Source organism: Actinomadura barringtoniae (genome assembly GCF_017573505.1).
Lineage (GTDB): Bacteria > Actinomycetota > Actinomycetes > Streptosporangiales > Streptosporangiaceae > Spirillospora > Spirillospora barringtoniae.
Map to the genome: position 1 here is coordinate 114,941 of NZ_JAGEOJ010000012.1, position 110,232 is coordinate 225,172.

Genomic DNA, 110,232 nt, shown 5'->3' on the forward strand with positions numbered 1-110,232 from the left:
ACATGCGCGAGCGCAGAGGGCGCGAACGCAGCGGCGTTGTGTACGTGCCGCACCAGGAGTGTCAGCGCAACCATGAAAATGGACGCAGCACCGCAGGCCCGGACACAGCACCGAAGGTCCGGACGCAAGCGCTCGACGGCGCAGCATCACGCGCAGACGCAGTGCTGTGTGAGTGCAGCATGATGCGAGCGGCCGCAACGCCTCCCCGGCACGGCGTCGCACGCAGGTGCGGCGCTGTGAGCACGGTCGCAGCGCTTGTGCAGGCCCAACATCCCGCACATGCTCGGCGCCACGGACGCGGGCCCGGCACAGTGGATGCGGACGCAGCGGTAGGCGGACGCAGCGCCACGCCTACGGGGGCAGCGCCACGCGTGCGTGGTGCAGCGCCACGCTCGGACGCAGCATCACTCGCGTGCGGGCGCAGCCCAGTCGGCGAGAGCGCAGCATCGCAGGCAGGCGCAAGATCTCGCACGTGCTCAGCACCACGCACGCGGGCCCGGCACAGTGGATGCGGACGCAGCGGTGGGCGGGGGCAGCGACACGCGTGCGTGGTGCAGCGCCACGCTCGGACGCAGCATCACTCGCGTGCGGGCGCAGCGCAGTCGGCGAGAGCGCAGCATCGCACGCAGGCGCGGGCTGTCAGTACGGGCACACGTGCGGGTGCAGCGCCACGCGCGGTGCGGCGCAGTAGCGCAGTGGGCGCGGGCGCATCAAAGCACGCGGGCGGCAGCGCCACGCGCGCGAGCGCAACAGCGAGGTGCGAGCGCGCGCAGCGCTGTACGGCGCAGCATCCCGTGCGGGCGCAGCAGCATGCGGGCGTGCGTGGCACCCCGTGCGCGCCTACGCGACCATGCCAGCGGGCGCACGAGTCACAGCGCTGTGAGCACGGGTGCAACACCAAAGCACTGTGCGAGCAGGTGCAGCATCACATGCGAGCGCGGCACTACGCGCTCAGGCGGGGCGCCGAGCGGATGCAGCAGCGCGCGAGCAGCCTCAGCACCATGCCCACGGGCGCGCCACCACACGTGGCGGCGCGGCGATGCCAGCCGGCGCAGCCTCGCGTGGGGCGCAGGCCTGTTCTCGCGCGCGAGCGCAGCGCTGTACAAGTGCGCGCAACGCTGTATGGGCGCAGCATCACTGTGCAGGAACAGCACCATGTTTGGGCACAGCATCGTGCGTGGCCGTCGCAACCATGCGTTCAAGCGCTCTGCGTGGGGACACGGCATCACGAGCGCGAGGAGCAGCGCAGTGAGTACGGGCGCGGCACCACATGCGCGCAACCCTGTGGGAGTCGGTGCAGCACTGTACGACCAGGCGTGACGCTGTGCGGGTGCGGCATCACGGTCAGCCGCGCGCTATGCGTGGGGGCGGGCACGTGGGGGCGGGCACGTGAAGGTGGGCACGTGGAGGGGCACGTGAAGGTGGGCGCGTGGGGGCGGGCACGTGGGAGCGGGACCGTAGGTGGGGCGGTGGGGTGTGACTGGGCGGGATCGTGCGGGTGGGTTAGGGGTGGAGGGTGGTGGTTAGGCGGCGGAGGGCTTCGGGGACTTTGCTGGTTGGGATGGCGCCGTAACCGATTACTAGGCCGTTTTGTGGGGTGTCTGCGCAGTAGGGGGTCAGGGACTCTACGGCTACGCCGGTTTGGCGGGCGCGGGTTAGGACGTCGGTGGGGTTGAGGTGGGGGCTCAGGCGGGCGGATAGGTGGAGGCCTGCGGAGGAGGGGATTGGCTGTAGGAGGTCGGGGAGGCTTTCCAGGGTTGTGAGGATCTGCTCGTGGCGGGCTGCGTATTCGCGGGCGGCCTTGCGGATGTGGCGAGAGAGGAGGCCCTCGTTGATGAAGCGGGCCAGGGCGCCTTGGGTGGTCATGTCGCCGTGCCAGTCGGTTAGTTGCTTGGCAACGTGAAGGGCTTGGTGGAGGGAGGCGGGCGCTACCAGGAAGCCGACGCGGAGCATGGGGAGCAGGGTTTTGGAGAACGAGCCCACGTAGAGGACTCGGCCGGAGCGGTCGAGGCTTTGGAGGGGCTCCAGGGGGCGGTCGGAGAAGCGGAACTCGCTGTCGTAGTCGTCCTCGATGATGACGGCCTTGTTGCGTTCGGCCCAGGCCAGGAGGGCGGCGCGGCGGCTCAGGGACATGGGGGTTCCCAGGGGGAACTGGTGGGAGGGAGTCACGTAGACGAGGGGTGCCTTGGGCAGGGCGGCCACGTCTATGCCCTCGGCGTCCACGGGTACGCCTACGACGCGGGCGCCTTGGGATTCGAAGAGCCTTCGGGCCGGTGGATAGCCGGGCTCTTCCACGGCGACGATGTCTCCTGGCTCCAGGAGAACGCGGCCGATCAGGTCCAGGGCCTGCTGGGCGCCTTGAGTGACGACGATGTCCTCGGCCTCGGCGCGTACGGCGCGGGAGACGCCGATGTAGCGGGCTATCGCTTCGCGGAGGGCGGAGTGCCCTGCCGGGGAACTGTAGCTTCCGGCCGCGAGGTTGGCGGGCCTCAGCTCGCGAGACACCAGGCGCCGCCAGGTCTCCAGTGGGAACAGCGCGGCGTCGGGGGTTCCCACGCGGAGGTCGAAGGGGGGCGGCGGGTTGCCGGGCTCATCGGCCAGGAGATCGAGGTGCCTCCAGGTGCGGCGGGGGCGAATGCCACCGGCGGGGGCGTTGCGTGGGCGCCGGGTCGTCAGGGGCTCGTCGCGTACGAACGTTCCGGCGCCTGCGCGGCCGTTGAGGAACCCCTCGGCCGTGAGGCGTTCGTAGGCCGACGCCACCGTGTTGCGGGAGACGCTGAGGCGCTCGGCGAGCTCGCGGCTCGGGGGTACGCGCTCACCCGGCGGTAGACGCCCGTCCAGGATGGCGTCCAGAATCTGCCTGTAAATGCGTGCGGCCAGGTCACCCCGGTCGTCCAGGCTGATATGAAGATCCAATTTGGCCCCATTGGTTTGCCGGTATTTGGAGCTTACGCCGCGCCAAGTGTCCGCCTTATCGTTGCGGTGTGAAGCAGATCATCGGCAGGTTCGCGCCTCCCCCGGGGCCGGGACGGGTCCTCGCGTTCGCCCAGCTCGCCAGCTCCATCGGCTACGGCGGGTTCCTCGTGTGCTCCGCGCTGTTCTTCATCCGTGTCGTCGGCGTGTCGACCGCGCAGGTGGGCCTCGCCCTGACCTTCGCGTGGGCCGTGGGCGCGTTCGCGGGCGTGCCGCTCGGCGCCCTCGCCGACCGGCGGGGCCCCAAGGGGACGACCGTGCTGCTCGCGGTCGCGACGGCCGCGGCCGTGGCGATGTTCCTGGTCGTACGGTCGTTCGCGCCGTTCGTACTGGTCGCCACGGTGTGGGCGAGCTGCCACAGCGGGCTGTCGGCCGCGCAGCAGGCGCTGCTCGCCGGGCTGGTCGACAAGGGTCGGCGGACTGAGATCCGCGCGTTCATCCAGTCGATGACGAACGCCGGGCTGGCGGTCGGCGCGGCGCTGGGCGGCCTGGCGCTGCAGTTCGACACCGAGGGCGCCTACCTCACCGTCTTCGCGCTGGACGCGGCCAGCTTCCTGGTCACGGCCCTCGTCCTGATGCGGCTGCCGTCCGTTCCCCCGGTGCCCGAGGGACCGGCGGGCGAGCCGAAGCTGGCCGTGCTCCGGGACCGGCCGTACGCCCTGGTCTCGCTGGTCAACGCGGTCATGATGCTCTACATGCCGATGCTCAGCCTGATCATGCCGCTGTGGATCGTGCAGCGCACCGACGCGCCCCGCTGGATCGTCTCCGCCCTGCTGGTGATCAACATGCTGACCGTGGTGATGTTCCAGGTTCGGGTGGCCGGACGGGTGAACGGCCTGCGCACCGCGGCCCGCTTCGTCCGCCTGTCGGGCGCGGTGATGCTCGCCTCCTGCGCGGTCTTCGCCCTCTCGGCCCACGGCCGTTCCGCCTGGGGCGCCGCCCTCGTCCTGATCGCCGCCGCGCTCCTGCAGGTCGTCGGCGAGATGCTGCTCGCCTCGGGCGCCTGGGAGATCAGCTTCGGCCTGGCCCCCTCCCACCGCCAGGGCCAGTACCAGGGCTTCTTCGGAATGGGCGCCCCGGTCGCCCGTACGCTCGGCCCGCTCCTCCTCACCACCCTGATCCTCGGCTGGGGCACGCCGGGCTGGCTCATCCTGGGCGCCACGTTCCTGACCGCCGGCTTCGCCATGGCCCCGGCCGTCCGCTGGGCCGAACGCCAGCGCCACACCCCCGTCGGCCTCCCCCCGACGCCGGCCACGGACCTGACCGTCGACGGGATAACAAATCCGACGGCCGACCGCACCGCCGACCGCACCGCCGACCGCACCGCCGACCTGGCAACGACCTGACACCTGCACTGGCTCCAGGCCCGCCAGGCCCGGAGCCAGTTCTGGGTATATGGGTTGGCCTGCTACGGCGGGCCGTGGGTGAGGCGGGCTGCGATTGCTGGGCCTTCTTGCGCTATCCAGGCTTCGGCCCTTGGCATGCGGTCCTTAACGCCCTCGCTCCAGAAGCGCCGGAAGACCGGGTCGGCCTCGGCGGCCGCACGGCTCGTCAGGTGGAAGCGGTGAATCATCCGGATGGCCAGCGGCACCAGGGCGCGACGCTGCTGGGCAGACATCCCGTACGCCTCGGCGAATATTGCCGCGCGGTGTGGGATGTCGGCCTCGACCAGGGCTGGGGTTCGGTCCTCGGGATGCAGCAGCGGCGCCCACCAATAAAGGGCGTTGGCGATGTCGTAGATCCGGGTGGTCGGCCGGGCGAGGTCGAAGTCGATGAGGGCCGCGGGTAGCCCACCCCGGAACACCACGTTGCCGGGGCAGTAGTCGCGGTGGCTGACCAACTCGGCCTCGGTGTCGACGAACGGGATGTCCTGCGTTCCCGGCAATGTCGCCCACACCGCATCGCGGGGCGGCGTCCAGCCCTGCGCGGCGTCGTGGAGGCGCCGGATCAGGCGGGCCAGGGCGGCAAGCACGTTCTCGCCCGTCGCCTCGGGCGGGAGCGGCTCGCGCGGTACGTCGCCCGACACGAACGAGAGCACCTCACGCCCACGCTCATCGATACCCAGCGGCTCGGGGGCGCCGGAGAATCCAGCCCGGTGAAGGTGGGAAAGGTAGGCCTGGATCGTGGCAGTGAAGGGCCTGAACGGCCGGCGAACGGTGTCTCCGACGCGCGTGATGTTCGGCGTCACACCGTCTCCGACGAGCGGCTCCTCGTCCGGCACCCCTTGATCACTTGGCATACCAGGGATACTGACAGCAGCCGCGTTCACCATGAAGAGGCCGGATGACACGACCGAGAAGGCGCGTCGCCGCCTATGTGATCAGAGAGCGGGCCGTTCCGGAGCTCCTGGTCTTCGATCACGTCGGCATCCCCCGGGCCGGGACGCAGATCCCCGCGGGCGGCGTTGAGCCAGGCGAGGAGCTGGAACGGGCGGTCCTGCGCGAGGTAGCCGAGGAGACCGGGCTCACCACCGCACGGGTGGTCCGGGCGCTCACCGTGGAGGACAAGCCCCACCCCGACACCGGCGAGCCACGCCGGACCACCTACTTCCACCTCCAGGCGCCCGCGGACACGGCGGACGCGTGGCATCACGCGGTCAGCGGCGACGGCGGCGACGCCGGGATGACCTTCGCCTGCTACTTCCTCCCCCTGCCGCTCCAGCAACCCCTGGCAGACGACCAAGACGCCTGGCTGGGCCGCATAGACCACACCACTGACCCGTGATCATTGCTCGGTACACTCCGCTGGCATGAGCGAGCTGGATGAGTTCGGGCGGCCGGAACCGCCGGCGAACGGGGACGAGACGGCCACGCTGCTGGGGTTTCTCGACTACCAGCGCGCCACCTTGGCGTGGAAGTGCCGGGGTCTGGACGCGGCGGGGCTGCGGGTGACCGTGGCGGCCTCGACGATGACCCTTGGCGGGCTGCTCAAGCACATGGCGTACGTCGAGGACGACTGGTTCACCCATGATCTGCTGGGCCGGGAGAAGGCGTCGCCCTGGCGGGAGGTGGACTGGAAAGCGCAGCCCGACTGGGAGTGGGAGTCGGCCGCCGACGACTCGCCCGAGGAACTGTTCGCGCAGTGGCAGGAGTCGGTGGAACGCTCTCGCGCGGCGGTCGCTGAGGCGCTCGACAAGGGGGACCTGGGGCAGCTCGCCGCACGCGGCTGGCCCGACGGGCGGGCGCCGAGCCTGCGGTGGATCCTCTGCCACATGATCGAGGAGTACGCCCGGCACAACGGCCACGCCGATCTGATGCGCGAGGCGGTGGACGGGGAGACCGGCGAGTGAGACCGGTCAGGAGCCGGAGGTAGCCCAGGCTCCGATGCGTTCGATCAGGTCAGGGGTGGCGGCGACCTCGGCGTGGCCGAAGCCGGGCTCGACCCACAGCTCCCGCGGGTCGCGGGCCGCGTCGTAGAGCTGGTGGGCGTGCTCCAGCGGGAAGAACGGGTCCGCGTCGCCGTGCACGACCAGCAGCGGCGTGGGTGAGATCTCGCCGGCGATCTCGTGCGGCGCCTCCGGCACGGGGTTCCAGCCGTCCGGGGCGATGCGGGTGCCCCGGGCGAGGCGGACGGCCAGGCGGCCGACGCGGCGTTCGATCGCCCAGTGAACGCGGCGCATCGGAACCGTTCCGCGGTAGTACCAGCGGGCGGGCGCGCTGACCGAGACGACCGCGTCGACGCCGCCGTAGAGGGCGGCGTGGCGGACGGCGACCGCACCGCCCATGGAGAACCCGACCACGGCGATGCGCTCGTAGCCGCGGCGGCGGGCGGCGGATACGGCGGCCTCCAGGTCCAGGACCTCCCGGTCGCCGACCGTCGTACGGCCTCCGGAACGGCCATGCCCCCGGAAGTCGAACCCGATCACGCCGCCGCGCCGATGAAGGATCTCGGCGATCTCCTGGAGCGCGGGCTGCCGCCACGAGCAGGTGAACCCGTGGGCGATCACAAAGCACGTCCCGCCGGTCGGTCCCGGCAGGTGACCGGCGTCGATCCGTACGCCGTCACTGGCGAAGAGGGAGAGCGGTTCAGGGGTTGCCACACCCCTATGATCAGGCATTACTCCCCGTGCTCGACACCGGGGCGCCGCCCGCGACAACGCCGCGGCACCACGTACGGCGACACAGGGCCGCGCATGCGATGACACGGCGCGGCCCATGCAATAACGCCGGGGCCGCACGTCCGATGGACGCCGGGGCGGCACATGGACAACGCCGCCGCGCCACGTGCGATGACACCGGGCGGCTCATGTGATGACCGCCGGGGCGGTACGTCCCATGAAACCGGGGCGGCACGTGCAACGACGCCGCGGCACCACGTGCGTCGACACCAGCACTACGTGCGATGACGCCGAGGCTGCCGCCCGATGACACCGGGCGGCGCATGTGATGACACTGCGGCGGCATATGCGATGACGCAAGACAGCGCAGGCGATGACATGGGCGGCACGTGCGGGGTGGACGGCTTCGGTAGCGTACGGCGGGTGGATGATCGTGCGTTCACCAAGCTGCTCGACTACCTGGCGCGGGTGCCGGCGGTCGGGCCGTCCGTCGGGCACGGGGCCGACGATGAGGGGCGCTGGTGGGTGAAGTTCGAGATCGACACCGGCCACGCGCTGGCCTGGCACGTCGTGCAGGAGTTCGGCCACGTTCTGAACTACCTGTCCCTCAATGAACGGCTGCCGACGGTCTTCAAGCCGGTCTCTCCCCCGCCCTACCTGAACGGCGGCCCCGGCGACCACCTGTCCTGGGTCATCGAGACGCAGGACCCGGCCTTCCGTCCTGGAACGTGCGCGGGCTGGCTGGAGGGCAGGCTTCCGCAGCCGGTGGACGACCTTTCCAGGTGGACACGGGACGAGGACGGCTAGCGCGCCGCCTAGACCGAACGGCCTGGATGCCTACGATGAGGGCCGAGGCTCCGAGGTACGGCCTTCCTATGGGGAATGGGCTCAAGGCCCGCAGGGTTGGGGCGAGGACCCGAGTGCGGAGGATCGCGACATGGACACCGAATCGACGTTGGTCACCACCCGCCGCGCCCTTCACGGCGTAGCGGAACTGCTGCTCGCCGGGCCGCAGCACCGGCAGAGCGAGACCATCCGCCTGCGCCCCAAGCCCGGCGGCTTCGGCACGATCACCACACCCAGCCTGCACATCGAGGGCACCAACCTGATGGCCGGTGAGGTGGCGATTCCGCTGAACGGGACGACCTACCGCGAGGCCGCTTCGGCGGCAGGGGTAGAGCCCGGAGCGCCCGAAGGTCTCTATAAGGACGGCAGCGGAGCCCACGTGGACGCTGTCATCGACCTGGACGCCAAGGCGGCCGAGCAGATCGCGCAAGCGTTCGCCTGGGGAGACGAGGCGTTGCGCCGCCTGGCAGCCGACCTCACGCCCGTGCTCTGGCCCGAGCACTTCGACCTGGGTATCACGGTCGACGAGGTCAACTATGGGGTCTCCCCCGGCGATGACTACCTCGGCGAGCCGTACGCCTACGTCGGCCCCTGGCAGCCCCGCGTCGGCACGTTCTGGAACGCCCCGTTCGGCGCGACGCGCCCCCTGCACGCCATTCCGGGGTCGACCGCGCTCTACGATTTCTTCATGGAAGGCCAGACCCGCGTAACCAGCGACCCCCGCCGCGAGCCCTAGCCCCGGCGGGGCTAGGCGTCTGCTAGAGGGAGTGGCTTAGGACGCCTACTACCTGGGCGATGCGTTCTTCGTCCCTGCGGTAGTGGGTCCACTTGCCTACTCGGGTGGAACGGACGAGACCGGCTCGTTCCAGGGAGGCCATGTAGGCGGACACGGTCGACTGGGCGAGGCCGGTCTTGGCCTGGATGTGGCTCACGCAGACGCCGACCTCGTGGGGGTCGGCGATGGCCTCTTCGACCGGGAAGTGCTCCTCGGGGTTGCGGAGCCACTGGAGCAGTTGCAGCCGCACGGGGTTGGCCAGCGCCTTGAACACCTCGAGCAGCTCGGCCGAGGTGTCAGGGGACAGTTCATCGCGTGTCTTCATAGGTCGTCACCCCCGATCATAAAGGTCACGACGACGATTCGAGGAATCTCGATACCAGCGGCCCCTGCTAGGGGGTGGTCTCGCCGGCCGAGCGCAGGGCGGCGATGGTCGCGGTGAGCTGGGCTATGAGGGCCGGGAGGCTGGTCGGGTCGGCGGAGTCGCCGATGGCCACGGAACGGAGCTCGGTCGGCTTCGGGAGCTTCTCGACGATCTCCGGCAGGGAGGCGACCAGGGAGGCCTGGATGCTGGCCGGGGTCCGGTTGTTCTCCATCGCCGCCCGGGACAGCTCGCGTTCCAGCTCCAGCAGGGCCTGATCATGGCGGGACCGCGCCCGTGCGATCGACATGGCCAGCTCGGCGTCCAGTTCCAGCCGCTTGAGCTCGGCGCGCAGCCGCGCGGTCTCGGCCTCCTCGGCGTTGCGGTCGCGTTCCATCCGCAGCGCGTGCCGCGTGGTCTCGGTCTCCAGCTCGGCGACCTCGCGGGCGTCGTCGTGCTTGCGCTTGGCGCGGCGGAGCTGCTCGGCGGTCTCGGTGTCGAAGTGCTGCGCCTCGTTCCGCGCCCGCAGCTCGGCCAGCTCACGTTCGTGCTCCAGGCGCTGGGTCTCCTTGAGGCGTTCGGCGGCCATCTCGCGCTGGGCGACGATCTCCTCGGCCTGCAGCTCGGCCAGCCGGGCCACCTGGCCCTGCTCGGCGCGGTAGGGCTTCTGGAGGTTCTCCCAGAGCCGCGACGAGCTGACCACGGCCTCCTTGATCTGCACGGTGACGATCCGCAGCCCGAGGCCCTGGTCGCCGCTCTCCTCACCCTCGGCCACGGCGCGCAGACGGGCGGTCAGCTCCTCGATGATGGGCTGCTTGTCGCTCAGAACGTCCCGGACGCCCATCGTGGAGACCTTGTCCTTGATCGCGGCCTCGGCCTGCTCCTTGAGCTGGAGGTTGACCAGGCGCATCGGGTCCTCGGCGTCGCCGAAGTCGAGCTTGCGGTACGCGACGGCGAAGTCCTGGATGATCCACTGCACGTACCCCTGCACCAGGACGCCCTGCAGCTCCTGGCAGATGCAGTACGCGTTGATCAGGATGGTCTGCGTCGCGCCCGGCACGACCAGGAACGAGTCGGTCGACGGATTGAAGCGGAACGAGACGCCCAGCCCGATGTGCAGCGGCGCCTCCCGGCCGCGCCGCGTGTGGACGACGAACGCGTTCGGCGGCACGAGCACGTTCTTCCAGCGCCAGACGCCGCTGATCCGCACGTCCACCGGCCCCGTGCCCGATTTGTCGGGAGCCGCGGCGCCCAGAGACCGTTCACGCTTGGCCAGCGGCCCCGGCGACCGCGACCCGCCCGCGACGCCCGGCGCGCCCGCGGGCGCAGGCGCAGGCGGCATCGGAGGAGCCCCCGGCGCGACAGCCGCGGCACGTCGCGGCCGGGCCTTGAGGTCGTCCTCGAGCACCGCCTGCTGCGCGACGACCTGCTCCAGATAGGCGTTGCTCTTGTCGGCGGCGCTCATCGACTCCCCCAGCGGAAACGTGCGCAGCGAACGCGCGCAAATGCGAATTGTTGCGACCATATCGACGACTTCGCAGCCCAGTGGAGCGATCGCCGAGACCGGCCGGACGATCGCTCCGGCCGAGGCCGCCCCAGCCGTGATCGCGCTTGAACGCTGTGACAGGATCGACTGGGTACAGTCAGGCAACTCTGGAGGTAATGGTGCGTATCGGAGTGTCTCTCAGCGAGCGGAGCGGCCCGGACGCCCTGGTCAAGCTGACCGGCGACCTGAAGCGCGCGGCCGACGACGGGTTCTCCTCCGCGTGGCTGTCGAACATCTTCGGCCTGGACGCGCTCACCTCGCTCGCCGTCGCGGGCAGCCAGGTGCCGGGCATCGAAGTGGGCACCGCCGTCGTACCGACCTATCCGCGACACCCGGCCGTCCTGGCGCAGCAGGCGCGCACCACCGCCGCGGCGACCGGGCCCGGCCGCCTTACGCTCGGCATCGGCCTGTCCCACCAGATCGTCATCGAGGAGATGTACGGCTACTCGTTCAAGCGCCCGCTGCGGCACATGGACGAGTACCTGTCGGTCCTCCTCCCGCTCCTGGACAACCAGCCCGTGGCCTTCACCGGCGAGACCGTGAAGGGCCAGATCGGCCTGACCACCCCGAGCGAGGGCCGCGTCCCCGTCCTCCTCGCGGCGCTCGGCCCGAAGATGCTCCAGCTGGCCGCCGAACGCACCGACGGCACGATCCTCTGGATGACCGGGCCGACCACCGTGAAGGAGCACATCGCGCCCACGATCACGGCCGCCGCCGAGGCCGCCGGACGCGCCGCGCCGCGCATCGTGTGCGTGCTGCCGGTCGGCGTGACCGACGACGTCGAGGCCGCGCACGCCCGCGCGGGCAAGGCCTTCGCGGTGTACGGAACGCTGCCGTCCTACCGGGCGATGATGGACCGCGAGGGCGCCGCGGGCCCCGCCGACCTCGCGATCATCGGCGACGAGGACACCGTGGGCGCCAAGCTCGAAGAGCTCGCCAAGGCCGGCGTCACCGACTTCGTCGCCGGCGAGTTCCTCCCCCGCGACGAAGGCGTCCGCACCCGCACCTTCCTCAAAACCCTCACCGCCTAGCCGTCGGTGGCGATGACTTCGTAGAGGTTGCCGGTGGGGTCGGCGAAGTAGAGGGCGCGGGCGCCCAGCGGGTGGGGTTCGGCGATCTGGCCGTTCGCCGGGTGCGCGGGCTCGTCGCCGAACGGGATGCTGCGCTGCCACAGGCGCTCCACGACGTTCTCGAACGTGGCCGCGTCGACGTCGAACGCCAGGTGGTGGCCCTGCGCGTCCGGCACGGTCATGAAGTCGAGTGTGAGCTCGCCGTTCACGCGGATGGGCACGAAGTGGGTGGCGTGCGGGTGCGGGCCGGTGTAGTCCAGGCCCATCACCGTGGCGAAGAACCGTGCCGCCTCGTCGTTGTCGACGGCGGGAACGATGGTGTGGTTCAAGGTGATGGTCACGCGTTCTCCTCGGCCTTCAGCGCGCCGTGCAGGAACATGTCGATGGTGTCCTCCACCGAGACCCTGGTCTCGCTGACGGCGCGGGTGCGGCTGAACGTCAGGCCCATGAAGACCGCCGAGATCTGCTCGGGCGGCAGGCGCAGCGACTCCCGTTCGGGCTCGAAGAGCTCGGAGATCGCTTCGAGCGTCTGCTCCATGGCGGCGGTGCGGTCGAGCCCGGCGTCGGCCTGCTCGCCGCCGCCGTGGCTGCCGCGCCCTCGGCGCCCGCTCGCGTAGAGCGCGGAGATGACCATGCCCATGCGGGCCAGGTAGGCGTCGATCGCCGCGCCCGCCTCGGCGAGCCGCTCGGCCAGCGGCAGCTCCAGCGAGATGGAACGGATCTCGTTCAGCACGTGGTCGTTGCGCAGCACCTCGGCGACGCAGGCGTCCAGCAGTTCGTCCTTGTCGGCGAACACGCGGAAGATCGTCGCCTCGCCGATCCCGGCGGCGCGCGCGATCTGCCCGGTGGTGACGGCCGCGCCGTGTTCGGCGACCAGCGGCACGGCGGTACGGATGATCATCTCCCGGCGCTGGTCGGGGCTCATCCCCGGCGCACGGCGCCGGGTGGTCGGGGTGTCCATGCCTCCACGGTACGGAGTGAGCACTCACTCCGTCAAGACCGAAGTGAGTGCTCACTCCGATCCGGCCACCCGTGGCCCGGAGTCCCCCACAACGGCTGATAACGTGGCTGTTCACGCGCGCCCATGGAGCGAAGTCCGGTGTGATCCCGGCGCTGTCCCGCAACTGTGATGCCTCCGGAGTACGCATGCGACGCATGCACTCCGAGCGGTCGAGCCAGGTCGCCTCCCGGCGCGCCGACGACTCTCGACCCTCGCGGAAGGGCGATCCGTCCCCATGCGGGTCCGGGCCCCCTTCCCGGCAGCCATGGAGGCTCCTGTGAGACCCGTACGTGCCCTCGGTGCGTCCCTTCTGATCGGCGTCATGACGCTGGCGGCGGCCGCGTGCGGCTCCGACGACTCGTCCGACTCCGGATCCGGTTCCGGCTCGGGCGGCACGGGCAAGAACGAGGCGGTCACCGTTCAGGCCGCCAACGGCGCGGTCACCATCCCGGCGACGCCGAAGCGGATCGTCTCCCTCTCCCCCACCCACACCGAGTCCCTCTTCGCCATCGGTGCGGGCAAGCAGGTCGTCGCCGCGGACGAGTACTCCACCTACCCCGCCAACGCCCCCAAGACCAAGCTCTCGGGCTTCAAGCCCAACGCCGAGGCCATCATCGGCTACAAGCCCGACCTGGTCGTGCTCTCCGACGACATGGACGGCATCGTCAAGGCCCTCGCCAAGGTGAAGGTCCCCGTCCTGCTCGAACCGGCCGCGACCAAGCTCGACGAGGCCTACGACGAGATCAACGACCTGGGCCAGGCCACCGGGCACGCGGCCGAGGCCAAGAAGGTCACCGACGACATGCGCGCGAGCATCCAGCAGACCGTCGCCTCGGCCCCCAAGAACAAGCCGCTGTCGTACTACCACGAGCTGGACAACCAGCTTCACACGGTGACGTCCTCCACGTTCATCGGCCAGGTGTACGGCCTGTTCGGCCTGCGCAACATCGCGGACAAGGCCGAGAAGGCCTCCGGCGGCTACCCGCAGCTGTCCCGCGAGTACCTCCTCAAGAGCAACCCCGACCTGGTCTTCCTGGCCGACACCAAGTGCTGCGCCCAGAACGAGGCCGCCGTCGCCAAGCGCAGCGGCTGGCAAGACCTCACCGCCGTCAAGAACAAGAACATCGTTCCCCTGGACGACGACATCGCCTCCCGCTGGGGCCCGCGCCTGCCGGAGTTCGTGAAGACCATCGGCGCCGCGATCCAGAAGGCCGCCCCCACCAAGTGACCACCACGTGAAGGCGAACGGGCAGCCGGACGGAGAGGACACACCACCCCAGCCGTCCAAGTCGGCACCCCCGGCCGGGCCTGCTGCGGTCGCGCCTGCCGCGGCGCCGGCGCGGTTGCGGCCGGTGCAGTTGGGGGTCGCGCTGGCGGCGCTGCTGGTCACGTTGCTGGCGGGGCTACTGGTCGGGGCGGCCGACCTGCCCGTCGCCGGGGTCCTGAAGGCGCTGCTCGACCGGGTGCCGTACGTGCACCTCGACTCCGGCCTCAGCCCGATCGAGCAGAACGTGCTGTTCGAGCTGCGCCTCCCACGCGTGCTGCTCGGCGCGGCGGTCGGCGGGCTGCTCGCCATCGCGGGCGCGGGCTACCAGGGCGTCTTCCGCAACCCGCTCGCCGACCCCTACCTCCTCGGCGCCGCCGCGGGCGCCGGGGTGGGCGCCACGCTGGTGATCGTCCTGATCCCCGGCGATCCCAAGCTGGCCGTTCCGCTGGCCGCGTTCGTCGGCGCGATCAGCGGGGTGTTCCTGGCGTACGTGCTGGGCAGCACGGCCAGCCGCGGCGGCGGAGCGGCGACGCTCGTCCTCGCCGGGGTCGCGGTGTCGAACTTCCTCGCCGCCGTCCAGACGTTCCTCCAGCAGGCCAACGCCCAGGAGCTTCAGCGGATCTTCTCCTGGATCCTGGGCGGCCTGGGCCTGGCCGACTGGGCGACGCTCGGCATGATCGCCCCGTACGCGATCATCTCCACCGTCGTCCTGCTCCTGCACGGCCGCCTCCTGGACGTGCTGAGCGTCGGCGAGGAGGAGGCCGCCTCACTGGGTCTCTCGGCCGCCCGGGTACGTCTCACCGTCCTGGTCGCGGCGTCGCTCGCCACCGCCTGCGCGGTCGCGGTCAGCGGCCTGATCGGGTTCGTCGGGATCGTGATCCCGCACGTGGTCCGCCGCCTCGCGGGCGGCTCCTATCGCGTTGTGCTCCCCCTCTCCCTCCTTGGCGGCGCCGCGTTCCTGGAGGTCGCCGACCTGGTCGCCCGTACGGTCGTCTCCCCCGGCGAGCTGCCCCTCGGCGTGGTGACGGCGTTCGTCGGGGCGCCGTTCTTCGTCGTCATCCTGCGCGCCACCCGCAAGCAGGTGGATCCGTGACGGCGGACCCCATGACGGCGGACCCCATGACGCGGACGGCCCCCACGACGGTGGTGGACCCATGACGGTCAGGGTGCGCGACCTGGACGTGACGCTCGACGGGCGGCCGGTGCTCAAGGGCGTCACGCTCGACGCGCCGCCCGGTACGTGGACGGCGATCATCGGGCCGAACGGGGCGGGCAAGTCGACGCTCCTGCGCGCGATCCTCGGCCTGCGCCCTGGACGCGGCGAGATCGAGGTGGCGGGGACGGATCTGCGCGCGCTCAAGCCGCGACAGCGCGCCCGCGTCGTCGCGTACGCGCCCCAGTCGCCCAACCTCCCTCCGGGCATGACGGTCTTCGACTACACCCTGCTCGGCCGCTCCCCCTACATCCCTCATCTGGGCAGGGAGAGCACGCGCGACCGCGCGGTCGCGGGCGACGTCCTGCAACGCCTTGACCTCACCTCCCTCGCGACCCGCCCGCTCGACCACCTGTCCGGTGGCGAACGCCAGCGGGTCGTCCTGGCGCGTGCCCTCGCGCAGCAGACCTCCGTCCTCCTCCTCGACGAGCCGACGACGGCCCTGGACATCGGCCACCAGCAGCAGGTGATGGAGCTGATCGACCAGTTGCGGCTGGCGGACGAGCTGACCGTCGTGACGACGATCCACGACCTCACGCTGGCCGGTCAGTACGCCGACCGGCTGATCCTGCTGTCGGCGGGCGAGGTGGCCGCCGCCGGAACGCCCGCCGACGTCCTCACCCGCGACGCGATCGCCGAGCACTTCGACGCGCGCGTACGGGTCACGCCCGGCCCGGACGGCCGTCCCGTCCTCTCCCTGGAGCGCCCATGAAGATCGAGATGTACCGGCGGACCGAGAACGGGCGCCCGCTGACCTCCACCGTGTGGCGGCCCGGCCCCGGCCACCGCGCGATCTCCTCGGCGACGCTCGGCGGCGGCATCGGCTCCGCCGGTTGGGTACTGAACGCCCAGGTCCCCGGCACGTACGCGCGCATGGACCCGGCCGAGCACCTGCGCGAGCTCGCCGCCGCCTACGGCCTCCAAGGTCCCGGTGTCGGCATGCTCACCGCCGCCTCGGTGGACCGTACGGTCGAACGTTCCGACAGCGGCGTCGCCGTGTCCGCGACCGTCGGCCTGCGCGTCCCCACCTGGGCCGCCGCTCCCCCGGACGCCGTCGACCCCGAGCTGGCTCCCATCCAGGACATCCAGACCCCGGGCACCGTCAACATCGTCGTCTCCGTCCCCGTCCCCCTCACCGACGCCGCCCTGGTGAACGCCGTCATCACCGCCACCGAAGCCAAGACCCAGGCGCTCATGGAAGCGGGCTACCCCTGCACGGGCACCGCCTCCGACGCCATCTGCATCGTCACCCCCGAAACCCCTGGAGCCCCCGAAACCCTCAGCCCCAAAGCCGCGGACCCGTTCGCAGGCCCACGCTCGACCTGGGGTTCGCGGCTCGCGCGGGCCGTCCACGCCGCCGTACGGGACGGCGCCATCGACTACACCACGCACCTCTGACAGTGGAACGCACCGGCCGTCGCGCCACCCCGGTGCGGTGCGACGGCCGGTGCCGGGCCAGTGCTCTTCCGATAGGCGGACCCTCACCTCCTCATCAGTCAGCCGGCATGGGGTAGCTGGAAGCCGCTCAGCGAGTGCAGCCCAGTCGGTGGTTCCTGTTCGATGGCGGTCGCCGTGCGGCCGTCGGGGATGGTCGCCGGGCCCGTCTCGCCGCCGCGGGCGGCGGCCGGTCCCCTGGTGAGCGCGTCGATGTGACGGCGTGCCCGTTCGGCCTCCGACCGCGCGGCGTCCCGTTCGCCGGCCAGCGCCGCGAGCGTGGCGCGCAGTTCGTCGACGGTGTGGTTGAGCCGCCAGTTCTGCTGCTCGCAGTCGCGCACCCGCGCCTGCGCCTGGTCGAGGTCGGCGACCGCCTGGCCGCGCTTGGCCTCCGCGTCCCGTACGGCGGAACGCAGGTCCTCCGCCGCCCGCCGGGCGGCCGCCGCCTCTATCCGCTGTCCCTCGACCAACGTGTCCGACTCCGAGAGCCGCGAGTGCAAGGTGACGAGCTCGGCGCGCGCCGCCTCAAGGGCCGCGAGCAGCTCGCCCTCCCGTTCGGCGACGCGGCTGCGCTCGTTCTCGGCGGCCAGCCGGGCCGCCTTGCTCTCCTCGGCGGCGCGCCGCGCCTCCCGCATCTCCTGATCGGCCGCGTCTCTCGCGGCGCACGCCTGCTCTGCCTCTGTACGGGCCGCCGCGCAGTCCTTTTCCGCGACCTCGGCGCGGAGCCGGGCCGAGGCCGCCTCCTGCCAGGCCGACTTGGCCTGGCGCTGCGCCGCGTCGAGTTCCTCCTGCGCCGCCGCCACGTGCGAGGCCGCCTCGGCACGCGCCTCCGAGACCCGCCGTTCGACACCGGCGACGCTCAGCTCGGACGCCAGCGAACCGGCCAGCTGGTCGGCCGCGCCCTCCAGCCGTTGAACGATCTCCCACGCCCAGGCGACCTGCCCGGGCAGTCCCGGCGTCTCCTTCCCTCGCTCGCGCCGGCCCTGCGCCTCGTCCGCGCAGGCCCCGCCGTTGTCCGTGCAATACCGGAGGGTACGGGCGCCGCGCAGCGGCTGCGGAACGGGCCGTCCGCAGCTCGCGCACGGCCATACCGACCCCGCCGCGTCCACCGAGTCCGGCCGCGTCGCGTCCGAACCCCTGATCTCGTCCGGGCCCGGCACACCGGCCTTCACGCCAGTGTTCGCCGCGACCCCTGTCTGCCCCTGTCCCTGTCCCCCGACGTGCCCGCTCCTGGTCTCTCTCGTCGACCGAACGCGCTCGACCACTGCACCACCCTCGATGGGCGCCACCTTCTGGTCCGTCATGCAAGGTGATACGCAGCATCCCCCGGAAAGCGTTCGAAGCCCATCGGCCTAATTTTGCGCGCGAACATCACGAACGACCTGACACCACGCTTGGATCACCCTCGCTCCACATACTCATCAGTACGCGGTGGCTGAAGCGCCATCCGTCCCCGGTGCGGCGCAGCCGGTCGGCGTACCGCCCCGCTCCCAGATACTTCGCGCCATCGCTCCGAACGTGCTGCGCCTGTACGTAGCACGTATGCGTCGCCTCATCGCCGCCGCCCAGCGGGCCTACGACCAGGTTGGGTCAGGGGCGGACGCGACGCCGGAGGCCTAGGAAACCGGCTCGCCGTGGCTGCGCAGATAGGCCTCGCGGAGGCGGCGGCGGCTCAGCTTGCCGGAGGGGGTACGCGGCAGGGACGCGTGGAACTCGATGCGCCTCGGGTGCTTCAGGCGCGCCAGCCGGGGCTCGCAGTGCGCCCGCAGGTCAGCGACCAGTTCCTCACCCGGCCCGCCGGGCCAACCCGGTCCGCTCCCTACCGGACCGCCCTCCACCGAACCTCCCTGCACCGGGACGGTCTGCACTGGCTCGATCAGGGCTACGACCTGCTGGCCCCATTCGGGGTCGGGGACGCCGATGACGGCGACGTCGGCTACCGCCGGGTGTTGCAGGAGGACGGCCTCGATCTCGGCGGGGTAGATGTTCACGCCGCCGGAGATGATGAGGTCGGTGCGCCGGTCGCTCATGTAGAGCCAGCCGTCCTGGTCCAGGTGGCCGATGTCGCCGGGCGTGTAGAACTCGCCGCGCATCGCCGAGGCGGTCTTCGCCGGGTCGCCGTGGTACTCGAAGCCCGAGTAGCCGCGCGCGTAGATCATCCCGGCCTCGCCCACCGGGAGCTCGGCGCCGTCCTCGTCGAAGATCCTGATCTCGATGCCGTCGACGGCGCGTCCCACGGTCCCCGGGCGGCCGAGCCATTCCTGCGGTGTCGCGACGACGATGGCCCCGCATTCGGTGGAGCCGTAGTACTCGTAGAGCACCGGGCCCCACCAGTCCATCATGCGCTGCTTGGTCTCCACCGGGATCGGCGCGGCGCTGTGGAAGACCATGCCGAGCGACGACAGGTCGTAGGATCCGCGCACCTCGTCGGGCAGCCCGAGCATCCTGTGGAACATCGTCGGCACCATGAACGTGTTGGTGACGCCGTACCGCTGGATCAGCTCGAGGGCGCCCTCGGGTTCGAAGCGGCGGCAGACGACCACCGCGTGCCCGAGGTTGAGCGCCATCATCGCGTGCGCGCACGGAGCCGAGTGGTACAGCGGACCCACGGCCAGGTGCACCCCGTCCCCGGGCTCAAGCCCCAGGTTGCTCGCCAGTCCCCGCCGCATCGCCGAGAAGAGCTTCTCCGGCGAGATGTTCAGGATGGGGCGCTGAACGCCCTTGGGCCGCCCGGTGGTCCCCGAGGTGTAGAGCATCAGCGAGCCCATCAGCCGTTCCGCGGGCGGCTCCACGCTCCCCTCGACGTCGAGCAGATCCCGGAAGCCGTCCACCGGCTCGACGCTGATGCGCGCCTCGTCCGCGATCCCCGCGTCGCCGGCCGCCGTGACCACCACGTCCGCCAGTTCCGGCTCGGTCACGACGGCCTTGGCTCCGCTGTCGGCCAGCACGTACCCGATCTCGGGGGCGGTCAGGTGCCGGCTGACCGGCACCAGGTACAGACCCGTCTGCATCGCGGCCAGCAGCACGGTCAGGAACTCGGCGCGGTTGCCCAGCACGGTCGCGACGGTGTCGCGCGGGCCGAGCCCGAGGCCGCGCAGCGCGTGCGAGAGGCGGTTGACCTGGGCGTGCAGTTCGCCGTACGACACGGTTCCGTCCGGGCCGAGCACCGCAGGGCGGCCGGGGTCCGACGCGGCGATCTCGTAGAAGCTGCTGCCCTGGACACCCATGGGTGATCTCCTCGAAGCCGGGGGTCACTTCCCGTCCATAGGACAGAGGCCACGCGGGCGAAGTCAAGATCCGGCGACCGCCCGGCGAGACGAACGGTCGCGATCTCGCTTCGGGATGCACCTGCACAAAAGCAACCTCGTCCGTACAATCGAAGGCGATTTCGTTCGGGGGGCCGAGCGGCGACGGGGCCTGAATGGGTGAAGAGGATGAACGGCAGCAACCCGGCCACCAAGGATCACTCACCCGGCGGTTGACCGCTCTTCTGCGCAGCCTCAGCGTCGAGCTCACCGCGTCTCTGATCGTCTCGTCGCTGCTGGCCGCGTTCCCGCTGTTCGTCGTCGTGTGGCGGCGGATCGGGGTGGAGATCGCGCTGGCGGCCTGGGGGCTGCTGTCGCTGGGGCTGCTGGTCGCGGGCGGCGTCGTGCTCTACCGGCATCGCGACGGCAAGCTCGGCCAGGTCGTGGGCCGCGTCGGGATCGCGTCGGCCTGGGCGCTGGCAGGTGCGGCGATAGCGGGCCTGCTCCTGGGCGCCGGTTACGGGGTGAACGCGCTCGCACGATCGGGCGGGCCGTGCTCGTATCCGCTGGAGCTGCGCGTCCTCACCACGCCCGACGCGCTCACCGCCGTCCGCTACGCCGCCGCCGACTTCGTCGTCGGCACCCGTTCGCACGGATGCCCGGCCTACTCGGTGACGGTCACCTCCGAGAGCGGCGCGACGCCCGTACGGAACGGCCTGGCCCGCGGCTGGGAGGGCGACCAGACCAGCGTCGGCGCGCAGCTCCTGGGCCCGCAGCCCGACGTCTGGATCCCGTCCTCCCCCGCCGAGTACGCGTACGGCGCCGACCCGGCCAACCTCGCCACGTCCGACTCGCCGCCCAAGGTGACGGCCGACCCGTCGTCCCTCGGGCGTTCTCCGATGGTCCTGGGCCTGTTCGGCGACGACAACGGGCGCGTCTACAGCGAGTCGAGCCTTCCCGGGCGCGACTCCACCACAGAGCTGCTCACCAAGTTCAAGGCGGCGGGCATCAAGGGCATCGCCCGGCCCATCCCGGAGAGCTCCGCGGTCGCACTGGCCGTCACCCCGGTGCTGCACCGCTCCATCACCAACGCGGGCATGGCGCCCGACGGCGCGGCTGCGGAACGGCTGCTGAGCCCGGCCGACCCGCCCGAGCTCCTTGCGCCCGATGCCGTTTCCCTGCTCTGCCAGCTGCGAGCCACGGCGCAGCAGGGCGGGAACGCCCCCGGCAGCCGCCCGCCCTTCGGGTACGCGGTGGTCGTCTCCGAGCAGCTGCTGAACGACTACAACGCGGGCCGTCCCCTGGGCGACAGCTGCGGCGGCGTCAATTCAGGCGCCGACCCCTACGACCAGTGGAAGCTCTACCCCTACTACGCCAATGACCTGCCCAGCCTGGACTACCGCTTCGTGCAGCTGAAATGGCCCGGCCAGGACGACGCCGCGCGTGCCAACGCGGTCAACTCCTTCAAGAACTGGCTGACACGCCACCCGCTCACCTCCCAGGGTTTCCGCGGCCGCGACGGCTCGTACCGCCGTTCCCATACGGCCGACTCCGCGCATCCCTACCTGAGCGGCATCGACCGCCTGGGCAACAGCGCGATCCCCTCGGTCATCAAGGGCCCGGAGGCGCCCGGCGTACAGGACGCCCTGGACGCCATCAGCGCGGTCCGCAAGAAGGTGCTGATCTCCATCGTCCTGGACACGTCCGGTTCGATGGGCGCGCCCGCGTCCACTCCGCTGCGCGGATCCCGCCTCACCCATGCCGTGTCCCTGCTGCGCAGCCTGGTCGACCAGCTCAAGGGCGATGACGTCGCGGGCCTGCAGACCTTCGCCCGCCCCCGCCAACCCGCCGACCGCCCGGTGATGAGCGTTGCCCGCGCGGCCCTGATCTCGCCGACGCAGTCCAAGCTCCTGAACGACAAGCTCCAGGCCCAGAGCGTCGCCCGCCCTGACGTCTCGCTCACCGATGCCGTCACCGGCGCCGACCTCTCCTACGGGGAACGGGACGCCATCGTCGTCACCGACGGCCAGTCCCTCCAGACCAATCCCTCCATCGGCAAGGACCGCGCCCGCCTGGCCGACTACCACCACAAGCATCCGAACCTGCGGCTCACGCTCCTGCTCACCGGCCCGACCGGCTGCGACGTCTCCCCCGCCAAGGACGTCCGCCAGGCCATGGGCGGCAGGTGCGTGCTGCTGAACGACGACCCCGACGAGGCGCAGGCGGCGCGCCTGCTGTCGACACTGCGGTGACCCATGCCTGACCAGCAAACGCCCATGCCCAATCAGCAACCGCCCATGCCCGGCCGGCGACGAGGCTTCCTCACCAGAACCAAGACCCACCCCCTGATAGCCCTGATCTGCGCCATCGCCGGGGCGCTCGCCCTCCTCGCGGTCGTGGGAGCGTTCACGTTCCGCCCGTTCTACGACGGCCTCCCCGAGTCGTGCGGCGGCGAGGACCTGACCGTGGCCGGCGGCAACGACGTGAGCCTCAACAACCAGCGGCGCGCCCTCGTCGAGACCTGGAACCAGCAGGCCCGCGGCGACCATCGCCCGGCCCGCCTCATCGAGGTGTCGCCGTCGTCTGACCTGCAGTACAGCCAGCTCAAGGCGGCGGCCGAGTCCAAGAGCTGCGCCTACGACGTGTTCATCCTGGACGCCCCCTGGACCGCCGAGTTCGCCCGCGACGGCTACATCAAGGAGCTCGGCCACGGCGACGTCGACTCACCCGACGACTTCTTCCCGCCCGGCCTGCAGATGGGCGCCTACCAGGGCCGGCAGTACGCCCTGCCGTTCAACCTGGACGTCGGTCTCCTCTACTACCGCAGCGGCGCCCAGCCTCCGTCGTCCCCGTCGGCCTGGCCCGACTCGCGCTACATCGCCCAGCTCGGCGACTACGAAGGTCTCACCGTCAACGCACTCGAATACGCGTGGAACCACGGCGCGGCCGGTGTCCTGACCGGCGACACCGAGCCGAGCCGCGCCGCCCTGGCCACCAAGGTCTATCCCGCGCTCAAGGCGGTCGCCGCGCGGATCGCCCAGGGCGGTTCGCTGCAGACCTCGCTCATGCGCGGCTACCAGGAGCAGGACAGCATCCAGGCGTTCGCCCGCGGCGCCGACGACGGCCTGATGCGGCACTGGCCTTACGCCTACCGCGACCTGGCCAACGACCCCAAGCTCCGCGACGGCGCGAACCTCCGCTTCAACGTGATCGCCCCGCCCGGCGCCAACGCCCTGGGCGGCCAGACCCTGGCGATCTCGGCCCACTCGCGCCACGAGAAGGACGCGCTGGCCCTCATCCAGCACCTGACGAGCACCGCCAGCCAGCAGCGCCTGTTCTCCTGCGGTGGATTCGCACCCACCCGCTTCTCCGCGTTCGGGCTGAAACCCGGCCCGCTGCGCGACGCGGCCGTGCCGAGCCTGCCGACCTGCTCCCAGCTGCGTTCCGCCGAACGCGACAACGCCAACGGCGAGCCCGACAACGCCACGCCCCAGCGCCTCTCCGACCTGGCCAAGGCCATCGTCGCCAGCCTGGACCGCGCCCGCCCCCGCCCGGTCACCGACCACTACGAGACGTTCAGCGCCACCTTCCGGGGCTGCGCCCGCAAGATCCTCTCCGGCGCGTCGGTCGCCCCCGACACCTTCGCCCACGCCGTCCAGGACGCGCTCAAGGGCAAATCAGCGTCCTGCTGAACAGCGAGGCCCCTAAGCCGTCAGCGCCGCACGCGCCATGACCTTCAACAGGGAGGCCATCGCCTCCCGGTCCAGGCCGGTCGCGCTGTACGGGGTGGAGTTGAGCAGCCCGAAGCAGGCGTGCACAGCGGCCCGCAGCCGCTCTTCGGGAACGCCCGGCTGCAGGCGCCGGAGCACCGCCACCCATTCCTCCACGTAAGCGCGCTGCAACCGCCGGATCTCGTGCCGTTGCGGCTCGGGCACGTTGTCCAATTCCCGCTCGTGCACGGTGATCAACGCAGGATTGTCCAGCGAGAATGCGATGTGCCACTCCAGCAGCCCGTCCAGGGCCCGTCCCGCCTCCGGCTCGGCGGCGCGCACGAGCCCCTCGGCGTGCAGGCGCCGGCTGATGTCCAGCAGCATCTCGGCGAGCACGTCCTCCTTGCCGCGGAAGTGCCTGTACAGCGCGGGTCCGGTGAGTCCCACCGCGCGTCCCACGTCGCCGATGGAGGCACCATGGAAGCCGCGGCGCGCGAAGAGCTCGGCCGCCGCGCCGAGGATCTCGGCCCTGCGTGGGGAGACGCCCGCGGTCGCCGGGCCGCCCGAGCGAAGCGAGGGATGCCCGGCGGTTTTTGCCGGGGGGCCCTGGGGGGTCGTCCCCCCTGCGGAATGCGTCATGATGGAAGTCTAGACTAGGATGTTAATCGTCGTTAACATCTCCGTTGTTAACGGTCGTTAACTGTCAATGAGGACGGGTATGAGCGAGCTCAGCACGCGGGCCGATCCCGGCGACGAGACGTTCAAGCGCAGCGCCGAGGCCAACCAGGCGCTGGTGGACGAGCTGCGCGGCAACCTCGACCGGGCCGGGCGCGGCGGGTCCGAGCGGGCGCGCGAACGCCACGTCGCGCGCGGCAAGCTGCTCCCCCGCGACCGGGTCGACACCCTGCTCGACCCCGGCTCGCCGTTCCTGGAGCTGTCGCCGCTGGCCGCGCACGGGATGTACGACGGCGAGGCGCCGGGCGCGGGCATCATCACCGGCGTCGGCCGCGTGAACGGCCGCGAGTGCGTGGTCGTCGCCAACGACGCGACCGTCAAGGGCGGCACCTACTACCCGGTGACCGTCAAGAAGCACCTGCGGGCCCAGGAGGTCGCCCTCCACAACCGGCTCCCCTGCGTCTACCTGGTCGACTCCGGCGGCGCGTTCCTGCCCCGCCAGGACGAGGTGTTCCCCGACCGCGAGCACTTCGGCCGCATCTTCTACAACCAGGCCACGATGTCGGCCCAGGGCATCCCGCAGATCGCGGCGGTCCTCGGCTCGTGCACGGCGGGCGGCGCGTACGTCCCGGCGATGAGCGACGAGGCCGTGATCGTCCGCAACCAGGGCACGATCTTCCTGGGCGGCCCGCCGCTGGTGAAGGCGGCGACCGGCGAGGTCGTGTCGGCCGAGGAGCTGGGCGGCGGCGAGCTGCACTCGCGCACGTCCGGCGTCACCGACCACCTGGCCGAGGACGACGCGGACGCGCTGCGCATCGTGCGCGACATCGTCGGCACGCTCGGCCCGCGCGAGCCGCGCCCCTGGGACCTGGCCCCGCCCGAGCAGCCCGCGGCCGACCCGAACGAGCTGTACGGCGTCGTCCCGCCCGACTCGCGCACGCCCTACGACGTCCGCGAGGTCATCGCGCGCGTCGTCGACGGCAGCCGCTTCCAGGAGTTCAAGAAGGAGTACGGCGCGACGCTGGTCACCGGCTTCGCCCGCATCCACGGCCACCCGGTCGGGATCATCGCCAACAACGGCATCCTGTTCGGCGAGTCGGCGCAGAAGGGCGCGCACTTCATCGAGCTGTGCGACAAGCGCAGCGTCCCGCTGGTCTTCCTGCAGAACATCACCGGCTTCATGGTCGGCCGGGAGTACGAGGCGGGCGGCATCGCCAAGCACGGCGCCAAGATGGTCACCGCCGTCGCGTGCGCCCGCGTGCCCAAGTTCACCGTGGTGATCGGCGGCTCGTTCGGCGCGGGCAACTACGCGATGTGCGGCCGGGCCTACTCGCCCCGCTTCCTGTGGATGTGGCCGAACGCCCGCATCTCGGTCATGGGCGGCGAGCAGGCGGCCAGCGTCCTGGCGACGGTGCGCCGCGACCAGCTCGGCGACTCCTGGTCGGCCGAGGACGAGGAGGCGTTCAAGGCGCCGATCCGCGAGCAGTACGAGGATCAGGGCAACCCGTACTACTCCACGGCGCGGCTGTGGGACGACGGCGTGATCGACCCGCTCGACACCCGCCGCGTGCTCGGTCTCGGCCTGTCGGTGGCCGCCAACGCACCGCTGGAGCCGGTCGGCTACGGCGTCTTCCGGATGTGAGGACCTGATGACTCAGCAGCTCGAAAGCGTCCTCGTCGCCAACCGCGGGGAGATCGCGGTGCGGGTCTTCCGGACCCTGCGCCGCCTCGGCATCCGTTCGGTCGCGGTCTACACGGGCGCCGACGCGGGCGCGCGTCACGTGCGCGACGCCGACGAGGCGGTACGGATCGCGTCCTACCTCGACATCGACGCCGTGATCGGGGCCGCCCGCGCCACGAACGCTCAAGCGATCCACCCCGGCTACGGCTTCCTCGCCGAGAACACCGCGTTCGCCACAGCCTGCGCCGAGGCCGAGCTCGTCTTCATCGGCCCGCCCGCCGCCGCGATCGAGGCGATGGGCGACAAGATCCGCGCCAAGCAGACCGTGGCCGCCGCGGGCGTCCCGGTGGTGCCCGGCCGCGACGAGGCGGGCCTGTCCGACGAGCAGCTCGCCGAGGCCGCCCGCGAGGTCGGCCTGCCCGTGCTGCTGAAGCCGTCGGCGGGTGGCGGCGGCAAGGGCATGCGGCTGGTGCGCGACGCCGCCGAGCTGCCGGACGCGATCGCCTCGGCCCGCCGCGAGGCCGCCGCCTCGTTCGGCGACGACACGCTGCTGGTCGAGCGCTTCGTGGCGAACCCGCGCCACATCGAGATCCAGCTGTTCGCCGACGCGCACGGCCACGCCGTCCATCTGGGCGAACGCGAGTGCAGCCTGCAGCGCCGCCACCAGAAGATCATCGAGGAGGCGCCGTCACCGCTGCTGGACGAGGCCACCCGCGAGCGGATGGGCGCGAGCGCCGTCGCCGCGGCCAAGGCCGTCGGCTATGTGGGCGCCGGAACGGTCGAGTACATCGTCTCGGCCGACCGTCCCGGCGAGTTCTTCTTCATGGAGATGAACACCCGCCTCCAGGTCGAGCACCCGGTGACCGAGCTGGTCACGGGCCTGGACCTGGTCGAGCTGCAGGTACGCGTCGCCGCCGGCGAGCCGCTCCCGTTCGACCAGTCCGCCGTCCTGCTGAACGGCCACGCGGTCGAGGCGCGCGTCTACGCCGAGGACGCCGCGCGCGGTTTCCTGCCGACCGGCGGCCGCGTCCTGGCCCTGACCGAGCCGGCCGACGTGCGCGTCGACTCCGGCCTGGAGGTCGGCACCGAGGTCGGCGGCTCGTACGACCCGATGCTCGCCAAGGTGATCGCCTGGGGTGAGGACCGCGCCGAGGCCCTGCACCGCCTGGACCGCGGCCTGGCCGCCTACGGCCTGCTCGGCGTCACCACCAACGTCGGGTTCCTGCGCGCGCTCCTGCAGCACCCGCTGGTCAAGGCGGGCGACATCGACACCGGCCTGGTCGAACGCGCCCTCGATGAGCTGACCGCCGGCAGCGGCGTTCCGCCCGAGGCGCTGGCCGCCGCCGCGCTGGAACGCATGCAGTCGCTGGAGACCGCCGACGCCGACCCGTGGGCGATCCCCGACGGCTGGCGTCCCGGCACGCCCGCCTGGACGCCCTGGATCATCACGCCCGCCGGGTCCGACCCGGTCGAGGTCCGCGTGCAGGGCCGCGCCGCGTCCGCCATGGTCGCGGTCGGCGACGCCGTCCCCGTCCACGCCGCCCTCAACGGCACGACTCTCACCTACGGCGACCGCACGCTCGCCTACGCGTTCGCCCGCGACGGCCACACGCTGTGGGTCGGCCGGGACGGGAACGCCTGGTCGCTCACCGAGCACGAACGCGCCGAGGGCCCCGCCGACCAGGCCGCGTCCGGCGACGGCGTGCTGCGCAGCCCGATGCCCGGCACGGTCCTGGCGGTCAAGGCCGCCGAGGGCGACGCCGTGACGCAGGGCCAGCCGCTGGTCGTGGTCGAGGCGATGAAGATGGAGCACACCGTCACCGCGCCGATCTCCGGCACCGTGACGCAGCTGCCGGCCAGGACGGGCGCGCAGGTCGCGCTCGACGCCGTCCTGGCCGTGATCGAAGCCGCGCCCGAAGCCGCGGTCGAGGAGGCGTAGAGCGATGCGCGTACCACTGGACGGCCTGCCCGAGAAGGTCACGATCTACGAGGTCGGGCCGCGCGACGGGCTGCAGAACGAGGACGCCATCGTCCCGGTCGCCGACAAGGCCGAGTTCATCGTGCGGCTCGCCGACGCGGGCCTGCGCACGATCGAGACGACGAGCTTCGTGCATCCGAAGTGGATCCCGCAGCTCGCCGACGCCGCCGAGCTGCTCGGCGTGCTCACCCGCGACCCGGCGATCAGCCACCCGGTCCTGGTCCCGAACGAGAAGGGCCTGGATCGCGCGCTCGCCAACGGCGTCAAGCAGATCGCGATCTTCGGCAGCGCCACCGAGTCGTTCGCGCGCCGCAACCTCAACCGCACGGTCGAGGAGTCCCTGGCGATGTTCGAGCCGGTCGTCGAGCGCGCCCTCGCCGAGGGCCTGTGGGTGCGCGCCTACGTCTCCATGGCCTGCGGCGACCCGTGGGAGGGCGACGTCCCGATCGACCAGGTCGTCTCCGTCGCCAAGCGGATCATGGACATGGGCTGTTCGCAGCTCAGCCTCGGCGACACGATCGGCGTCGGCACGCCCGGCCAGGTCACCGCGCTCATCGAGTCGTGCGCGGCCGCCGGGATCGGCGTCGACCGCCTCGCCGTGCACTTCCATGACACCTACGGCCAGGCCCTGTCCAACACGCTCGCCGCCCTGCGCGCGGGCGTGACCACGGTCGACGCGTCCACCGGCGGCATCGGCGGCTGCCCGTACGCCGAGAGCGCGACCGGCAACCTCGCCACCGAGGACCTGGTCTGGATGCTGAACGGACTCGGCATCGAGACCGGCGTCGACCTCGACAAGCTCGTCTCAACGAGCCGCTGGATGGCCGAGCGTCTCGGCCGCCCCTCCCCCTCCCGCGTCGTCCAGGCCCTGTCACCCAAGGAGTAGAAAGAAATGATCGACTTCACGCTCAGCGAGGAGCAGGAGGAGCTGCGCGGCACGGTCGAGCGGTTCGCCCGCGAGACCGTCGCGCCGGTGATCGGCGACCTGTACGAGCGGGGCGAGTTCCCGTACGAGATCGTCGCCGCGATGGGCAAGATGGGGCTGTTCGGCCTGCCCTTCCCCGAGGAGCACGGCGGCATGGGCGGCGACTACTTCACACTCTGCCTCGCCCTGGAGGAACTGGCCCGCGTCGACTCCTCGGTCGCCATCACGCTCGAGGCGGGCGTGTCCCTCGGCGCGATGCCGATCTACCGCTTCGGCTCCGACGCGCAGAAGGCCGAGTGGCTGCCACGCCTCACCTCCGGCGAACGGCTCGCCGCGTTCGGCCTCACCGAGGCGGGCGGCGGCTCGGACGTGCCGGGCGGCATGCGCACGACCGCGCGGCTGGACGGCGACCACTGGGTGATCAACGGGTCCAAGTCGTTCATCACCAACTCCGGCACCGAGATCACCTCGTTCGTCACCGTCACCGCGCTCACCGGCGAGGGCTCCGAGCGCGAGATCTCCACGATCATCGTGCCGAACGGCACGCCCGGCTTCACCGTCGGCAAGAAGTACTCCAAGGTCGGCTGGTCGGCCTCCGACACCCGCGAGCTGAGCTTCGACGACGTCCGCGTACCGGCCGAGAACCTGGTCGGCGAGCGGGGCCGCGGCTACGCCCAGTTCCTGCGGATCCTGGACGAGGGCCGCATCGCGATCGCCGCCCTGTCGGTCGGTCTCGCCCAGGGCTGTGTGGACGAGTGCCTGCGCTACGTCCGCGAGCGCGAGGCGTTCGGCAAGGAGATCGGCCGCTACCAGGCGATCCAGTTCAAGGTCGCCGACATGGAGATCCGCGCGCACACCGCGCGGCTGGCCTACTACGCCGCCGCGGCCAAGATGCTGGCGGGCGAGCCGTTCAAGAAGGAGGCCGCGATCGCCAAGCTGGTCTCCTCCAACGCCGCGATGGACAACGCCCGCGACGCGACGCAGATCTTCGGCGGCTACGGCTTCATGAACGAGTACCCGGTGGGCCGGTTCTACCGCGACGCCAAGATCCTGGAGGTCGGCGAGGGGACGTCCGAGGTGCAGCGGATGCTCATCGCCCGCGCCCTCGGGCTCCCCTCCTCCTGATCACACCACGGCCTGATCACCACGGTCTGATCACACCGTCGTGGGAAGCGCGACGCCGGTGAGCCGTTCGGCCTCCGCCCACAGCCGGGCGTTGGCCGCGGCGTCGCGCGCCCGCCCGGTCACCCGGGCCTTGCCCGTCGGTCCGACCAGCCCGAACCGCTTGCTCGGCCCGTAGTAGCCGTCGGCGACCGCGTTCGGGTCGGCCGCCGCGTACAGCAGCGGCTCGGCGCCCTGCACGACGTCCTGCGACGGCAGGAAGTCGACCGCGTACATCAGCCGGCTCATCAGCGAAGGCCTGTCACGGCCGAGCGTCGCGCCCGCGCTCTGCAGGTTGGTGCGGGTGTAGCCGGGGTGGGCGCCGTTGCTCATCAGCTTCCAGTCGCGCGCCTTGGCGACGCGCGCGAGCTCCACCGCGAACATCAGGTCGGCGAGCTTGGACTGCGCGTACGCGCGGCCGGAGATGTAGCGCCGCCGCTCCCACTGCAGGTCGTCGAAGCCGATCCGCCCGAAGTTGGCGGCGCCGCTGCTCATCGTGCTGACGCGTGGCGCGGGCGCGGCCAGCAGCGCTGGCAGCAGCCGCAGCGTCAGCGCGAACGGGCCGAGGAAGTTGCTGCCCAGCTGCAGCTCGAACCCGTCGGCCGTGGTCATCCGCTCGGGCGGCATCATCACGCCGGCGTTGTTGGCGAGCAGGTCGATCGGGGTGCCGTCGGCGAGGATGCCGTCCGCGAACTCCCGCACCGAGGCCAGGTCGGCGAGGTCGACCCGCCGGATCTCCAGCCGGGCGTCCGGGTGCTCGGCGAGGATCTCCGCCCGTGCCGCCTCCCCCTTGGCGGGCGTGCGGACGGCCATGATCACCCGCATGCCGGCGGCGGCGAGCCGCTTGGCCGCCTCCTTGCCGGTGCCGCTGTTAGAGCCGGTGACGATGCCGATCTTGCCGCTCTGATCTGGGACGGCGTACATGACGCGCTCCTAAAAGACTGTTGGTCTGTTATTTGGAACGCTAACAGACCGCCGGTCCGTTCGCAAGAGACCGGCGGTCTGTAGGATGGGTCACATGGGTTTCCAACGCGCCCGCAGCGAGGAGCAGCGCGCCGAGCGCCGCCGCGCGATCCTGGACACCGCGGCCGCGATGCTGGCCGAGATGCCGGTGGCCGAGATCAGCCTGAACGAGCTCAGCCGCCGCGTCGGCCTGGCCAAGTCCAACGTGCTGCGCTACTTCGAGTCCCGCGAGGCCGTCCTGCTGGAGCTTCTCAGCGCCCAGTGGCAGGCGTGGACGAGCGAGCTCACCGGTGCCCTTCCCGCGGCCGTCGACAAGGACGCCGATCCGTACGAGCGCGGCACGCGGCTCGCAACGACGATCGCCGGCAGCCTCGCCGACCGGCCCGTCCTGTGCGACCTGATCGCCGCGCAGGCCGCCGTCCTGGAACGCAACATCTCCACCGAGGCCGTCGCGCAGTACAAGCGCACCGCCATCGCCGACGTCACCGCCCTCGCCGAGACCTTCCTCGGGCACATCCCCGAGCTCGGCGCCGAGGACGCCTTCAAGTTCACCGGCGGCCTGCTCATCATGACGGGGTCGCTGTGGGCGCACTCGCAGCCCTCACCCGCACTGCTGGCCGCCTACGAGTCCGACCCCGACCTCGCGGCCTTCCGCCTGGACTTCACCGCGACCCTCCAGGAGGTCCTGGAGGTCTTCCTCACCGGCCTGCTGGCCCGGGCGTCGCGGGCATCCCGGGCATCGTGACGGGCCGGTAGTGGGTCGTGAGCCGGTGGTCGTCGTGCAGCACGTGGAAGGCGAGCGACGGCGCGTGATCCAGATGGACGAGGTCGTTCTCGTCCGCCGTCTCCCAGGGCAGCCTGGTCGTTGACACGACGCCGGGCGCGACCAGCAGCGGCCGCCCGGCGAACGTCGTCGCGGCGGCGGTGTGCGCGTGGCCCGCGAGGAACGCGACCAGGTGCGGACTGCGCGCCGCGATCCCGGCCAGCCGCTCCTCGCCGTACTGCTTGATCCCGTCGACGTACGGGATGCCCAGCGTCACCGGCGGATGGTGGAAGCCGACCAGCACCGGCGCCGACGTCCCGGCCAGCACGTCCTCCAGCCAAGCCAGCGTCGTCTCCTCCATGCGCCCGTAGTCCTCGCCCGGCACCGAGGTGTCGCACAACGCGATCACGAAGCCGCCGGCCCGCAACACCTGGTCGATGGGCGCCACCGACGGCTCCTCCCCCAGCAGATGGCGGCGGAACGCGGCGCGCTCGTCATGGTTGCCGGGGCAGATCAGCGTCGGGTGTCTGGAGGTCAGGAGCTTGCGCGCCGCCTCGTACTCGGCGGGCAGGGCGTGGTCGGCGATGTCGCCGGTCACGAGGACGGCGTCCAGGTCGCAGGGGAGGGCGTCGAGGTGCTCCATGACGGCGCGCGTCCGGTCCATGCTGCGCCGGTCGTCGATGTGCACGTCACTGAGGTGGGCGATCACGTTCATGCCCCCGACGCTAGAACGCGACCGGACCAAGGTTAAGATCCGGTTCGATGCCCGATTCCTGGTCCAGTTCGCGAGTCGACCTCCACCTCGTGCCCGGCGAGGGCGGCCGGCGTTCCGGGCTGGAGTCGGCGCTGCGGGAGGCGGTCCGCGACGGCCGCCTCGCCGCCGGGTCACTGCTGCCGTCCACCCGCGGCCTGGCCGCCGACCTGGGCCTGTCGCGCGGAACGGTCACCGCCGCCTACGACCAGCTCGCGGCCGAGGGCTACCTCACGATCCGCCCCGGCTCGGGCACCCGCGTCGCCGACGTCCCTCCCCCGCCCATGGACGCCCCGGAGGTCGTCCTCCAGCCCCCGCCCCTGCACGATCTGCGCCCCGGGCGTCCCGACGTGAACGCGTTCCCACGCGGAGCCTGGCTGGCGGCCACCCGCCGCGTGCTCGCTGGCGCCGATCCCTCGGTCTTCGGCGCGGGCGACCCGCAGGGCCGGATCGAGCTGCGCGTCGCGCTGGCCGACTACCTGGGCCGGACGCGCGGCGTCCAGGCACGCCCCGAGCTGATCGTCGTCACGTCCGGCTACCACCAGGCCCTGAGCCTGCTCGGCCGCGTGCTCCACGACCAGGGCATTCGCCGTTCCGCCTACGAGGACCCCGGCCACAACCACTACCGCGGGGTCGTCGAACGCGCCGGGCTCACCACCGTCCCGCTGCCGGTCGACGAGCGCGGCGCCCAGCCCGAGGCGCTCACCAACCGGCTAGGCGCCGCGTTCCTGACGCCCTCGCACCAGTATCCGCTCGGCGTTCCCCTGCATCCGAGCCGCCGCCAGGTCGTCTGCGCCTGGGCGCGCCGCACGGGCGGCCTGGTGGTCGAGGACGACTACGACGGCGAGTTTCGTTACGACCGCCAGCCCGTCGGCGCCCTCCAGGGCATCGCGACTGAGCACGTCGTCTACGGCGGAACGGTCTCCAAGACGCTCGGCCCGGCGCTGCGCCTGGGCTGGATGGTCCTGCCGCCCGACCTGGTGAAGCCGTTCGTTCAGGCCAAGGAGGAGGCCGACCTCTACACCGAGACGCTGGGCCAGCTCGTTCTGGCCGACCTCATGGCCACGCACGCCTACGACCGCCACGTCCGGGCAGCCCGCCTGCGCTACCGCAAGCGCCGCATGCTCCTGAACGACCGTCTCCCCCTGCAGGGAGTCCCGGCGGGCCTCTCAGCCCTGGTCCTGCTCGACAACGAGGAAGCCCTCCTCGCCGCCTGCGCCGAACGCGGCCTGGCCCTGCGCGGCCTCACCGAACTCCACCACTCTCCAGAAAACCGGCCCCAGGGGCTTCTGATCGGATTCGCGGCTCCGTCCGACCGCGGCTATCCGCGTGCTCTGGACGTTCTGTGCGAGGTGCTTGCAGGCGCGCGCCCGCGATGAGGCAGGCGGCACCCGCCGCCACGACACCGGCCGCGACCAGCACGGTCGTCGCGGTGCCGAACGCGGTGCTCGCCGCCCCGAACGCGAACGGCGCGACCGCCGCACCGCCGAACAGCCCGATCTGAACGGTCGCCCCGGCCCTGGCTCCCTCGCCGGGCAGCAGCCGGATCACCGCGGCCAGCAGCAGCCCGGTCCAGCCCCAGCCGCCCGCGACGGCCAGCACCGCACCGGCCATGAACGCGGCCGGGACGCCGAGCGAGATCAGCGTCAGCCCGACCACGCCGCTGAGCATCATGACGGCCACGACAACAGGGTTCCGATGCGGAGCCCGGTCGGCCAGCCCACCGGCGACCAGCCGCACACCGATGGCGACGATCGAAGCCGCCGCCTGCATCAGCCCGGCGACCGCCGTGGACAGCCCCGAGTGAGTCCCGAGCTGGACGAAGTAAGACGCCACAGCATTTGAACCGACCGTCGCCAGCGCCGCCGCGAGCGCCCACAGCACCAGCACCCGCTGCACGGACGCCGACCGCGGAGCAGCCGCGGCCTCACCCCGGGCCGCGGCCTCACCCCGAGCCGCGACCTCGCCCCGCGCCGCCGCCTGATCCGCCCGCGCCAGCGGCACAGCGCACAGGAAGACCACCGGGAAGACCACCGCCACACCGAGCGCCACACGCCACCCGTACGGTCCGGCGACGAGCGCGGCCAGCAGACCGGGCAGCAGCGGAGCCGCCCCGAGTGCGGCACTGACGAGCCCGGTCGCCAGCGACAGCCGCCCCTGCGGCACCCGCGCGCTCACATACCGACCGGCCACGGGCTGGGTGAAGGCGTTCCCCACCCCGCCCACGACCATCGCGACCACCAGCGCCCCGGTGGTCGCCAGCAGCAGCGACATCCCCGCGACGACGTTCATGAAAGCCAGCAGCACCGGCACCGGGAACCGGCCGGCCAACCGCCGCGCGACGGGCGCCCCGAGCGCGCTGACGGCGAAGAAGGCGCTCAGCGCCAGGCCGAAGCCGGTGGCCGAAAGGCCGGTGCCGTGCTCGATCGGCGTGGCGAGCGCCGCGACGCCGAACACCGGCGTCATCGCCGCGATCGAGGTCGCGACCACCGCGCCCATCCCGGGCCACGGACTGATGTTCGTCATGAGGCTCACGATCACTCGCTCCGGCAGTCCCCCGCCAAGACCCTTCGTTATGCCTGTCAGGCATTACGATTCCGGCATGGATGTGCCCCTGCGGCTCCTGGAGTACTTCGTGGCGGTCGCCGAAGAGCTCCACTTCACTCGCGCCGCCGAACGCCTCTACATCGCCCAGCCCGCGCTGTCCAAGGCGATCCGGCGCCTGGAGACCGAGCTGAACGTCCAACTGTTCGTCCGCAACCGCCAGGGCGTCGCGCTCACCGACGCGGGCCGCAGGCTCCTGCCGGTCGCCCATCGCATGCTCGCCGACTTCGACACCTGGCTGCGCGACGCCCAGGCCGCCCGCAACGCCGCCGAACGGGTCATCCGCGTCGGCTACCACTCCATGGTCGACTCGACCCTGCTCTCGGCGATCAACAAGGAGTTCGCCCGCCTTCGCCCGGACCGCCACATCGACCTGCGCCTGGGCGACTGGACCGATCCCGCGGGCCGCGTTCTGCAGGGTCAGGTGAGCGCGGCCCTGCTCACGCTCCCGATCCCCGGCCTGGAACGGCTCGACTACGAGGTCCTCATCCGCTGGCGCCGCTTCGTCGGCCTCCCCGCGGGCCACCCCCTCGCCGCCCGCTCCTCGCTGCGCTTGGAAGACCTGCGCGGCGAGGACTTCATCGCCCTGCCGACCTCGTCCGGCCCGCTGCAGGACTTCTGGCTGTGCACCGAGCAGTTCGGCAGCCGCCCCCGCATCGCGGTCGAGGTCGACAACTCCGAGGACTGGCTCCAGGCGGTCGCCTCCGGCCTCGGCGTCGCCCTCATCAGCGAGTCCAGCGCCCGGATCTACCAGCGTCCCGGCATCGAGTACCGCCTCGTCGAGGACGCTCCGCCGAGCGAGTTCGCCGTCATCTGGCGCCGCGACGACACCGACCCGGTCCTGCGCGACTACATCCGCGCCTGCCTCGCCGCTGCGGAATCAACGGCGGAGTCCACGGCGGAGTCCACGGCCTGACCGCCGGAAGCGGACACATGACCGGCTCGGCAGGCTCATGGTCCCTTCTGGATCGGACGCTACGCTTCCCGGGCGACGGCATTTCCCCTCGGCCGACAGGGACGGTACCCGTTGGGCTCCCCTCCACAGCATCCGCTGTACTCATCGCAGACGTCAGCCGGGCAGGATCTGTTCGCGCTGTTCGATTGGCTGACCAGCAGGCTGCCGCTGCGCCGCAACGCGCGTTCGTTCCCGGTCATCGTGCTGGAGCCCGCACGCGATGAGGCGGGCGACCCCGAACAGGCCTTGGAGGCGCTGCGGCGGGTGGCCAACGAGCTGAACCTGCCGTCGTTGTCTCCCACGCTCCCCGCGGCCGGTACGGGCGGAGCGGGCGGCACGGGCGGAGCGGGAGTGGACGGCGTGGCCGAGGGGATCGCACTGGTCGATCTTCTGTCTCAACGGCTGACGTGGTCGCGTGCCGCCTCGTCGTACGGCCGGTACCGGTTCCCGCGGTCGGATCTGGTCCGCTCGATCCAGACCGCCGCGTCCGAACCGGGCCCTGACGGATCATCGTCGCCGGGACCGGTACGGCGTTCGCCCGCCGCGGCGGTGAAGGCCTGGAACGACAACGCCGGGCTGTTCCCCTGGCAGGGCGGCCCGTTCAAGGCGCCCGCGTGGTGGTCGACCCTGGGCGCCTCGGTGGTCGCCGTGATCGCCGTTCTGGCGGGCGGCATCGCCGAGCAGACGCCGCGCCGCCTGCTCATCACGGCGGCCGTGCTCCTGGCCGGGGTGCTGCTCATGCTGGCCGCGCTGACCGCCCGCAGGATCTGGTTGCCGGTCCTGTCCAGGCTCGGGTTCGGCAGCCGCTATCGGTGGCTGGCCAATTCTTCGTTCTTCGCGGTGCTCGGGGACGGCGACGACGACGGCGGTGAGGTGGGTTTCGAGGGCCGCCTGCACAGCGTTTTCGAACGGCTCGGCAAACCGGGCGCGATGCGGTTCCTGTTGCAGGTCAAGACATTCGCCCTGCTCGAGGACTTGCGCGACAACCACAACAAGCTCACGCCCAGCCTGCGCGGCTTCAAGCGACCGGCGCCGCCGGTGGTGTTCCTCTCCGACGTCCGCGAGGCCAACGGGGGCCTTGAGGTGATCTCGGCGATGAGCGACATCCGCTCCCGGCGCAGCGAGTTCCATCCCCTCCTGGCGGTCGCGTCCATCGGCGCCGACCAGCGCGACGTCCTGTCCGGGCTCACGCTGGAACCCGAGGAGAACCTGTCCGCGCAGGAACGATACGAGCAGTGGCGATCCTCGCTGAGCACCTCACAGGCCCCCAGCCAGGCCGTGCTGCTCCCCTGGCTGCTGCGGATCCCGGCTCCGAGCGCGGAGCACGCGCCCGAGACGCCCGCGAACCTGGTTCCGCGGCGGCGGCCGCGCTGGACGTGGCTGTGGTCGCGGCGGGGGCTGATCGCAGCGGTGCTGCTGTGCGGGATCGCGGCGACCTACGTGCAGGTCCAGCTGCGCTCCACCTACTGCCGGGTCGGCGTCCCGTTCAGCTGGAACGCCGACACCCGCCTGCAGACCAACCCCGACGGCAGCCGCGAGTGCGTCGGCGTGTCCACGCACGGCGTCCGCTTCGAGCGCAGCTCCGACAGCCTCGGGCTGGACGGCAAGCGGCGCCCCATCAGCGCGGGCAACCGTGGCGCGCAGCTCACCCTCGCCGACGTCGAGGCCAGGATCGAGGACGAGAACAAGCGGGTGGAGTCGGGCCCCGAACCGTACGTGACCCTCGTGTACGCGGGGATCTTCACCGCGGGCTCGGGGCAGAGCGACCTGACCGTCTCCAGCATCCGCGAGCTCGCCGGGGCCTACCTCGCGCAGATCCGCAACAACCAGTCCAGCAAGGCGGGAACGATCGGCAACCGGATGAAGGTGCGGCTGCTGCCCGCCAACACCGGCCAGGACATGGCGTTCTCCGAGCACACCGTGGACCGGATCCTGCACCTGGCCAGGCAGGACCCGACCATGGTCGGCGTGGTCGGGATGGGCCGCAACACCGAGCGCTCGCAGGCCGCGATCCGGCGCCTCGGGCAGGCGGGCCTGCCGGTCCTGGCCACCGTCAACTCCTCCGACGACAATCCGGGACTCCCGCACTACTACGGCCTCGCCGCCACCGACCACGAAGAGGCCCTGGCGTCGCGCGCGGCGATCAGCGCCGAGCTCGGCACCCGGTCCATCGGCCACATGATGATGGTGCACCGCGAGCCGGGGCCGTCCGGCGACATCTACAGCGGCGAGATCGCCCGCGATGTCGAGCGGGCGCTGGCGCCGAAGCGCACGAGCACGGTGCGCTACGTCGACGGCAACGACGTCGCCAGCAAGGTCCGGGCCGCCTGCCAGCAGGACGGCGGATCCCCCTACAGCCTGATCTACTACGCCGGCCGCGCCGAGGACCTGCGCGGGCTCATGTACGGCCTGACCCAGGGCGGCTGCACCACGCACAAGCTCGTGCTCATCTCCGGCGACGACATCACCAAGGCGCCTCTCGGCTCCGGCGAGGGCCAGGTCCCGCTCGACCCGCAGATCACGGTCTACTACACGGCCTTCGTCCACCTGCCGACGCTGATCGCCGGCAACGCCGACCAGAGCAACGACTTCTTCCTGCTGGCCCGCAACGAGCTCGGCATCGGCGCCCCGCGCGTCTCGGCGACCGAGCCGCTGCTGGTCGACGGCCAGATGGAGCTCACCTATGACGCGACCACGGCCCTCGCCCAGTCGGCCCAGAACGCCATGGACGATCTCGGCCTGAACCGCGACGACGGCGACTCCTCGCAGGTGGCCGGGAGCGCGTCCGTCGGCTCGGGCATGGTCCTGCTCGAACTGCGCCGCCTCTACGCCCGCAAGGGCGCCACCGGCGACATCGACTTCCGCGAAGATCTCCATCAGGCCGGTGCCCCCACCAACCGCGGCCTCACCCTGATCAAGGTCACGATGCGCGATGGCAAGGTCGTCTCGGACCCGATATGCGGCCGGCTCAACGGCGGCCGCCCGTTCCCGAACCTGAAACCTTGCCCGCAATGACGGAGTCGGCGGCCTGACCCCGGTGTGCACGGACAGATTCAAGCCGTGTTCTCGTGGTAATCACAGGTCGATCCGGGAGAGGAATTCACTGAATCGCCGCGGTCGGCCACTCCGCGGGCGGGCACACGATCGGCCTGCTGTCGGGCATGGGCGACGTGGACGCCGACGGAAACCCCACCAGCGACATCGAGGACCGCATCGGCGCGCGCGTGATGATCGGCGCTCCCGGGCTGGGCCGAGACCTGGCGGAGGGAGCGGCCGAGCACTACCCGGCCGTGGGCCACAGCACCTTCGACGCCATGACGCCGCCCGTCCTCGTGGTGATCGGCACGAACGACCACCACCCGTTCTTCAGCGCGCGCGACACCTGGCGCAGCGACGCCTACACCCAGAGCCCCTCCCCCAAGACCGCCCTCTACGTGGCCGAAGGCGAGCACACGCTGGGCGGTATCTCCGGCTTCGACTCCACCGAGACCTCCGACGAGAACCCCGAACGGGTCGCCGTCGTCCGCGCGATGATCTGGGCGTACCTGCGCAGCGAGCTCTACCCCGGCGACACCGCCTGGGCCGACTCCGTCGCCGCGCTCGCGGCCGCCGAGTGCCCGCTCGGCACCGTGGAAACGCGCTAAGCGGGGACGACCACCGGGACGCCGGGCAGAACGAGACGTACATCCACGTCGGGGGCGAGGCGCGCGACGGCGTCGGCGTAGTGGCGGGGGTCCTGGTCCCCCTTGGTGATCATCTGGTCGCCGAGGCGGCCGCTGTGGAACGCGTAGTGGTGCGCTACGGCGAGCGTCGGCCGCAGAACGGCGGTCAGCCTGGCCGCCTCCTCGGCGTCCATGACGACCTGCTTCATGTTCATCGGGCGGACGCACAGGCCGTTGGTCGGCAGGATCGCCAGGTCGATGCGGCCGAATCGTTCGGGGAGGGTGTCCAACTCCGGGACGCGCAGCGAGTCGCCACCGAAGAAGACGGTGCGGTCCCCGCCCTGGATCACGAACGTGACCTCGTGCACGCCGTGCAGACCGGGCGTCGCCGTCACGGTCAGATCGCCGACCGCGGTGCTCTCCCACGCCTCGACAGTGCGGACGTTGCGGAAGCCCTTGGCCTGGGCGAGGGCGGTGACCGTGCCGGGGCCGATGAGCGGCACGTCCAGGTCGAAGGCTCCGGCCAGCAGGGCGTCGAGGTCGCAGTGGTCGTAGTGCTCGTGGCTGATCACCAGGGCGGCGATGCGGCCGAGGGTCTGCACGGTCGCGGCGATCGGCTCGCCTTGGTAGTACGTCGCGGTCTGGGTGAACCACGGGTCGGTGAGGACGCGGTGGTCGCCGATCTCGATCAGCTGGCAGGCGTGCCCGATCCGGGTCACCTTCAGTGGCGTGGTCATGTCAGCGGCCTCCGAGGTCGAGCAGGGCTCCGAGCAGTTCCTCCGGCGTCTCGACCTGGGGCAGGTGGCCGGTACGGGGCAGCAGGGTGAACGTGGCCGTCGGGATGGCGGCAGCGTAGGCCTTGCCGTAGTCGGGGTCGACGATGCGGTCGCTTTCGCCCCACAGCACGTGAACGGGGATGTCGATGGCGGCGAGGCGGTCGAGCAACCCCGGGTCGGTCATCGCGGGGCCTGCGTAGCCGATGAGCGCCTGCACGTCCGGGCTCGGCCCGCTGCCGCCACCGGGCGGGACGGGCAGCTTGCTCGGGTCGTGGAACGAGAACGTGCGGATCTCGGCCGGGGACATGCCGCTGACGTCGGTCATCGGGTGGCCGCCGACGTCGATGCCGATCCCGTCGACGATGACGGCGCCGCTGACGCGCGGGCTGTGCTGGAGGGCGATCTCGGCGGCGAGCCAGCCGCCGAACGAGTTGCCGACCACGGTCACGTCGGTGAGGTCGAGCTCGTCGAGCAGCGCGACGTACGCGCGGGCCAGGGCCGTGACGTCGGTCAGGTCGGGGGCCTTGGGGGTGCCGCCGAAGCCGGGGTGGGTGGGGAGCAGCACGCGGGAGTGGGTGCGTTCGGCGAGGAGGTCGGCGAAGCCGGTCATGGTCGGCAGGCCGCCACCGCCGTGCAGCAGCAGGAACGGGCGGGTGCGATCGCGGTCCTGGACGGTCATGGGGCCGATCTGGAGCGTGCGCGTGGGCCGGAGCGTGCCGGCCGGAATGGAGGAGGTCATATAAGGAACCTTAGATAAGTATCCTTATATAAGCAAGCTGGGTAGGATCTCGGCCATGAAGTACCGCCCTGGAGACCTCGGCCTGGCCGTCAAGCGGCTGCAGTACCGCCACCACCGCGCACTCAGCGGTGCATTGGCGCCGCTCGGGCTCTCACTCGTTCAGTGGGACACCCTGCGCCACCTGCACCGGCAGCCGGACGCCTCGCTGCACGATCTGGCGGTGCTGACGTTCCAGACCGACCAGTCGTTCGGGTCGCTGGCGGTCCGGATGGCCGACCGCGGGTTGATCGAACGCGTCCCCGGGCCCGGCAGGGCGGTGAAGCACAAGCTCACCGACGAGGGCGAACGGCTGCGCGCCGAGGGGCAGGAGGCGGTCGACGCGGTCCTGGAGTCCTCGTTCCAGCACCTGTCGCCTGAGCAGCTCGACGCGCTCGGTGATCTGCTGAACGTCGCGCTCGGCCCCGACCCGACGGCCTAGCTCTCCGCCCAGCGGCGGAGCTTGGCGGGGTTGCGCACGACCCAGATGTGCGTGATCCGGCCGTCCGCGATCTCGAACGCGAACACCGACACGACGGCGCCGTCCTTCTCGGTCACCAGCCCCGGCTGGCCGTTGACCGTGCGTTCCACGAACCTCGACCCGTCCGACCGCCGCCCGGCGATCTCGATCCAGGCGCGCGCGATCTGCTCGCCGCCCTGGATGGGGTCGAGGAACGCCGTGACGAACCCGCCGCCGTCGGCGGTCGCCGTGGCGCCGGGGTCGAGGAGGCCGATGATGGCCTCGATGTCCTTGGCCTCCCACGCCTGTTTGAAGTCCCTGACGATCCCGGCGTGCTCGGCCGACTGGGCGGCCGACGGCCGCGAGGCCGCCCGGACGCGGCGGCGGGCCGAGGAGGCCAGTTGCCTGCACGCCGCCGGGGTACGGCCGACGATCTCGGCGACCTCCGCGAACGAGTGACAGAAGACGTCGTGAAGGATGAACGAGACCCGTTCGGCCGGGGTCATCGACTCCAGCACGACCAGGAACGCCAGGTTGACCGACTCGTCCAGCGTCACCCGGTCCACCGGATCGGCACCGCCGTCTGGAAGCGGCTCAGGCAGCCAGTCCCCCACATAGGTCTCGCGCCGCACCCGCGCCGACCCGAGCACATTGAGGCAGATGCGGCTGGCCACGGTCGTCAGCCAGGCGCCCGGCGAGTCGATGGCGTCCTGCTCCTGCTGCGACATCGCGTACCAGCGCGTGTAGGTCTCCTGAACGGCGTCCTCGGCCTCGGCCAGCGAGCCCAGCAGCCGGTACGCGAGATTGATCAGCTGGCGCCGCTCGCGCATGATCGCGTCCAGGTCTGTGGTCATGATGCCGCCGGCTCCCTAGCTCGTCTTCGCCTTCACCACTCCGACAAGACAGCGCCCCCGAATGTCAGGCCTCACATTCCGCGGGCCTGCGTTGTCGGACTGCTGAGACGAACACATCATCCAGCTAACGAGGAGCTCAGAGCCATCATGACCACCACCACCTTCACCGCCCCGGCCACCGAGCAGAGCCTGGAGCGGGCCGCCAAAGCCCTGGCCACCAACGGTTTCACCGTCGAGATCCTCGATGACGTCGCCGCCGCCCGCACCCGCATCAAGGAGCTGATCCCCGGGGGCGCCAGCGTCCTCACCGCGGCCAGCGAGACCCTCCGCCTGTCCGGCATCGACGACGACCTCAACGAGAGCGGGCGGTACGAGGGCGTCAAGCCGCGCACCCTGGCCATGGACCGCGCCACCCAGGCGAACGAGATCCGCAGGCTCCGTGCCAGCCCCGACGTCTCGGTGGGCAGTGTTCACGCGGTCACCGAGACCGGCTCCCTGGTGATCGCCTCGGGCAGCGGAAGCCAGTTGCCCGCCCACTCCGGCGGCGCCGCCCGCTCGATCTGGATCGTCGGCGCCCAGAAGATCGTCCCCGACCTGGAAACCGCGCTCCGCCGCGTCGAGGACCACTGCCTCCCGCTGGAGAACGTCCGGTCCGAGCAGGTCTACGGGATGCCCAGCGCCATCAACCGCCTCCTCATCCTCAACGCCGAGTACATCCCCGGCCGAGGCACAGTCCTCCTCCTCCGCGAGGCCATCGGCTTCTAGAGGCCGATGGCCACTAGCTGCGGAGGCCGGGACGGCCACCCCTTTCAGCTCTGCCTGAAAGCCGAATCCAGTGGCCACTTCGCCTCGATCTCGAACCAGGCCGCCTTGCCCGTCTCCGTCACGAACGAGCCGCAGGCCGTGACGACGTGCTCGACGAGGATCAGCCCCCGCCCCGACTCGTCGCACGGCGTCGGCCGCTGCCGTACGGGTAGCCGTACGGAACCGTCGTGCACCTCGCCCCGCAGCCGAGTCCCCGCCCGCGACACCACGACCCGGATCGTGCTCCCGCTCCCGTACCGGATGGCGTTGGTGGCCAGCTCGGCCGTGACGAGCCGAGCCCGATACTCGACGTCGCTCTCCAGCTGCCAGCTACGCGCCACCGCGGCCGCCAGATCGCGGGCGGCCTTCGCGCTCGTGTCCGTCGCAGGCAGCCGGATCATGCCGAGGACCACGCTTGGCACCAGATCACCTCTCTTCGTTCGATCTGGCGCCAAGCGTGGTCGCGGTAGTAATACTTAGAGTGACAAAGGCGTCACAGGCGTGCGCCCACTCGCCAGGCTTCGCGGCCGTTTGCGAGCGGTTGCCGCCAGTTGTGTGAGGAGTGGTGAACGATGACCCCCCGTCGTTCTGACGAGCAGACCCCGCTCAAGGCTTTCGGCAAGCAGGTCAAGCGCTTTCGCGACCTGACCGGCTTGTCGCAGGAACAACTTGGCCAGAAGACACACGTCACCGGCTCGTTCATCGGTGCCATTGAACGAGGCGAGTCCCGCTGCCAACGCGAACTCGCCGTCACCATGGACGATGTCCTCGACACCCGAGGCACGCTGCCGTCCCTTTGGGACGACTTCGTCATGCACGCCGCATTCCCTGTCTGGTTCAACTGGCCCAAGGTCGAATCCAAGGCCAACACCCTGATGACTTACCAGCCCCTAGCCGTTTGGGGGCTGCTACAAAACGAGGAGTACGCTGAAATCGTGCTGGGCGGTGACCGTGCTGCGGTCGAAGCGAGGATGGGGCGACAAGCACTCCTCACCCGCGAAGACCCGCCGCCTCCCGCCGTCACGGTCGTGCTCTCCGAACTCGCGTTGCTCAATCAAATCGGCGACGCACGCATCATGCGCGAGCAACTCGAACGACTGATCACTGCTGCGGAAACGGGGACTACGATCCAGATCGTGCCCAATGGAGCTCGACACCCCGGCAACACTGGCGGCTTCGTTCTGGCGACTCTGGAGAACAGGGCTGAGGTGGCGTATGTGGACACAGGCGCCCGCGGGATGACGCTGAGCAGCAACGAAGACATCCTCACGCTCAACACGTCTTTCAACGCCATTCGCGCGCAGGCCCTCCCAGTGGGCATGTCGATCGACCTCATCCGTAGAACGGTGGAACAACGATGGACCTGACCAACATGCAATGGCGCAAATCCAGCTACACCGGATCCAATGGCGGCGACTGCGTCGAGCTCGCAGGCTGGCGCAAGGCGTCGGCAAGCGGGTCAAACGGTGGCGCCTGCGTCGAGTTGGCCAACGAACTGAACATGGTGGCCGTGCGGGACTCGAAGGATCCGGATGGGCCGATGTTGTCGTTCGGCGTCGGCGCGTTCCGCAGCTTCGTGGCGGAGATCAAGCGGAGCTAGCGAGTCTCTCCAGACCGCTGGCGATCTGGGCGGTAGCGGTCCAGCCGTCCCCGGCGCCGGGGCGGCGGATGGGCGGGCTCATGCGTGCAGCGTGGGCCGGTAGATGAGCTCCTGGGTGTGGCCGTCGAGCGTGCGGCTCTCGATCAGTTCGAGGTCGAAGTCGGCCGCGTCCTGGAAGACCGGGTCCGCTCCCGTCCGGCCGCTGATCACGGGGAAGATCGTCAGCTGGACGCGGTCGACGAGACCGGCGGCCATCAGTGCCCGGTTCATCGACAGGCTGCCGTTCGAGCGCAGCGGCACCGTCGACTCCTTCTTGAGGCGGGCGACGACGTCAACGGCGTCCCCGCTCGCCAGGGTCGCGTCCGGCCAGTCGAGGGGACCTCGCAGGGTGGTCGACACCACCGTTGTCGGCAGGTTCCTCATCCGGGTGTTGACCGGGTCGGTCACCTTGGACTCCTCGGTGCTCGGGCCCAGCGCCTGCACGAACTGCCGGAAGGTGTTGGCCCCGAGGACCATCCGCTGCTCCTCGCCGTACAGGGCGAGGCGGCGGTCGAGGAACTCGGGGCCTTGCTTACCCCAGTAGCCGCCCCAGTCGCCGTCACTGTTGTACGAGGCGTAGCCGTCGAGGGTGGAGAAGATGTCGAAGGTGTACGTCGCGGTCACGATGTTCTCCTCGCGAGTGGGGACCGGCTCGTTGCCGGCCTCACTCTGACCACGAACGGGCTCGACGCCAACCGACACCACCGGGCGAAGAATCCGAGCCCGGCTCCCGGACTGGGCTACAAGGCCGGGCCGTAGCCGGTGCAGGTGGCCTTGAAGCCGGGAATGTCGGGGCCGAGGAGGTTCAGGACGTTCTGGTGCGCGGGGCTGTCGAAGGCCAGGCCGGCGTGGCCGACCGGGTCACCGGGGCACTGGTCCTGGAGCAGGACGTTGGTGACGTCGCCGCCATGGAGGAAGGCGTTGGTGTACGGGGTGACGACGATGTCATGCCGGGTCTCGATGACGGCGTACCGGACGCCTGGCACGGTGTCGCCGTCGGCGAACAGGGCCTTCTGGAAGTCCGACCCCGCCGTCTGCTGGATGAACGCGGGGAACCCGAGCAGGTTGTAGAAGCCGGCGATCCGGCCGAGGAGGCCTGCCGCCCGGACGAGGTCGATCAGGCCGTTGACCGTGGTGCCGTGGTTGCTGGGCGCCAGGCCGATCAGCGTGTGCACCTTGGCGGCGCCGCCGAGCCGCTTGATGTAGTAGTTGGGCATCATGCCGCCCTGCGAGTGCCCGACCACGTCGACCTTGGTGGTGCCGGTGGCGGCCAGGACCCGGTCGACGAACGCGCTCATGGTCTTGGCCGAGCCCGCGATGTCGCTGAGCCCGCCGATCAGGCCGCCCGACACCCAGGTCATGCCGTAGTCGAAGGCGAAGACGCAGTACCCCGCCTTGGCGAGCTCGGGCGACAGCGTGGCCCAGTTGAGCGCCGAGTTGGCGGTGGTGCCGTGGACCAGCACGACCGGGTAGGGGTGTGCCGCGGTGGGCTTGCAGTTCCAGTCGTTGGCGCCGGAAGGGGTGGTGTCGGCGTGTGCGGGGGCCGCGAGCGCGGCCCCGCTCAAACAGGTGGCCGCGGTGATCGTGGCCAGCCGGCGCTTCACGCGGGTGGGTTGCATGGGCGTCTCCGAGGGGGTGGGCCAGGTGGGTCCTGGCCATCGGGGACCACGCCGTAGGCCCTACGGGTGTGGCCTGGGACACACATGGAACACCTATGCGAAGTGTTACACAAGGGTCCCTCAGCCGCTCGTTCCCCCACCATCGGCGTTCGGGACCTGCAGTACACCCTCCACAAGCTTGCGGACCAGCGTGACCGCCGCCGGGAAGTTCGCGGTGTGACCAGCCAGGACATCGGAATACAGAACCGCCTCGTGCAGGCGCACGGCCGCGTACCCCAGCGTCTCCAGATCGACCAGCGGCATGAACCCGCCATCGGCGACGTCCCGCTCGAACAACGCCACGTGCGCGGCCGCCGCACGCGGCTGAACCCGCCCGTGCGGATCGGTCAGCACCCGCATCGCCACCACCGGCTCGTTCTCCAGCAGCCGTACGAATCCGGCGTCGTTGACCGCCGTCGCACCGTAGAACTCCAGAACCCGCAGGGACCGCAGCACGCCCTTCTCGTCGCGCACCGCGGTCCCGTACTGGTCGTCCCACCGCTCGGCCGCACGCGCCAACGCCCGCTCGGCCAGCCACCACAGCGCCTCGCCCATCAACTCCTCGCGATTGCCCACCCGCCTGAACAAGGTCGTCCGCGACATCCCGAACCGAGCGGCGATCTCCCTGGTGTCCAGCCGCACCCCCTCAACGATCAGCCCGGCGGCGTACTGGACGATCTCATCGCTCGAAGCGCGCATGACCGCACCTTAAAGGCAGTCCGCCCGGGAGAAGTTCTCCGGCGAGGAGCGGCTAGGGCGCCGGGCGTACGGCCAGGGACTGGTTCAGCGGTCGCTCCCCGCCCGTGAGGAACGGCGATCCCGGCGCCTCCTTCAGCCGGCCGCCGGCGCCGATCGCGAACGCCGACACCTGGTTGGTGTCGCGGATGGCGGCGAAGACGTCCTTGCCGTCCGGTGTGATCGCGACCGCCGCGGCCTCGGCTCCGTCGGGGGTGGGGGCGGGCGAGTCCGCGGTCGGTTCGAGCGAGCCGTCCGCGCGGATCGTGTAGCCGAGCAGGCCGCCGGGAGGCGAGTCTCCGTCGTTGGCGGCGACGTACAGATGCTGCCGGTCGGGCGTGACCTTCAGCCCCGTCGGGGACTCGGGCGCGGCGAACGGCGATCCGGGCACGGGCGTCAGCGAGCCGTCCGCGCCGCGCCGGAACCCCCAGACCTTGTCCGTGGCGTTCGAGCTCACGTACACCAGGCCGCCGTCGGGGCTGATCGCGATCCCGAAGTCGGCGGGCTCGACCTTGGCCACGTCCTGCGGCGGCCCGAGCGTGCCGTCCGCGCGTACGGCGTATCTGGTGATGACGCGCGTCGGGCTGTCGGCGGTCTCGTCCGCGTCGGCGTACGCGAGATACAGGAACCGGCCGTCGGGCGTCAGGACCGTCTGCTTGGGGTGATCCGAGGTGGTGCGGAAATCGCCCAGGCTGGTGGGGGTCCCGTCCGGGCCGATCCGGTACGCCCTGATCGTCGCGTCGGTGGTGTTGGTGACGTACAGGGTCCGGCCGTTCGGGGCGACGGTCGCTCCCCACGGCTCCTCGCCGGTCTTGACGATCTGCGGGTTCGGCTGGAGCGCGCCGCGCACTCCCACGCGGAACACCGACATCGTGCTCGAATCACTGTTGACGACGTAGGCGGTGGACCCGTTCGTGGCGAGTGCGATGCCGCGGGGGAACTGGCCGCCGGTGGACACGGGCTTGGCGAGCGTCGAGAGGGTGCCGCCTGGGCCGATCGCCAGGGATGACACGTCGCCGGAGACCGCGTTCGTGGCGTACAGCACGCCCCCGGACGGCGGCGGGATCGGCCCCGCGGCGGCCCGGGCATGTGCGGAATGGGGAACGGTCAGCAGCGCGACGGCCAGGACGGCGGCCCCGCCTGCACGCGTGGACGACCGGATGGACATCGATGGCACGAATGACTCCTCAATTCGCGGGATTGATGCCTGCACTTGATAGGCGTGCCATCCCGTTCCATCCGTTCAACCACGGCATCGAATGTGAGGTGCCGCCGGTCGCCCAGCGCTTGGTCGGACGCGCCGCCGCCTGACGCGGGGTCAGGCGGCGGCGCTGGTCAAGCCTCAGGCGGGGTCAGGCCTCGCGCGGGAGGAACTCGTCGAGCGCGTCGGCGACCAGCCCAGGCTGCTCCAGGGTCTGCATGTGCGGGGTGCCGGGGAGTTCGACGTAGGTCGATCCGGGGATGGCCTTGGCGATCCCGGACATGATCTCCGGCGTGGTGGAGGCGTCCAGCTCCCCCGCCAGAACGAGGACGGGGGCCTTGAAGTCGGCCAGGCGGCCTTGGACGTTCAGGTCCTTGAAGGCGTGCCAGGCCGCGGCCCAGTCCTGCGGCAGGAACCGCAGGATCCGCTCGCGGGCGTAGCGCACACCCCAGTCGTTGGTGGCCAGGGCAGGCCCGGTGAACCAGCGCGTTAGGGTCGGCACGACCTGGGCCCGCATCCCCTCCACCTCGCCCGAGCGGCCCCGAGCCTCGAACGCCTCGGTGAACGCGAAGTCGGTCGTGGCCTGAAGCGTGAGGGAAGCGAACCGTTCGGGGTGGGCGACGGCAGCGGTCTGCGCGATGCCTCCGCCGAACGACAACCCGGCCACATGCGCCTGGTCCAAGCCGAGCGCGTCCATCACGCCGATCAGGTCGTCACTGACCTGGTCCATGGTGAACGGGGTGGGCGACCCGGCGGCCGAGCCGTGCCCGCGGATGTCGTAGGCGAACACCCGGCGGCCGACCGCCAGCCGATCCATCACCGGCTCCCACATCCGCCAGTCCAGACCCAGCGAGTGCGACAGCAAGACGGCCGGGCCGGTGTCGCCCTTCTGCGCCACGACGGTCTCGTGGTCGGCGAGGCGAACGCGGTGCAGTGTGGCCGGTTGCGGGATTCCGGCGTCGGTGAGCACCTGGTCGATGACCTCAAGCGCGGTCAGGCCGCGCGGGAACCCCGCGTACAGCGCCACATGCTCGGCCAGCGCCCGCAACTCGTCCGGCCCGATGCCTTGGTGCAGCGCGCCGCGCACGTGCGTGGCCAGCTTGTCGTCGGCACCACCGAGCGCCGCGATCACCGCGACGCTCGCCAGCTCGCGGAACTGGCGGCTCAGCTCCGGGTGCGTCATCGGCCCCGCGAACGTCTCCAACATCGTCGCGTGCACATCCGGCGACGACGCCTTGATCCTGGCCAGGCCCGGCTCCGCCGGAACACCGATCAGCTGCTCGAACTCGTGCTCGCCGCGCTCAAAGCGATCCATGATTGTCTCCTTCTCATCCGCTGTCTCGATCATGCCCCCGGCGCGAATGAGACGTCCAATATCTGATGAGCCTCACATTGAGATGTTCTTCTTATCGTTCAGGAAGCCGATGAACGCGGCGAGCGCGGGGGCCGGTCTGCGGCCGTTGGGCCAGGCCAGCGACCGTTCCCAGAACGGCTCGGGGTCCAGCCGTACGGTCCGGATCGGCGGGCCTGGCTCTGCGGCGACGGACGAGGGCATGAACGCGGCGGCCAGCCCCGCGCTCACCAGCGCTCGCGCCGTTCCGTAGTCGCGCGTCTCGAACCGGAACCGCGCCTGGACCCCCGCGTCCGTCAGCGCCTCGATGATGACGTCCCGGACCACCGAACCCGGCGGAAAGACGATCAGGTCGAGCCCGGCGAGGTCGGCCACGGCCGCCTCCCCGTGCGGCGCGAACGGGCTCTTCGGGCCGACCGCCAGCAGCAGCGGCTCGGTCCCGAGCGACCGGAGCGTGAGCCGAGGATCGTGCAGGCCCGGCCCGCGAGCCAGCGTCGCCGCGTCCAGGCGCCCGGCCGCCAGTTCCTCGACCATCTCCGCAGTGCTCATCTCGCGGAGCTGAAGCTCGATCCCCGGATACTCCGCGCCGAACTCCACCAGCAGCTTGGGCAGCCACGCGATCAGCCCGCGGGCGATGCCGAGCCGCAGCCGTCCCCGCGTCCCCTTGCCCCAGCCGCGCATCTCCTCCTCGACCGCGTTGAGGTCGGAGAGCACCCGTTCGGCATGGGCCAGGAGCGCCGTGCCCGCCTCGGTCAGCTCCACTCGCCGGTTGTCGCGTTCGAACAGCGTCACGCCGAGCTGGCGTTCGAGCTTGCGGATCTGCTGCGACAGCGCGGGCTGCGCGATCTGCAGCGCCTCGGCCGCCCGCGTGAAGTGCAGTTCGCGGGCGACGGCGCGGAAGTACTCCAGCTGGCGAGAGGTCATGGCCATGGTCAGCCAGATATTAGGCGGTCAGGAAGGGCACCAGAAGCTCCAGCAGGGCCTGTGGACGATCCAGCGGAATGATTTGCCCGCAGTCGTCGAGGTGATGCCCGACCAGGTCGTCGGCGATGGGGCGCAACTGCCGTTCCAGCGCCCTGCCGATCGGGTGAGCCCCGACCGCCATCGTCGGAACGGCGAGCCGGGAGCCCTCGGCCGCGTTCTGGATCTGCTCGGCGGTGGTGGGCATGGCGCGGTAGTGGGAGAAGGCCGCACGCAAAGCGTCCTGCCCGGAGTAGGCCTCCGCGAACACGTCCCTGACGTCATCGGGAATCCCGCGCCCCTGAGTGCCGATGCTCAGGAACCAGTCGACATACTCCCCCTCGTGCCCGGTCAGAACGTTCTCCGCCAGGCCCGGCACGGAGTGGAGGCCGAACCACCACGGCCGCTCGAATTCCCCAGCGCCCGGCAGGCCGCCGAGCAGCGACTCCATGAGGACGAGCCGTTCAACACGTTCGGGACGGCGCATGGCCAGCAGGAACGCCTTGCAGAACCTCGTCCGGGACGGCCTCGCCGAACGCCGCGTCGAGCCGACCGTGCCGCCCCGAGTGCACTACCGGCTCACCGAGCTGGGCGTGTCCCTGGACGGACCGCTGGCGGCCGTACGCGCCTGGGCCGAAGCGCACATGGCCGAGGTGGACCAGGCCAACGCCCGGCACGAGGCGTCCGCCGAAGATGCGCGCTAGCCGGATTAGGTCCGGGCTTCACGTCGTCCCCGTATCGTTCTCGGATCACCTCCTCCGCCCCGCCTCCCAAGGAGCCGTCCGTTGTTCGAGGACCTGCCTCGTCCCGAGAAGATCTGGGCCGAGGCCGCGGCTCATGCCGTGCTGTCGGCCGCCGCCCCGTCGCTCGCCGGCAGCGGGTTCACGCTGGACGGAGCGTTCCTGAGCAAGGTGGACACCGGGGACGGGTGGTACGCCATCGGCTGGATCGAGGGCGGGCGCGCGGTGCTGTACGGATTCCAGCCGTACAGCGGGACGCGCGATCAGGTGCCGCCGGTCGATCTGCTCGCGGGCGCCCCGGAGTGGCTGCCCTGGGAACGGCTCGTCGCGACGCCGATGCTGACGTCCCTGCGCTGGTGGGACGGGTCGTCCTGGTCGCACGCGCCCGTGCCGCACTGGATGGACGACGGCGTCGGCTACACCGACGGCACCGTGGAGGATCTCTATCTGGACCTGGGCGAGGACCTCGCCGGGCCGGCGAAGGCGTACGGGCGTCTGATCAAGGCCGCCGAGGAGGAGGCTCTGGAACGGCCGGTCGTCGAGGCTCTGCTGGAGGCCGTCGGCGAGGCGGTCGACGAGGCGGGCAACGTTGAGGCGGCCCTGCGCATCGCCGAACGCACGGGGCTGGCACCGGGCTCGCCCCGTCCCGAGGCGGCGGCGGGTACGGGCGAGCCGGCCGGGCGGCGCGTCCAGCTCCTGGACCATGTTCAGGTCGGCGGCGTCATCACGGCCGCCATGCGCGGGGCGGGAGGCGAGCTGCCCGACCGGCCGGAGACGAGCGAGGCGGGCGAGGCAGGCAAGGCGAGCGGGGCGGGCAAGGCGAGCGGGGCGGGCAAGGCGAACGAGGCGGGCAAGGCCGGGCCCGCGAGGGGGCCGCTGATCGCGCGGGTGCGTGCGAAGGGCGAGATCACCGCGGCCTACGTGGGTCACCCGCGGCCCGGTTTCACCTATCACGACTCGCGTGGCCACTGGCTCGACGCCGAGGTGTCCGACCTCCTGACCGCCTGGCGCGAGGAGGACGCCGACGCGGCACGCGGCCGGTGGCTGCTCGCGCGGCTCCGCCCGGCGAACGGGGACGAGGTAGCCGTCGAGGCCGTCTACGACCACATGCCTGCCTGGTGGGAGAGCGGGTCCATGCCCGACGCGCAGATCGAGGCTCTGCGCGAGGAGATGCGGCGACGCGAACCGCGCTGGCGCCCGGGCTGGGCGGAGCTGCTGGACGAGGACTTCCTGGCGAACGGAGCTCCGCCGGAACTGTGCTGGCGTCCGGACCTGCTCTGGTCCGGAAACGAGGACGACATCGAAGGCCTGCTGCGTTCCGGGGCGCTGGCGTCGGCGCCGCTGGAGGTGTGGCGGACGGCCCGTTCAGCCCTGGTCGACCTCGCGACGCGCGAGCAGCTTCTGCGTGAGCAACTGCTTGCGGCAGAGCCCGCGGGCGACGAGCGCGTACGGCAGGTGTGGCTCGCCGTGCTCGCCGACGCGGAGGCGGGGCGGGGGCTGCAAGCCGACTGGTTCGCAGGCAAGGGGGAACGCTGCCCGGAGCCGGTGCTGCGGCGGCTGATGAAGCAGGCGGAGCTGCCGCGCAGGGGGTCGTCCTCTTACGTTGCGCGGAACCTGCTGGATGTGGCGCAGACCCATGCCTGGCCACAGTCCAACCCGCGTCGAGACGGTGAGACCTGGTCCGGCGGCACCGACTTCGCCTCCATGGCCGCCCGCCCTCCCATCGACGCGATCAGCCGGTTCGTCCGCGACATCGGCCTGTACGCGAACGTCGACTACATGGACGTCCTGGACCGCGTCTGGGCGACGATGCCCGAGGCACTGCGGTCCCTGATCGACGGCTGGCGAACGCAGACCGAAGCCGGAGGGCTGCCCGCGCTGGAGACCGGGTTGGCCTACCTCGCTCCTCTGGCGTCCGCGCGTTTCGACCGTCTCGACGCGGACTTTCTCAGCGGCTGGAGGCCCGCCGACCCGGTGGAGGCGCTGGTCCTCGCGCTGCGTACGGGCATCCCGGGAGAGCTGGAGTTTCCGTTCACGGAGACGGCGCCGTCGCGGGGCGCCATGCCGGCCCTGGTCGTTCAGCACGGCGAGTACCTGACCGTCGTCACCCACCCGGCGCGGGTGTACGGGCCTTCCGGCGAGATCGAGACGCGCCGGGTGTCGATGCCGTCCTTGTTCCCCGACGTCGATCCGCCGTTCGTCCATTCGGGGTCGCTGTTCTGGTTCGACGGGACGGACCTGCGGATGGCCGACCGCCAAGGGATCTTCCGCGTGGAGGGCTACAGCGACGACCACGATCCGCTGCTGACCTTCGAAGCGGAGGCCGGCGGGCCCGACTTCCCCGAGACCGCCGAGGTGATCTTCCCGGGCGCGGACCAGGCCACGCGAATCGGCTGCGGCGGCGGGCGGCTGCGGTTCCACGCCCCGGACGGCGTCGAGACCGCGCAGGCGCCGTTCGGAATCGCGCAGAAGGTCGAGCCCGGAGACCAGCCCGTTCCGCCGCCCGGCTGGTGGCGGCACATGCGTCCGGCGGACCCGGCGGGCTCGGCGGCGCTGCGCCGGATCGACCATGCCACCGCGAACGCCCTGGCCGAGGCCGCCCTGCTCGGCCCGCGCGAGACCGCCCGGCGGCTCGACGAACTGCTCCCGGACGTCACCTCGCCGCGGCTCCGGGCCGGGGTCATCGAGCAGGCCGTCCTCGCCGCCCGCTGCATGCAGGGCCTGGCCCGACTGGGCACCGGCGGCCTGCCCCCGGTGCTGTCACCGCTGCCAGGCCTCCGGGTCCGGCGGAACGTCAAGGCGATGTCCCACGCCCGCCTGCTCGCCGACAAACTCAAGGACGCCCTGAACGCACCGCCGGGCCTGGTCGAGGTGACCGACATCGCCGACTTCGGTGCCCTGCGCCTCCCGTTCCTCCGGCTGGGAGGCGACGCGCTGAGCATCGTCTGGCCCTGGACGACGGCCTACGAGCGCACCAAGGTCCTCGACGAGCTGCACGCCTGGGCGTCCACGCCGTTCGGCGACGGCTCAGGGCACTGGCAGGGGGGTCGGTCTCACCGCGACCGAACGGTTCGAGGACCCCCGGGGCGAGATCTGGAGCCTCTCCGGATCGGCGCTCCTCATCCTCTACCCGACGACCGGAATCAGATACGCGCCGGACCCCGATTCCGGCTGGGACATCCCGCCCGGCTGGAAATGGGCCAACCAGTCCCGTCAAGGCTGGGGCTCCCCCGACGCCGTCCGGCGCCTCACCGAGCTCCTGGACGAACGCGGCCCGCTCCCCGCCGACCCCGCGCACGCGATCGACCTCGCCGACCGCACCGGCATGGCCCGCTGGGACGCCGCCCACGCCCTCTTCGGCGACACCGCACCGCCTGAGATCTCGGACCTCTATCTGGACCCGGCGACCGGCAAGGCGGCCAGGCCACAGCTCAGAGAGGGCACCAGGAACCGCCTGCGCGAGCTCATGATGCCCGCCGACCCGGCCGACCTGTGGACCACCGGCCCCGACATCGAACGCGCCGCGACCTGGCAGAACAGCCGCTAGGGCAGGATCGAGTCGACGTACCCGCCGTCGACCCGCACCGCTCCCCCGGTCGTCGCGGACGCGAACGGCGAGCTCAGATAGACCACCATGTTGGCGATCTCCTCAGGCTCGATCAGCCGCTGAAGCAGCGACTGCGGCCGGTGCAGCCGCATGAACTCCCGCTGCGCCTGCTCCCACGGCAGGCCCTTGTCGACCAGCTCGTAAACAAAATCCTCGACGCCCCCGGTATGCGTAGGCCCGGCGATAACGGAGTTGACCGTCACACCGCTCCCGGCCGCCTCCTTGGCGAACCCGCGCGAGACCGCCAGCAGCGCCGTCTTGGACATCCCGTAATGGATCATCTCGGCGGGCGTCACCACGGCCGAGTCGCTGGCGATGTACTGGATCCGCCCCCACCCGCGTTCGGTCATCCGGGGCAGGTAGGCGCGCGTGAGGCGGACCGCCGACAGCACGTTCACCTCGAAGTAGCGCCGCCACTCATCGTCGCTGATCTCCAGCGCGGGCACGGCCCCGAAGATCCCGAGGTTGTTGACCAGGATGTCGACGTCCGGCAGCTCCTCGACCACCCGCGCGCCGCCCGCCTCAGTGGCCAGGTCCGCCGCGACCGGCACCACGTCCGCGCCCGGTACGTCCACGGTCAGCCGCCCGGCCGCCTCCTCGGTGGTCTTCTCCGAACGCCCGTTCACCCCCACCCGAGCACCCGCCCGAGCCAGCCCAGTCGCGATGGCCAGCCCGATACCCTGCGTGGACCCGGTGACAAGAGCCGTACGCCCCGTGAGATCGATCAACACGAGCGATACCTTCCCAGCGCCCCTGACGGGTAATCCAGACACCGCCACGACGCGTCAGGCGGGCGCTTGAAGGTCCTGGCGGCTGAGCACCACGCAGCCGAGCATCTCCGCCAGGACCGCCCGACGACGCGACCGCCGAGGCTCTCTACCTCGTGCGTGAGGGCGTTCATGACCTCGGCATAGTCCTTCTGTTTCGCCGAAAAGAGCCCGGCGACCAGAACGCCCTCTCCCGCGATCACGCACCCCATGAACCGACAGCGTAGGGCCGGATCGTGGGCTGTGGCCTTTCCGGCATACTGGCGCGGTGTCGGTCGAAGTGGCGGTATTCGGCGTCGGTAGGTCGGTCGCTCAACTGGCCGTGCGGCGCTGGCTGGCCGGGCGTTCGGCCAAGGGGACGGCCGCCAAGGATCTCGCGGAGCTGGTGAAGGTCGGCTTCCCGGACGAGATCAAGCGGCGGCGGGCGACGCGGCAGTTCGAGGACATCGCCGACTCGGTGGGCGAACGGCTCCTGACGTTCGCGCGGCAGGAGTTCGGCGGGCTCGCCGACGGTGACCGCGAGGCGGTGCTGTTCGAGGTCGTACGGACGCTGGACGGCGCGGACCTTTCGGATGACGCGTTCTTCGCCGCTGATGCCGACCCGGTGAAGCTGTCGCGGAGTTTGCGTGCGCGGCTACCGGAGCGTGAGGCGCGGTTCCAGCTCGGCGAGGCCGGGGCGCGGTTGTACGAGGTCGTACTGGATGAGTGCTGCGACTGTCTGGCACGGATCATCGTTCACCTGCCGCAGTTCGAGCCGCGCGCGTCGGTGGAGACGCTCGGGCGGCTGAGCGGCCTGGCCGACCAGGTGGGCGCGGTGCTGGCGCGCCTGCCCGCGCGGACACTGGCGGCACCCGAGGGCCAGTCGCACGACGAGGAGTTCACGCGGCGGTATCTCGCGTCGATCAGCGAGAACCTCGACACGCTTGAGCTGTTCGGGGTGCGCTTCGAGCGGCTGACGCGACCGCAGACGACGCTGAGCGTCGCGTACATCAGCCTGAACGTGTCGGACGAGATCGTGCGGCGGCCGAAGGACTGGCGGTTCGAGGAGGAGCGGGAGAGCAGCTCGATCCGCGTGGAGGCCGCCTTGGGCGAGCATCGGCTGATGCTGCTGCGCGGCGAGGCGGGCGGCGGCAAGAGCACGCTGCTGCGGTGGCTGGCCGTGATGGCCGCGCGCGGGGCTTTCACTGATGAGCTCGCCGAGTGGAACGGGTGCACGCCGTTCCTCATCAAGCTGCGCAGCCACGCCACCGGTCCGCTGCCTCGCCCGGAGGAGTACCTGGACGACGTCGCCGGGAACCTCAGCGGGCTGATGCCGCGCGGCTGGGTGCACAGGCGGCTCACGTCCGGGCGCGCGCTCCTGCTGGTGGACGGCGTGGACGAGATCACCGGCGCGCGGCGGCAGCAGGTCCGGCAGTGGCTGAAGGAGATCGTCAACGAGTTCCGCGGCATTCGTGTCATCGTGACGTCGCGACCTGCGGCCGCCGATGCGAAGTGGCTGCGGGCGGAGGGGTTCGCGAGCGCCTTCCTTGAGCAACTGGGGCCTTCGGACATCCGCGCTCTCGTTCAGCAGTGGCACACCGCCGTGCTGGCGGGCGACGAACTGCCATGCGCCCCGGAACGGTTGCCGTCCTACGAGGCCAGGCTGCTGGCGCGGTTCGAGGCGGCGCCGCATCTGCGCATGCTCGCGTCCAGCCCGCTGCTGGCCGCTGTGCTGTGCGCACTGAACCTCGACCGTGAGGCGCTCCCCCGCGACCGCATGGGCCTGTACGCGGCGGCCCTCGACCTGCTGCTGGAGACACGGGACGCCAGGCGCGGCGTTCCCCAAGCCGCCCAGCTGGAACGCGACCAGAAGGTCCGCGTGCTGCAGGACATCGCCTGGCACCTGTCGACCAGCGGCCGGGTGGAACTGCCCAAGCCGATGGTCGAACGCGTCATCGCCACGCGGCTGGCCTCGATGCCACAGGTGGACGCGCGCGCTTCCGACGTGCTCGAAGCGCTGCTGCAGCGCAGCGGCATCATCCGCGAACCGGTCCTCGGCCGCATCGACTTCGTGCACCGGACCGTTCAGGAGTACCTGGCCGCCAAGCAGGCCGCCGACCTCGGCGACATGGACCTGCTCATCCAGAACGCCCACCGCGACCAGTGGCGCGAGACCGTCATCATGGCCGCCGGCCACGCCAACGAGCCCCTGCGGCGCGAGCTCGTCTCGGGCCTGCTGGCGCGCATCACGAACGAACCGAGCCGCGCGCGTGTGCTGAAACTGGTGGTCGTGGCGTGCCTGGAAACGTTGCCATCGGTTCCATCGGATCTGGCGCGCGAGATCGACCGCTGCCTGGACGACCTGGTTCCGCCGCGTTCGCTCGCGGCCGCCCGTTCGCTGGCCACGGCGGGCGAGGCGGTCCTGTCCCGCCTACCGCAGACCCTCGACGGCCTCTCCGACGCCGCCGCTCAAGCCGCCGTCCGGACCACCTGGATGATCAACGGACCGGCCTCGCTCGATGTCCTCGCCCGTTACGCCCGCGACCCACGTCACTCGGTCCAGTGGGAGGTGGGCGAGGCATGGCAGTACTTCGACACCGACGAGTATGCCGACCGTGTCCTCGCCGGGGCCGCCCACGCGGACCACACGCTGCGCCCCACCACCGCCAGGCAGGTGAAGGCGCTGGGCAGGCTCCGGCCGCGTCCCGAGATCACGGCCTACCCGGACGGCGTCTCCGGATTCGACTTCCTGAACGTGCACGCCGCGTCGCTACGCCAGCTGATGCTCTACTGGAACGAACCCGGCGCGGATCTCTCGCTGCTCCCCCGCATGCCGAACCTGCGCGACCTGACGATCAGGCTGCCGGGGATGCCGGACCTGGACTTCCTCAACGACATTCCGCCGCTCGACTACATCTGGCTGACCCGGTGCGAGAACATCGCGGACTTCTCGCCCCTGGACCGGCACATGCCGCTCGAAGGGCTCGTCCTCTTCCGGTCCCATCAGCTGACCAGCCTCGACATGCTCCCGCCGCTCACCACACTGGGCACCCTCGGCCTCGACGACAGCGCCCTGACCTGCGGCCTGCACGACGTCGTCGCCGCGGCCCCGAACCTGACCGTCCTTTACCTGTCCGGCTGCGGCTGGGTGACGGCCCTGGAGCCGCTGGAGGCTCTCCGGCCGACCGTCCTCAACCTGTCCGGCACGAGAATCGACTCCGTGGCGCCCCTCGCGAATCAGGACTCGCTGGTCTTCCTCAACCTGTCCGAAACCGACGTCGCCGATCTGGAACCCCTTCGCGGGGCCAAGGACCTGAACACTCTTCACCTCGTCAACTGCACTCGCGTCACGGACCTGAGCCCGCTGGCCGACCTCCCGAAGCTGGAGTTCCTCTACATCTCCGGCATGACACCGGGCATCGACGTCTCGCCGCTGGCGGGCAACCGCAAGGTCGAGATCTACTACGACGCAGGCCAGGAGATCCGCGGAGGCGAGCCGTTCAAGCGTCGCCTGAAGATCTTCTAGGCGGGCGCGGCGGTCAGGGTGTCCCAGGCGGCCATGGAGCAGGCGATGACGGTTTCCAGTTCGTCGCGGGTGGCGCCGTCGCGGGCCTGGATGGACAGGCCCTGCACGACGGTCGTGTAGTAGCGCGCGATGCCGTTGAGGCCGTCGGGCTGTTTGGCGAGGTCGCCTTCGGTGACGCCGCGGTCGAGCCGGTCCCTGATGGTGGTGAACATGTCGCGGCGGGCGTCGGCGAGGAACTCGCGTACCGAGTGGTTCTCCACGGCGCCGGTGGGGGCGGCGAGGATGAGCATGCAGTAGTGCGGGGTGTCGGGCCCGGTGATCTGGTCGGCGGTGGCGCGCAGCATGGCGTGGACCGCCTCCCGCGCGGTGGGCTCGTCGCTCAGCGCGTCCCGGGGCGGACCGCCTGAGGCCGTGCCGTACAGGGCCATGACCTGGCGGAACAGGTCCTCCTTGCTGCCGAAGCACGCGTAGATGCTGGCCGAGGCGATCCCCATGGCCCGGGCGAGGTCGTTGATCGATGTGCCCTCGTAACCCCGTTCCCAGAACACGTCCAGCGCCTGGTGAAGGGCGGTGTCCGGGTCGAACGTGCGGGGCCTGCCGCGAGTGGCCATCGAATACCTCTCGGTACTTGTTTGTCGTTCGATCAATTATACCTTGACCGGTGTCGTCCGTGCGTGGGACGGTTTGTTTGTCGTTCGATAAACAAATAGATAGGCGACCATCATGAGCGTTCCCCCGACCATGCGCGCCCTGCGGCAGCAATCCCTGAACGGCCCGCGCGGCCTGAGCCTGACCACCGAGGCGCCGGTGCCGAGCCCGGGCCCCGGCGAGGTCCTGATCCGCGTCACCGCCGCCGGCGTCAACTTCGTCGACCTCTCGCAGTCGCGCGGCACGTTCGCGGGCGGCCCGCATCCGCCGTACGTGGCGGGCATCGAGGGCGCCGGCGAGATCGTCGCCGTCGGCGAGGGGGTGAACGGCCTGGAGCCCGGCACACACGTCATCAGCGTCGACATCACGGGCGGCGCGTTCGCCGAGTACATGGCGCTGCCCGCAGCCGCCGCGCTCCCGACACCCGAGGGCTGGAACGACGAGCAGGCGCTGGGCCTGGTCGTCAACTGGCCGACCGCGCTGGCGGCGCTCAAGCCGCTGGGCGCCCTCGCCGCGGGCCAGACCGTCCTCATCCACGCCGCCGCCGGCGCGACCGGCCAGGCCGCCGTCAGGATGGCCAAGCACTACGGCGTTACGGTGATCGCCGCCGCCTCACCCAGCAAGCACGAGGTCGTACGAGCACTCGGCGCCGACCACGTCATCGACGCCTGGAGCCCCGACCTCGCCTCCGACGTCCTGCAACTGACCGACGGCGAAGGCGTCGACCTGGTGCTGGAATCGGTCGGCGGCCCGACCTTGGACGCCAGCCTGGCCGCCGCCAAGCGCGTCACCGGCCGCGTGGTCGTCTTCGGCCTGGCCGCCGGCGAAGCCCCGTTCACCAACTGGGATCTGGTCTACAAGCACCAGGTCCACGTCATCGGCCTGAACATCGGCATCCTCATCCAGTCCGCACCGCAGATCTTCGGCGAGGTCATGGGCGAGATGTTCGGCCTGCTCGCAGCCGGAGTCCTCACCCCCACCCAGCCCACCACCTACGACCTGGCAGAGGGTCCAAAGGCGCTCGCCGAACTGGAAGCGCGAGCCACCATAGGCAAGCTCGCCCTACTGCCCTAGCTCGGCGCGCCTCCACCGCCCGCGTTTCAACCACATCACCCTCCTCCTACAATCCCCCAATGGTGACCTTCCAGGTCGACGACGTCGCCCCAGCCGCCGAGCCCCTCCCCACCCAGCCGCTCGGCGGGCTCTTCCCCGAGGCACTCCTGGTGGGCGGCGACCCGGCCCTCCCCGTTCTGGAGCCGGACGGCGTTCACCCGCTGCTCAGTGCGGTCGGCCGCGCGTTCGCCGATCACCGCCCGCTCGTGCTCTCCCCCGACGCGGTGTGGCTGACCATCGCGCAGGGTGTGGCCCAGCACGTACGCCTGAACGCCGAAGAGCTCCGTTCACGCCTGGTCTCCCATGAGGTCCGCAAGCGCCTCACTGTCCTCCATGACGGCCCGATGCCCACCGACGCCGCCTCCTGGCAGCACGTCGCCGAATCGTTCAGCAAGCTCCTGGCCGCCGAGGTCGACGACACCGACCTCTTCGAGTGCGACTTCTCGACCAGCACGGACACCGACCGCATCGCCGGCCGCGTCACGATGCTCGACGCGTACTCCTCCTACTTCGCCCTCTGGATGGTCTGCGTCTGCGGCATCCCGAGCATCACCCTGACCGGCACCGTCGAGGACTGGCAGAAGATCCGCACCCGGGTGGACGCCCTGGAGTCCTTCGACCTGGCGACCTGGTGCCGTTCACTCAGACCCATCACCGACCACTTCGTCCGCGCCGCCTCCGGAGACGTGGACACCGCGTTCTGGCAGCGCATCTACAGCCCCGCCGACGCCTACGGCGGCGACGTCATCACCGGCTGGATCGCCCGCCTCTACCCGTACCTCACGAACTCCGGCGCGCAAGACCGCCCCAACCCGCTCCTCGACCTCCCCATCGACGAGCCGCGCAACGACACCAGTCCCGGCATCCGCAGCGACAGCGTGCCCGCGACGCTCTCCCAGGCGATCGTCAACATCAACGATCGAGTAACCGGCGCCAACAAGGCCGTAGCACTCCACGCAGGCGTGACCGGCATCGCCCAAGCCCCCGACGGAGCCCTCCGCCCCGTCTCCGGCTGGCACCTGACCCCCGCAACGATCCAGATCGACGAAGTGATCGACCGCATCATCCGCGACCACGAGACCACCCCGCCCGAGCCCGGCCACTCCTGGAGTTCGCCCGCCGATCTGGTGGCGATCTACCGCCGCATGGGCTCGGCGACCCTCTTCAACAACACCTGGCGCCTTCTGCCCGCCGCCGACCAAGGACGCGTCTTTCGCGGACCGGACCACTTCTCCCTCACCACGGTCATCGACCTGCCCGACGGCCGGAGCATCGCCGCCGCAGCCGACAACCGCACCCAGACCCACCACTGGATCACCTGCCGCATCCAGCGCTCGAACGAACCGTTCGGCGACGACCACCTGCTCGACGACCCCGCCGACATCCCCGTCTACGGCACATCCCTTGCGATGCTCCTCGACGCCGCCCTCGACGCCAACGGCGACATCTCCCACCTGGAAACCACCCGCCTAGCCCACCTAGAAACCCCCACCACCTAGGCGGTCCAGCTCGGAGCACACGGCGTCTGCGTCAGCGGTACGAATAGCGTTCACTCTCATTCCATTGCAAAGCTCCGCGCTCGGTCATTGCGTTGAATGCCAGGGACATTGCAATGATTCTCAGGTATCGACCTGCGCATATGCCTGTTTGACGCAACGGATTTGTTGCATAGATTTGGAATGCAACGTAGCGTTTGCGTTGTTCGAAACAACGAGGAACACGAACGCAGGAGACCACGATGCAGACCTTCGCCGCCACCGCCCCGATCACCACCGTCCTGGACATCCCCGCCGGCCAGATCCAGCTCATCGCCGCCGACCGCGCCGACGCCACCGTCGAGGTCCAGCCCGCGGACGCCTCCAAGGGCCGCGATGTGAAGGCCGCCGAGCAGACCAGCGTCGACTTCCGCGACGGGATCCTGCGGATCCAGACCGCGGTCAAGAACCAGCTGATGGGCCCGTCTGGCGCCGTTCAGGTCACCGTGCACCTGCCCGCCGGGTCGGCCGTCCAGGGCAAGGTTGCCAGCGCCGACGTCCACAGCACCGGGCCGCTCGGCGAGGTCAGCTTCGAGGCCGCACACGGGCAGCTCACCTTCGACGAGACCGGCGACGCCCAGCTGACCGTGCAGGCCGGAGACGTCCAGGTCGGCCGCCTCAACGGATCCGCCACGATCACCACCAGCAAGGGCGACATCCGCATCGCCGAGGCCACGGGTGGAGCGCTGGTGCTGACCACGCAGGCCGGTGAGATCTCGGTCGGCGCCGCCACCGGAGTCTCGGCCTCCCTGGACGCCAGCACCAGCAGCGGCCGCGTCCACAACACGCTCAAGAACGACGGCACCAGCCAGCTCACGATTCAGGCCACCACCTCGGTCGGCGACATCGTCGCCCGCAGCCTCTGACCGTGAACCGGCCGAACAGGGCCGTCAGACCACCAGGTCTGACGGCCCTGAGCCTTAGGGTTGAACGGCCTGGTGAGCGACGATGAGGCGGAGAGGGCCGTGCTGGAGGAACTGCCGGATGGTCTGTGGGCTACTCAATATGTCGGTGACCGTTTTCCGGGGTCGCCGAAGGTGGCCGAGAGGCCCGGGCTCGCCGACGGGGCCAACTGCCAGCTGTTCGCTTACGAAGTGCTCAGATGGTTCGGGCTCGACCCGCCCGATCTGCGGTCGAGTGAGCTTTGGGCTGATGTGGAGTGCACCCGGCGGGTGACGGAGGCACGCCCATTGGACCTGGTCCTGTTCAACGCCACCGAGGACGCGTGGGGCGCACACGTAGGCGTCTGCGTCGGCGACGATCAGATCCTGCACCTGTGCGCCGAGCTCGGCCGCCCCGCCGTGTGGAGCCGGCAGCAGTTCCATGAACGGGAGCGGTATCGGACTCTGATCGGCATCAAACGCGTCGTTCGGCGGGAAGGGAGGACAGCCAGCTGGTGAGGAGTTCGTTCACCTCGTCGCGGCGTTCCTGCTGGATCCAGTGGCCGCAGCCTTCGAGGATGTGCGAGGACACCAAGCCGGGCAGCGTCTCGGGGTAAGCCTTGATGGCGTCGGCCATCCAGGTGGTGGAGGCGTCCAGCTCGCCGCCGATGAAGAGGGACGGCTGGGTGATGGGGGCGCCGTCGTGGGCGGCGAGGTCCTCCCAGTCGCGGTCCATGTTGCGATAGCGGGCCAGTCCGCCGCTCAAGCCGGTTCGTTCGAACTCCGTTGCGTAGACGTCCAGGTCGTCGTTGGTCAGCCAGGTGGGCTGGCGGTCCGCAGGGAAGCGGTCGCGTAGCTTTCCGCCCGGGGAGACGAAGTGCGGGTCCGGGGCGTCGGCGGACGGCATGGTGTCGGCCGACAGGGCGGCGTAGAAGCCGGCCAGCCAGCCGCGGACGTCCGGCTCGATCTCGGCCTCGGCCCGGCCGGGTTCCTGGAAATAGCTGACGTAGAACTCCTGCTCGGGTCCACCGATCTGCGCGAAGATCTCGCTCGGTCGTGGGCCGCCGCGCGGGGCGTACGGAACGCTGAGCAGACCGACCGCGCTGAAGACGTCGGGCCGGAGGAGGGCGGAGTCGGCGGCGATGTTCGCGCCCCAGTCGTGGCCGATGATGACCGCCGTCTGCTCGCCCAGGGCCTGGACCACGGCGACGTTGTCCTCGACCAGGTTCAGCATCCGGTAGGCGGACAGGTCTCCTGGCTTGGATGAACGGCCGTAGCCCTGGACGTCAATGGCCGCGACCCGGTATCCGGCCGCGGCCAGGACCGGCAGCTGATGCCGCCAGGAATACCAGGATTCAGGGAACCCGTGCACCAAGAGGACCAGCGGCCCCTCCCCCTGCTCGACCAGGTGGATGCGGCCCGCGGACGTGGTGACCAAACGATGCTCTGCCATCAATCCCCCGAACGTGCGTGGCGGTCCATCCTCTTCATCATCTGTTGCGGGTGTGAGCAGTGATGAATCACCCCCCCGTTCAGCGGATTCGCCGCTAGCCGCGCGGGCGGGCGTAGCCGAGGTAGGTGACGATCGGCTTGCCGTCCGGCTCGAGAACGAAGCCGGTCATGCCCGGGATCGCGTCGTCGCCGATCTTCCCCTTCCGGCGCGCGACGGTGGCCCGGACCAGGTCGAGAACGTTCTTGGGCTTGAACGAGCAGACATCCTCGTTCCGCAGCCCATGTGCGGCGAGCGCGGCCGTGACCTCCTCCGGTGTCCGCAGGCGAGCCGCGCTGTAGCGGCCGGGAGGCATGATGCGGGTGAACGGCAGCGCCTGGAAGGCCCCGAGGTAGATCAGCCGGGAGACCGGCGTCCGATTGACGGTGTCGTAGAAGAGAACGCCGTCCGGCCGCAGCAGGCGAGCGGCATGCGAGACGACCCGCTCCAGATCTTCGGTGATCTCGAACGTGTCGGCGTAGAAGACGACGTCGAACGCCGCGTCGGCCTGCCCGGGTTCCTCGGCAGGCGCGGTCGCATACTCGACACCACCTCCGTCCGCCTCGCGTGCCATAGCAGTCGCTCCCGCAGACGGGTCGAGAGCCACCACGTTCATCCCCAGCCCGGCCAGCCCGCGAGCCAGCAACCCGCGCCCACTGCCGACCACCAGGGCCGAGCGCCCGTCCGGCTCGATCCCGAGCCTGCGCAGCACCGAGCTCACGTACTCCAGCCGTACGTCCTGGAAGGTGAGGGCGCGGATGTGGCGGCCGTCGATGGCGCTGGACGTACGCGAGTCGAGTTCGATCGCCGGTCCCATGATCCTCCTCAGCTTTGAGTTCCCTTAAGAAACCTAGACTAGTCCCCTAAGGGAACTCAAGTACACTCGGGGGCGTGACCAGGACCTCTCTCACCGACGTCGCGTGCTCGATCGCGCGCGCCACCGACCTGTTCGCGGACGCGTGGACGGCGCTGATCATGAGGGACGTCCTGGTGGGCGTGAACCGCTTCGACGACCTGGCCCGCGACCTCGGCATCTCCCGCAAGATCCTGGCCGCCCGCCTGGCCCGCCTCGTCGAGGAAGGCGTCCTGACCCGCGAGCGCTACCAAGAGCACCCTCCCCGCGAGCACTACCTGGCGACCGAGAAGGGCAAGGAGCTCTACCCCGTCCTCCTCGCGCTGATGCGATGGGGTGACCGCTGGTACGGCGAGTCCGGCCCGCCCGTACGCATCCATCACCTGGATTGCGGCCACGACACCGAGGCCGTCACAACGTGCGGCAATTGCGGACACGAACTGACCGCCGACAACACCACCCAACTGCCCGGCCCCGGCGGCCGCATCGGCCCCGGCACCCACGTGCTCGGCCCCCTCATCGCCTCCCGCGACACCTGACGACGCCACGCACCGCGTAACCCCCGGGCGTATTCATCATCGACACTCCAAACACAAGGGGGATCTTTGATGCGTACGCGTGTCTCGGCCGTGGTGCTCACGGGGGTGGCGGCGCTGCTGACCACGACGGCCCTCACCGGCATCGGCTCGGCGGCTCAGGCGAAGGACCGGCCGTGCGGCCGCCCGGTGTCGACGAGCGGCACGACCGCCCTCGGGACCACCTGGACGCTCAAGTCGATGTACGACGACGACGGCCCGGCGGCGCACCCGCTGGTGGCCGGTGAGGAGTTCGAGATCAACACCCAGGTCGCCGGCCAGCACTGGGCCGTGACCTTCTCCGACAACGGCACGATCTTCTTCAACAACCCCGACGACGTCTCCACCCCGACCGGGATCCGCGAGGTCCACCCGAACCCGGTCAACCGCGGCCAGTCCAACCACATGGCCGTCCACGCGGTCCGCAGCGACGGCGCCGAGGTCATCGACGCCGCCGTCGACCTCGCCCCGCCGCCGCCCCGCTGCGCGGCCTGACCGCACAAGACCGGCGCCCGGCAGAAACCTCCGCCGGGCGCCATCCACCCCACCGAACCACCCCGCCCCGCCGATCTCGAGCCGTTAGTGTCCGGCCATGGATCACCGAAGGATCATCACCCGCCTGGTCGACGGCCGGCTCTGCGCCTACGACCTGACGGATGAACGCCACGGGCTTCTCGCTCCGGCGGCCGTCTTTCGCCCGGCCCCCGGCGACGGCGACGGCGACGGCGACGGCGACGGCGACGGCGACGGCGACGAGGTCGTTGAGCACGCGGCGTTCGCCGATCTGAAGCGGGCGGTCTACACGACGTTGAACGCGGCCGTCTGCGTGACCGCGGAAGGCACCGAGCTGTGGCGGTCCCCGTTCGAACCCCGCTCAGCCAGCGTCTACGGCCACCGGCCAGGGTGCGCGCTCTCGATGGATGAACGCGTCGTGTGGCTCTACCGGCCCGACGCCATGGCCGGCCGGGATCGCCCCGACCAGTGGGTCGCCCTGGACGCCGCGACCGGGGACGTTCTCGCCCAGGCAGACCTGGCCACGGTCGGGCACGGCGGCCAGCAGCTCGCGCATCCGTCGGACGGGCACGTCCTGCTCGACGTCGGTGAAGGCCAGGACGGAGTGGTCATCCACCGCGCCGCCCTGTCGGGGAACGCGCTCGACCTCACGCGCTACCCGTGGAACGACCGATGTCTGCTCGGCCTCTCCCCCGACGGAACGCGCTTCATGACCGTCGATCACGGCCAGGAGGACGCCGCGTTCCACGCTTACCCGGGCGGCGAGGTGACCTTGCGCCTCACGGTCGACGACTTCCTGCCCGTTGACGGCATCGAGGACGAGACCCCTGAGTTCTCTATCGAGTGGACCGGCGGCTTCCTCACCTCCGACACGGCGATCGTCACACTGCAAGGCGAAATCGAGGACGACGAGGAATGGTTCCGCTACTACCTCGTCGACCTGCGCTCGGGCCGGATCGACGGCGAATTCGAGGGGCACGGCGAGAACGTCTACGACCTCCAGCCGCTCGGAGACGGAACGTGGCTCACCACCGACCCGGGCGGCCACCCTGTGCGGTGGCGAGGGTCGCGGGTCGGGTGAGCGATGAATTTTGCGGGGGCGGGTGGTCTGAACGGGCATGAGTGAGAACGAGAGTGGAGTGAGCGCGCCCATCCGGCTGTACATGTCGATGTCCCTCGACGGATTCATCGCCGGGCCGGACGATCGGGCGGGGCAGGAGCTGGGGCGGGACGGCGGGCGGCTGTTCAACTGGCTGGACGACCGGATGTCCGATGGGCCGAACGGTCAGGTGTACCGGGAGGCACTGGCGACGGGGGCGGTGATCTCGGGGCGGCGGACGTTCGAGCTGGCCGGGCGGTGGCAGGGCGACCATCACGACGGCGTGCCCATCTTCGTACTGACCAGCCACGTCGAGGAGGGGGACGTGCCGCCGGGGAGCGCGCGGTTCGTCACGGACGTTGAGGAGTGCGTGGCGCGGGCCAAGGAGGCGGCGGGCGACCGGCCTGTGATGGTGCACGGCGCCGGGGCCGCGCAGTCGCTGCTCCGGGCCGGGCTACTGGACGAGATGGAGATTCATCTTGTGCAGGTTCTGCTGGGCGGCGGACGCCCGCTGTTCGAGGCGCTCGGTCCCGGACATGTGGACCTTGAGTTGGTCCGGTCGATTCAGGGGCGCGACGTGACTCACATGCGCTATCGCGTCCTACCCCGTTGAGCGGCCGAAGAGCGGGAGGCAGGGAACCAGGCCGTCGATCTGGGCGGGGACCGTTCGGTGCTGCTTCCAGCGGTCGCGGTCCAGCTTGAAGCGCTGCTCGTAGCCGAGGGAGTCGCGTACGCGGGTGCGGACGAGGCCGTTGGACTCGTAGCCGAGCTTGCGCGAGACCGCGTTGGAGGCGGGGTTGTCGGTGATCGCCGCGGTGACCGCCGATTCGGCGCCAAGGCCGGTGAACGCGAGTTCGAGCGCTGCGGCGCGCATTTCCGTGCCGATGCCCTGGCCCTGGAAGCGCCGACCCAGCCATGAGCCGGTACTGACTTCATTGAGGAGGGCGAAGTCCCTGCCGATGATGTCCTGAACACCGACGACCTCGTTGTCGAGGAAGACCACGAGCTGGAGGTTCCAGTCGTGGGGCGTCCAGTCGGCCAGCAGGCGCCAGTGGAACTGCATGACGCTGCGGGCTCGTTCAGCGGGCGGCAGGTCGGTCCAGGGCACGGCGAACGGCATCTTGTCCGGGTCGTGCACGCCTTCGGTCGACAGCTGGGCGAGCGCGTCGAGCTCCGCGAGCGTCGGCAGCCGCAGTTCCAGCCGGGGTGTACGCAACGTCAGCTCGAACAAAGGCCAGTGCATGCTCCATCTTCGGTGGCCGGCCGGGTGAAGCCCAACAGGTTTTCGCGCCGGTCACGCCGGGACGTGCTCCGTTCCGGCGCACCAGACGCGGAGGATGTCGCGGGTGGCGCGGATGTCGGCGACCGGGTCCGAGCCGAGCAGGACCAGGTCGGCTCGGAGGCCCGGCTCGATGGCGCCGCGGTCGGTGGCCATCCGCCACTCCACCCCTCTTCCCGCGCTTAGGCCCACCCTCGCATCAACCTCGATCGGGGACGACGACCACCCGCGGGCCGGACTCGGCGGCTGCGGCCCATGCCTCGGCGACCTTCGACAGCGGGTAGGCGCGGGTCGGGACCTGGACACGGCCGTCGCAGATCATCTCCACGTAGGCGGGGATCTGGGAGAGGGCGTCGGCGGGCGAGACCGAGCCCGCGCCGCTGCCGCTGATCCGGAACTTGCGGCTGCGCAGCAACGACGCGGGAACGGCCGCCGACTCCCCCGCGCCCGAGCCGATCTGCACGAAGCTGATGTCTGTGGCGTCGCTCTTCTGCCGCGTCAGGGCGTGGAACGCGACCTCGGCGGGCCCGCCCCACACCAGGTCGAGGACGAGGCTTGGCGCCGTGTCGCCGAGAGCCGTCGTCAGCGCGTCCGCGTCGGTGCCTTGGTCTCCGGTGAACGCCACAGTGTCGGCGCCGGCGGCGATGGCGCGTTCCAGACCGGCGGGATTGCGGCCGACGCCGATCACCCTCGTCGCGCCGAGCAGGCGGGCGTTCTGAACGGCCAGGTAGCCGGCCGTTCCGGTCACGCCGAGGACCAGGACCGTGCCGAGCTCCTCGACCTCCGCGGACCGCGCGCGTAGCGGCAGCCAGGTGGACAGGCCCGGGTTGATGCCGCCCGCGACCGGCTCGGGCGCGGCGCCCTCGGCCAGCGGGAAGCGCGCCCGCAGCGGCGCCGCCATCCGTTCGGCGAGCGTGCCGTACGGGTCCTGAACGAAGCCGGTGTAGACGAGCCGGCCTTCCGGGGTGCGCGCCACCGCGTCCAGGCCGGGGACCAGCGGGTAGGCGCCGGCGCTCGAGTAGTGCGATCCACTGGCGATGGAACGGGTCGCCGGGTGGATGCCCGCGGCGACCATGTCGACCAGGCCGTGGCGCTCACCGACGACCGGCTCGTCGAAGTCGCCGTGTTCCGGTACGGCTCCGGCCGAGTGCATGATCGCTGCCTTCATCCCGGTCTCCTTGTCTGGGGCTGATCGAACGCTCCATCAGGATGGCCGAGCGGGCCCGCCCGGCGAGGGAAGATCGTTCGCGCGGCCAGCGTCGGCCAGGCTCGTGCTGAAGGCCCAGGTCGGTGGGCGGGTCAGTCCTCGCTTGCGGCTCGATCCTCGTCGTCGGCTCGGGTGAGGGAACGGATGACGGGTCGCATCAGCTCCACGACGCGTTCGGGATCGGCGGCGGCCAGGTGGTCGAGCCGGATCAGGTGGCGGCCGACGGCGACGCCGATCAGGACCGCGCTCACCACATCGGCACGCAGGTCGGCGTCCTCGCCGGCATCCGCGCCGCCCGCGTCCGCGTCCTCGCTCGCTTCAGCGGCTTCGGCGATGGCGCGACTGAGGGCCTCCTTGTGCATACGGGAGGACGTGTGGACCTCGCGGGCCGCTTCGGGGTGGGTGAGCATCGAGCGCAGGACGGCCAGCGACTCGACCGGCTGGTCGGCGAGCGAGCCGTAGAGGCGTTCGAGCAGTTGCTCGGCGACCTCCTCGGCGGTGCCGGCGGTCAGCGGTGGCGCGGGCGACCCGGCGGCCTGGGCGAAGAGGCGTTCCTTGCTGCCGAAGTAGTGCATGACCAGTCCGGGATCCACGTTCGCGGCGGTCGCCACCGCGCGGATCGTCGTGCGGTCGTAGCCGGACTCGGCGAACAGCCTGCGCGCCTGCTCCAGAATCCGGGCCTCGGTGTTGCGGCGCTGCTCGGCCCGCGACGGACGAAGATCACCCACGGGCTCATTCTACGGGTGTTGACCGGGGCCGCGATTTCGTTCTACGTTCGTTGAACCAGTCATTGAACGACCGTTGAACGAAGGGGCCCGCCAATGCACAACGACCCGATCGAAGTCCTGGAGCGGCGGCGCGCGGCACTCGTGGCCCGCGACATGGACGCGTTCGTCGACCTGTTCGTGGAGGACGCCGTCATCGAGATGCCGTTCCACGTCGAAGGGCAAGGCCTGCCCGACCGGCTCGAAGGCCGCGAGGCGATCCGCGCGTTCTCCGCCAGGACACGCGACATGCCGTTCGAGATCACCGACCTGGAGACCCGCGCCCTGCACCGGACCGCCGACCCCGAGGTGGTCGTCCTCGAACTCACCACGGTCGGACGCATGGCGACGACGGGCGAGGACTTCACGGTGCCCTGCATCCAGGTCTTCCGGATCCGCGACGGCCGGATCGTGCTCTTCCGCGACTACGTGGCCGCGCAGGCACTGCCGGCCGAGTTGAATTCCTCGCTGCACCGGCGATGAGTTTCGGGTGGTCCGCCGGTCTACCCCTGTGAAAGCGAACGAGCCGGCAGATAGAGGGAGCAGCCACCCGACGTACGATGTGGATCACCCCGCGCAGCGGCCGTCCGCGGCCCGACTGTCGGGTACGTCACACTCTCCCGGCCCGGGCCGCGGACCAGCCAGAACTGTCAGACCCCCCAGGAATACTCCGAAACCTGACGGGGTTTAATCGCTCGCAAAGTGTCAGTCGCTGCAGTAATTTTGCCGCGTACCCACCCAAGACCCCACTCGGTCCTTACTGCCCGCGTGCCCGGGCCCGACGATTGGAAGAGACTTTGACCGCCCCTGCGTCCCAACAGGTGACCGACGGGCCACCCGAGGCGACCGGCTCATCCGGAGGCCTCGATCGCGGCGTGCTCGCGGTGGCCATGGTCGTCGTGCTCGGCGCCATCATGTCCATCCTTGACGTGACGGTCGTCAACGTGGCGATCAACGACCTCGCCAAGGAGTTCCAGACCCCGCTGTCGACCATCCAGTGGGTGGCGACCGGTTACACCCTGGCGCTCGCCACCGTGATTCCGATCACAGGCTGGGCCTCGGCCCGTTTCGGCACCAAGCGCCTCTACATGATCTCGATCACGCTCTTCGTGCTCGGTTCGATGCTGGCGGGCCTCGCCTGGTCCGCCGAGTCGCTGATCGCCTTCCGCGTCCTGCAGGGCCTGGGCGGCGGCATGATCATGCCGGCCGGCATGACGATCCTGACCCAGGCCGCGGGCCCGAGCCGCGTCGGCCAGGTCATGAGCGTCGTCGGCATCCCGATGCTGCTCGGACCGATCCTCGGCCCGATCATCGGCGGCTACCTGGTCGACGACGTGTCCTGGCGCTGGATCTTCTTCATCAACCTGCCCATCGGCATCGTCGCGCTGTTCGCCTCGGCGAAGATCCTGAAGAAGGACAGCCCGCAGCGCGGTGAGCGGCTGGACATTCTCGGGTTGATCCTGCTGTCGCCGGGTCTGGCCTCACTGATCTACGGCCTGGCCAAGGGCGCCGAGCTGAAGAACTTCGGCAAGACCGAGGCGCTCCTGCCCACCGTGATCGGCGCCGTGCTGGTGATCGGCTTCGTGATCCGGGCACTGAACGCCAAGAGCCCGCTGATCGACCTGCGCCTGCTCAAGCGGCGTTCGGTGATGGCGGCCTCCGGCACGATGGTCCTGTTCATGGCCGCGTTCATGGGCGCCATGCTGCTCATGCCGCTCTACTACCAGACCGTCCGCGGCGAGGGCGCCCTCATGTCGGGCCTGCTCCTGGCCCCGCAGGGCCTCGGCGCCATGATCACCATGCCGGTCGGCGGCAAGCTCACCGACCGGATCGGTCCCGGACGGGTCGTCCTGGTCGGACTGACGGTCGTCGTGGCGTCCATGGCGGGCTTCGCCTCGCTGCTGCAGGCCGACACCTCCTACTGGGCGCTCGGCGCGGCCCTGTTCGTGATGGGTCTCGGCATGGGCATGACGATGATGCCCACCATGGCCGCGGCGATCCAGACCCTCGTCCACGACGAGGTGCCCCGCGCCAGCACCATGCTGAACATCATCCAGCAGGTCTCCGCCTCCATCGGTACCGCGATGATCTCCGTCCTCCTCGCCAACCAGCTGTCGAGCAAGCTCGGTGGCGGCGGTGGCGGCGGCGACATCGGCGGCAAGCTCCCGGAGGCCGTCCGGGACAAGATCGCCGGCCCGATGGCGGACGCGTTCCAGACCACCTACTGGTGGGCCGCGGCCCTGCTGCTCCTGGCCTTCCTGCCGGCGCTCCTGCTACCGCGCAAGAAGCCCGACACCCCGGCGGCGGACGCGCCAATGCCGATGCACTGAGCAACACCCACGCAGTACGAGCAAGACCCACGCACGACCCGAACGCCCCGGACCGGCACCCCCGGCCCGGGGCGTTCCCCGTTCCGAGCTATCGGGAGGCGGAGAGCTGGTGGTCGATCATCTCCAGCAGCGTGGCGTGCGTCTGCCGGTCGGCCGCCGCGACCAGGCCGCCGGCGCCGGTGTGCGGCGGCCGGCCGCGCAGATCGGTCACCACGCAGCCCGCGGCCTGGCACAAGGCGATCCCGCTGGCGAAATGCACGCTGTCGCGCAGCCGGCCGTCGGTGACGTAGGCCGCCCGCCGCCCGGCGGCGACCCAGGCCACCGCCAAGGTCGTGGAGACCACGCGCGGCCGGAATCGTGCGCCGAACGCGGGGTCGGCCAGCAGCTCGACGGCCCGGAAGTCCGGTGCGTTCGGGAACGGCGGATCAAGATTGACGTCCACCAGCCGCGACTCGGCTGACGGCGTGAGCTCAGCGTCCTCGCCGTCACGGCGGACGCGGGCCCGCTCGCCGTCGGTCCAGAAGACCTCGTCGTTGAACGGATCAGCGGATGCCGCCGCCGTGACCTCCGACCCCGTACGCAGGGCGACGTTCACCGCGACCAGCATGCTCCGGACCGCGTAGTTCAACGTGCCGCACAGCGGATCGACCAGCCACACGCGGCCGGTCTCCTCGGCACCCGTGCGTCCGCTCTCCTCGCCCACCAGGGCGTCACCGGGTCGAGCGGCCCGGATGACCTCACCGATGACCTTCTCCGCCTCCAGATCGGCGGCCGTGGCGAAGTCACCGCCGGACTTGTCGAAGCGGGCCAGCGGCGCCCCGTACATCTCGCGCACCACGGCGGCGCCCGCCTGCGCCGCCGTCACCGCCAAGGCCGCGTCGCTTCCCGCGTTCATGATCGCCACTCGCGCAGCATAGGCGGCGCGCCCGCCAGAGCTCGGTTCGCTGTGGTCAGAGCGTCGCGGCCGCCCGCTTGGTCCTGCGGAACGAACGGCGGCCGTCACGGATTGTCGATCGCGACGAACTTCGCGCCTGCGGTCTGACCTAACTTTCCGGGCTGAAGAGGGGCGGCCACGGCCTGCCCGACGCAGCGACCGAAAGAGGCGGCAGATGGCAAAGTGTGGAGCACGGACCGCGGCGACGATGGGACTGGTGGTGGCGGCGTTGACCGTCTCGTTCACCACACCGGCACGTGCGAGCGTGACGCATCCGCAGACGCAGGCGGCCATGGACGCGGCCGTGAAGGCCGGCGTACCCGGGGTCACCGGGCAGGTCACGGAGAAGTACTCGATCTGGACGGGCATGTCGGGCGTCGGGAACCTGACGACGAAGGTGCCGCGCTCGCCGGTCGACCGCTACCGGATCGGCAGCACGACCAAGACGTTCGTCGCGACCGTGCTGCTCCAGCTGGAGGCGGAGGGCAAGCTCAGCCTGAACGACACGCTCGACAAGTGGCTGCCCGGCGTGGTGCAGGGCAACGGGAACGACGGCAAGCAGATCACCGTGCGACAGGTACTCGACCACACCAGCGGGATCTTCAGCTACACCTCCGACCCGGTGTTCCTGGAGAACGGGTTCACCGAGAAGTTCCTGCAGCACCGCTACGACACCTACACGCCCGCGCAGCTGGTGGGCATCGCGATGAGCCACGCACCGCTCTTCGCACCGGGAGCGGGTTGGAGCTACTCCAACACCGACTACGTCCTGGCCGGGATGGTCGTCGAGAAGGTCACCGGCCGCTCGTACGGGAGCGAGATCGACCGGCGCATCCTCAAGCCGCTCGGCCTGTACGCCACCTCGGTGCCGACGACCGCGTCCTCGATGCCGCTGCCGAGCTCCCGCGCGTACTCCAAGCTCTCCCTGCAGCCGACGCCGGCGGGCAAGACCTACGACGTCACCGAGCTCAACCCGTCGGAGGCGGGCTCGGCGGGCGCGATGATCTCCGACTCCGACGACCTCAACAAGTTCTTCTCGGCGCTGCTGGGCGGCAGGCTGCTGCCCGCCGCGCAGCTCAAGGAGATGAAGACCACCGTCCCGGTCGGCGCGCCCTACCCGTTCAACGGCTACGGGCTGGGGCTCATGAGAACCGACCTGCCCTGCGGCGGTTCGGTGTGGGGCCACGCGGGCGGCATCCAGGGATCGGTGACCCAGGCCGTGACGACGGCGGACGGCGGCCACTCGTTCTCGTTCAACTTCAACGGCGACTGGGCCGGTGACAGCCAGGCCGTCACCAACGCGGAGTACTGCCCGAAGTAGACGAGCGGGGGCACCGCGATCGGACTCGCACAGTGGAAGACACCGTCCAGCTTGGAGACGCGGACGGGAGTCGAACCCGTGTCCAGCGGCTTTGCAAACCCTGGCCCGCCCCGGCGAACCGCGTCGTGGTGCCCCCGGCAGGATTCGAACCCGCATCGTCCGGCTTCGAAGGCCGGCGTCCTGTCCAGTTGGACCACAAGGGCACTGTCGGGCGATCGGAGGGAATCGAACCCTCACTTCCGGGACCACAACCCGGCGTGCATACCAATGACACTACGAACGCCATGCCCGCCGTCAGCGAAACTCGCTGAACGAGCGCGACTCGCTGAACGAGCGCGACTCACTGAACGAGCGGGACTAGTTGACCGAGCAGGATTCGAACCTGCGATCTTCCGCGTGTGAAGCGGCTGCTCTACCAGGCTGAGCCATCGGTCATCACGTACCCCCGGCAGGATTTGAACCTGCACCTCGACGCTTAAGAGGCGCCTGCTCTGCCATTGAGCTACGGAGGTGTGGAGGGAAAAGTCCCTCCATGTGGGTCGCTGCTGGAGCAGGGTTCGAACCTGCATGTCGTGATTCAGAGTCACGCATCCTGCCGTTGGATGATCCAGCATCGGGGAATCGATTCCCCGGAGTGCGGGAGGCGGGATTCGAACCCGCATAGGTCGGGTTTTGAAGCCGCCGCGTCTGCCTGTTGCGCCACTCCCGCTCGTGGTCGTCGCACGTTGTCGTCCCTCGTCGCGCAGTCGGAACGGCAGGATTCGAACCTGCGCATCTCCCGCATCCGAAGCGGGCGCCTTCCCCAAGCTTGGCCACGTTCCGTAGATTGCCTGTCTTCCACTGTGGAGTTTTCAATGAGCCCGCCCTCCAGCCCGAAGGCAGAGGCCCCGCATATATGCCAGAGGCCGCCCCCGGGGATCCTCCGGGGGCGGCCTCTGGTTGAGAACTGTTGTGCTCTAACCAGAGGCACTCATGGCCACGACGTCGCCACACGGATGCAACGCATGAGGGCGCTGCTTCGCGATGGCATTGAACTTTCGCACTGTCGTGGTCCCTTTCGTGTGTCTCTCAAGTCCAGCTACATATATTGAAGAGTGGATCGCCGTACTGGGCAACTGATTTTCCGGCGCCCCATCTGTGATGAGCGACGCGCCTCACGGCTCTGTGAACCGCGTCCACCCTCTGACGCGGTCTCTCCACGACCGGTTCCACCGGCACCGGCATATGCACGGAACGGCATAACAGACGTCCGTAGGCCACAGCGGTCAGTAGAGTCGGGGCGTGGTCACCGACAAGCGGCGCTGGGCCAAGCACGACCCGGAGAGCGGGATCGAGGACGTCGCGCTGCTCATCCTGGAGTGGCTGGCCGAGCACGGGGTCAACGCGATGATCAGAGTGGACCCCGAGCGGCTCGCCGAGGACAAGCCCGCCTGGACCTTCGTGGTCAGCGGCGGCGAGACGTGCGGCGGGATGCGGGTGGACGGTGCCAGCGCGGCCGAGTGCCTGTCGCGCGGGGTCGCCGAACTGCGCGACGCCGGCGTCGAGATCCCTTTCTAGGTCCCGTTCTGGATCCCGTTCTAAGTCCCGTTCTGGATCCCAGCCTCTGCCCTACACGCCCAAGACTCGGGCCAAGGCGGGGACGTCTTCGGCCACCAGGTCGACTCCTGCGGGTGCCTTGACCGGGGGCGCGTCCGGACCCCATTCGAGCGGGCGCGGGATGTAGGCCGTACGGAAGCCGACCCTGGCCGCCGCCTCCAGATCGTCGGGGTGGCAGGCCACCATGAGGATGCGGTGCGGCTCCAGCGCGAGCAGCCCGGCCGCGGTGAGGTAGACCTGCGGGTCGGTCTTGTACGACTTGGCCAGCTCGGCGGACAGGACACAGTCGAACCGCAGACCCGCGTGCTTGGTCAGCCGGGCGAGCAGGCCCACTCCCCCGTTCGACAGCGTGCCGGTGATCAGGCGGCTGTAGTGGAGGATCTCCAGGCCGGGGGCGGCGTCGGGCCAGGCCCGCAGGCGGTGCCAGGCCCCGACGAGGTCGACTCGTTCCGCCTCGCCGAGGGCGCCCAGGCCGTGCTGCGGCAGCACCTCGTCCAGCATCAGCCGGTGCAGGTCGTCGAGCGATCGCCAGGGCATCGCGCCGGTGACGACCTTGCCGAGGTACGGCCGGTAGAGGCGACGCCAGTCGTCGGTCACGGCCGCCCAGTCGGCGGTCAGGCCCGTACGGGCGCCGACGACGGCCAGCTCGGCGCTCACGCTGGACCGCCAGTCGGTCATCGTCCCGAAAACGTCGAACAGGGCCGCGTCAACATCCATGGCATCCATGCCGACGACCCTAATAGGTGATTTCTTGGGACGAATGAGGGGCAGCGGGCGATGAGTTTTTCAGGGGCCTCTGGTCTTAATGGGTGAACCGCCCGACTGGAGGATCACAGATGACCGAGCAGGACAACGCGCGCATCACCGGGATCGGCACGGTCGCCGTGCCCGTGACCGACCAGGACAAGGCCCTCGAGTTCTACGTGGGCGTCCTGGGGCTGGAGAAGCGGATGGACGTTCCGCTGGAGCAGATCGGCGGGCGCTGGATCACCGTCGCCCCGAACGGGGCCGTGACCAGCATCGCCTTGATCCCCGGGGAGTCGGCGGGCGTCGACACCGGGATCAGGCTGAACGCCGGCGACGTCCCGGCCGTCCACGCGCGCCTGAAGGAGCGCGGCGCGGATGTGGACGACCTGCTCCAGTGGCCCGGGGTGCCGCCCATGTTCACCTTCCGTGACCAGGACGGCAACGTCCTGGTGATCGTCGAATAGGAGCCGCCGCCATGACCACCCTCGACAAAGAGTTCACCGCGACGCTGCAGAAGAGCCCGAACAAGGGCGGCTGGACCTATGTCGTGATGCCGGGATCGGCCGAATACTTCGGCACGCGCGGGCTCGTGAAAATCCGCGGAACGATCGACGGTCATCCATTCCGCAGCTCGTTCATGGCGCTCGGCGACGGGACGCACAAGCTGCCCGTCAAGGCCGACGTGCGCGAGCTGCTCGGCAAGGGTCCCGGCGACAGCGTCACCGTCCACCTCGAGGAACGCGTCAAGTGATGCCGGAGGGCCTGGACGACCTCACCCGAGCCATATGTTCAGGCCCTCCGGGCGAAGTCCGCGGCGTGGTCCGCGGCCCATTCGGCGAAGCCGCGCGCCGGCCTGCCCGTCACCTCCCGTACGGTCTCGGTCGTCGGAGCGGGCCGGTCGACCATCGCGGCGACATGGGCGATCACCGAGTCCGCCACGCCCGGGCCGAACGCGTCCAGTGAACGCCGGTAGTCGTCCACGCTCCGCACCTCGAACCGCACCGGCCGTCCCCCGATCGCCGCGCCGATCAGCTCGGCCTGCCGCCGCTGCGTGAGCGACTCGGGCCCGGTCAGCTCGTACGTCCTGCCCTCGTGCCCGGGCTCGGTCAGCGCGTGGAACGCGACCGCCGCGATGTCGGTCTCGTGGATCAGGGCGGAGTGCGACTCGGGGAACGGGTCCCGTACGACGCGCTCCGCCCGGATCGACTCCGCCCAGATCAGCCGGTTGGTCGCGAACCCGCCGGGCCGCACCACCGTCCACGCGAGCCCGCTCTCCATGACCGCCCGTTCCGCCTGCCCGTGCATCCGCGCGATCGAGTCGTCCGAGCCCGGGTCGGCGCCGATGGCCGACAGCAGCACGATGTGCTCCACCCCGGCCGCCTTCGCCTGCGCGACCGCGCCGTCGAGCCCGGCCCGTTCGGCGTAGAAGAAGACCTTCCGAACGCCGCCCCCGCCGCCCCCGCCGCCCTCGCCGCCACCGTCGCCACCGTCGCCACGCAGAGCAGCCGCGAGCGTCTCGGGCTCGGCCAGATCGACGGCCATCACCTCAACATCCGAAGGCACCTGCGCCGCCTGCGGATCCCGCCCGGCCGCGCGCACCTTCTGCCCGGCGTCATGGAGCCGCTGAACGAGGTCACGCGCGACTCGGCCGCGTGCCCCGGTAACCAGAATCGTCATGCCGTTCAGCCTGGTCGGGCGGCGCCGACGCGGGGTAGGCACTCCGAGTACCACCCCTGCCCGCCGCGGCACGTTGACGTCGCGAACCTGCCAGCCCCCGACCAGGCGCCGCCTGTTGAGTGGAGCGCATGCCCGCACTCACCACTCCGGCCACAAGCGACACCGCACCGGCGACCCGGTCGCCGGTGACCGGCTGGCTCGCCGTCCTCACGGTGACGATGGGGATCTTCGCGATCGTCACCACCGAGATCCTGCCGATCGGGCTGCTGACCTCCATCGGTTCCAGCTTCACCGTGTCCGACGGGACGGCCGGGCTGATGATGACCATGCCGGGCTTCCTGGCCGCCGTCGCCGCGCCCGTCGTGACCGTCACGACGGCGCGGATCGACCGGCGGCTGATGCTGTGCGCGCTGGTGTTCCTGCTGGCGCTGGCGAACGCGATCGCCGCGGCCGCCCCCGCCTTCTGGGCGATGCTGGTCTCGCGCGTGCTCGTCGGGATCGTCATCGGCGGCTTCTGGTCGATCGGCGCGGGCCTGGCCGACCGGCTGGTCCCCGAACGTTCCGTACGGCGCGCGACGGCGGTCATCTTCTCGGCGGTCCCGCTGGGGTCGGTCCTGGGCGTTCCGCTGGGGACGCTGACCGGTGACCTGGCCGGATGGCGCGTCAGCTTCGTCGTCCTGGGCCTGCTCTCGGCGGCCGTGCTCCTCGCCCTGGCCGTCCTCCTGCCGCCGCTCCCCGCGCAGGGCCAGGTCACGCGCCTGAACGTGCTGCGCGGCATGCTCTCCACCACGAGCACCCGCTTCGCGCTGGCGACGACCATCCTGATCGTTCTGGCGCACTTCGGCACCTACACCTACGTGACGCCCTTCCTGGAACGGGTCACCCACGCGTCCTCGGGGATGATCACGCTGTTCCTGCTCGCGTACGGCGTGGCGGGCATCGCGGGCAACTTCCTGGCTGGCACGGCGGCCGCACGCAGCCCGCGCGCCACGTTCGCGATCGCCGCGAGCCTGATCGCCGTGGCCACGCTCCCGCTCCCGCTGCTGGGCCGCTGGGAGCCGGGCGCCCTCGCGCTCTTGATCGTCTGGGGCGTCGGCTACGGCGCGGTGCCGGTCTGCTCGCAGACCTGGTTCGTGCGGTCGGCCCCGCACGCTCCGGAGGCCGCCACGGTCCTGTTCACCGCGTCGTTCCAGGCGACCCTCTCGACCGGCGCGCTGGTCGGCGGCGTCCTGGTGGACGGCATGTCCCTCACAGCCGTCATGCTGCTGGGCGGCGCCGCCGCCACCCTCATGGTCGTGGTCGCGGCGGCGTCGCCCGTACGGCCTGACGGCGACGCGTTCAGCTAGACAGCACCACCGCGGTCGGGGGCGCCAGGCAGAACGGGTGACCGACCGGGTCCAGGAAGACCCGGAAGCGCTCGCCACCGGGCTGGAAGTCGGCCAGGGTCGCTCCCAGCGCGAGGACCTGCCGTTCGGCCTCCGGCACGTCGTCGACGGCGAAGTCCAGGTGCAGGCGCAGCGCCGCGGCGGGGTCGGGCCATGGCGCCGGTTCGGGGTTGGCCACGCGCTGGAAGTCCAGGCGGACCTCGCCGCCGATGACGAGCGCGACGAAGTCGTCGTTGGAGGCGTGCGTGGTCCCGCCGAGAAAGGCCTGGTAGAAGCGGGCGAGCTCGGCGGGAACGGGACAGTCGATGGTCACCGCGAACAGCTGTGGCATGCCGTCAAGGATTGATCATGAGGCGGCCGGTGTTCAATCAGGCGACACCACGGCTGGAGGCGAACAGTGGATCACGTCGATCATGCCGAGCTGGCGCGGCGGTTCGAGAACCTGACCACGGCGCACGTGGCGGACGCCTGCGTCCGTGCCCGCGTACCGGTGCGGTGCATGAGCTTGAACGCTGTTCAAGTGGGGGCCGGGGTCGCCGGGCGGGTGCTCCCGGCCCGGCACGTCGGCAGCGTCGACATCTTCCTGGAAGCGTACGAGAGGGCCGCGCCGGGCGACGTCCTCGTGGTCGACAACGGCGGACGGCTGGACGAGGCGTGCGTCGGCGACCTCGCCGTCCTGGAGGCGCTGAACGCGGGGCTCTCGGGCGTGGTCATCTGGGGCCTGCACCGCGACACGGCCGACATCAAGGCGATCGGGCTCCCGGTGTACAGCCTGGGCTCGCTCCCCACAGGCCCTCAGCGGCTCGATGAGCGCCCTCAGGACGCCCTTGAGGCGGCGAGGGTCGGTGACTGGACCGTAAGCGCCGCAGACGTCGTTCTGGGCGACGAGGACGGCGTCGTGTTCGTTCCGGCCGCGCGCGCCGACGAGCTTCTCACGATCGCCGAGGGCATCCGCGACACCGAACGCCGCCAGGCCGACCGCGTCCGCGCGGGCGAGTCCCTCCGAAGCCAGCTCCGCTTCGCCGAATTCCTCGCCGCCCGCCGCGACCGCCCCTCCCTGACCCTCCGCGAACACCTACGAGCCATAGGCGGCGCCATCGAAGAATGACCCGCTGGCCGGTCGAGCCGGTCGCGTTCTGGCAGACACGTCCAGCCGGCCACGTCCCGGCGTCTGGGCGGGCGCGTCCAGACGGGCGCGTCTAGATGGGCGCGTCTAGATGGGCGCGTCTAGACAGGCGCGTCTAGGCGGTGGCGTTCTTCCAGTACTCGTCCTTGAGGAGACGCTTGTAGAGCTTGCCGGTGGGATGGCGCGGCAGGTCGGCGCGGAAGTCGATCGAGCGCGGGCACTTGTAGTGCGCCAGCTGGTCGCGGCAGTACGCGATGAGCTCGGCCTCCAGCTCCGGTCCGGCGTCCGCCATTGACTGCGGCTGTACGACCGCCTTGACCGCCTCGCCCATCTCGGGGTCGGGCACGCCGATCACCGCGACGTCGGCGACCTTGGGGTGGACGGCCAGGGCGTTCTCGGCCTCCTGCGGGTAGATGTTCACCCCACCGCTGATGATCATGTACGAGCGGCGGTCGGTGAGGTAGAGGAAGCCGTCCTCGTCCACGTAGCCGACGTCGCCCAGCGTGCTCCAGCCGTGCCCCCACGGGTCACGGGAGGCGTCGGTCTTGGCCTTGTCGCCGTGGTACTCGAAGACGGGCCCGTTGCCGAAGTAGAGCGTCCCGGGCGTCCCGGCGGGCAGCTCCTTCCCGTCCTCGCCGCACACGTGGACCTCGCCGAGGATCGGCCTGCCCACCGTGCCCTTGTGCGCGAGCCAGTCTGCCGAGTCGGTGTAGACGAAGCAGTTGCCCTCGGTGCCGGCGTAGTACTCGTGCAGCACCGGCCCCCACCACTCGATCATCTGCTCCTTCACGGGCGCCGGGCAGGGCGCGGCGGCGTGCACGGCGGCCCGCAGCGTCGAGGTGTCGTAGCGGGCCCGCGTCTCGGCCGGGAGCTTCAGCATGCGGATGAACATGGTCGGCACCCACTGGCTGTGCGTCACGCCGTGGGTCTGGATCGCCTCCAGCGCCTTCTCCGCGTCGAACTTCTCCATCACGATCACGGTCGCGCCGAACCGGTGGAGATTGAGGCAGTAGCGCAGCGGGGCGGCGTGGTAGAGCGGCGCCGGGGACAGGTAGACCGAGTCGGCGTCCGGCTGGAAGAGCAGCGATATCAGCTGGTAGAGCGGCCCAGGCGTGCCCATCTCCGTCAGCGGCAGCGCGGGCTTGATCCCCTTGGGACGGCCCGTGGTTCCGGAGGAGTAGAGCATGTCGGCGCCCTCGCGTTCCTCCGCGATAGGTTCCGCTGGCTGCCCGGCCACTTGTTCCTCGTACGAGAGGAAGCCCGGGGCGGTCCCGTCGAGCATCAGCCGCAGTCCGGCGCCCGGGGCGCGGTCGGCGATGGCCCCCGCGGCCGGCTCCAGGGTCTTGCTCGTGATGAAGACCTTGGCTTCGCAGTTGTCCACGATGTAGGCGAGCTCATCGGGCTGGAGCCGGGAACTGATGGCCGTGTAGTAGAGCCCGGAGCGTTGCGCGGCCCAGGCGATGGCCAGGAACAGCGGGTGGTTCTCGAGCATGAACGCGATGTGGTCCCCTGGGCGCAGCCCCTCGGCGTAGAGCAGCCGCGCCAGTCGGTTGGACTCCTCGTTCAGCTCCCTGAAAGTGATGACCCGGCCGGAGCCCGCCATGATCACGGCGGGCTTGTCGGGCGTCTGCTCAGCGATCTGCCCCAGGTGCATGAAATCGCACGCTACCGGCCTGGACCGCAAAATGGAACGAGATTCGGTTTACTGGTAGATCAGACGAGCATGTGATCGAAGTCGCCGTCCTTGGCTCCGCCGACGAAGGCCTCGACCTCCTCCCGGGTGTACACGAGGACAGGACCGTCCGGGTACCGGGAGTTGCGCACCGCGATCTCTCCGGTGGGAAGTTCGGCCATCTCCACGCAGTTTCCGCTGGGGTTGCTCCGGCGGCTCTTCAGCCAGACGAGTTCCCATCGCCAAAGATCCGACAGCTCGCCGTCCATCTGTTTGCCCCCTTTGAAGGCCGTCTCCGCCTCCCAAGCGGGAGGCTGCGATCTCGCCCACCCCGTGCCTACTGTACGAGATGCACGTGCATTCGTTCTTGCATACGTGCATGCAGACGGTCTTGCATCTGCACGACGTGGGGAGCAAGATAGCGAACGCCCGCCCTCGACCGACCAGCACGCCCCTGGGGTTTGACAATGATCGTTGACCAGGCAGACGTCGCAGCCGTCCCGACTGACAGCGGACGGCGCCCCTGGCGGCCACCGGCGCCGGCGCACGGCCACCGTCCGGTCGTCCGCCAGCCCGCACCGCCCACGGCCACCGCAGGCCTCGCAGGCCGCTGGCCCACTCCCCCCGCGGGCAGCAGCCCGCGGACCGCCCGGCGGGTGCTGCCCGCCGACGCCACCTCACCCAAGGCCGCCCGGGACTTCACCGTCGCCACCCTCACCGAGTGGGGGCTGGCCGACGCGTCCGACGACGTGGTGATCACGGTCTCCGAACTGGTGACCAACGCGCTGCGGCACGGCCTGCGCGAGCTGCCCCAGCCGGTGCCCGCGTGCCCGATCCAACTGGTGCTGCTCGGCCACCCCCGCAGGCTGGTCGTGGCGGTCACCGACCCGGGCGGAGGCACGCCCGAGCCCGTCGAGCAGGAGCCCGAGCGCTTCGGCGAAGGCGGCCGCGGCCTCCTGGTGGTCGGCGCCGTCAGCGGCGCCTGGGGCTGGGCCCCGCTCGCCACCGGCGGCAAGGCCGTCTGGGCCGCGTTCAACCTTGGCTCTCGCGGCCTCGGCCCGCTCGCCTAGGGCTCGCGGGCCGAACCGCAAGAGCGGCGAGAGCGACACGGCTTCGCCGTCTTCGCCCGGCGCTCGCTACGCTCGCGCCGGGCTCAGGTAGCGCACTCGCGTGCGCGGCTGAGGCCTGCGTTGAACCAGGCCCTCGCCGCCACCAAAGCACCCTGCGAGGGCGGGCGCCCACGCAGGGCTCGGGTCATGAGGTTCGGGTGGCGTGGGTCAGAGGTTGTGGGGCTGTTCCAGCTCGGCCAGGAAGTCGTGGGCCCAGCGGTCGACGTCGTGCTCGATCACGCGCTTGCGCATGGAGCGCATGCGGCGGGCCTGTTCCATCGGCTCGGCGTTGAGGGCGGTGAGCAGGGTCTCCTTGAGGCCGTCGATGTCGTACGGGTTGACCTGGTAGGCGCGCTTCAGCTCGGCGGCCGCGCCGGCGAACTCGCTGAGGACCAGCGTGCCGCGCATGTCGTCGCGGCAGGCGACGTACTCCTTGGCGACCAGGTTCATGCCGTCGCGCAGGGGCGTCACGACCATCACGTCGGCGGCCAGATAGAGGGCGGCCAGCTCGGCTCGGTCGTACGAGGTGTGCAGGTAGTGGATCACCGGGAAGCCGAGCTCGCCGTGCGTGCCATTGATGCGGCCGACCTGCTGCTCGATCTGCTCGCGCAGCAGCTGGTACTGCTCGACGCGCTCGCGGCTGGGGGTGGCGATCTGCACGAAGACGGCCTGCCCGGGCTTGAGGTTGCCGTCCTCGAAGAGCTCGCCGAACGCCTGGAGCCGCTGCGCGATGCCCTTGGTGTAGTCGAGCCGGTCCACGCCCAGGAAGATCGTCGCGTCGCCGAGGTCGGTGCGGATCTCCTCGGCCCGTTCGCGCACCTCGGGGCGTGCGACCAGCTTGCGCAGCTCGTGCACGTCCACCGAGATGGGGAACGCGCGGGCCCGCACGATGCGGTCGTCCCAGAAGACGTCCTGCTTGAGGTAGCGCGCGTCCAGCAGGCGCCTGCACAGCCGTACGAAGTTGGACGCGGCGCCCGGGAGCTGGAAGCCGACCAGGTCGGCGCCGAGCAGGCCCTCCAGAATCCGCCGCCGCCACGGCAGCTGCCAGAACAGCTCCAGCGGCGGGAACGGGATGTGCAGGAAGAAGCCGATCCGCACGTCGGGCCGCAGCTCGCGCAGCATCTTCGGAACGAGCTGTAGCTGGTAGTCCTGGATCCACACGATCGCGCCGTCGGCGGCGACCTCGGCAGCCGCCTCGGCGAAGCGCTGGTTCACGCGGACGTAGGCGTCCCACATCGCCCGGTCGTAGACGGGGGGCGCGATCACGTCGTGGTAGAGCGGCCACAGCGTGGCGTTGGAAAAGCCCTCGTAGTAGAGCTCGACCTCCTCGGCCGTCTGCTTCACCGGCACCAGATGCATGCCGTCCTCGTCGAACGGCTCCAGCACCTCGTCGGGCGCGCCGTGCCAGCCGATCCAGGTCCCCTTGCGGCTGCGCATCACCGGGGCGATCGCGCTGACCAGCCCTCCGGGGCTGCGCCGCCAGGAGGCGGTGCCGTCCTCGGCCACCACCCGGTCGACCGGGAGCCGGTTGGCCACCACCACGAACTCACTACGCGTCACGCGCGTCCCGCCTTCCCAGGAGCCCTTAATGATCACCATGCCCAGAAACGGTCATCTGGAACATCTTGTCACTGTGGCGTGAGCCTGGGGAGGAGCCCGGCGGGCGCCCGGCCGAAAAGGCGTCCGGGCGCCGGAAAGCGGGCCCCGGACGGTGGGAGACGGACCGGCGGCGCGCCCCGCGCATGGCGCGCCGCCGGCGTCACGGACCGTCAGACGCCGACGGTCTCCCGGTCGGGCGCCGCCGCGCCGCGTCCGCCGCGCCCGCCGAACAGCAGCGAGTCGAGGCTGAAGCGGCCGGCGCCGGCGAGCGCGAACATCAGCGAGGTCGCGCCGAGGATCAGCACGAACTCGTAGCCGCCCTTGTCGGAGAAGAACCCCTGGTCCATGTGCACGAACCAGAACGCGCCCGCCATGTCGAGCGCGAGCAGCAGCCCGGCGACCGGCACGAGCACGCCCGCGACGAGCGCGGCGCCGCCGATCAGCTCGACCCAGGTCGCGTACGCCGCCGACACCGACGGCAGTGGGATGTCCAGGCCCTTGAACATCTTGGTGACGCCCGCGTGCCCGGTGTCGGTGAGCTTCTGCCAGCCGTGCGCGATCATGATCACGCCCAGGGCGAGCCTGCCGACGAGCAGCCCGAGATCGGGCAGAACGGGGAAGCGGCGAGCGGGGAGCATCAGCCATTCTCCTTGGTTGAAGGTTCAAATATGAACCGAACGGTAGCAGCAGTTAGTTCAAATTCAAACCAACGATTACAATCTCTTCCGTGAACGACGACGCCCTCAGCCCAGGGGAAATGCGGGCCTGGGTCGGGTTCCTGGCGGCGACCCACCTGCTGGAACACGAGATCGAACGGCAGCTGAAAAGCGACGGCGGGATGTCGCACGGGGACTTCGAGGTCCTGGTCAAGCTGCACATGGCCGAGGGCCACCGGCTCCGCATGTCCGACCTGGCCCGGCAGGTGATGATCTCCAAGAGCCGGCTCACCTACCAGGTCACCCAGCTCGAGCGGGCGGGCCTGGTCCGCCGTACCGACTGCGACAGCGACCGCCGCGCCGTCTGGGCCGAGCTCACCGTCAAGGGCGCCGACGAACTGGCCAAGGTACGCCCGGGACACCGCCGTATCGTTCGCGAGAACCTCTTCGACGCGCTCACGCCCACAGAGATCGAGCAGCTCGGCGACCTGCTGAACCGGGTGGCCGACCGCCTCCGGCATGACTAGCGTCGGCATCATGCGTGACTTCGGCGGCGTCACCCGTACGCCGCGCCAGGTCCTGCGGCCCACGACCACCGCGGAGGTGGCCGCGCACTCCACCGCGGTCCCCCACGGCACCCGCCACTCCAACGACGGCCGCGCCCTCACCACCGAGACGGCCCTGGACACCCGCGGCCTGAACGCCGTTCACGACCTGGGCGAGGACCGCATCACCATCGGCGCCGGAGCCACCTGGCGCGAGGTCCTGGACGCCACGCTCCCCCGCGGCCTCACTCCCCCGGTCCTCACCGACTACCTTGACCTCACCGTAGGCGGCACGATCTCGGCCGCGGGCGTCGGCGGCACCTCCCACGTCCACGGCACGCAGGCGGCCAACGTCATCGACCTGGAAGTGGTCACTCCCACGGGCGAGGTCCTGGCCTGCTCCCCCGCCGAGCACGCCCACCTCTTCGACGCCGTACGAGCCGGAGCGGGCCGCCACGGCATCATCACCCGGGCCACGCTCCGCCTGATCCCCGCCCCCACCCACGTGACGTCGTTCGACCTCATCTACGCCAACGCGGCCGAACTCCTCGCCGCCCACCGCCACATCCACGCCGAGCACGTCTCCAGCCAGGCCAAGCCCACCGGCTACGAGCTGAAGGCCGTCTACTACCAGGACCCGCCCCCGGGCCTGGGCAAGGGCGAAGAGCTCTCCTACCAGGACTTCACCGACCGCCTCACGCCCGACGTCGAGACGTTCAAGACCATGGGCGAATGGGACCGCCCCCACCCCTGGGCGCAGGTCATCCTGCCCGCCGACGTGGCCGCCCCGTTCATCGAACGCACCGTCGCCGCCACCACCCCCGCCGACCTCGGCATCAGCGGCCTCATCCTCATCAAGCGCTTCACCCCCGGCTGGGTCCCCCAGCTCAAGGCACCCAGCGACGCAGTCCTCCTGTCCCTCCTCCGCACCGCCTCCCCCACGGCCACCTCCGAGGCCGACATGCGCAAGGCCAACCACGCCTTCCACACCGAAGCCGCCGCCCTGGGCGCCGTCCCCTACCCGCCGCCCAGCGACAACCCCACGCACTGACGAATCAGCACGGGCGTCAACGGCCCGCCCATCTCGCACGTGATGACGTCGCACAGCTCGGGAGAACGAGCCAGCTCCAGCAACGCCTCGGGGAAGTGCTCCTTAACCCAGACCGGCTGCACGACACCCCTCACGGCGTCAGGGTCGTCCTGCAGATGAGCGGCGATGGCGGGCCAGCGAACGACGAGGATCGTCCACAGAGCGAGGCTCTCGGGCCTGATGAGGTTGCCTTCGAGCCGCCGGATGGAGTGCAGGATGCTGTAGGTGTTGAGGAACCTCTTCACACTGCGCGGGTTGTTGCCGAGCAGATGCGAGAAGCGCCGCAGGACGTGCTCGGTGCGCCGCCGTTCCTCCGGCGTCTGGGAGACCTGCGCGACCTGCTCGGCCCGCCCCTCGGCGAAGGCGCGCAGCCGCGCCTGAAGCCCGCCGGGGTCGCCCTGTCCCCAGGCGCTCTCACCCGATGATCCGCTCTCGGAGACCTGCTCCAGATGCGGCCTGTCGATGCGCAGGATGGCGTCGAGGTAGAGGGCCTGCGCCGGCCCGGTGAGCACCGGCATGGGGATGGTCAGCTGGAACAGCTTGTCCAGGAACAGGTAGCCGACCGGCCGCCCGGGCCGTTCGAGCGACTCGGCGAAGTCGGAGTGCGCCTTCTCGTAACTGCGGCGCAGCCACGCGCCGTCGGCCGCGACCACGAAGTAGGCGGCGCGCTTCCGCGCGGTGTCCCGGATCAACGTCTGCGCGGTGTCGAGGAAGTCCACCACGTACGAAGGCCGGCACCGGTCCAGGTCGTCGACGAAGAACGCCACCGGCTTCTCGGAGTGCCTGAGCAACCAGCGGAAATGCTCCGTGATCTCCCGGATCGGATTGGTCTGCGTCTGCTCGAAGAGCCTGGCGCCCCGGACCGAGTCGAAGAGCAGGAACCGGCTCGCCACCAGCGCGCTGGTCACCAGCGTCCCGACCGCCGCGACGATGGCGATGAACGCCTTGACGTTCTCCGACCAGTTCCTCAGCGAGGGCTGCTGCGGCCAGAGCGCGTACGCGACCGCCGCCGCCACGGCCAGCACGAGCACCAGCGCCAGCGCGAACGGCGCGCCGGTCCGCCGCATCCGCGACGCCGTCTCCCGTACGCGCAGCCACGGCCGGCCGCGCAGTACCCGCCGCCGGGTCGCGGTGAGCAGCGACCACCACGGCGGCCCGAGCCGCGACTGCTGCCACGCGTCGAACTCGACGATGTCGAAGTCCTCGGCGAGCCGGTCGCGCAGCAGGTTGAGCATGGTGCTCTTGCCCGAGCCCCACGACCCGTCGATGTGGGTGAAGAACGACTGGTCCTGCGCGTTGCGGCGGGCCTCGACCAGCCGCATCGCGATCACCGTCGCGACCGGACCGCGCTCCAGCAGGTCCAGCGTGGCGGCCACGTCCGTCGTCAGCTCGACCTCCTCCTCTGGAGGCCTCTCATCCGGCTCCGCCGTCCGCTCCCCCGGCGTGCTCTCCCCCTCCGGCTCCGCCGCCTGGCTGCTCGAACCCGAGGAGTCGAACGCGGCGAAGGCGTCGAAGGCGGCGTTGCGCGCCAGCGCGATCTTCGTCGCGGACTGCTCCAGCTGAGAGAAGGCGGCAGGCGCCGGACGGCCGAGCGCCCTCAGTGAGCTGCGAAGGTGCTTGTGGATCGTGTCCAGGTCCAGTAGCTCCGGACCGCCGGAGACGCCCATGGTCAGCGTCCTGATGAGCTCGCCGGTGAAGAGGGTGTAGCCGGGGCCCGGGGGCGTGGAAACGTTTCCGCCTCCCGCCAGCAGGAAGTAGCCGGCGGCAAGTGGACGCAGCAGGTCGCCCGGGATGCCGGTCGTCCGCCGGAGCGTGCCGCCCTCGGGCGCCCTGTCGTAGAAGTCGCAGTCCAGGATCAGGATCTTGTAGCGGGCGGGACTGGCCTCAAGCACCCGCCGCACCGGCTGGGCTGCCAGCCAGCCCTGGCTCATGTCCTGCGGGGAGCTGTGGGGCAGCGCGAAATGGAGGCCGCCGCGGTCAACGACGGCGTGGCCCACGAAATACACGAACAGGACGTCCTCGGCGGCGGCCGCGTTCTCGCGCAGCACCCCCGAGATGGCCGAGGGCGAGGCACCGTCGTTGACGACCGTGCAGTGCTCCGGCGCGAACGACCCCTCCGACAGGAGGACGCCGAGATCGGTGAGGCAGTTGCCCACCGCGCCGATGTCCGGCAGGGCTTCGGAGTCGTATTTGCCGGTGCCGATGAGGACGGCCCGTGAGGTGGCTTTGTCCGGGAGGCGCACGTCCAGATCACACCAAGCGGCGGGGGATCCGTCCATTGACAAAATCTGTTTTTACGTACAAAGATGGTTTTGCGATGAGAGATGTCCTGTATCTGGAGCAGATCGAGCAGGCCGAGGCGCTGCTCAAGCCGCAGCGGATCGAGGTGCTGCGGCAGCTGGCCGAGCCCCGGTCGTGCACCGAGGTGGCCAGGGAGCTGAGGCAGACCCAGCAGCGGGTCTACTACCACGTGAAACGCCTGGTGGAGGCGGGCCTGGTCGACCAGGTGTCCGAACGCAAGGTGCGCGGGATCCACGAGGGCGTGTACCAGGCCTCGGCACGGTCGTACTGGCTGTCGCCGCGGCTGGTCGGCCGGATCGGGCCCGATCTGCACCGGGTGCGGGACGAGATGAGCCTGGGCTACCTGCTCGACCTCATGGAGGAGGTCCAGGCCGACGTCGCGGCGCTCGACCGGGCCGCGCCGGAGCTGCCCTCGGTCGGCGTCTCCGGGGAGATCCGCGTTCCGCCGGAGCAGCGCCAGGCCTTCCTGAACGACCTGCAGGACACCCTGCAGGAGCTCTTCACCCGTTACGGCGGCGCGGAAGGGGACGCCTTCAAGCTCGCCGTCGCCTGTTACCCGAATCCCACGAGGGAGGAGTCACCATGAACGCTCCGATGACGCTTCGCGCACGTGCCCAGGCCCCGGTGAAGGAGGTGCACCAGGCGCTGACCGACCCGGCGGCGATGAAGGTGTGGCTGGCCGAGCACGCCGAGGTCGAGCCGGGCCGCTATGTGTTCTGGGGCCGGTACACGCCCGAGGGCGAGACACCGCGCCAGCGCCTGTCCCACCTGGACGACACAAGCGTGCGGTTCGACTGGACGCTGGACGGCGAGGACACCACGGTCGAGCTCTCGCTCGCCGAGGACGGCGGCGCCACGATCGTCACGCTGACGCAGACGAACCTGCCCGACCACGGCGAGGCGATCGGCGGCGGCGGCAGCCGCCACGTGATGTCCACCTACTGGTCGATGGCGATCGCCAACCTGGTCGACCACGTCGAGGGGCGCGAGATCACCATGCTGTGCGACTTCACCGACCCCGCGATGCGGGTGGAGGTGCTGGTCGACGCGGCGCGCAGCGAGGTGTACCAGTCGCTGATCGACTCGGAGAAGTTCCGGCGCTGGTTCGGCGCGAACGTCGGCATCGAGCCGTTCGTCGGCGGCCGGTTCGCGATGGGCGGCTTCGACATGGACCCGTCCCCCGCGAAGGTCGTCGAGCTGGAGCCCGACAGCAAGTGCGTGCTGTCGTGGGGCGACGGCCAGATGACGGCCTCCTGGGAGCTGGCGGACTCGGGCGGCAAGACGCGCCTCACGTTCGTGCAGAGCGGCTTCGGCGACACCGACTACGGGGCCTGGCTCGGCTGGATGTCCGGCGTCGCCGAGCTCCGCCGGTTCCTTGAGCTGCCGAACTGGCGTCCGATCTGGGTGTCGGTCGACATCGAGGGCATGCCCGAGGGCATGCTCTACAGCGACCAAGGCTGAGCGGGCCGCTTCGGCACCAGGGGGTCAGGCCTGGGCGAGGGCGATCACTTCGGCGCCGGGGAGGGCGGTCAGCGCCTTGCCCGGCAGGAGGATCTTGGAACGGCGCAGGCCGCTGCCGATGACGACCTCGGCGGCGGCCGCGACCTTCTCGTCCACCAGGATCGGCCAGCCGGCCGGCAGCCCGACCGGGGTGATGCCGCCGTACTCCATGCCGGTCAGCGTGGTCGCCTCGGACATCGGGGCGAACGAGGCCTTGCGGGCGCCGAGGTGCTTGCGGACGACGCCGTTCACGTCGATGCGGTCGGTGGCCAGGATCATGCAGGCCGCGTAGGTGACCTCGCCGCCGCGCTTGGCGGCGATGACCACGCAGTTGGCGCTGATCTCCAGCGGGACGCCGTAGCGTTCGCAGAACGCCTCGGTGTCGGCCAGGTCGGGATCGATCTCGGCGGCACTGGCGTCGGGCTGGTCGCCGATGACCGCCGCGACCGGCTCGGCGAGCAGGTCGCGCCGCTCGTTCGCCGGGACCCACTCGAGACTGCCGACCATGTGCAACTCCCCTCCGTCGGGCAACCACAATGCCATGCGCACCGAAATCGGCTCGCGCCGGGTGCGCGTGTCTGCCTACGGTCTGGAACGTGGGAGATCTTGCGAAAGACGCGGCGGTGCGGGGAAGCGACGGCCGCTTTACGGCGGAGCTGTCGCCCGAGTGGGGCGCCTGGGGACCGAACGGCGGATTCGTGGCGGCAGTGCTGCGGAACGCCGCGCTCGCGCACGGGGACCTGCCCCGCGTGGCGTCGATGACGTGCCATTTCCTCTCGGTCGGTGCGTTCGCGCCGGTCGAGGTGGAGGCGACGACGCTGCGGCGGGCGCGGCGGGCGCAGTCGGTACGGGTCGCGATGCGCCAGGACGGGCGCGCGATCGCCGAGGCGCTGGTGTGGCTGGTGGCGGACGATCTGGACGGGCTCGAACACGACGTCGCGCGGCTGAACGGCGTGCCCGGCCCCGAGGGCCTGCCCTACCGGGAAGAGCTGGACACCGAGCAGGCCGACGACCCCGACACCGCCCCAGAGACCTCGATGTGGGCCAACATCCAGAGCAAACCGGTCGCCTGGGTCACCGACTGGCGGAACGCGACGCCGCGCGAGCCGTACGCCAGCGGCTGGTACCGCTTCCCCTCGCACACCACCGGCGACGCGGCGCGGCAGCTCATCCTGCTCGACGTGATGGCCTGGTCGGCGGCGTGGAGCGCGCACCTGACCGACCTCGACTACACCGCGCCCAACCTCGACCTCACCGTCCAGTTCCACCGCAGCGCGGTGAAGGACGAGTGGCTGTTCGCCGAGGGGTTCGCCGACGTCGCTGAGGACGGGCTGATCGGTTTCCGCAGCCGCGTCTGGTCCGGTGGCCGGAACCTGCTCGCGTCCGGTTCGGGCCAGCTCCTGTGCCGCCCGCCGAGAAGCTAGAGGCAGGCTAAGGGCGCGGCGGAAGCTTCGGAACGGACAGGCGCGGGCGGTCCTGCGGGTCCGGGGTGTGTGCGGGGTGTGACTCCAGTTCGTTCAGCGCCACCTCGACCGCCTTGCGCAGCTGGGTGTCGATGCCGCGCGCGTGGTCCTGCGGGGTGATGTCGACCTCGATGTCGGGGTCGGTGCCGTAGTTCTCCACGCGCCAGCCCACGTCGTCGAACGCGAACGAGAACTCCGGCTGCGTGGTGACCGTTCCGTCGGCGAGCACGTGCCTGGGCCAGATGCCGATGACGCCGCCCCACGTGCGCTTGCCGAGCAGCGGGCCGAGGCCGCTCAGCTTGAACGCGTGGCAGAACACGTCGCCGTCCGAGCCCGCCAGCTCGTTCGTCAGCGCCACCACCGGCCCGCGCGGCGACTCGTCCGGGTACGGAACGGGCACGCCCCAGCGCGGGTAGTCGTAGCCGATGCGGCGCCGCGACAGCTTCTCCAGCAGCAGCGCCGACACGTGCCCGCCGCCGTTGAAGCGCACGTCCACGATGAGCGCCTCGCGGTCGAACTCGTTGAGGAAGCCGCGGTGGAACTCGGCGTAGCCCTCAGGCCCCATGTCGGGTACGTGGATGTAGCCGACCCGGCCGGCGCTCAGCTCGTGCACCAGGCCGCGGTTGCCGTTCACCCAGTCGCGGTAGCGGGTCGGCTGCTCGTCGGAGACGGGCTGCACGGTCACGGTGTACGGCTCGCCGCCGTCGCGGACGATGGTGAGCTGGACCTCCTGGTCGGCCTGGTTCACCAGCCGCTGCCCCGGCCCCGCCGCTCCGGCCATGAGCCCGACCGGCTGCCCGTTGATGGCCACGACGGCGTCGCCGGGACGTACGTCCACGCCGGGACGGGTCAGCGGCGAGGTCTCCTTCGACGTCCAGCGGTCGCCCTGGGCGATCCCGGCGATCCGGTAGACGCCGTCCTCGACCGACCAGTCCACGCAGAGCTTGCCCTGGCTGTAGTGCGGGCGCTCGCGGTACTCGCCGCCGCTCTCGTACGCGTGCGAGGTTCCCAGCTCGCCGAGCAGCTCCCACAGCAGGTCGGAGAACTCGCCGCGGGTCGAGACGCGGTCGACGAGCGGCAGGTAGCGCCGGTAGACCTCATCCCAGTCGAGCCCGGACATGTCCTCGGCCCAGAAGTTCTCCTTCTGCAACCGCCACGCCTCGCGGAACATCTGCCGCCATTCGGCGTCCGGGCACACCGACACCTTCACCCTGCCGAGGTCGATCCAGCCGTCCTCGCGGTTGGTCTCGCGTTCCTCGGTCGGCTCCTCGCCCGCCTCGACCAGCCGCAGCCGGTCGCCGGAACGGTAGAGCAGCGTCTTGCCGTCCCGCCCGAGCCGGAAGTCGGTGACCTCCGAGACCAGCTCCTCCGCGCTGCCCTTGTCGAGGTCGTAGCAGTGCAGGGTGCCGGTCTCGCTCTCGTCGTCGTCCACCTCGGGGTCGTCCAGCGTGCCCTCGACGGGGAACGTGGTGTAGATGACCTTGCCCTTGAGCCCGGCGATCCGGTCGTAGCGGGCCTCGGGAACGGGGAACGCGACGACCCGGTCCGCCAGGCCCTCGGTCTCGATGACCAGCGGCCCCGGCTCCTCCTCGCCCCTGTCCCCTTTGTCCTTGTCGTCCTTCTCATCGGGCTTCACGACGGGACGCGGATCCTGCACGAACGGCGACCCGACGTCGGCGCGCAGTGCGATCGCGTGCGGCCGGGTGCCGAGCGGGAAGCCCAGGTCGAAGTGCAGCGAGTCGTAGACGGGATTGAAGACCCGTTCCCCGATGAAGTAGAGATAGCGTCCCTCCGGGTCGAACGCGGGCCGGTAGTCGCGCAGCACGGGACGGGTGGCGATGAAGACCTCGCCCGTCTCCACCCGGCACAGCCTGATCGAGGCGGTCCGTACGCCGTCCGGGCATGAGTACGCCAGCCACGCGCCGTCCGGCGACCACGCCAGATCCTCGATCGCGCCGTAACGGCTGGCGTCGATCCGCGTCACGCGCGCCGCCCGCGCCGCCTCGTTCGCGCCGGAAGGAAGCTCGACGAGCAGCAACTCCATCCGGTGGTTGGTGACCGCGACACGGTCGGCGCCCTCCCCCGGCGCACCCTCCCCCGGCGCGACCTCCAGCTCCAGCGCGCGCCCGGTGTCGGCGGAGTCCAGCCGCAGGGTCGCGTCCGTGCCGTCGCCCGACAGCACGACCAGCACCTCGCGGTCGCCGTCGTCGCTCGCCGCCGCGATCAGCCGCTTCTGGTCGTTCAGCCAGCTCAGCAGCCGGTAGCGGACCCCGTCGGGCTCGCCGTGCTGCCGCACCGGGCCCTCCCAGCCGGCGAACGAGTAGGCCTTGCCGCGCGTCGTGATCGCCACGCCGGTGCCGTCCGGGCTGGGCGTGGCGCCGTCCAGGTAGTCGGCGGCGGGCACGAACCGGCGGTTGCGCTGCGTGCGGGACGAGCCGAGCCGCACGTCCAGCCGCTGCGGCCCGTTCTCGGCCGGGTCGAGCAGGTAGAGGTCGCCGGCGCAGTGGTAGACCAGCCGGTTGCCGTCGCCCGACAGGTTGCGCGCGTAGTAGTCCTCGTGGTCGGTGTGGCGGCGCAGGTCCCGGCCCTCGGGCGTGCAGGAGTAGACGTTCCCGATGCCCTCGTGGTCGGACAGGAAGTAGATGCGGTCGCCGGTCCAGCGCGGCGAGGCCAGGTTGCCCGGCAGCGCGATGAGGCGGCGGAACTCCCCCGTGCCCTCGGTGTCGATCCACAGGTCGCCGACCGTTCCGCCGCGGTAGCGCTTCCAGCGGGCGGGGTCGGCGGTGTTGCGGCCTAGCACGACACCGCCGCGCGGCCCGTGCGAGACGGTGTTGGCGGGCCCGTACGGCAGCCGCACCGGGACGCCGTCGGCCGGGTCGATCCGGTGCAGCCAGCGCAGCCCGTAGAACGGCTGGACCTCGTCGCTGGCGTAGACGACACCGCCGCCGGCGTCCCAGCCGGTGACCGTGCAGAACGCGCCGTGGTAGGTCAGCCGCCGCGCCGCTCCCCCGGCGGCGGGCATGACGTAGACCTCCTCCGGGCCCTCCTCGCGGCCGACGAACGCCAGCCAGGAGCCGTCCGGCGACAGCCGCGGGTAGGTCGCCGCGGCGACGCCCGCGGTGAGGCGGAACGCGCGTCCGCCCACCGCGGGCACCATCCACAGATCGTCGTCGGAAACGAAGACGATCACATCGTGGAAGATCGTTGGGAACCTCAGATAGCCCGGCAACGACCCTCCATCAGAACCGGACGCTACGGATCATCGACCGATGGTCAGCGGCGGCTGGCGGCTGATCATTCGGCGGGCGGCTGGGCTGCGGTGGGCGGCACCGCCGCGACGGGCGACTGCCTGCCCGCCTGCTTCTTGGCCTGCTTGGCGCTCCGGTTGGCCTTGATGGCCGCCTTCTTGGCCTTGCCCGACTTCGGGGCCTTCTTCTGGCCCATGGTTCCCCCCTTGAAGGTCTGTGCCCAACTAAGGGCACATCACCTCCTGTAGTACCCCGAATCCCCTGAGTAACATCCTCGGGCTGCGGGTCCTACGATCCGAGGTAGCGGAGAACGGCCAGGACGCGGCGGCTGTAGCCGGTCGCGTGGGAGAGATCGAGCTTGTCGAAGATCGCGTTCACGTGCTTCTCGACCGCGCTCTGGGAAACGTGCAGGTGAGCGGCTATGGAGGCGTTGGTGTGGCCCTGGGCCATGTGGTCCAGCACGTCCCGCTCGCGCGGCGTGAGGCGGCTCAGCGGGTCGGCCTTGGAGCTGCGGACCAGGAGCTGGCGGACGACCTCGGGATCGAACGCGGCGCCGCCCTCCCCGACCCGGTCCAGGGCGTCCAGGAACTCGTCCACCTGCGCGACCCGGTCCTTCAGCAGGTAGCCGACCCCGGTCGTGTCGGCCGTGATCAGCTCGGTGGCGTAGCGCTTCTCCACGTACTGCGACAGCACCAGGACGCCCACGCCCGGCCAGCGTTCGCGGATCTTGAGCGCCGCGCGCAGCCCCTCGTCGGTGTTGGTCGGCGGCATCCGCACGTCCACGACCACCACGTCCGGCGGCTCCTCGGCGACCGCCGCCAGCAGCGCGTCGCCGTCGCCGACCGCCGCCGCGACCTCGTGCCCCTCCTCGGCCAGCAGCCGGACCAGCCCCTCGCGCAGCAGCGTCGAGTCCTCGGCCAGCATCACCCGCACGGCAGCCCCCGCATCGTCGCGGTCGTCATCGTCGTCGCGGTCGTCACGCGCTCGGGAACCGTCGTCACGCGCACGGGAGCCCCGCGGTGATCACGGTCGGCCCGCCGGGCGGGCTGTCCACGCCGAACGTGCCGTCCAGCGCCGCCACCCGGCGCGCCAGCCCCGCCAGCCCGCCGCCGGAGGGGTCGGCTCCCCCGGTCCCGTCGTCCTCGATCCGCACGTCGATCATCCTCTCGTCCCCGCCGATCCGTACGGTCACCAGGCGCGCCCCCGAGTGCTTGCCGGCGTTGTTGACCGCCTCGCAGACCACGAAGTAGGCGGCCGTCTCGACCGCGTGCGGCGGGCGGCCGTCCAGGTCGTACTCGATCTTCACCGGGACCGGCGAACGCTCGGCGACCGTCTCCAGCGCGGCCCGCAGCCCGTCGCCGTCCAGCGCGGCCGGGTAGACGCGCCAGGCCACCTCGCGCAGCTCCTCCAGGGCCCGCTGTGACTCCTCGTGCGCCTGCCGCAGCAGATCCCCGTTCCCGCTGCGCCGAGCCCGCCCGATCAGCATTCCCAGCGCCACCAGGCGCTGTTGCACGCCATCGTGCAGATCGCGTTCGATGCGCCGCCGTTCATCATCGACCGCCTCCACCACCTCGGCGCGGGTCACGCTCAGCTGGGCGATCCGGCGCTCGTACGCCTCCAGCGGGCTCGGCCCCAGGCAGCGGCGGGCGACCTTGCGTTCCAGCGCCACCACCCCCACCAGCCCCTGAACGGCCACGAACAGCAGGATCAGCCCGAAGACGATCATGTAGGCGGCGATGAACCACGAGAACTCGATGCCGTCGAGGTAGTCGCCGGTCATCCAGCCCACCAGCAACCGGATCCCCGACACCGCGCCGTAGGCGATCAGCAGCAGGATGACCCCGCCGAGCAGCCCGATCGGCGTCCGCAGCACCAGGTAGGCCAGCGACCGCACCGGCCCGTACTCCGCGGCCTCGGCGTGCCCGTGGAACCGCGCCAGCCGCCGCGTCTCCAGCCGGGTCATCGCCGTCGCGGCGTCCGCCACCCCGCGCGGAACGCTCCGCTGCCCCCGCGAGAACGCCACCGCGTACGCCATCAGGGGCGCCGCCACGGTGAGCAGCACGAGCTCGGCCGCGGCGGTGGCGGCGCCCAGCGCCAGCCCCACCGCCGCCAGCACCAAGCGCCTAGCCGAGTCGGTCACGTTCGAAGTCTCGCCTGTAGTCGATCCGGTGCGCCCCCTCCGGGGCGCCCTTCCGTGACCTCACGATACGTACGGCCAGGAAGGCCAGCACCGCCAGTACCGCGGCGACCAGCACCACCTTGGAGTAGACGCCGACGGTCTCCTCGACCGTCCGCCAGTTATCACCGAGCTGGTAGCCCGCCAGCACGAACGCCGCGTTCCAGAGGAAGCTGCCGAGCGTGGTGAACGCCAGGAACGTCGTCATCCGCATCCGTTCCACCCCGGCCGGGACCGAGATCAGGCTGCGAAAGATAGGAATCATCCTGCCGAAGAAGACCGCCTTGGCCCCGTGCCGGGCGAACCACGCCTCGGTCCGGTCCAGGTCCGACAGCTTCACCAGCGGCAGCCGCGCCACCAGCGCCCGGATCCGTTCCCGCCCGATAGCCGCCCCGATCCCGTACAGAGCGAGCGCCCCCACCACCGACCCGATCGTCGTCCACACCAGCGCCGCGATCAGGTTCATGTGCCCCTGCGCCGCCGTGAACCCGGCCAGCGGCAGGATCACCTCACTGGGCAGCGGCGGAAACAGGTTCTCCAGGGCGATCGCCAGCCCGGCCCCGGGCGCGCCGAGCTTGTCCATGAGATCGGTCGCCCATCCCGCGACCCCACCGATCTCCTCGCCACCGGCGGCGAGCGTCCGCGTCATTTCGATCATGCATATGACGCTAGAAATCCGCGGGCCCGGCCACCATGGAGTACACCGCCGAGCTGCCCTGCGGAAAACCGCAGGGTCAGGCGGGCTGGACCCGCCCGGTCAGGTAGGCGGCCCGCTCCTCCTCGTCCGCGAACGTCAGCACGGTGATCTCCCCGCCCTCGTGCGGCACCAGGATCAGGAACCGGACGCCACCTCGCTCGGCGAGGTAGGTGGTCCGCTCGGTGTCGCGCTCGTACGACCGGGCACCGGGGAAGCGTGCGAGCACATCCTGATCGCAGGGGAAGCTCTGAGCGTCCATGGGGATGCCTTCCGGCGCGGCGCGGCCTGTCACACGACATTTCCCCACGCACGCGTGTCTCCGCCGTGACAGCCCGATGAAGCGTCCGTCAAGGAACCCCCAACGACTGATCCACCCGTACGGAAAGCGACCGGTCAGGAGGAGACCGCTACTTGTGAAGTTACTTAGGAGTTGTAGTCGTGACGGGAGCGGCGGCCTTGGGGGAGGCGGTCCACGAAGCGGCCCAGGCGTTCGGCGGTGCCCTGGAGGGGGCTGACGGTGGCGTTGAGGGTTTCGATGGCGGCCTGCATCTGGGCGACGGTGTCAGCTAGGGGTTTGAGGCTTTCGACGGTCTCCGCGAGGGGGACGACGGATTCGCCCAGGGATTCCAGGGACGGGACCACCTTGGCGAGTTCGCGGAGATCGTCGATGGCCTCGGCCAGGTTCTCCAGGGCGGGCGCCACGGTGGCCAGGCGTTCCAGGTCGGCGGCGACGGTGGGCAGGGACTCGGCGGAGTCCGCGAGGCTCTCCAGGGAGCGCGAGAGGCGGGGAATGGCGACGACCGCTTCCGCGACGCTCGTGGCGGCGGCCACCGCGACGAGCGGACCGGTCACCGCAGCCCGTGTACCTGCCCGTATGCCCTGCTTGAGCAGGTTCAGCGGAGAGAGAAATTCCGCGGTGGCCATCACACCTCCGATGATCTGTGGACCGTCCCGATTCTGCAGGCAACAGGCGCCGCACACCATGGAAGGGGAGGTTTCGGACGCTGGATACGGCTTGATCAGGTCGAAGATTCTTTTCTGATCGACTTTTCCGTTAAGAGCCTTTCTTGTAGGTTCTCAGCGTTTTGTGAAGTGCATTCATGATCGGAACCCCCCGTACGAGATCATGAGAGGACGCCCCACCATGTCGACGGCGACAGGCTTGGCCACGGCCGTGCTCCTCGGCCTGCTGACGCTCACGGCCGGGGCACTGGCCTCCCTGCGGCTCGGATTCGCACGCTCGGGGGTGACGACGGCACCCGCCACCGGTGATTCGGGCGGCGGGCATCCCGAGTCGCTCACGGCGGTGCTGGAGCCGGGCGCGGAGGAGTATCTGGCGTGGCTCGCCGACCATCACTGGCCCACCGACGAATATCTGGACCTCGAACTCGAGTGGGCCAACGAGCTCGGCTCGCCTGAGGCGCCCGACCTGTCGGAGATCCCGCCCTGCCCCCAGTGCCACCGGCGCCGCGAGGACGTGTGGCCGTGCCCGCAGTGCGGCCGGCTGCTGCACTCCTCGTGCGGTCACGGCATGCGGCGACGCCGCGTGGACAAGCCGTACCGCACGCACGGCGCGAACTCCGAGGCGGTCATCGCGGAGTGGATCTGCACCGGCTGCACCTCGGTCGTCGGGCTGGACGTCGACCACGGCGACGAGGCGGGCGACGACCTGTTCCGCTGAGCTCCATGGAGCGGTCCTGACAAGGCAAGAAAAGTAAAGAATTCGTCATTGACTTGCCTATTTCGGTCGGGCGCGGGCAAGCTTCACTATGTCCTAAATCACAGGGCACCAGTGGAGGTATCCATGACCACCCGACCCAGCCCGCCCTGCAGTCACCAGCCGCCGTGCCCACAGGCCGGCGGGCACGACGGCGAGGCCGCCCGCGTGGTGGCCAGCCATCCTGAGCAGGGCTGGAGCCTCTTGTGCAACGGGATCGTGGTCTTTGACGACACCGGTGAGCTGCTTCCCGATGGCAAGATCGTGAACCCGCACCGGCCCACCGTGGCGCTCTGATCGCCGGCTTTCCCCTCGTTTCAGCGAACCGCCCTATCGAACGCCTTGCCCGACCGCAAAGATCTTCACCTGGACCCCGTTGAGATGGGCCATGCCCGCCAGCGGCTCCAGGTCCGCAGGATCGGCTGAGGCCAGCTCGTTCACGTTGGCCCCGCCCGCGGCGTTGGCCACGCGCCAGCCGCCCCGATGACCCCACCCGTGCGGAACCGCGACGGTGCCGGGCGTCATCTCATCGGTGACCTTCACGGGGAGCTCCACCGAGCCGTGCGCCGAGGCGATCCGGCAGCGCGACCCGTCCTCGATGCCGTACTCGGCCGCGTCCTTGGGGTTCAGCCGCGCGGCGTGCTCGCGCTTGCCGCGCATCAGGCCCGGCGCGTTGTGCATCCAGGAGTTGTGCGAGCGCAGCTCCCGCATGCCGATGAGCCGGAGGGGGTATTCGGGTGACGGCTCGGGCTCGGTGGCGAGCCGTTCGATCTCCGCACGTATCTCGGGCGGCGCGAGGTGCACCCGATGGTCCTTGTGCTGGATCCGGCGGCGCAACGTTCCGGTCCTGTGATGCTCGCCCAGCACGATGCCGTGCGGGTTCGCGCGGAGTTTGCGCAGGCTGAGGCCGCCGCGCCGGAGCCCGAACAGGTCGCCGTACGGGCCGGTGCGCAGCAGCAGGTCGATCAGGCGGCGCGGCGAGGGCCGTACGCCGAGGCGGTACGCCAGGCGCTGCGGCAGCAGTGACCCGATGCTGAGCCGCATCCGCCGGGCCAGCTCGTCGATGATCTCCCACTCCTGGCGCGCCTCGCCGCTCGGCGGCACGACCGCCTCGGTCCAGGTGACGAGCGGGGTGATGTGGTTCTGCAGGAACGGCAGCGGGAAGTCCTCGCGCTCCAGGAACGTGGTCGCGGGCAGGACGTAGTCGGCCTCGCGCCCGGTGTCGGTCACGTACAGGTCGATGCAGACCAGCAGGTCGAGCTCGCCCAGGGCCTCCTCCAGGACCGCGGTCCCGGGCACGCTGAGGATCGGGTTGCCGGCCGAGACCAGCAGCGCCCGTAGCCGCCCCGGGCCGGGCGTGGTGATCTCCTCGGCCATCACCCCGGCGGGGAACGTGCCGAGCACGTCCGGGTAGCCGCCGACGCGCGAGCGGGTCCTGCCGTACGTGGCGAGCCCGGACATCCGCGCGAGCTCCTCGACCCGTACCGGCGCCGCCCCGAAGATCGCGCCGCCGGGCCGGTCCAGGCCGCCGATCACCAGCGTCACCGCGTCGATGAGGAACGCGGTCAGCGTGCCGTACCGGCCCAGGCAGGTGCCGGTACGCCCGTAGACGACCGCTCGTTCGGCCGCCGCCAGCTCTCGCGCGAGCTCACGGGCCTTCTCAGCCGGAACGCCGCTCCGCGCCGCCGTGCTCTCCGGGGTGAAGTCCTTCGCGAGCGCCCGCAGGTCGGCGGCGCCTGACGCCTGCTTGGCGCACGCGGCCTTGTCCTCCAGCCCCTCCTCGAAGATCACGTTCAGCAGGGCCAGGAGCAGCCAGGCGTCGCCGTCGGGCGTGACCGGCAGGTGCTCGAAGGCCCGCGCGGTCTCGGTACGGCGCGGATCGGCGACCACCACCCGCCCGCCGCGCTTCACGATCGCGCTGAGGTCGTCCTTGATGCGCGGCGCGGAGATCAGGCTGCCGTGCGAGACCAGCGGGTTGGCGCCGAGCATCAGCAGCAGGTCGGTGCGCTTGAGGTCGGGGATCGGGACCAGGATCGGCGCCCCGTACAGCAGGGCGCTGGCGGCGAAGCGGTTGTTCACGTCCTGCGACCCGGCCGAGTAGACGTGCGGCGACTTCAGCGCGGCCATGAAGCCGTTCATCCAGAGCGGGTGGCTGTAGGAGAACGTGGACGGGTTGCCGAAGTACCACCCGATCGACTCGCCGCCGTGGGTCCTGCGGACCGCGTTCAGCTTCTCGGCGATCTCCGACAGCGCGACGTCCCAGCTCACCTCCTCGAACTCCCCGTCCGCGCGCCTCCGCAGTGGATGCAGCACGCGGTCGGGGTCGTTCTGGACCTCGGTCATCGCGATGCCCTTGGGGCACGCGAAGCCCTTGGAGAGCGGGTGGTCGCGGTCCGGCCGCAGCTGGATCAGCTCCCGCCCGTCGGCGAGCGTGGCCTCCAGCCCGCAGAGCGGCTCACAGATCCGGCAGTAAGTAATCGCTTGCATCGTCGCCATGGCTCGATTGTGCCCGATCCCGAGCTTGACAGCCTTGGCTAATCAGGTTAGCTTTATGGCTATCGAGAGTGCCCGTAAGGCGAATGAGGAGGACGAGATGACCGAGTACCTGGACGTTCCCGGCGGACGGATCGCTTACGACGTGACCGGCGAGGGCCCCCTGGTCGTGCTGTCGCACGGGATCGGCGACCACCGGCAGGCCTACCGTTTCCTGGTCCCGACTCTGGTCGAGGCCGGCTACCGGGTCGCCAACGCCGACATGCGCGGCCACGGCGAGTCGAGCATGGGCTGGGACTCCATCAGCCGCACGGACGTCGCAGGCGACCTGCTCGCGCTGATCCGCCACCTGGGCGGCCCGGCCGTCATCGTCGGCCACTCCCTGTCCGGCGGCGCGGCGACCATCGCCGCCGCCACCGAGCCCGAGCTGGTCAGCGCCGTCGTCGAGATCAACCCGTTCACCAAGACCCAGAAGCTGGACGTGGGCGCCTTCCTGAAGGTCGGCCGCTACCGCAAGGGCCTGACCCACCTCATGGCCACCCAGATGCTCGGCAGCCTGAGCCAGTGGGACAAGTACCTCGACGTCGCCTACCCGACCAAGCCCGCCGACTACCAGGAGTACGTGGCCGTCCTGCTGGCCAAGCTGCGCGAGCCCGGCCGCCAGGCCGAGTTCAAGAAGACCGGCAAGTCGACGCCCGCCGACGCCGAGGCCCAGCTGCCCAACCTCACCCGCCCCGCGCTGGTCATCATGGGCGCCCAGGACCCCGACTTCCCCGACCCCAAGGCCGAGGGCGACGCCGTCGTGGCGCTCATGCCCGCCGGTGTCGGCACCGTCGCCGTCGTCGAACGCGCCGGCCACTACCCGCACGCCGGCAACGCCGCTCAGGTCGCCGACCTGATCCTGCCCTTCCTCAAGTCCCACACCGCCGTCTGATCCCCCTCACGGGACTCAAGGGACACGCTGGGAGCCCCACGGGGCTCCCCCGCGCGGGACCGGCCCCCGAGGCGGCGGTCCCGCGACGCATGAACGGCGCGCGGCCCATGAACGGCTCCGGACCATGAACGGCTCCGGCGCGTGGAGGGCGACGGCGCGTCGTGAAGTCAGGCGGCGGCCAGATGGCAGGGGGCGTAGGAATGCGCGACGGTCTCCAGGGCCCAGCGCATGCGGGCGGCGTAGAGGTCGGGGTGGTCCCCCGCCTCCTGGGCGACGCGGGCGGCGCACCCGGCGGGGTCGGCGCACCTGAGCCGGTCGTGGATGGCGGCGCGCACACGTTCGGCCGTGGGACGGTCGGACGCCTGCAGCGGCGTGGTGAACAGGACCTGAGCCAGATCCGAGGCACTCATCGGAGCCATGATCTGCTCCTCTCCTCCAGCGGGAGGATGTCCCGCGTTGCCATCAACGCTACGACCCGCCTCTGACATTTTCGTGACGTCCGGGATGGCATCAGGCCCGCTTGGGTCCCCCTTCACCGCCCCTTAAGGTCAGAGATGACGTGGCGATCGAAGCCCATCCCGGCGAGCTCCTCGCAGGCCGCCCACGCCGACTCCTCCACCGGCATCGGGACCTGGAATCCGCGTTCGGCGTAGACCACCATCCGCTGCAGATCGCCGACCAGCAGTTCGATCAGCTGGCGTTCGTCGTCGTAGGCCTCGTACGCCAGATCCGGCGCCGCCGACAGCCACTCGACCTCGGGCCACTGGCGGCGGGCGGTGGCCAGCCCGCGCCGGGTCATGTACGGCTTGGTGACCAGGATGCCGCGCCGTACGGCGATCCCGCGATCGGCGAGGAGCGCGCGCGAGGCGGTGATGTTCTCGCCGGTGTTGGACGCGGTCTCCTCCAGCAGCAGCGCGTCCTCGGGAACGCCGTGCGCCACCGCGACCCGGGCGAACACCGCGGCCTCGGTCTCGGACCAGGCTGAGGTGATCTTGCCGCGGCCGCCGGAGAGAACGACGCGCGGCGCCCAGCCCTCGTGCCAGAGGCGCGCCGCGTGCTCGGCGACGCGGGTGTCGTGGCTGCCGAGAACGAGCAGGCAGTCGCTCGGGGCGAGCGGTGTGGTGAGGATCAGGTGGTCGTGCACGATCCGCGCCAGCCGGCGGGCCCGTTCGTCGATCATCGTCCGACTGTACGGAGTCGCCTCCGACCGAGCGCCGAGCGGGTCAGGACGCGAGGGGCGCTTGGCTGAGCTCGCCTGCGGTGATGTCCTCCAGCCGGCGGCTGCGGGTCTCGATGGCCACGGCGAACGCGAGGCCGACGGCCAGCGCCAGCGGGAGGGCGCCCAGCACGGCGGTGACCCGCAGCGACGGGACCGCGACCGCCGCGACGACCAGCGCGATGATGAGCACGCCGCCCGCCTTGGTCAGCCCGGCCACCAGTCCGCTGCCGCGCGAACGGATGCGGGTCGGGTAGACCTCCGCGCCGTACGCCGACAGCACCGCGACCACCGAGCTCGACCCCCAGATGGGGATCACCAGCAGCGCGCTCAGCAGCGGCCGGTCGCCGGCCACCGAGTCGCCGAGGACGACGAAGCCGAGCAGCGCCACGGCCACCAGCGCGGTCAGTCCGATCAGGGTCCAGCGGCTCGACCGGTGGTAGAGGTAGGCGATCAGGAAGTTGAGCGGGAAGCCGATCAGCGACGAGTCGCGCAGGACGCGGTCGGCGGTCACGCCCTCGTACCCGAGGTGCCGCAGGTTGGTCGGCAGCCACAGCTGGAAGCCGTACACCACCAGGCCGATCCCGCCGCCGACCAGCGCGAGCACTGCGGTCAGCCCGAGGAACGGCGGGCGCAGCAGCTGCCCGTAGCTGCTCCCGACCCGCTCCTCGGTCTCCAGCTCGGACCTGTCCATCGGCACGACCTCGGCCTTGTACCTGCGCAGGACCTGCCGCGCCTCGTCCTCCTTGCCGACCGCGAGCAGGTACCTCGGCGACTCGGGGATCCACCGGATGAGCAGGATGAACACCAGTCCGGTGGGCAGCCCGATGAGCCACAGGACGCGCCAGCTGTAGGTCGGCGTGAGCGTTTCGGAGGCCCAGCTGGTCAGCACGTACGCCCCGGCGATGTCGCCGCCGATCAGCACCATCAGCCACCCGCGGTGCCGGGCCGGGATCGTCTCCGAGAGCAGGGTGAACGCCACGGGCAGCATGCCGCCGGCGCCGAGTCCCATCACGAAGCACATCACCAGGTTCAGCTCGTAGCTCGGCATGGTGCCGCACACGGAGGTGCCGATGAAGATGACGCCCGCGAGCAGCATCGCGGCGCGCCGGCCCATCCGGTCGCCCAGCCATCCCCAGGCCAGCGACCCGAGCACGGTCCCGGTGATGCCCACGAGCGGAAGCAGCGCGGCGGGCGCGCCGCCGTGCGGGTTGAGCGCCGACCTCAGCCCGTACTCGCGGGCGAAGCCCGGGACGACGAATGCGAGCGCGGTCGGTTTCTGCACGTCGATCGTCACGGCGAGCGCCAGCACCACCAGCAGCCCGATGTGCGTCTGCCCGATGCGCGCGTCGTCGATCGCGCGGACCTTCAGATGCGCCGCCGACCCGAAGTCGGCGAAGCGCGAGAGCAGCCCGTAACAGCAGGCGGCCAGCCCCGCCAGGATGAGCACCATCCCGGCGATCATTCCCGCGTCCATGGGCATCCCGGCCATGTGATAGCCCATGTCACGGGCGTCGAAGTACATCGGCAGATGCAGAACGACACCGACGGTGACCATGGCCGCACCGATCCAGAAAACGGCCATGCGGCGTCCTTCGGATCGCGTCCTCACGTCGCCCAGGAGCTCACTACCGCCGGCTTCCGCTTCGTCATTCACCGTGACGGACCCTAATTGTTTCGAGGGAACAGTGCCTGGTCAAGGCGGGATGGCCGCGGTCAACGGGGGCTCGCGGCGGGCTCCGCGCACGTCCGGCGATCGCCGCCGCTCCCCCAGCTCAGGTAAACCCCGCGGCTCGATATCACCGGTGTGCCGCATGTCGAACTCCCGCCCGATTGATCCCTCTAGTAGCGTTCAGCTAGTTTGCCCCTTACGCAAGGTCCTTATCGAACTCACTCGCGGAGGGACGGCGTGGTGTGATCACGGCACTGGTGCTCTGCTCGTTGGCCGCTCTGCTGGCCATGAGCCTGCGGCGACTGCTCCGGCCCCCTGCCCGGCGAGAGCCGGTGGCGGCGGGCGAGGACGGCGACCATCTCGAGCCGAAGACGGCCGAGTATCCCGAGTCGATGACGGCCGAACTCGATCCGGGCGAGGAGGAGTACCTCGCCTGGCTGGCCGATGACCTGTGGCCCGAGGACGAGTACCTCGAGCCGGGCTTCAGCGACCGCGACGGCGAGGAGGAGGCGGGCGGCAGCAGCGTCTGCCGGTGACCGCCCGGCGGCGCCCGCACGGGCCTCCTGAGCGGCGTCCGGCGGGGCTCGCCGAGCGGCGTCCGCCGGTGATCGGCGAACCGGTTGACAGCGCGTCACGCGGCGGGCCAGAGTCGCGCGGTGGAGATCGCCGACCTGACGCCCGCCGAACGCCGTCTGCGGTGGGCGTTCCCCCGCGGTGAGACCGTCGACTTCCGGCAGTCGCCGGACGAGGACCCCGAGCAGGGCGGCGCCTGGGGCCCGGAGCGGACCGTACGGGCCGAGGTCCTGCGCACGCTCATGCTGAGCGGTCAGGCCGCGGAGGGCGAGGTCGCGGCGCTGCGCGTGGACGGCGCGCGGATCACCGGTCGCCTCAACATGCGGTACGGCGTCGTGTCCGGCCCCGTGCGGCTGATGGGCTGCCATTTCGAGGAGACGCCGAGCTTCTACGGCACCGAGGTCAGGCAGCTCAACCTGAGCGAGTCGTACCTGCCCGGCCTCGAGGCCATGACGATCCGCTGCTCGGGGGTGCTCCGCCTCACCGACTGCCGCATCCCCGGCCAGGTCCGCCTGGGCGGCGCCCGCATCTCAGGCGCCCTGTTCATGGAGCGCGCCCAGATCGGCTCGGACGGCGCAGCCGATCAACACGGCCAGATCCTCCACCTCAACCATTCGGTCATCGACGACGACGTGTGGGCGCCCGACCTGCGGGTCTCCCACGGCGCCGTGCGCATGCACGGCTCCAAGGTCTCCGGCATGGTCAACCTCCAGGGCGCCTCGCTCAGTCACCCTGGTGATACGGCGCTCGACCTCCAGACGCTCACCGTCGGCTCGGATCTGATCGCCAAGCGGCTGCACGCCGAGGGCATGGTGAATCTCCGGGGAGCACGGATCCCCGGCCAGATCGACCTCTCCCGCGCCCGGCTGTCCAATCCGGGCGGGACCGCGCTGCACGCCAGCAGCTGCACGGCGGCCGAGATCTGGTTCCGGGAAACGGAGCCGATCAAGGGCATCGTGAACCTCCGCCACTCGCAGTTCGACACCCTGTACGCGACACCGAAAGTCTGGCCCGACGTCGTCCGCCTGGAGAACCTCTCTTACGGCACGCTC

At 70.6% G+C, this 110,232-nt stretch carries 109 protein-coding genes, 7 tRNA genes and 1 pseudogene (1 of these 117 running past the window's edge); 56 read left to right on the forward strand and 61 right to left on the reverse strand.

Annotated elements, in window-relative coordinates:
- Positions 1-1,503: 1,503 nt before the first annotated feature.
- Entirely contained in the window at positions 1,504-2,916 is a 1,413-nt protein-coding gene (gene pdxR, locus J4573_RS28495; protein WP_208258973.1) for a MocR-like pyridoxine biosynthesis transcription factor PdxR, read from the reverse strand.
- A 68-nt stretch (positions 2,917-2,984) separates the two neighbouring features.
- Here pdxR (J4573_RS28495) and J4573_RS28500 point away from each other — a divergent pair, with 68 nt between their 5' ends.
- Positions 2,985-4,319 (forward strand): MFS transporter, encoded by a 1,335-nt coding sequence (locus J4573_RS28500; protein WP_307796961.1) that lies wholly within the window; start codon positions 2,985-2,987, stop codon positions 4,317-4,319.
- A gap of 62 nt (positions 4,320-4,381) precedes the next feature.
- On the opposite strand, the gene J4573_RS28505 is transcribed toward J4573_RS28500, so the two are convergent.
- Positions 4,382-5,194, reverse strand: coding sequence for a phosphotransferase enzyme family protein (locus J4573_RS28505; RefSeq protein ID WP_307796963.1), 813 nt, complete (start codon positions 5,192-5,194; stop codon positions 4,382-4,384).
- 62 nt (positions 5,195-5,256) lie between these two features.
- Here J4573_RS28505 and J4573_RS28510 point away from each other — a divergent pair, with 62 nt between their 5' ends.
- Together J4573_RS28510 and J4573_RS28515 are read left to right on the forward strand one after the other, a co-directional pair.
- Positions 5,257-5,697, forward strand: coding sequence for an NUDIX hydrolase (locus J4573_RS28510; protein WP_208258975.1), 441 nt, complete (start codon positions 5,257-5,259; stop codon positions 5,695-5,697).
- A gap of 25 nt (positions 5,698-5,722) precedes the next feature.
- Positions 5,723-6,262, forward strand: coding sequence for a DinB family protein (locus tag J4573_RS28515; RefSeq protein WP_208258976.1), 540 nt, complete (start codon positions 5,723-5,725; stop codon positions 6,260-6,262).
- Between the two features lie 6 nt (positions 6,263-6,268).
- Here J4573_RS28515 and J4573_RS28520 read toward each other — a convergent pair whose 3' ends face one another.
- On the reverse strand, positions 6,269-7,012 hold the full coding sequence (locus J4573_RS28520; protein ID WP_307796964.1) for an alpha/beta hydrolase: 744 nt from the start codon (positions 7,010-7,012) through the stop codon (positions 6,269-6,271).
- A gap of 441 nt (positions 7,013-7,453) precedes the next feature.
- On the opposite strand from J4573_RS28520, the gene J4573_RS28525 reads away from it, so the two are divergent.
- Both J4573_RS28525 and J4573_RS28530 read left to right on the forward strand, forming a co-directional pair.
- On the forward strand, positions 7,454-7,837 hold the full coding sequence (locus J4573_RS28525; RefSeq protein ID WP_208258978.1) for a hypothetical protein: 384 nt from the start codon (positions 7,454-7,456) through the stop codon (positions 7,835-7,837).
- Between the two features lie 130 nt (positions 7,838-7,967).
- A complete protein-coding gene (locus tag J4573_RS28530) occupies positions 7,968-8,612 on the forward strand; it encodes a hypothetical protein (protein ID WP_208258979.1) in 645 nt (214 codons plus the stop codon).
- A gap of 22 nt (positions 8,613-8,634) precedes the next feature.
- On the opposite strand, the gene J4573_RS28535 is transcribed toward J4573_RS28530, so the two are convergent.
- Both J4573_RS28535 and J4573_RS28540 read right to left on the reverse strand, forming a co-directional pair.
- Positions 8,635-8,976: an ArsR/SmtB family transcription factor gene (locus J4573_RS28535; protein WP_208258980.1), complete on the reverse strand. Its 342-nt coding sequence runs from the start codon at positions 8,974-8,976 to the stop codon at positions 8,635-8,637.
- A 67-nt stretch (positions 8,977-9,043) separates the two neighbouring features.
- Positions 9,044-10,477, reverse strand: a complete 1,434-nt coding sequence (locus J4573_RS28540; protein ID WP_208258981.1) for an SPFH domain-containing protein — start codon at positions 10,475-10,477, stop codon at positions 9,044-9,046.
- 197 nt (positions 10,478-10,674) lie between these two features.
- Here J4573_RS28540 and J4573_RS28545 point away from each other — a divergent pair, with 197 nt between their 5' ends.
- A complete protein-coding gene (locus tag J4573_RS28545) occupies positions 10,675-11,589 on the forward strand; it encodes a TIGR03564 family F420-dependent LLM class oxidoreductase (RefSeq protein WP_243773705.1) in 915 nt (304 codons plus the stop codon).
- Here J4573_RS28545 and J4573_RS28550 read toward each other — a convergent pair.
- Complete coding sequence (locus J4573_RS28550) at positions 11,586-11,969, reverse strand: VOC family protein (RefSeq protein WP_208258982.1); 384 nt, start codon at positions 11,967-11,969, stop codon at positions 11,586-11,588. The genes J4573_RS28545 and J4573_RS28550 overlap by 4 nt on opposite strands.
- On the reverse strand, positions 11,966-12,589 hold the full coding sequence (locus J4573_RS28555) for a TetR/AcrR family transcriptional regulator (RefSeq protein WP_243773706.1): 624 nt from the start codon (positions 12,587-12,589) through the stop codon (positions 11,966-11,968). The genes J4573_RS28550 and J4573_RS28555 overlap by 4 nt, the downstream gene beginning before the upstream one ends.
- Before the next feature lie 316 nt (positions 12,590-12,905).
- Between J4573_RS28555 and J4573_RS28560 the strand changes: the two genes are divergently transcribed.
- The 4 genes from J4573_RS28560 to J4573_RS28575 all read left to right on the forward strand — a co-directional run bounded on the left by J4573_RS28560 (position 12,906) and on the right by J4573_RS28575 (position 16,506).
- Complete coding sequence (locus J4573_RS28560; protein ID WP_208258983.1) at positions 12,906-13,856, forward strand: ABC transporter substrate-binding protein; 951 nt, start codon at positions 12,906-12,908, stop codon at positions 13,854-13,856.
- Between the two features lie 115 nt (positions 13,857-13,971).
- Complete coding sequence (locus tag J4573_RS28565) at positions 13,972-14,988, forward strand: FecCD family ABC transporter permease (protein ID WP_208259211.1); 1,017 nt, start codon at positions 13,972-13,974, stop codon at positions 14,986-14,988.
- A 61-nt stretch (positions 14,989-15,049) separates the two neighbouring features.
- Positions 15,050-15,820, forward strand: a complete 771-nt coding sequence (locus J4573_RS28570) for an ABC transporter ATP-binding protein (RefSeq protein WP_208258984.1) — start codon at positions 15,050-15,052, stop codon at positions 15,818-15,820.
- A complete protein-coding gene (locus J4573_RS28575) occupies positions 15,817-16,506 on the forward strand; it encodes an adenosylcobinamide amidohydrolase (protein ID WP_208258985.1) in 690 nt (229 codons plus the stop codon). The genes J4573_RS28570 and J4573_RS28575 overlap by 4 nt, the downstream gene beginning before the upstream one ends.
- A 98-nt stretch (positions 16,507-16,604) precedes the next feature.
- On the opposite strand, the gene J4573_RS28580 is transcribed toward J4573_RS28575, so the two are convergent.
- The 3 genes from J4573_RS28580 to J4573_RS28590 form a co-directional block, all read right to left on the reverse strand.
- On the reverse strand, positions 16,605-17,714 hold the full coding sequence (locus J4573_RS28580) for a coiled-coil domain-containing protein (RefSeq protein WP_208258986.1): 1,110 nt from the start codon (positions 17,712-17,714) through the stop codon (positions 16,605-16,607).
- Between the two features lie 199 nt (positions 17,715-17,913).
- On the reverse strand, positions 17,914-18,126 hold the full coding sequence (locus tag J4573_RS56725; RefSeq protein ID WP_208259212.1) for a nuclear transport factor 2 family protein: 213 nt from the start codon (positions 18,124-18,126) through the stop codon (positions 17,914-17,916).
- 32 nt (positions 18,127-18,158) lie between these two features.
- The gene (locus J4573_RS28590; protein ID WP_208258987.1) at positions 18,159-19,769 is read right to left on the reverse strand and encodes an AMP-binding protein; all 1,611 of its coding nucleotides are present in this window, start codon (positions 19,767-19,769) and stop codon (positions 18,159-18,161) included.
- A 251-nt stretch (positions 19,770-20,020) separates the two neighbouring features.
- Here J4573_RS28590 and J4573_RS28595 point away from each other — a divergent pair, with 251 nt between their 5' ends.
- Both J4573_RS28595 and J4573_RS28600 read left to right on the forward strand, forming a co-directional pair.
- A complete protein-coding gene (locus J4573_RS28595) occupies positions 20,021-22,039 on the forward strand; it encodes a vWA domain-containing protein (RefSeq protein WP_208258988.1) in 2,019 nt (672 codons plus the stop codon).
- A gap of 24 nt (positions 22,040-22,063) precedes the next feature.
- Entirely contained in the window at positions 22,064-23,479 is a 1,416-nt protein-coding gene (locus tag J4573_RS28600) for an extracellular solute-binding protein (protein ID WP_208258989.1), read from the forward strand.
- Between the two features lie 12 nt (positions 23,480-23,491).
- On the opposite strand, the gene J4573_RS28605 is transcribed toward J4573_RS28600, so the two are convergent.
- Positions 23,492-24,136 (reverse strand): TetR/AcrR family transcriptional regulator, encoded by a 645-nt coding sequence (locus J4573_RS28605; protein ID WP_208258990.1) that lies wholly within the window; start codon positions 24,134-24,136, stop codon positions 23,492-23,494.
- Between the two features lie 79 nt (positions 24,137-24,215).
- Here J4573_RS28605 and J4573_RS28610 point away from each other — a divergent pair, with 79 nt between their 5' ends.
- Genes J4573_RS28610 through J4573_RS28625 form a run of 4 tightly spaced genes read left to right on the forward strand, consistent with a single transcriptional unit; the run spans position 24,216 to position 29,881 of the window.
- Positions 24,216-25,814, forward strand: coding sequence for a carboxyl transferase domain-containing protein (locus J4573_RS28610; protein WP_243773708.1), 1,599 nt, complete (start codon positions 24,216-24,218; stop codon positions 25,812-25,814).
- A 7-nt stretch (positions 25,815-25,821) separates the two neighbouring features.
- A complete protein-coding gene (locus J4573_RS28615) occupies positions 25,822-27,792 on the forward strand; it encodes an acetyl/propionyl/methylcrotonyl-CoA carboxylase subunit alpha (RefSeq protein WP_208258992.1) in 1,971 nt (656 codons plus the stop codon).
- Positions 27,793-27,796: 4 nt separating this feature from the next.
- Complete coding sequence (locus J4573_RS28620; protein WP_208258993.1) at positions 27,797-28,717, forward strand: hydroxymethylglutaryl-CoA lyase; 921 nt, start codon at positions 27,797-27,799, stop codon at positions 28,715-28,717.
- Positions 28,718-28,723: 6 nt separating this feature from the next.
- On the forward strand, positions 28,724-29,881 hold the full coding sequence (locus tag J4573_RS28625) for an acyl-CoA dehydrogenase family protein (protein WP_208258994.1): 1,158 nt from the start codon (positions 28,724-28,726) through the stop codon (positions 29,879-29,881).
- A 30-nt stretch (positions 29,882-29,911) separates the two neighbouring features.
- On the opposite strand, the gene J4573_RS28630 is transcribed toward J4573_RS28625, so the two are convergent.
- Positions 29,912-30,841: an SDR family oxidoreductase gene (locus J4573_RS28630; RefSeq protein ID WP_208258995.1), complete on the reverse strand. Its 930-nt coding sequence runs from the start codon at positions 30,839-30,841 to the stop codon at positions 29,912-29,914.
- Positions 30,842-30,935: 94 nt separating this feature from the next.
- On the opposite strand from J4573_RS28630, the gene J4573_RS28635 reads away from it, so the two are divergent.
- On the forward strand, positions 30,936-31,625 hold the full coding sequence (locus J4573_RS28635; RefSeq protein WP_208258996.1) for a TetR/AcrR family transcriptional regulator: 690 nt from the start codon (positions 30,936-30,938) through the stop codon (positions 31,623-31,625).
- On the opposite strand, the gene J4573_RS28640 is transcribed toward J4573_RS28635, so the two are convergent.
- Positions 31,579-32,358: a metallophosphoesterase gene (locus J4573_RS28640; RefSeq protein WP_208258997.1), complete on the reverse strand. Its 780-nt coding sequence runs from the start codon at positions 32,356-32,358 to the stop codon at positions 31,579-31,581. The genes J4573_RS28635 and J4573_RS28640 overlap by 47 nt on opposite strands.
- A 47-nt stretch (positions 32,359-32,405) precedes the next feature.
- On the opposite strand from J4573_RS28640, the gene pdxR (J4573_RS28645) reads away from it, so the two are divergent.
- Positions 32,406-33,773 (forward strand): MocR-like pyridoxine biosynthesis transcription factor PdxR, encoded by a 1,368-nt coding sequence (gene pdxR / locus J4573_RS28645; RefSeq protein ID WP_208258998.1) that lies wholly within the window; start codon positions 32,406-32,408, stop codon positions 33,771-33,773.
- 7 nt (positions 33,774-33,780) lie between these two features.
- Here the strand turns inward: pdxR (J4573_RS28645) and J4573_RS54285 are convergent.
- Positions 33,781-34,920, reverse strand: a pseudogene (locus J4573_RS54285) (MFS transporter); the annotation flags it as partial.
- Positions 34,921-34,996: 76 nt separating this feature from the next.
- Between J4573_RS54285 and J4573_RS28650 the strand changes: the two are divergent.
- The 3 genes from J4573_RS28650 (at position 34,997) to J4573_RS28660 (ending at position 39,597) form a co-directional block, all read left to right on the forward strand.
- A complete protein-coding gene (locus J4573_RS28650) occupies positions 34,997-35,914 on the forward strand; it encodes a LysR family transcriptional regulator (RefSeq protein ID WP_208258999.1) in 918 nt (305 codons plus the stop codon).
- A gap of 111 nt (positions 35,915-36,025) precedes the next feature.
- The gene (locus tag J4573_RS28655; protein WP_208259000.1) at positions 36,026-38,968 is read left to right on the forward strand and encodes an ABC transporter substrate-binding protein; all 2,943 of its coding nucleotides are present in this window, start codon (positions 36,026-36,028) and stop codon (positions 38,966-38,968) included.
- Between the two features lie 146 nt (positions 38,969-39,114).
- Positions 39,115-39,597 carry a hypothetical protein gene (locus J4573_RS28660; RefSeq protein WP_208259001.1) on the forward strand — a complete coding sequence of 161 codons (483 nt, stop codon included), beginning with the start codon at positions 39,115-39,117 and terminating at the stop codon, positions 39,595-39,597.
- Here the strand turns inward: J4573_RS28660 and J4573_RS28665 are convergent.
- Together J4573_RS28665 and J4573_RS28670 are read right to left on the reverse strand one after the other, a co-directional pair.
- Positions 39,594-40,352 carry an MBL fold metallo-hydrolase gene (locus J4573_RS28665; RefSeq protein WP_208259002.1) on the reverse strand — a complete coding sequence of 253 codons (759 nt, stop codon included), beginning with the start codon at positions 40,350-40,352 and terminating at the stop codon, positions 39,594-39,596. The two genes, J4573_RS28660 and J4573_RS28665, sit on opposite strands and share 4 nt — an antisense overlap.
- 1 nt (position 40,353) lies before the next feature.
- On the reverse strand, positions 40,354-41,130 hold the full coding sequence (locus tag J4573_RS28670) for an alpha/beta fold hydrolase (RefSeq protein ID WP_208259003.1): 777 nt from the start codon (positions 41,128-41,130) through the stop codon (positions 40,354-40,356).
- A gap of 55 nt (positions 41,131-41,185) precedes the next feature.
- On the opposite strand from J4573_RS28670, the gene J4573_RS28675 reads away from it, so the two are divergent.
- Positions 41,186-41,608: a MarR family winged helix-turn-helix transcriptional regulator gene (locus tag J4573_RS28675; protein ID WP_208259004.1), complete on the forward strand. Its 423-nt coding sequence runs from the start codon at positions 41,186-41,188 to the stop codon at positions 41,606-41,608.
- Here the strand turns inward: J4573_RS28675 and sigJ are convergent.
- Positions 41,605-42,480 carry an RNA polymerase sigma factor SigJ gene (gene sigJ, locus J4573_RS28680; RefSeq protein WP_208259005.1) on the reverse strand — a complete coding sequence of 292 codons (876 nt, stop codon included), beginning with the start codon at positions 42,478-42,480 and terminating at the stop codon, positions 41,605-41,607. The two genes, J4573_RS28675 and sigJ, sit on opposite strands and share 4 nt — an antisense overlap.
- 147 nt (positions 42,481-42,627) lie before the next feature.
- Between sigJ and J4573_RS28685 the strand changes: the two genes are divergently transcribed.
- Positions 42,628-43,245: an LUD domain-containing protein gene (locus J4573_RS28685; RefSeq protein WP_208259006.1), complete on the forward strand. Its 618-nt coding sequence runs from the start codon at positions 42,628-42,630 to the stop codon at positions 43,243-43,245.
- Between the two features lie 44 nt (positions 43,246-43,289).
- Here J4573_RS28685 and J4573_RS28690 read toward each other — a convergent pair whose 3' ends face one another.
- Positions 43,290-43,706, reverse strand: coding sequence for an ATP-binding protein (locus J4573_RS28690; protein WP_208259007.1), 417 nt, complete (start codon positions 43,704-43,706; stop codon positions 43,290-43,292).
- Positions 43,707-43,856: 150 nt separating this feature from the next.
- Between J4573_RS28690 and J4573_RS28695 the strand changes: the two genes are divergently transcribed.
- Positions 43,857-44,651 (forward strand): helix-turn-helix domain-containing protein, encoded by a 795-nt coding sequence (locus tag J4573_RS28695; RefSeq protein ID WP_208259008.1) that lies wholly within the window; start codon positions 43,857-43,859, stop codon positions 44,649-44,651.
- A complete protein-coding gene (locus tag J4573_RS28700; protein WP_208259009.1) occupies positions 44,642-44,884 on the forward strand; it encodes a DUF397 domain-containing protein in 243 nt (80 codons plus the stop codon). Before J4573_RS28695 ends, J4573_RS28700 begins: the two co-directional genes overlap by 10 nt.
- A 78-nt stretch (positions 44,885-44,962) precedes the next feature.
- Here J4573_RS28700 and J4573_RS28705 read toward each other — a convergent pair whose 3' ends face one another.
- The 7 genes from J4573_RS28705 to J4573_RS54290 form a co-directional block, all read right to left on the reverse strand.
- Complete coding sequence (locus J4573_RS28705) at positions 44,963-45,547, reverse strand: dihydrofolate reductase family protein (RefSeq protein ID WP_208259010.1); 585 nt, start codon at positions 45,545-45,547, stop codon at positions 44,963-44,965.
- Between the two features lie 116 nt (positions 45,548-45,663).
- The gene (locus J4573_RS28710) at positions 45,664-46,542 is read right to left on the reverse strand and encodes an esterase/lipase family protein (RefSeq protein WP_208259011.1); all 879 of its coding nucleotides are present in this window, start codon (positions 46,540-46,542) and stop codon (positions 45,664-45,666) included.
- 120 nt (positions 46,543-46,662) lie between these two features.
- Entirely contained in the window at positions 46,663-47,280 is a 618-nt protein-coding gene (locus J4573_RS28715; RefSeq protein WP_208259012.1) for a QsdR family transcriptional regulator, read from the reverse strand.
- 52 nt (positions 47,281-47,332) lie between these two features.
- Positions 47,333-48,484, reverse strand: a complete 1,152-nt coding sequence (locus J4573_RS28720; RefSeq protein ID WP_243773765.1) for a lactonase family protein — start codon at positions 48,482-48,484, stop codon at positions 47,333-47,335.
- A gap of 184 nt (positions 48,485-48,668) precedes the next feature.
- Positions 48,669-49,832, reverse strand: a complete 1,164-nt coding sequence (locus tag J4573_RS28725) for an alpha/beta hydrolase (RefSeq protein ID WP_208259014.1) — start codon at positions 49,830-49,832, stop codon at positions 48,669-48,671.
- A gap of 72 nt (positions 49,833-49,904) precedes the next feature.
- Positions 49,905-50,792: a LysR family transcriptional regulator gene (locus J4573_RS28730; protein WP_208259015.1), complete on the reverse strand. Its 888-nt coding sequence runs from the start codon at positions 50,790-50,792 to the stop codon at positions 49,905-49,907.
- A gap of 19 nt (positions 50,793-50,811) precedes the next feature.
- Positions 50,812-51,315: an alpha/beta hydrolase gene (locus J4573_RS54290; protein WP_243773709.1), complete on the reverse strand. Its 504-nt coding sequence runs from the start codon at positions 51,313-51,315 to the stop codon at positions 50,812-50,814.
- Here J4573_RS54290 and J4573_RS54295 point away from each other — a divergent pair.
- The 3 genes from J4573_RS54295 to J4573_RS28750 all read left to right on the forward strand — a co-directional run bounded on the left by J4573_RS54295 (position 51,314) and on the right by J4573_RS28750 (position 55,115).
- Positions 51,314-51,532 carry a winged helix-turn-helix transcriptional regulator gene (locus J4573_RS54295; RefSeq protein WP_243773710.1) on the forward strand — a complete coding sequence of 73 codons (219 nt, stop codon included), beginning with the start codon at positions 51,314-51,316 and terminating at the stop codon, positions 51,530-51,532. The genes J4573_RS54290 and J4573_RS54295 overlap by 2 nt on opposite strands.
- Positions 51,533-51,613: 81 nt before the next feature.
- The gene (locus J4573_RS28745) at positions 51,614-54,946 is read left to right on the forward strand and encodes a hypothetical protein (RefSeq protein ID WP_208259018.1); all 3,333 of its coding nucleotides are present in this window, start codon (positions 51,614-51,616) and stop codon (positions 54,944-54,946) included.
- Positions 54,894-55,115 (forward strand): hypothetical protein, encoded by a 222-nt coding sequence (locus J4573_RS28750; protein ID WP_208259019.1) that lies wholly within the window; start codon positions 54,894-54,896, stop codon positions 55,113-55,115. The genes J4573_RS28745 and J4573_RS28750 overlap by 53 nt, the downstream gene beginning before the upstream one ends.
- Here the strand turns inward: J4573_RS28750 and J4573_RS28755 are convergent.
- Positions 55,112-55,906 carry an SDR family NAD(P)-dependent oxidoreductase gene (locus J4573_RS28755; protein ID WP_208259020.1) on the reverse strand — a complete coding sequence of 265 codons (795 nt, stop codon included), beginning with the start codon at positions 55,904-55,906 and terminating at the stop codon, positions 55,112-55,114. The two genes, J4573_RS28750 and J4573_RS28755, sit on opposite strands and share 4 nt — an antisense overlap.
- Positions 55,907-56,210: 304 nt before the next feature.
- Between J4573_RS28755 and J4573_RS28760 the strand changes: the two genes are divergently transcribed.
- Entirely contained in the window at positions 56,211-59,447 is a 3,237-nt protein-coding gene (locus J4573_RS28760; protein WP_208259021.1) for an NACHT N-terminal Helical domain 1-containing protein, read from the forward strand.
- Here the strand turns inward: J4573_RS28760 and J4573_RS28765 are convergent.
- Positions 59,444-60,058 carry a TetR/AcrR family transcriptional regulator gene (locus J4573_RS28765; protein WP_208259022.1) on the reverse strand — a complete coding sequence of 205 codons (615 nt, stop codon included), beginning with the start codon at positions 60,056-60,058 and terminating at the stop codon, positions 59,444-59,446. The two genes, J4573_RS28760 and J4573_RS28765, sit on opposite strands and share 4 nt — an antisense overlap.
- Positions 60,059-60,170: 112 nt before the next feature.
- On the opposite strand from J4573_RS28765, the gene J4573_RS28770 reads away from it, so the two are divergent.
- The 4 genes from J4573_RS28770 (at position 60,171) to J4573_RS28785 (ending at position 64,143) form a co-directional block, all read left to right on the forward strand.
- The gene (locus J4573_RS28770) at positions 60,171-61,169 is read left to right on the forward strand and encodes an NADPH:quinone oxidoreductase family protein (protein ID WP_208259023.1); all 999 of its coding nucleotides are present in this window, start codon (positions 60,171-60,173) and stop codon (positions 61,167-61,169) included.
- A 59-nt stretch (positions 61,170-61,228) separates the two neighbouring features.
- Positions 61,229-62,707, forward strand: coding sequence for a DUF4419 domain-containing protein (locus J4573_RS28775; RefSeq protein WP_208259024.1), 1,479 nt, complete (start codon positions 61,229-61,231; stop codon positions 62,705-62,707).
- A 239-nt stretch (positions 62,708-62,946) separates the two neighbouring features.
- Positions 62,947-63,609, forward strand: a complete 663-nt coding sequence (locus J4573_RS28780; RefSeq protein WP_208259025.1) for a DUF4097 family beta strand repeat-containing protein — start codon at positions 62,947-62,949, stop codon at positions 63,607-63,609.
- A gap of 72 nt (positions 63,610-63,681) precedes the next feature.
- Positions 63,682-64,143, forward strand: a complete 462-nt coding sequence (locus J4573_RS28785; protein ID WP_208259026.1) for an NlpC/P60 family protein — start codon at positions 63,682-63,684, stop codon at positions 64,141-64,143.
- Here the strand turns inward: J4573_RS28785 and J4573_RS28790 are convergent.
- Both J4573_RS28790 and J4573_RS28795 read right to left on the reverse strand, forming a co-directional pair.
- The gene (locus J4573_RS28790) at positions 64,100-65,077 is read right to left on the reverse strand and encodes an alpha/beta fold hydrolase (protein ID WP_243773711.1); all 978 of its coding nucleotides are present in this window, start codon (positions 65,075-65,077) and stop codon (positions 64,100-64,102) included. The genes J4573_RS28785 and J4573_RS28790 overlap by 44 nt on opposite strands.
- A gap of 94 nt (positions 65,078-65,171) precedes the next feature.
- Positions 65,172-65,930 carry a methyltransferase domain-containing protein gene (locus J4573_RS28795; protein WP_208259028.1) on the reverse strand — a complete coding sequence of 253 codons (759 nt, stop codon included), beginning with the start codon at positions 65,928-65,930 and terminating at the stop codon, positions 65,172-65,174.
- 74 nt (positions 65,931-66,004) lie between these two features.
- Between J4573_RS28795 and J4573_RS28800 the strand changes: the two genes are divergently transcribed.
- From J4573_RS28800 to J4573_RS28815, 4 genes are all read left to right on the forward strand, one after another.
- The gene (locus tag J4573_RS28800; RefSeq protein WP_208259029.1) at positions 66,005-66,505 is read left to right on the forward strand and encodes a winged helix-turn-helix transcriptional regulator; all 501 of its coding nucleotides are present in this window, start codon (positions 66,005-66,007) and stop codon (positions 66,503-66,505) included.
- A gap of 69 nt (positions 66,506-66,574) precedes the next feature.
- On the forward strand, positions 66,575-67,036 hold the full coding sequence (locus J4573_RS28805; RefSeq protein WP_208259030.1) for a hypothetical protein: 462 nt from the start codon (positions 66,575-66,577) through the stop codon (positions 67,034-67,036).
- A gap of 97 nt (positions 67,037-67,133) precedes the next feature.
- Entirely contained in the window at positions 67,134-68,135 is a 1,002-nt protein-coding gene (locus tag J4573_RS28810) for a hypothetical protein (protein ID WP_208259031.1), read from the forward strand.
- A gap of 58 nt (positions 68,136-68,193) precedes the next feature.
- Positions 68,194-68,766, forward strand: a complete 573-nt coding sequence (locus J4573_RS28815; protein WP_307796967.1) for a dihydrofolate reductase family protein — start codon at positions 68,194-68,196, stop codon at positions 68,764-68,766.
- Here J4573_RS28815 and J4573_RS28820 read toward each other — a convergent pair.
- The 4 genes from J4573_RS28820 to J4573_RS28835 form a co-directional block, all read right to left on the reverse strand.
- Entirely contained in the window at positions 68,755-69,396 is a 642-nt protein-coding gene (locus J4573_RS28820) for a GNAT family N-acetyltransferase (protein WP_208259033.1), read from the reverse strand. The two genes, J4573_RS28815 and J4573_RS28820, sit on opposite strands and share 12 nt — an antisense overlap.
- Before the next feature lie 51 nt (positions 69,397-69,447).
- Positions 69,448-69,588, reverse strand: a complete 141-nt coding sequence (locus J4573_RS28825; protein ID WP_208259034.1) for a hypothetical protein — start codon at positions 69,586-69,588, stop codon at positions 69,448-69,450.
- A 43-nt stretch (positions 69,589-69,631) separates the two neighbouring features.
- Complete coding sequence (locus J4573_RS28830) at positions 69,632-70,600, reverse strand: hypothetical protein (RefSeq protein WP_243773712.1); 969 nt, start codon at positions 70,598-70,600, stop codon at positions 69,632-69,634.
- Between the two features lie 131 nt (positions 70,601-70,731).
- Positions 70,732-71,367 carry a TetR/AcrR family transcriptional regulator gene (locus J4573_RS28835; protein ID WP_208259035.1) on the reverse strand — a complete coding sequence of 212 codons (636 nt, stop codon included), beginning with the start codon at positions 71,365-71,367 and terminating at the stop codon, positions 70,732-70,734.
- 93 nt (positions 71,368-71,460) lie between these two features.
- On the opposite strand from J4573_RS28835, the gene J4573_RS28840 reads away from it, so the two are divergent.
- Complete coding sequence (locus J4573_RS28840; RefSeq protein WP_208259036.1) at positions 71,461-71,886, forward strand: nuclear transport factor 2 family protein; 426 nt, start codon at positions 71,461-71,463, stop codon at positions 71,884-71,886.
- Positions 71,887-72,224: 338 nt separating this feature from the next.
- Positions 72,225-73,733 carry a DHA2 family efflux MFS transporter permease subunit gene (locus tag J4573_RS28845; protein WP_307796968.1) on the forward strand — a complete coding sequence of 503 codons (1,509 nt, stop codon included), beginning with the start codon at positions 72,225-72,227 and terminating at the stop codon, positions 73,731-73,733.
- An 88-nt stretch (positions 73,734-73,821) separates the two neighbouring features.
- Here the strand turns inward: J4573_RS28845 and J4573_RS28850 are convergent, their stop codons facing one another.
- Entirely contained in the window at positions 73,822-74,628 is an 807-nt protein-coding gene (locus J4573_RS28850) for an inositol monophosphatase family protein (RefSeq protein WP_208259215.1), read from the reverse strand.
- A gap of 214 nt (positions 74,629-74,842) precedes the next feature.
- Between J4573_RS28850 and J4573_RS28855 the strand changes: the two genes are divergently transcribed.
- The gene (locus tag J4573_RS28855) at positions 74,843-75,988 is read left to right on the forward strand and encodes a serine hydrolase domain-containing protein (RefSeq protein WP_208259037.1); all 1,146 of its coding nucleotides are present in this window, start codon (positions 74,843-74,845) and stop codon (positions 75,986-75,988) included.
- A gap of 126 nt (positions 75,989-76,114) precedes the next feature.
- On the opposite strand, the gene J4573_RS28860 is transcribed toward J4573_RS28855, so the two are convergent.
- The 7 genes from J4573_RS28860 to J4573_RS28890 form a co-directional block, all read right to left on the reverse strand.
- Positions 76,115-76,191, reverse strand: a tRNA-Arg gene (locus J4573_RS28860).
- Positions 76,192-76,197: 6 nt separating this feature from the next.
- Positions 76,198-76,272: transfer RNA gene (locus J4573_RS28865), tRNA-His, on the reverse strand.
- A gap of 77 nt (positions 76,273-76,349) precedes the next feature.
- Positions 76,350-76,423: transfer RNA gene (locus tag J4573_RS28870), tRNA-Val, on the reverse strand.
- 5 nt (positions 76,424-76,428) lie between these two features.
- Positions 76,429-76,500: transfer RNA gene (locus tag J4573_RS28875), tRNA-Lys, on the reverse strand.
- A 30-nt stretch (positions 76,501-76,530) separates the two neighbouring features.
- A tRNA-Gln gene (locus J4573_RS28880) sits at positions 76,531-76,601 on the reverse strand.
- Positions 76,602-76,623: 22 nt separating this feature from the next.
- Positions 76,624-76,697 (reverse strand) — tRNA-Leu (locus tag J4573_RS28885).
- A 37-nt stretch (positions 76,698-76,734) separates the two neighbouring features.
- A tRNA-Pro gene (locus J4573_RS28890) sits at positions 76,735-76,810 on the reverse strand.
- A gap of 459 nt (positions 76,811-77,269) precedes the next feature.
- On the opposite strand from J4573_RS28890, the gene J4573_RS28895 reads away from it, so the two are divergent.
- Positions 77,270-77,545: a hypothetical protein gene (locus J4573_RS28895; protein WP_208259038.1), complete on the forward strand. Its 276-nt coding sequence runs from the start codon at positions 77,270-77,272 to the stop codon at positions 77,543-77,545.
- Between the two features lie 51 nt (positions 77,546-77,596).
- Here J4573_RS28895 and J4573_RS28900 read toward each other — a convergent pair whose 3' ends face one another.
- Positions 77,597-78,310, reverse strand: coding sequence for a haloacid dehalogenase type II (locus J4573_RS28900; RefSeq protein ID WP_208259039.1), 714 nt, complete (start codon positions 78,308-78,310; stop codon positions 77,597-77,599).
- 110 nt (positions 78,311-78,420) lie between these two features.
- On the opposite strand from J4573_RS28900, the gene J4573_RS28905 reads away from it, so the two are divergent.
- Together J4573_RS28905 and J4573_RS28910 are read left to right on the forward strand one after the other, a co-directional pair.
- Positions 78,421-78,795: a VOC family protein gene (locus tag J4573_RS28905; RefSeq protein WP_208259040.1), complete on the forward strand. Its 375-nt coding sequence runs from the start codon at positions 78,421-78,423 to the stop codon at positions 78,793-78,795.
- An 11-nt stretch (positions 78,796-78,806) separates the two neighbouring features.
- Positions 78,807-79,082, forward strand: a complete 276-nt coding sequence (locus J4573_RS28910) for a DUF1905 domain-containing protein (RefSeq protein ID WP_208259041.1) — start codon at positions 78,807-78,809, stop codon at positions 79,080-79,082.
- A gap of 38 nt (positions 79,083-79,120) precedes the next feature.
- Here J4573_RS28910 and J4573_RS28915 read toward each other — a convergent pair whose 3' ends face one another.
- Complete coding sequence (locus J4573_RS28915) at positions 79,121-80,008, reverse strand: SDR family oxidoreductase (protein ID WP_208259042.1); 888 nt, start codon at positions 80,006-80,008, stop codon at positions 79,121-79,123.
- Between the two features lie 128 nt (positions 80,009-80,136).
- On the opposite strand from J4573_RS28915, the gene J4573_RS28920 reads away from it, so the two are divergent.
- The gene (locus J4573_RS28920; RefSeq protein ID WP_208259043.1) at positions 80,137-81,354 is read left to right on the forward strand and encodes an MFS transporter; all 1,218 of its coding nucleotides are present in this window, start codon (positions 80,137-80,139) and stop codon (positions 81,352-81,354) included.
- Here J4573_RS28920 and J4573_RS28925 read toward each other — a convergent pair.
- The gene (locus J4573_RS28925) at positions 81,347-81,724 is read right to left on the reverse strand and encodes a VOC family protein (protein ID WP_208259044.1); all 378 of its coding nucleotides are present in this window, start codon (positions 81,722-81,724) and stop codon (positions 81,347-81,349) included. The two genes, J4573_RS28920 and J4573_RS28925, sit on opposite strands and share 8 nt — an antisense overlap.
- Positions 81,725-81,790: 66 nt before the next feature.
- Between J4573_RS28925 and J4573_RS28930 the strand changes: the two genes are divergently transcribed.
- Entirely contained in the window at positions 81,791-82,501 is a 711-nt protein-coding gene (locus tag J4573_RS28930) for an RraA family protein (protein WP_208259045.1), read from the forward strand.
- A gap of 133 nt (positions 82,502-82,634) precedes the next feature.
- On the opposite strand, the gene J4573_RS28935 is transcribed toward J4573_RS28930, so the two are convergent.
- Positions 82,635-84,173 carry an AMP-binding protein gene (locus tag J4573_RS28935; RefSeq protein ID WP_208259046.1) on the reverse strand — a complete coding sequence of 513 codons (1,539 nt, stop codon included), beginning with the start codon at positions 84,171-84,173 and terminating at the stop codon, positions 82,635-82,637.
- Between the two features lie 59 nt (positions 84,174-84,232).
- The gene (locus J4573_RS28940) at positions 84,233-84,460 is read right to left on the reverse strand and encodes a DUF397 domain-containing protein (RefSeq protein WP_208259047.1); all 228 of its coding nucleotides are present in this window, start codon (positions 84,458-84,460) and stop codon (positions 84,233-84,235) included.
- 198 nt (positions 84,461-84,658) lie between these two features.
- Between J4573_RS28940 and J4573_RS28945 the strand changes: the two genes are divergently transcribed.
- Complete coding sequence (locus tag J4573_RS28945; RefSeq protein WP_208259048.1) at positions 84,659-85,261, forward strand: ATP-binding protein; 603 nt, start codon at positions 84,659-84,661, stop codon at positions 85,259-85,261.
- 207 nt (positions 85,262-85,468) lie between these two features.
- Here the strand turns inward: J4573_RS28945 and J4573_RS28950 are convergent, their stop codons facing one another.
- A complete protein-coding gene (locus J4573_RS28950; protein ID WP_307796970.1) occupies positions 85,469-86,860 on the reverse strand; it encodes an alpha,alpha-trehalose-phosphate synthase (UDP-forming) in 1,392 nt (463 codons plus the stop codon).
- Positions 86,861-87,069: 209 nt separating this feature from the next.
- Positions 87,070-87,537 carry a DoxX family protein gene (locus J4573_RS28955; protein WP_208259050.1) on the reverse strand — a complete coding sequence of 156 codons (468 nt, stop codon included), beginning with the start codon at positions 87,535-87,537 and terminating at the stop codon, positions 87,070-87,072.
- An 89-nt stretch (positions 87,538-87,626) separates the two neighbouring features.
- On the opposite strand from J4573_RS28955, the gene J4573_RS28960 reads away from it, so the two are divergent.
- Together J4573_RS28960 and J4573_RS28965 are read left to right on the forward strand one after the other, a co-directional pair.
- A complete protein-coding gene (locus J4573_RS28960) occupies positions 87,627-88,082 on the forward strand; it encodes a MarR family winged helix-turn-helix transcriptional regulator (protein WP_208259051.1) in 456 nt (151 codons plus the stop codon).
- Positions 88,083-88,092: 10 nt separating this feature from the next.
- A complete protein-coding gene (locus J4573_RS28965; protein WP_208259052.1) occupies positions 88,093-89,151 on the forward strand; it encodes an FAD-binding protein in 1,059 nt (352 codons plus the stop codon).
- Here J4573_RS28965 and J4573_RS28970 read toward each other — a convergent pair.
- Complete coding sequence (locus J4573_RS28970; protein ID WP_208259053.1) at positions 89,118-91,469, reverse strand: caspase, EACC1-associated type; 2,352 nt, start codon at positions 91,467-91,469, stop codon at positions 89,118-89,120. The two genes, J4573_RS28965 and J4573_RS28970, sit on opposite strands and share 34 nt — an antisense overlap.
- A gap of 38 nt (positions 91,470-91,507) precedes the next feature.
- Here J4573_RS28970 and J4573_RS28975 point away from each other — a divergent pair, with 38 nt between their 5' ends.
- Positions 91,508-92,077 carry a winged helix-turn-helix domain-containing protein gene (locus tag J4573_RS28975; RefSeq protein WP_208259054.1) on the forward strand — a complete coding sequence of 190 codons (570 nt, stop codon included), beginning with the start codon at positions 91,508-91,510 and terminating at the stop codon, positions 92,075-92,077.
- Positions 92,074-92,952, forward strand: a complete 879-nt coding sequence (locus J4573_RS28980) for an SRPBCC family protein (protein ID WP_243773713.1) — start codon at positions 92,074-92,076, stop codon at positions 92,950-92,952. Before J4573_RS28975 ends, J4573_RS28980 begins: the two co-directional genes overlap by 4 nt.
- A 24-nt stretch (positions 92,953-92,976) precedes the next feature.
- Here J4573_RS28980 and J4573_RS28985 read toward each other — a convergent pair whose 3' ends face one another.
- Positions 92,977-93,498: a YbaK/EbsC family protein gene (locus tag J4573_RS28985; RefSeq protein WP_208259055.1), complete on the reverse strand. Its 522-nt coding sequence runs from the start codon at positions 93,496-93,498 to the stop codon at positions 92,977-92,979.
- An 89-nt stretch (positions 93,499-93,587) separates the two neighbouring features.
- On the opposite strand from J4573_RS28985, the gene J4573_RS28990 reads away from it, so the two are divergent.
- Positions 93,588-94,415 (forward strand): thioesterase family protein, encoded by an 828-nt coding sequence (locus tag J4573_RS28990; protein ID WP_208259056.1) that lies wholly within the window; start codon positions 93,588-93,590, stop codon positions 94,413-94,415.
- Positions 94,416-94,422: 7 nt separating this feature from the next.
- On the opposite strand, the gene J4573_RS28995 is transcribed toward J4573_RS28990, so the two are convergent.
- The 7 genes from J4573_RS28995 to J4573_RS29025 form a co-directional block, all read right to left on the reverse strand.
- Positions 94,423-97,683 carry a S41 family peptidase gene (locus tag J4573_RS28995; protein WP_208259057.1) on the reverse strand — a complete coding sequence of 1,087 codons (3,261 nt, stop codon included), beginning with the start codon at positions 97,681-97,683 and terminating at the stop codon, positions 94,423-94,425.
- 65 nt (positions 97,684-97,748) lie between these two features.
- Positions 97,749-97,898: a hypothetical protein gene (locus J4573_RS29000; protein WP_208259058.1), complete on the reverse strand. Its 150-nt coding sequence runs from the start codon at positions 97,896-97,898 to the stop codon at positions 97,749-97,751.
- Between the two features lie 92 nt (positions 97,899-97,990).
- Positions 97,991-98,635: a response regulator gene (locus J4573_RS29005; protein ID WP_208259059.1), complete on the reverse strand. Its 645-nt coding sequence runs from the start codon at positions 98,633-98,635 to the stop codon at positions 97,991-97,993.
- Positions 98,636-98,699: 64 nt separating this feature from the next.
- The gene (locus J4573_RS29010) at positions 98,700-99,842 is read right to left on the reverse strand and encodes a sensor histidine kinase (RefSeq protein WP_307796973.1); all 1,143 of its coding nucleotides are present in this window, start codon (positions 99,840-99,842) and stop codon (positions 98,700-98,702) included.
- Positions 99,826-100,536, reverse strand: a complete 711-nt coding sequence (locus J4573_RS29015) for a DedA family protein (protein WP_372442908.1) — start codon at positions 100,534-100,536, stop codon at positions 99,826-99,828. The genes J4573_RS29010 and J4573_RS29015 overlap by 17 nt, the downstream gene beginning before the upstream one ends.
- 76 nt (positions 100,537-100,612) lie before the next feature.
- Positions 100,613-100,834, reverse strand: coding sequence for a hypothetical protein (locus J4573_RS29020; RefSeq protein ID WP_208259060.1), 222 nt, complete (start codon positions 100,832-100,834; stop codon positions 100,613-100,615).
- A 164-nt stretch (positions 100,835-100,998) separates the two neighbouring features.
- Entirely contained in the window at positions 100,999-101,499 is a 501-nt protein-coding gene (locus J4573_RS29025; protein ID WP_208259061.1) for a hypothetical protein, read from the reverse strand.
- 220 nt (positions 101,500-101,719) lie between these two features.
- Here J4573_RS29025 and J4573_RS29030 point away from each other — a divergent pair, with 220 nt between their 5' ends.
- Together J4573_RS29030 and J4573_RS29035 are read left to right on the forward strand one after the other, a co-directional pair.
- Entirely contained in the window at positions 101,720-102,256 is a 537-nt protein-coding gene (locus tag J4573_RS29030; RefSeq protein WP_208259237.1) for a hypothetical protein, read from the forward strand.
- Between the two features lie 123 nt (positions 102,257-102,379).
- The gene (locus J4573_RS29035) at positions 102,380-102,589 is read left to right on the forward strand and encodes a DUF5999 family protein (RefSeq protein ID WP_208259062.1); all 210 of its coding nucleotides are present in this window, start codon (positions 102,380-102,382) and stop codon (positions 102,587-102,589) included.
- A 33-nt stretch (positions 102,590-102,622) separates the two neighbouring features.
- Here J4573_RS29035 and J4573_RS29040 read toward each other — a convergent pair whose 3' ends face one another.
- Positions 102,623-104,788, reverse strand: a complete 2,166-nt coding sequence (locus J4573_RS29040; protein ID WP_208259063.1) for a molybdopterin-containing oxidoreductase family protein — start codon at positions 104,786-104,788, stop codon at positions 102,623-102,625.
- A gap of 97 nt (positions 104,789-104,885) precedes the next feature.
- Here J4573_RS29040 and J4573_RS29045 point away from each other — a divergent pair, with 97 nt between their 5' ends.
- Positions 104,886-105,719 (forward strand): alpha/beta fold hydrolase, encoded by an 834-nt coding sequence (locus tag J4573_RS29045; RefSeq protein ID WP_208259064.1) that lies wholly within the window; start codon positions 104,886-104,888, stop codon positions 105,717-105,719.
- 167 nt (positions 105,720-105,886) lie between these two features.
- Here J4573_RS29045 and J4573_RS29050 read toward each other — a convergent pair whose 3' ends face one another.
- From J4573_RS29050 to J4573_RS29060, 3 genes are all read right to left on the reverse strand, one after another.
- On the reverse strand, positions 105,887-106,129 hold the full coding sequence (locus J4573_RS29050; protein WP_208259065.1) for a hypothetical protein: 243 nt from the start codon (positions 106,127-106,129) through the stop codon (positions 105,887-105,889).
- A 122-nt stretch (positions 106,130-106,251) separates the two neighbouring features.
- Positions 106,252-106,899: a YdcF family protein gene (locus tag J4573_RS29055; protein WP_208259066.1), complete on the reverse strand. Its 648-nt coding sequence runs from the start codon at positions 106,897-106,899 to the stop codon at positions 106,252-106,254.
- A 43-nt stretch (positions 106,900-106,942) separates the two neighbouring features.
- Positions 106,943-108,520 (reverse strand): MFS transporter, encoded by a 1,578-nt coding sequence (locus J4573_RS29060; protein WP_208259067.1) that lies wholly within the window; start codon positions 108,518-108,520, stop codon positions 106,943-106,945.
- A 329-nt stretch (positions 108,521-108,849) separates the two neighbouring features.
- On the opposite strand from J4573_RS29060, the gene J4573_RS29065 reads away from it, so the two are divergent.
- Positions 108,850-109,143, forward strand: a complete 294-nt coding sequence (locus J4573_RS29065) for a hypothetical protein (RefSeq protein WP_208259068.1) — start codon at positions 108,850-108,852, stop codon at positions 109,141-109,143.
- Positions 109,144-109,263: 120 nt separating this feature from the next.
- A protein-coding gene (locus J4573_RS54300) for a hypothetical protein (RefSeq protein WP_243773715.1) crosses the window boundary here: on the forward strand, positions 109,264-110,232 show its 5' portion. The gene runs 507 nt beyond the window's last position; 969 of the gene's 1,476 nt are visible here — the first part of the coding sequence; it begins with the start codon at positions 109,264-109,266; its stop codon lies off the right edge, out of view.

What these genes read in the sequence shown, in the direction of transcription:
- J4573_RS28965 (WP_208259052.1), top strand. Translation starts at nt 88,093, where the DNA reads ATGCGTGACTTCGGCGGCGTCACCCGTACGCCGCGCCAGGTCCTGCGG.
- J4573_RS28955 (WP_208259050.1), bottom strand. Translation starts at nt 87,537, where the DNA reads ATGCTCCCCGCTCGCCGCTTCCCCGTTCTGCCCGATCTCGGGCTGCTC.
- J4573_RS28535 (WP_208258980.1), bottom strand. Translation starts at nt 8,976, where the DNA reads ATGAAGACACGCGATGAACTGTCCCCTGACACCTCGGCCGAGCTGCTC.
- J4573_RS28775 (WP_208259024.1), top strand. Translation starts at nt 61,229, where the DNA reads ATGGTGACCTTCCAGGTCGACGACGTCGCCCCAGCCGCCGAGCCCCTC.
- J4573_RS28780 (WP_208259025.1), top strand. Translation starts at nt 62,947, where the DNA reads ATGCAGACCTTCGCCGCCACCGCCCCGATCACCACCGTCCTGGACATC.
- J4573_RS28855 (WP_208259037.1), top strand. Translation starts at nt 74,843, where the DNA reads ATGGCAAAGTGTGGAGCACGGACCGCGGCGACGATGGGACTGGTGGTG.
- J4573_RS28725 (WP_208259014.1), bottom strand. Translation starts at nt 49,832, where the DNA reads ATGGATCGCTTTGAGCGCGGCGAGCACGAGTTCGAGCAGCTGATCGGT.
- J4573_RS28805 (WP_208259030.1), top strand. Translation starts at nt 66,575, where the DNA reads ATGCGTACGCGTGTCTCGGCCGTGGTGCTCACGGGGGTGGCGGCGCTG.
- J4573_RS28510 (WP_208258975.1), top strand. Translation starts at nt 5,257, where the DNA reads ATGACACGACCGAGAAGGCGCGTCGCCGCCTATGTGATCAGAGAGCGG.
- J4573_RS28910 (WP_208259041.1), top strand. Translation starts at nt 78,807, where the DNA reads ATGACCACCCTCGACAAAGAGTTCACCGCGACGCTGCAGAAGAGCCCG.
- J4573_RS29030 (WP_208259237.1), top strand. Translation starts at nt 101,720, where the DNA reads ATGTCGACGGCGACAGGCTTGGCCACGGCCGTGCTCCTCGGCCTGCTG.
- J4573_RS28540 (WP_208258981.1), bottom strand. Translation starts at nt 10,477, where the DNA reads ATGAGCGCCGCCGACAAGAGCAACGCCTATCTGGAGCAGGTCGTCGCG.
- J4573_RS28590 (WP_208258987.1), bottom strand. Translation starts at nt 19,769, where the DNA reads ATGGGTGTCCAGGGCAGCAGCTTCTACGAGATCGCCGCGTCGGACCCC.
- J4573_RS29050 (WP_208259065.1), bottom strand. Translation starts at nt 106,129, where the DNA reads ATGAGTGCCTCGGATCTGGCTCAGGTCCTGTTCACCACGCCGCTGCAG.
- J4573_RS28650 (WP_208258999.1), top strand. Translation starts at nt 34,997, where the DNA reads ATGGATGTGCCCCTGCGGCTCCTGGAGTACTTCGTGGCGGTCGCCGAA.
- J4573_RS28660 (WP_208259001.1), top strand. Translation starts at nt 39,115, where the DNA reads ATGGGCGACGTGGACGCCGACGGAAACCCCACCAGCGACATCGAGGAC.
- J4573_RS28715 (WP_208259012.1), bottom strand. Translation starts at nt 47,280, where the DNA reads ATGCGCGCTTCGAGCGATGAGATCGTCCAGTACGCCGCCGGGCTGATC.
- J4573_RS28570 (WP_208258984.1), top strand. Translation starts at nt 15,050, where the DNA reads ATGACGGTCAGGGTGCGCGACCTGGACGTGACGCTCGACGGGCGGCCG.
- J4573_RS28975 (WP_208259054.1), top strand. Translation starts at nt 91,508, where the DNA reads ATGAGAGATGTCCTGTATCTGGAGCAGATCGAGCAGGCCGAGGCGCTG.
- J4573_RS29035 (WP_208259062.1), top strand. Translation starts at nt 102,380, where the DNA reads ATGACCACCCGACCCAGCCCGCCCTGCAGTCACCAGCCGCCGTGCCCA.
- J4573_RS28795 (WP_208259028.1), bottom strand. Translation starts at nt 65,930, where the DNA reads ATGGGACCGGCGATCGAACTCGACTCGCGTACGTCCAGCGCCATCGAC.
- J4573_RS29060 (WP_208259067.1), bottom strand. Translation starts at nt 108,520, where the DNA reads ATGGCCGTTTTCTGGATCGGTGCGGCCATGGTCACCGTCGGTGTCGTT.
- J4573_RS28700 (WP_208259009.1), top strand. Translation starts at nt 44,642, where the DNA reads ATGGACCTGACCAACATGCAATGGCGCAAATCCAGCTACACCGGATCC.
- J4573_RS28920 (WP_208259043.1), top strand. Translation starts at nt 80,137, where the DNA reads ATGCCCGCACTCACCACTCCGGCCACAAGCGACACCGCACCGGCGACC.
- J4573_RS28810 (WP_208259031.1), top strand. Translation starts at nt 67,134, where the DNA reads ATGGATCACCGAAGGATCATCACCCGCCTGGTCGACGGCCGGCTCTGC.
- J4573_RS28850 (WP_208259215.1), bottom strand. Translation starts at nt 74,628, where the DNA reads ATGAACGCGGGAAGCGACGCGGCCTTGGCGGTGACGGCGGCGCAGGCG.
- J4573_RS28615 (WP_208258992.1), top strand. Translation starts at nt 25,822, where the DNA reads ATGACTCAGCAGCTCGAAAGCGTCCTCGTCGCCAACCGCGGGGAGATC.
- J4573_RS28600 (WP_208258989.1), top strand. Translation starts at nt 22,064, where the DNA reads ATGCCCAATCAGCAACCGCCCATGCCCGGCCGGCGACGAGGCTTCCTC.
- J4573_RS28830 (WP_243773712.1), bottom strand. Translation starts at nt 70,600, where the DNA reads ATGAAGGCAGCGATCATGCACTCGGCCGGAGCCGTACCGGAACACGGC.
- J4573_RS28545 (WP_243773705.1), top strand. Translation starts at nt 10,675, where the DNA reads ATGGTGCGTATCGGAGTGTCTCTCAGCGAGCGGAGCGGCCCGGACGCC.
- J4573_RS28730 (WP_208259015.1), bottom strand. Translation starts at nt 50,792, where the DNA reads ATGACCTCTCGCCAGCTGGAGTACTTCCGCGCCGTCGCCCGCGAACTG.
- J4573_RS28695 (WP_208259008.1), top strand. Translation starts at nt 43,857, where the DNA reads ATGACCCCCCGTCGTTCTGACGAGCAGACCCCGCTCAAGGCTTTCGGC.
- J4573_RS28765 (WP_208259022.1), bottom strand. Translation starts at nt 60,058, where the DNA reads ATGGCCACTCGCGGCAGGCCCCGCACGTTCGACCCGGACACCGCCCTT.
- J4573_RS28915 (WP_208259042.1), bottom strand. Translation starts at nt 80,008, where the DNA reads ATGACGATTCTGGTTACCGGGGCACGCGGCCGAGTCGCGCGTGACCTC.
- J4573_RS29055 (WP_208259066.1), bottom strand. Translation starts at nt 106,899, where the DNA reads ATGATCGACGAACGGGCCCGCCGGCTGGCGCGGATCGTGCACGACCAC.
- J4573_RS29020 (WP_208259060.1), bottom strand. Translation starts at nt 100,834, where the DNA reads ATGGACGCTCAGAGCTTCCCCTGCGATCAGGATGTGCTCGCACGCTTC.
- J4573_RS28925 (WP_208259044.1), bottom strand. Translation starts at nt 81,724, where the DNA reads ATGCCACAGCTGTTCGCGGTGACCATCGACTGTCCCGTTCCCGCCGAG.
- J4573_RS28825 (WP_208259034.1), bottom strand. Translation starts at nt 69,588, where the DNA reads ATGGCCACCGACCGCGGCGCCATCGAGCCGGGCCTCCGAGCCGACCTG.
- J4573_RS28630 (WP_208258995.1), bottom strand. Translation starts at nt 30,841, where the DNA reads ATGTACGCCGTCCCAGATCAGAGCGGCAAGATCGGCATCGTCACCGGC.
- J4573_RS28790 (WP_243773711.1), bottom strand. Translation starts at nt 65,077, where the DNA reads ATGGCAGAGCATCGTTTGGTCACCACGTCCGCGGGCCGCATCCACCTG.
- J4573_RS28945 (WP_208259048.1), top strand. Translation starts at nt 84,659, where the DNA reads ATGATCGTTGACCAGGCAGACGTCGCAGCCGTCCCGACTGACAGCGGA.
- J4573_RS28710 (WP_208259011.1), bottom strand. Translation starts at nt 46,542, where the DNA reads ATGCAACCCACCCGCGTGAAGCGCCGGCTGGCCACGATCACCGCGGCC.
- J4573_RS28605 (WP_208258990.1), bottom strand. Translation starts at nt 24,136, where the DNA reads ATGACGCATTCCGCAGGGGGGACGACCCCCCAGGGCCCCCCGGCAAAA.
- J4573_RS28900 (WP_208259039.1), bottom strand. Translation starts at nt 78,310, where the DNA reads ATGGATGCCATGGATGTTGACGCGGCCCTGTTCGACGTTTTCGGGACG.
- J4573_RS54290 (WP_243773709.1), bottom strand. Translation starts at nt 51,315, where the DNA reads ATGCGCCGTCCCGAACGTGTTGAACGGCTCGTCCTCATGGAGTCGCTG.
- J4573_RS28640 (WP_208258997.1), bottom strand. Translation starts at nt 32,358, where the DNA reads ATGAACGTGATCGCCCACCTCAGTGACGTGCACATCGACGACCGGCGC.
- J4573_RS29040 (WP_208259063.1), bottom strand. Translation starts at nt 104,788, where the DNA reads ATGGCGACGATGCAAGCGATTACTTACTGCCGGATCTGTGAGCCGCTC.
- J4573_RS28625 (WP_208258994.1), top strand. Translation starts at nt 28,724, where the DNA reads ATGATCGACTTCACGCTCAGCGAGGAGCAGGAGGAGCTGCGCGGCACG.
- J4573_RS28980 (WP_243773713.1), top strand. Translation starts at nt 92,074, where the DNA reads ATGAACGCTCCGATGACGCTTCGCGCACGTGCCCAGGCCCCGGTGAAG.
- pdxR (WP_208258998.1), top strand. Translation starts at nt 32,406, where the DNA reads ATGCCCGATTCCTGGTCCAGTTCGCGAGTCGACCTCCACCTCGTGCCC.
- J4573_RS28665 (WP_208259002.1), bottom strand. Translation starts at nt 40,352, where the DNA reads ATGACCACGCCACTGAAGGTGACCCGGATCGGGCACGCCTGCCAGCTG.
- sigJ (WP_208259005.1), bottom strand. Translation starts at nt 42,480, where the DNA reads ATGACCACAGACCTGGACGCGATCATGCGCGAGCGGCGCCAGCTGATC.
- J4573_RS29045 (WP_208259064.1), top strand. Translation starts at nt 104,886, where the DNA reads ATGACCGAGTACCTGGACGTTCCCGGCGGACGGATCGCTTACGACGTG.
- J4573_RS29025 (WP_208259061.1), bottom strand. Translation starts at nt 101,499, where the DNA reads ATGGCCACCGCGGAATTTCTCTCTCCGCTGAACCTGCTCAAGCAGGGC.
- J4573_RS28635 (WP_208258996.1), top strand. Translation starts at nt 30,936, where the DNA reads ATGGGTTTCCAACGCGCCCGCAGCGAGGAGCAGCGCGCCGAGCGCCGC.
- J4573_RS29000 (WP_208259058.1), bottom strand. Translation starts at nt 97,898, where the DNA reads ATGGGCCAGAAGAAGGCCCCGAAGTCGGGCAAGGCCAAGAAGGCGGCC.
- J4573_RS28685 (WP_208259006.1), top strand. Translation starts at nt 42,628, where the DNA reads ATGACCACCACCACCTTCACCGCCCCGGCCACCGAGCAGAGCCTGGAG.
- J4573_RS28905 (WP_208259040.1), top strand. Translation starts at nt 78,421, where the DNA reads ATGACCGAGCAGGACAACGCGCGCATCACCGGGATCGGCACGGTCGCC.
- J4573_RS28720 (WP_243773765.1), bottom strand. Translation starts at nt 48,484, where the DNA reads ATGTCCATCCGGTCGTCCACGCGTGCAGGCGGGGCCGCCGTCCTGGCC.
- J4573_RS28515 (WP_208258976.1), top strand. Translation starts at nt 5,723, where the DNA reads ATGAGCGAGCTGGATGAGTTCGGGCGGCCGGAACCGCCGGCGAACGGG.
- J4573_RS28985 (WP_208259055.1), bottom strand. Translation starts at nt 93,498, where the DNA reads ATGGTCGGCAGTCTCGAGTGGGTCCCGGCGAACGAGCGGCGCGACCTG.
- J4573_RS28670 (WP_208259003.1), bottom strand. Translation starts at nt 41,130, where the DNA reads ATGACCTCCTCCATTCCGGCCGGCACGCTCCGGCCCACGCGCACGCTC.
- J4573_RS28935 (WP_208259046.1), bottom strand. Translation starts at nt 84,173, where the DNA reads ATGCACCTGGGGCAGATCGCTGAGCAGACGCCCGACAAGCCCGCCGTG.
- J4573_RS28750 (WP_208259019.1), top strand. Translation starts at nt 54,894, where the DNA reads ATGGCCCGCTGGGACGCCGCCCACGCCCTCTTCGGCGACACCGCACCG.
- J4573_RS28620 (WP_208258993.1), top strand. Translation starts at nt 27,797, where the DNA reads ATGCGCGTACCACTGGACGGCCTGCCCGAGAAGGTCACGATCTACGAG.
- J4573_RS28840 (WP_208259036.1), top strand. Translation starts at nt 71,461, where the DNA reads ATGCACAACGACCCGATCGAAGTCCTGGAGCGGCGGCGCGCGGCACTC.
- J4573_RS28675 (WP_208259004.1), top strand. Translation starts at nt 41,186, where the DNA reads ATGAAGTACCGCCCTGGAGACCTCGGCCTGGCCGTCAAGCGGCTGCAG.
- J4573_RS28575 (WP_208258985.1), top strand. Translation starts at nt 15,817, where the DNA reads ATGAAGATCGAGATGTACCGGCGGACCGAGAACGGGCGCCCGCTGACC.
- J4573_RS28530 (WP_208258979.1), top strand. Translation starts at nt 7,968, where the DNA reads ATGGACACCGAATCGACGTTGGTCACCACCCGCCGCGCCCTTCACGGC.
- J4573_RS28940 (WP_208259047.1), bottom strand. Translation starts at nt 84,460, where the DNA reads ATGGACGGCGAGCTGTCGGATCTTTGGCGATGGGAACTCGTCTGGCTG.
- J4573_RS29015 (WP_372442908.1), bottom strand. Translation starts at nt 100,536, where the DNA reads ATGATCGAAATGACGCGGACGCTCGCCGCCGGTGGCGAGGAGATCGGT.
- J4573_RS28770 (WP_208259023.1), top strand. Translation starts at nt 60,171, where the DNA reads ATGAGCGTTCCCCCGACCATGCGCGCCCTGCGGCAGCAATCCCTGAAC.
- J4573_RS28610 (WP_243773708.1), top strand. Translation starts at nt 24,216, where the DNA reads ATGAGCGAGCTCAGCACGCGGGCCGATCCCGGCGACGAGACGTTCAAG.
- J4573_RS28820 (WP_208259033.1), bottom strand. Translation starts at nt 69,396, where the DNA reads ATGCACTGGCCTTTGTTCGAGCTGACGTTGCGTACACCCCGGCTGGAA.
- J4573_RS28555 (WP_243773706.1), bottom strand. Translation starts at nt 12,589, where the DNA reads ATGGACACCCCGACCACCCGGCGCCGTGCGCCGGGGATGAGCCCCGAC.
- J4573_RS28970 (WP_208259053.1), bottom strand. Translation starts at nt 91,469, where the DNA reads ATGGACGGATCCCCCGCCGCTTGGTGTGATCTGGACGTGCGCCTCCCG.
- J4573_RS54295 (WP_243773710.1), top strand. Translation starts at nt 51,314, where the DNA reads ATGGCCAGCAGGAACGCCTTGCAGAACCTCGTCCGGGACGGCCTCGCC.